The following is a 114,096-nucleotide window of genomic DNA, read 5'->3' as shown; positions in this document are numbered from 1 at the left end:
CCTGGATCCGCTCGAGCGCGGCATCCCAGCTCGATCCGGACCGATGCAGCGCCTGGACGTCCTCGAGCGCCGCCCGCAGCCGGGAGCGACGAGGGACGTAATCGAAGCTGCGCTCCACCGCTTCGGCCGCCGAACCGGCCGTGAATGCGCACGAGACGAGGGCGGCGCTCCACAGCTCCCCATATATGCCGTTCGCCACGTGCGAGAGACGCGCGTCGCGGTGCGCCATCGACAGGGCCTCGATAGGACGACCCGGATGCACCCAGCCGTACACGTCGCCGCGGATCAGCGCGCCGATCCACTCGCGGTAGGGATTGCGGTGAGTAGGGACCGCTCCGAGGTCGCGGCCGGCCACGAGGTTCGCGTACGCGGCGCGCTCGGCCGTGTAGACCTGGTGATACGGGAACAGCGACAGCCAGGCCTCGGCGACGTGACGTGTATCGAGGCCCGCACCGTGCTTCTCGAGCAGATGAAGCCCGAGGATCGGGTAGTCGATGTCGTCATCCCTCGCCGAGCCGTCGACGCGGCCGCGAGTGGTCTCGACCCAGTTCTCGCGAAGCTCGTACTCGTCCGGCATCGGATCGAGCAGCGGCACGTAGTCGCGCAGCGGATAGGCGTCGGCGCGCTCCAGATAGCTGCGGATGTGGTCACTCGTCCAATGCGGGCCGTACTCGAGCGGCTTGCCGAGGTTGCATCCCGCGATACGGCCCAGCCATCCGCCCAGGATCTTGTCCGGAAGTCCCGGCGGCGCCGCGCCGCGGTCGCCACCCCCTCCCGGCAGGGTGTCGAGGATTCCGGGCAGGTCGGACGGTTCCTCGAAGTCCCAGCCGGACCGCAGGGGCGCGGCGTCGAGTCGCTCGAGCACGAGCTCGAGTCCGGCGAGGTCGTCGGGATCGGTTTCGGCGAGTGCGGCCGCCGCGTCGGAGACGTCGTGACCTGACTCCTCCTGTTGATGCAGCTCGTCGTTCACGAACTCCATCGAAATGATCGGATCGTGCATCCGTGCTCCTTTTGCAAATCGGTTCTGTTGACTACGTCCATCTGGTGGCGCGCCGGCCGGAAGGCTCGACGCGACTGACACTCACCCTTTGAGCCCCATCGAGGCGATGCCGCCGATGAGGTACTTCTGAGCGACGAAGTAGAGGATCACGACGGGCACGATGGTTATCAGGTTCGCCGCCATGAGCAGGTTGTACTCCTGGTTCTGGATCGACACGAAGCCCGCGAGCCCCACCGCCGCAGTGAACTGGTCCTGGCGATTGAGATAGATGACCGGGCCGAGCAGGTCGTTCCAGGTCCCGAGGAAGGTGAAGACGGCGCACACCGCGAGCGCGGGCTTGCTCAAGGGGAGGATGATCGACCAGAAGATCCGGAAGTGGCCGGCGCCGTCCAGCCGCGCCGCTTCGTCGAGCTCCATCGGAATGGTCTTCATGTACTGGCGTATGAGGAACACGAAGAATGCGGAGCCGGTGTATGCCGGGACGATGAGCGGGAGGTACGAGCCGTACCACCCGAGCTCGTAGAACACCACGAACTGAGGGATCATCATGGCCTGCCAGGGGATCAGCATGGTGAGCACGATGATCGTGAAGACCACGTCGCGACCCTTGAACCTCATCCGCGCGAGCGGATAGGCCACGATCGCGCACGACACCAGGGACCCGAAGACCACGAAGACCTCGAGAAAGACGGTGTTCGCGAGATAGAGGATGAACGGCCGCGACGGATCGAAGAGTGCTCTGCCGAAGTTCTCCCACTCCCAGTACTCCGTGGGAAACCACGGCGGCGGGTTCGTGAACACATTCGTGTCGTCCGGGGTCAGGGCCACGGTGAACATCCATCCGAGGGGGAGGATCACCAGAGCGCTCAGCGCGACGAGGCCGACGTAGGTCGCAGTCGACGATCCCAGGCGGCTGAGCCTCGAGCGCACCGATTTCCTGCGCCGTGGAGGTGCAATCGCGGTACGGAACATCAGGCCCCCTCGTCTTCGTAGTGGACCCAGCGGTCCTGCGTCTTGAGCAGGATCAGGACGATGACCGTGCCGATCAGGAAGAGCACCATGCTCAGCGCCGCCGCGTAGCCGAGCCGCCCATCACGGAAGCCCGCCTCCCAGAGATAGATGAGGTAGAACCTGAGCCCGTCACCGCCTCGCCCGCCGCTGATGGTGAAGGCGGTGTCGAATACCTGAAACGCGCCGATGATCGAGATCAGCAGCATGAAGAACAGGGTCGGCGTGAGCAGCGGGATCGTGATGCTGCGGAAGCGACGCCACGCGCCCGCTCCATCGATCATGGCCGCCTCATACATGGCGGGCGAGATGTTCTGCAGGCCGGCAAGGTAGATGATCGCCCCGCTTCCCAGCACTCCCCATAGGCCCACGATGACGATTGCCGGCACCGCCCAACTCGGATCGGTGAACCACTGAGGCGGGTTCTCGACCCCCAGATTGCGGAGGACCGTATTCACTGCACCGTTCTCACCGCTGAGCAGGAGCATCCACAGCACGGCGACCGCGACGCCGCTGAGCACCGAAGGGAGGAAGAGGATCGTGCGGAACATCCGGATTCCCCATACGCGCTGGTTGAGAAGCAGTGCCGCCGACAGTCCGACGACGAGGTAGACGGGAACCGACAGGATCAAGTAGAAGCCGGTGATCCGCAGCGACATCCAGAACCGGTAGTCGTCGGTGATCATCTCCTCGTAGTTGTCGAGACCGACCCAACTGACAGGGAAGAGCAGATTCCAGTTCGAAAAGCTCATCACCAGGCCCAGCAGCGCCGGGCCGACGGTGAAGAGGACGGCGCCGACGAGCCACGGGAGGAGATAGAGCCAGGGCGTGATCGCCCGGCGCAACCGAACGTCGCGGCGCGTCTGGGTGGTCGACGTCACTCCAGCCCCGATGCGGCCAGCACCTGGTCGAACTGCTCCCACGTGGTGTCGTTCCCCTGTTGCGCCTTGGGCTCCGCATCACCCAGCAGCTGCTCGACCGGTCCCCCGAGGTTGGCCTCGGCGATGGCGTCGATGATCGGACCGTTCCACGCCCACTGGTTCGGGTTGAAGACACTGGTGCGGATGAGAGAGTTCACCTCGAACAGCTGCTGGCGCTCGGGTGTGTCCGCCCAATCCTGCGCCACCTCGAGCTGGGTGGGCATGATGCCGAACTCGGCTTGGATCGTCTGTCCCTCCTGTGCCATGTAGGCGAGGAACTTGGCCGCCTCGTCCCGGTTCTCCGCTCCGCGAGGGATGCCGAATCCGTTGGTCCACGACACGATCCACGGCTCGTTTCCGGCGACGATGGGGGTCGGCGCGATGCCGTAGTTCATCTCGGCCTCCTCGAGCAGATCGATCGCGAAGTTGTCGGTGATCATCATTGCCACCCGGCCGTCGACGAAGAGCGACGAGCCGAGGCCGCCACCGAGCGCGTCGAGCACTCCCGCGGACGGTGAGACCCCGTCCGCGACCATGTCCGCCAGAAGCTGCACGGTGTCGGCGAACTCCGGCTCGGTGACCTCGACGATGCGGCCGGTGTCATCCAGCACGTTCGCCGGGTCGAGGTAGGCGACGAGGAGGGCCATCTCGGCGCCGTAAACCGTGTCCTCGGGACTGGACCCGGCCGTCGTGAGCCTTGCCGCGAGGTCGGCCATCTCCTCGAATGTCATCGGCGTCGTGGCGTCCGGATAGGCGATCCCCTTCTCGTCGAACATGTCCTTGTTGTAGAAGGTGACCATGCTGCCGACCGTGGTGCCGAGGCAGAAGACCGTCCCGTCCCATTCGCAGGTGGTGCGGATGACGGAGCTGTACTCGTCGAGATCGACGTCGTAGTCGGTGAGCACGAGGTCGTTCAGCGGCTCGAATGTCAGGGTCTGGTCCCAGCCGTAAGGGGAGGCGATGTCGGGCGGCTCTGCCAGGAGCATCGTCTTGAGCTTCGTCGCGTAGGTGTCTTCGGGAACGAAGGTGGCGCTCACCGACACACCGGGGTTGGCGTCTTCGAACCCGGCGATGATGTCTTCGAGCGCCTTGTTGTCGTCGCCCCCGTCCAGCGTCACGAGGGTCAATTCGACGTCACCGTCGGCTGCGCCGCCGCCACCTGCGAAAGGCGAGCAGCCGGCAACGACCACTGCGGCGGCGGCGAGGGCGGCCACCGAGATGAGTCGAACGGTACGGGAACGTCGAGTGTTCATGGCTCTCCCTTGAGCGGAATCGGGCTGTGCAAATGGGTTTGCTACCGCGGATTTCAGAATGACAAGGACAGGTGGATTTGTCAAGATTCTGCGAGCCGCAGACGTGTCTCAGGAACTCTCGAACCAGCCTTGGTTCGGGTTGACGACCGGGGTCACCCCTCGTGGCGAATCGCCGGGACTGGCCCAGAGCACTCCATTGGCGATCACATCGCCGATCTCGGGCTGCAGGTAGACCGGGTAGTCCTGGTCGCCGGGACTGAAGTAGAAGATCCTGCCGTTGCCCCGCGTGAAGGTGAGGCCGGAGCGGAACACCTCACCCCCGGCGAAGGAGCTGATGAAGACCACGTCGTCTGGTCGCGGAACGTCGAAATGCTCGCCGTACATCTCCTGATGAGGGATGACGAGCGGAGACGGGATCCCCCGGGCGATGGGATGACCCGGCGCGACCGTCCAGACGAGCTCCCGTTCTCCCGCGTTCCGCCACTGGAGGTTGCACGTGGTGCCCATGAGCGCGCGGAAGAGACGGGAGTGGTGGCCGGAGTGGAGAACGATGAGACCCATTCCGCCGAGGACGTGCTCCTGCACCCGATGCACGACCTCGTGAGGAACCTCTTCGTGTGCGATGTGGCCCCACCAGATCAGGACGTCCGTCTGGTCGAGGGAATTCTCGGCGAGTCCGAATTGGTCGTCCGCAAGTGTCGCGGTCGAGATCTTCGCGTCCGGCAGCCGCCTGCTCAGCAGATCCGCGATCGCGCCGTGGATGCCACTTGGGTAGTAGTAGCCGATGTTCGCCGGCTGCTGGCGAGCCTCGTGGACTCCTTCATTCCAGACCAGAACTCTCATTCCGCTCACGAGATCCTCTTCCCGCCTCTGGCGAACAGATCCGCGACACCCGGAAGCACCTCGCGCGGGGGCCCCGACAGTCCGCACTCCATGACGTACCACCCGTCGTATCCGATGTCTGCGAAGGCGCCCAGCGCCTCCTCCCAGTCGAAGTGGCCGGCCCCCGGCTCGAGGCGATTGCTGTCGCCGAGTTGCACGTGACGGATCCATCCACCCGCTGCCCGGATGCTGTCTCCGATCGACGGCTCCTCGATGGACATGTGGAACGTGTCGGCGATCACGGCCAGCGACGGGGAGTCGACCTCTGCAGCGATCGAGACGGCGTCCGCGAGGCGGTTCACGACATAGTCCTCGAATCTGTTCAGCGGCTCGAGGAGCACGGTCGCACCGAGCGGCTCGGCGTAATCGGCGAGCTCTCGCAGCGACTCGACCAGGAGCGCACGCGAGTCGTCGACGGACCGTGGTGGAACGAACGGCGGCAGGGCGCGGCTGAAGAGTCCGAACGCGTGTGGGGTGACGACGCCGAACCCGCCGGCGGCGACCGTGCCCGCGAGGATCATCTTGATCTGCTCCCGCGCGTCCTTTCGCTTGTCTGCGTCGAAGTCGCCGATGAAGTGGTCCATGATGACCGTCGTAGCCGGCATGACGACGCCCGCCGACCGCGCCGCAGCGATCTCGGCGGATCGCGCCGCGAACTCCCCGTCGCCCCGCCCGAGGAGCTCGACGCCGTGGAAGCCCACCGAGAGCGCGAACTCGTATTTCTCGACCAGGGAATTCCCCTCGAGGAGATGTTCCTGAGCGGCGAGTCGATGAACCATCAGGACTCCGACTCGAACGTGAGCACGACCTGGAGCGCCTCGCGAGACCCTTCGTCGAGCAGGCGGAAGGCCTCAGCCGCATCTCGCACCGGAAGGCGGTGCGTGACGAGCTCCTCGAGGTGCAGCGCGCCGGTGGCTGCGAGCGTCATGGCGGTGCGGGTGAGGCGGAACGCGTCCCAGCGGTGCCGCAGCCCGGGCGCGACACCCGAGATCTGCGATCCGACGATCTGGACCCGGTTGTGATGGAACTCTTCGCCGAGGCGGAGCCCGGCACCATCTCCCTGGAAGAACCCCGCGGCGCACACGCGAGAGCTGTAGGCCACCGATCGCACAGCCTCGTGAAGCGCCGAGTAGTTGCCGGATATCTCGAGGCAGACATCGGCCCCACGGCCTTCGGTGAGCGACCGTATCGTCGCGGCGACGTCGACGGACAGCGGGTCGATCACATGGTGCGCGCCGAGCGCGGCCGCCGTGTCCCTGCGGGCCTCGATTCCGTCGACGGCGATGACGGTCGCGCCGTTCAGACGAGCCATCTGTGCCGCGATCTGGCCCGGGACCCCGAGTCCGAACACCGCGACCGTCTCACCGAGGTGGATATCGGCGTCGAGGACGACATTGAGGGCGATGGCGCCGATCTCCGAGAAGATCCCGATGATCGGGGGGCAGTTCGCGGGAAGCACGCGATGACGGGCGTACTCGGCATCCAGGACGGTGTCGGTGCGATGGCCCCAGCGGCCCCAGATGACATCACCGACCCGGAGGTCGTCGACGTCACGACCGACCTCCACGATTCGCCCGCATTCCTCGTACCCCCAGCCGCTCACCGGGTACTCGAAGGTCTGCGCACCCTCGACGAACAGCCGAAGGTCATCGTCCCAGCGCTTGGTGAGGTACGGATTGGAACCCCGATATGCGGTGAGCTCGGTTCCGGCGGAGATACCGGAGTACAGAGTCCTTATGCGGACCTGATCCGGGCGGAGTTCCCGCTCGGGCTCCGCGACGACCTCCACGACGCCGGGGGCGGAGAACTGGACGACTTCTGCCACGGGGACTCCTTTGTTGCAAACCGATTCAGCGGGGATCGTACGGCCCTGTGCCACCGGGCGTCAAGGAAACGCTTCAACCCTGCGGAGACAGCACGGCGGGCGGCTGTCGATGCTTGGATCAAGGGTATACAAATCGATTTTACTTTTGTAGCCTGTGCGCGTGATCGCTCGTCGGACCGCTTCGCCACTCCCCCCCGGAATCCGCGTGCTGCCGCACACGGCCGCACGCGCCGCGTTTCCCCTGGGAGGTCTGGGAACGGGCAACGTCTCTCTCGGCGCGCGGGGCGAGCTCCGCGATTGGGAACTCGAGAACCTCCCCGACAAGGGGCGCGACAATCCGTACTCGTTCTTCGCTATCCACGTCGCCGACAGCCTCGGCGGGCGACACTCGCGGATCCTCGAAGCACCGCTCACCGGCCCGCACGATAGCGAACGGGGGTACGAGGCGGATCGGCTCGCGGGGCTCCCGCGACTGTCCGCCGCAACGATGCACGGCGCCTACCCCATCGTTGAGATCGACTTCTCTGACGAGTCACTCCCGGTGGAGGTCTCCCTGCGGGCCTTCACGCCGCTGATCCCGCTCGACCCCGAGGAGTCGGGAATCCCCGCCGCCGTCCTCCGCTACCGGGTGCGCAACCCCGGTCGGCAGCCCGTCCGGGTCACGGTAGCGGGCTCCGTCAGCCACACCGCGGGGCGGGATCGACGCACGGGCGAACTCCGCGCGCGGCAGACGGCCCGATGGCGCGAGGATGCGGGCATCCGCGGAATCGACTTCGGCATAGCCCTTCCCGAAGACGACCTCGGATACGGAACCCTGGCTCTCACGACCAGCGACCCGTCCGTCACCGCCAAGCCGCAGTGGGTGACGAGCTTCTGGCCCGACGGGCCACGGCTGTTCTGGAACGACTTCAGCGCCGACGGCCTGCTCGAACCGGAACCCTCGGTGACGACCGAGCGCGGGGTACTCGCGCTCCACACGGATCGCACCGGCGGACGCACCGATCTCAGCGAGGACGAGCTTCTCGAGCTGCTGCCACTACGGCGCACCGGCTCTCTGGGCATCGTCCATGACCTCGCACCCGGGGCCGCGGCGGACTTCGAGTTCGTCCTGTCCTGGAGCTTCCCGCTGCGGCCGGGCCGCTGGGAGGGCCACATCATGCAGCCGGACGCCGAGCGCCCGCCGGTGCGCAACGCCTATGCGGCACGATGGCGCGACGCGTGGGATGCCGCAGCCCACCTCCACCGCAACCTCCCCGCCCTCGAGGCGACGACGTCCGCGTTCGTGGATGCGCTCTACGGGGGCGGCCTCGATCCGGTGATCGCGGAGTCCGTCGGTGCCAACATCGCGGCGTTGCGCTCGACGACCTGCTTCGTCCTGGACACGCCCACGCCGCTCCTCGGCGGCGGCCCCGTCTTCGCCGCATGGGAGGGGTCGTTCGATCACGCTGGGTCGTGCGAGGGGACCTGCACGCACGTCTGGTCCTACGCGCAGACCTGTGCCTGGCTCTTCCCCTCGCTCGAGCGGTCGGCCCGGCGCGTGGAGTTCCTGCTCGAGACCGACGAGGACGGGGCGCAGCGATTTCGCACCAATCGGATCTTCGGCGGCGAGCCGTGGCATATGGCCCCCGCGGTAGACGGTCTCCTCGGCACGTTCCTCCGTCTCCACCGGGAGTGGCGCTTCTGCGGGGACGACGAGTTTCTGCGGGAGCTGTGGCCAGCTGCTCGTCGTTCCCTCGACTGGGCGCTTCGCACGTGGGACCGCGACGGGGACGGCCTGCTCGACGGCGAGATGCACAACACGTACGACATCGAGTTCCACGGCATCGAACCCCTCGCGAACGGAATGCTGATCGCCGCCCTGCGTGCCGGCGTGCGCATGGCGCGGCACCTGGACGACGAGGCGATCGCGCGGCGGTGGAGCGTGGCGGCGGACCGCGCGGCGGTGCGGATGTCGGAGCTTCTGTGGAACGGGGAGTACTTCGTCCAGCGCATCGACGACATCGATCAGGATCGCTACCAATTCGGAGAAGGCGTCCTTTCTGATCAGCTGCTCGGTCAGTTTCATGCGTACCTCAATGGCCTCGGCGAACTTCTCCCGGGCGAGCAGATCCGTGGAGCCCTCGGTGCCATCCTCGAACACAACTTCCGCCCGGACCTCTGGGGCCACGAGAGCACACAGCGGACGTACGCGCTGAACCACGAGGGCGGGATCCTGCTCGCGTCCTGGCCGCGCGGCGGCAGGCCCAGGATTCCGTTCGTCTACTCAGACGAGGTGTGGACGGGAATCGAGCACCAGGTCGCGGCATCCCTCGCCTTCGCGGGACGCCCCGAGGATGCCGTCCTGATCGAGCGGACGCTCCGAGCCCGCTACGAGGGCACGACCCGCAGCCCGTGGGATGAGATCGAATGCGGACACCACTACGCACGTTCGCTCTCCTCGTGGGCTTTGCTGCTCGCGTTCAGCGGGATCCAATGGGATGCTCCGACCACGACGCTCAACGTCGATCCGATCTCGGACGGGGCTTACCTCTTCACCACGGACCGGGCATGGGGCACCGTGCGGGTCGTCGGCGACGAGTTGACCCTCGACCTCACCGCCGGGCATCTGGCTCTCTCCGAGATTCGCTGGCGCGGGGCAGTCGTCGGGCAGTCCATCTCCGTCGAACCGGGGAGTCCCGTGCGAATCAGGTGGGACGATGAAGGAGCGGGGGTGAATGGGTGATGGGTCGCATCGTCGTCGTGGGGAGCGTGAACGCCGACCTCGTTGCCCGCGCGCCTCGACGCCCGAGAGGCGGTGAGACGCTCACGGGGTGGGGCTTCCGCATGGGGCCGGGGGGAAAGGGCCTCAATCAAGCCGTCGCCGCGAAGCGGGCGGGGGGCGACGTCGCACTCGTCGCCGCTGTCGGAGCGGATCACTTCGGCGATATCCTGCGCGCGGCCATCGTGAAGGAGCACATCGATGCGCGCCGGGTGAGGGTGTCGCTCGCACCGACGGGCGTCGCACAGATCACGGTCACCGACGACGGGGAGAATTCGATCATCGTCATCCCGGGCGCGAACTCGGACGCTCATCTGACCCCCGAGGATGAGGCGATGATCGACTCGGCATCGCATGTCATGGTGCAGCTGGAGCGCCCGATCGAACTCGTGCGTCGCACGCTCGAACGGGCGAGACGGGGCGGCGTGTCGACCGTCGTCACCCCCGCGCCCGTCGTCGAGGACTTCACACCGCTGCTCGGACTGTGCGATGTCGTGGTCGCGAACGAGTCCGAGGCGCGGGCGCTCACCGGTGGGCGCGATGTCCGCGAGTCCGCGGTGCGGTTGAGTGCGGAGGAGCGGATCTCCATCATCACCCGCGGAGCATCGGGCTGCATCATCGCCGTGAACGGGCGGATCCAGCACGAGAGGTCCGCGCCCGTGGTCACCGCGGTCGACTCGACGGCGGCAGGCGACACGTTCGCGGGCTATCTCACGGCTGCCCTCGCCGAGGGGCGCGATCTCGCATCCGCCGTCGCCACCGCCACCGACGCGGCGGCTCTCTCCGTCACGCGCCCTGGCGCCGTGTCGTCGATCCCGACCGCTGCCGAGGTTGAGGCGTTCGCCTTGCGCTGACGGACTCAGGCACTCTCGCGCACGACCAGTTCGGCATCCAGCGCCATGCTGCGCCCATTGCCGGTCCAGTCGCCGTTGAGGCGTTCGAGCAGCCGACGGCCGCAGATCGTGCCGAGTTCGTGGATGCGAAGCCGCACGGTGGTCAGGGAAGGATTCGCGATCGCCGCCATGTCGATGTCGTCGACGCCGACGAACGCGATGTCCTCGGGAACGCGAAGGCCGTGCTCGTGCGCCACCCTCATCGCACCGAGAGCGATGAGGTCGTTGGCGCAGAACACGGACCGCGGACGCGTCGGTCCGGCGAGAAGCGCCGTCATTCCTTCGATGCCTCCTTGGTGCGTGAACTCCTCTGAGACGATGAGATCCTCGTGCACCTCGAGCCCCGCGTCGGCGTGGGCCTGCCGGAATCCGATCTCGCGCTTGACCTCGACGGCCGTGTCGGTGGGCCCCGTGATGTGCGCGACGGGGCCGAGCCCCTTGCGGAGCAGATACGCTGTCGCCTCCCGTGAGAAGGCGACGTCATCGAGCCACACGGTGTCGACCATCGTCTCCTCCGGCGCGGGCCCGACCGCCACCACAGCCGTCCCGACCTCCGTCAGGATGTCCAGATCCGAGATGGGCACACGGAATCCCACGAAGACGACGCCGTCAACGCGTCGCGCGAGAGCGTCCTCGATGTACCCGCGCTCAGAGGCCTCGACCGCATCGGTGTTGCACAGCAGCGCGTGATAGCCCTGCTGGCTGACGACGTCCTGCACACCGCGGGCGAAGCCGGGGTAGAAGGGGTTCATGATGTCCGGGATCACGATCATGACTGTGTTCGTCCGGCGCGCGCGGAGGCTCTTTGCGACGGCGCTGGGCCGATAGCCCATCTCGCGGGCGACCCGCAACACGAGCTCCCGCGTCTCCTGCCTGACCGGACGATGGCCGCTGAAGACGTGAGACACCGTCGTGCGACTGACGCCGGTGGCGGCGGCGACATCGGCGATGGTGATCGGTTGCACGACTGATTATTGCATTGCCGCACGACACAGGATCCCGTCGCCGGCTTCGTCCTCGCGGATGGTTGCGCAGGCGGACGCTTGACCGTATCAATGGGGGGTGAGCGAACAATCTCCTGAGAGCGGTCGGCGGCGAGCCGTCGAGCTCACCGCCGTCCTGATGCTGTCCATCGTCGCGGTGCTGACCGCGTGGTGCGGGTTTCAGGCATCGAAGTGGGGCGGGGAGATGTCGATCGCGTTCAGCCAGGCGTCGAGCGCTCGCATCCAAGCGTCCGAGGCCGCCAGTGAGGCGCGGGACGCGCGCCAGTTCGATCTGACTGTCTACGCGCAGTGGGTGAACGCTGTCGCCGAGGAGAAGTCCGAGTTGGTGACGTTCATCGAGGAGCGATTCTCACCGTCGTTCCGTGTCGCGTTCGACGCATGGAATGCCGGCGGCAGGGTGGAGACGGGACCGTTCGCGATGCCCGAGTACGTCCCCGACGGGACGGAAGAGGCCGCCGACCTGTCCGCCCGCGCTGACGCGAAGTTCCAGGAGGCTCTGGTGGACAACCAGCGCGGAGACAACTACTCCTTGCTGACCGTCCTGTTCGCGCTGGTGCTGTTCTTGACCGCGATGTCGCAACGGGACCTGTCGAAGATGGCGACCCGGGCGCTGCTGGGCCTCGCGATCGCCGTGGCAGTCGTCGGCATCGTCATCATGCTCACGTTCCCCATCCGGATCTGACGCCGATTTAGCATCACGCCCGCCGTGACGATCACACCGGATTCACTCCGATTGTTCCTGCGAATGTTCTCGCTCAGAGGAGCGTCTCGCCGATGACCGCCGCGGCACGGCGAACTTCGACGCTGACCGAAGGTATGTCCTGCTCGCTGAGGTCGGAGATGCTTGCGGCAACCTGCACGCCGGCGATGCACTTGTGCGAGCGGTCGAAGATCGGCGCAGCGATCGACGCCACTCCGATCACGCGACCGTTAGAGGACCAGCTGAAACCTTCCTTGCGTATACGGCTGAGCTCGGCGGTGAAGTCGCGCTTGCTCACGTGTTGGCCGTCCGCAGTGTCGAGCGACGGCGTCACTGCAAGTAGTTCGGCGAGTTCCTCCTTCGTGAGGTACGCGGCGAGCACTTTGCCGGCCCCGTGAGTCAGGGGAAGGCGCTCCCCGACGGGGAGCACGTAGCGCATCGGCTTCGCACCCTCGATCCGAGAGACCACAGCGCGAGAGAAGCCGGTGCGGACGAAAAGCGACGCAGTGAAGCCGGTCGCGGCAGCGAGGTCTTGGAGGTGCGGGTAAGCGGAAGCCAGCAACGGACTGGTGAGCAGATAGGCGTGCGCCCCGAAGAGAAGGGCGACGCCCGGGCGATAGCCCGCGTCGTCACGCTCCACGCGACCGCGAGCCTCCAGCGAGTTGAGAATGCGTTGCGTCGTCGCAACATGGAGGCCTGCTCGGCGCGCGACCTCGGTGAGCCGGAGTGGCTGCCGACTGTTGTCGAGCACCTCGAGGACGTCGATCGCGCGTTCCAGCGACCGCATGTTGCTCGACTCGGCAGCCCCCGTCACGCGCTTTCCTTCCTCAGATGGATGCGAGATGGCTCACGTAGTCCGGATTCACCACATTGTGTGGCGTTCCCCCGTTGAGAACCTCAGCGACTGACTCTACGGCCACTCGCGCCGACTCTTCGCGGGCCTGCGACGTCGACCCTCCGATGTGCGCCGTCACGAACGCCTTTGGATGCTCCCGCAACGCGCTCGAGAGGCTCAGCGGCTCCTCCTCGACGACGTCCAATGCTGCCCCCGCGATCGACCCCTCTCTCAGCGCCTCGAGGAGCGCGGCCTCGTCGACGACAGCGCCCCGAGCAGTATTGATGAGATAGCTCGTGGGCTTCATGAGTCCCAGTGCCTCCTTGCCGATCAGGTGACGGGTCTCCGGGGTGAGCGCGATATGGAGACTGACGAAGTCGGCTTCAGCCAGCACCGACTCCATAGCGAGGAGCCGGACGTCGTTGGCGGCCGCGTACTGCTCGTCGGCGAAGGGATCATGGGCGATGATTCGCATACCGAGGGCCGAGGCGTGCTCAGCGAGTCTCCTGCCGATGGCGCCGAGGCCGATGATCCCGAGGACGGAGCCGGCCAGCTGCGTCCCCGTAGGACGGACCCACCCACCGTTGCGCACGCTTCTCATCGCCTCGGGGACGCGTCGAGCGAGCATGAGGATGAACGTGAGAGCCAACTCCGCCACCGCGTCCCGGTTGACACCTGGGGCATTGCACACCGCTATGCCGCGCCTGGTTGCGGCGGCCGTGTCTATGGAGTCGTAACCGACGCCCGTTCGCGCGATCACCCGAAGATCGGATGCCTCGTCCAGCGTCTTGGCATCGAATCGGTCACTTCCCGCGATGACGGCCACGACGCCGTCGAGCAACGAACGAAGCTCGCCGTCCCCCCGCGGTGCTCGCAGCGGCGCGTGGATGGTCGTGAAGCCGTGTGCGCGCAGAGCGCGGTCGGCTTCGTCGTCTGGCCGCAGGAACGCGGAAGTGATCAGCACGCGGCGCTCGCCCACTTCGATCCCACTTTCTCTCATTCAGTGATAGGCCGTCTCAGCGAAGTGTCCGGAGCTCATCAAAGCCACGGGGTTGACGATCGACGACGCAAGGTTCAGAATGTCACAGGTGATTAGATTTCGATAGAGATTATCACTCTATGAGATATACGGCAGTCAACGACGACGAGAAAGCAGGCGCGCACGTGTCCGACGGCGACCTCCGCACAGGGACCATCCGGTTCCCGCACTACGTGCGCTCCATACCCGGCGTCATCGCGGCGTGCGTCTTCTTCCTGCTCGGCATCGTCACGACGCTCGCGTCGATTCCGCTCGGTTTGTGGACTCAGCTCGGCCCGGGACCGGGCTTCTTTCCATTCTGGACGGGACTGATCCTCTCGGCGGCGTCCATCGCGTGGGGCATCACGCAGTGGCGCCAGCCGAACGTCGTCGAGCATGCGCCGACGCCCGAGGCAGCAGCTGCCGAGACACCCGCTTCGCCAAAGCAGATCATCGTGACGGTGTCCAGCCTGATCGCGCTCGCGGTGCTCCTCCAGATCCTGGGCTTCCAGCTGAGCGTTCTTCTCTTCCTTCTCTTCCAGCTGCGAATCGTCGCCCGTCGCTCGTGGCTGTTGACGGTGATCCTCTCGCTCGCGGGGAGCTTCGGCGTCTACGCGCTCTTCGCGAATGTGCTCGGGGTGCCTCTGCCCGGCGCGGGTATCCCGTTCCTGTACGACCTGGGGCTCTGACCGGATGAGTTCCTTCGACTATCTGATGCAGGGGTTCGCCGCAGCGGCGACGCCCGAGAACCTCCTCTATGCCCTCATCGGCTGCCTGGTCGGGACGATGCTCGGTCTCCTCCCGGGTATCGGCTCCACCGCGGGAATCGCGATCCTCCTGCCGCTGACCTTCGGGATGGAACCGGCATCCGCCATCATCATGTTGGCCGCCATCTTCTACGGCACCGCCTACGGGGGCACGATCACCAGCGTCCTGCTGAACATTCCGGGCGAGGGCGAGTCGGCTATCACGTGCATCGACGGCTACGCCATGACGAAGAAGGGCCGAGGTGGTGTCGCCCTCACCGTCGCCGGAGTGGGCTCGTTCATCGGCGGCACAGTCGCCACGATCGCGCTCGTCGTCGCCGCGCAGCCGCTCGCCTCCCTCGGCCTCATGATCGGCCCGGGCGAGTTCTTCGCCCTGGTGGTCGTGGGGCTGGCGCTTCTCGTTGGCCTTGTCGGCCGGTCTGTGTCTGCAGGGATCATCTCTGCCGCAGTGGGCATGATCATCGCCATGGTGGGCATCGACCCCGTGGAAGGTCTCCCGCGGTTCACCTTCGGCAGTGCGCATCTCCTGGACGGCATCAGCATCGTTCCGGTCCTCGTCGGCATCTTCGGCTTGGGGGAGCTGCTCCACATTTCGGCAGGTGGAACCATCCGCGCCAGGAGCCCGCGGCTGCGCGAGCTCGTTCCGACCGGTCAGGACGTGCGTCGTGCGGCACCGGCGGTCGGACGTGGCACCCTGATCGGCACCGGCATCGGCATCGTGCCGGGCATCACGAGCACCATCTCCTCCCTCATCGCATACAGCACGGAGCGACGGGTCGGCCGCCACCGCTCCCAGTTGGGCTCCGGAGCTGTCGAGGGTGTCGCCGCGCCGGAGACGGCGAACAATGCCCACGCCAACGCGGCCTTCATCCCTCTCTTCACACTCGGGATCCCGGCCTCACCCGCCATCGCGGTCCTGATGGGCGCCTTTCTCCAGAACGGACTCGTTCCTGGTCCCCAGCTGTTCCAGACCGACCCGCTTCTGGTGTGGACGGTGATCGCGAGTCTCTTCATCGGGAACGCACTGCTTGTGATCCTCAACGTTCCGCTGGTCAGCGTGTGGACGAAAGTGCTGGCCATCCCGTTCCCCGTCCTCGCCAGTTTCGTGTACGTGTTCATCTTCGTGGGCACGTATGCCGTGAACCGAAGCGTCGTGGACATCTTCATCATGATCGGCTTCGGCTTGGTCGGACTCGCCTTCCGGCGACTGGACCTGCCTCTCGCCCCGCTGGTGCTCACCCTCGTCCTCGGTCCGCTACTCGAGTCCGCTCTGCGACAGACGCTCCAGATCTCGAACGGGGACTTCGGCTACTTCTTCACCAGACCCGTGTCGCTGGGACTGCTCAGCCTCGCTGCGGTCATCCTCGTCCTCTCCACAATCGGTGGCCGCAGAATCAAGGCGCGCGCGCACCTGCCCACCGACTCCGAAGCCTGACCCCTAGCAAAGGAAGATCATCATGCGCACACGTCCCCTTCTCGGTCTCGCGGCACTGGTTGCCACGGGTGTTCTGCTCGCCGGCTGCGCTCAGCGCGGCGGAGGCGAACCCGCCGCATCCGAGGCTGGTGAGATCAGCTGGCCGGAGAAGCCGGTCACCCTCCTGGTCGCCTTCGACCCCGGCGGAAGCTCCGACATCGGTGCGCGACTGCTCGCAGATGCGCTGGAAGAGGAGCTCGATGCCACCGTCGTCGTGGAGAACAAGCCTGGCGCCGGCGGACAGGTCGGGTACACCGCACTCGCCGACGCGGAGCCTGACGGCTACACCTTCGGCCTGACCACCATCCCCGGAGTCATCGTCTCGGCACTCGATGAGAGCCGCGGCGCGACCTATACGCCGGAGTCCTTCGCGCCTACGGCACTTCAGGTCACCGACCCGACCGCAATCGCGGTCGCGCCGGACAGCCCGTATGAGACGTTGCAGGATCTGATCGACGCCGCCGAGGAGAATCCGGACTCGATCACCGCATCCACCACCGGCATCGGCAGCCAGGACCACTTCGGTCTCCTCCTCCTGAACGAGGCGGCAGGCGTCGACATCCGGCCGGTGCACTTCGCCGACGGCGCTGCCCAGGCGACCACCGCCTTCCTCGGAGGCAACGTCGATGTCCTCGTCGGAAATGTCGGCGATGTCAAGCAACTCGCGGACAACGGCAGCGCCCGCGTCCTCGCGATCCTGAACGAAGAGCGCAGCCCGTTCCTGCCCGACGTCCCCACAGCAGCCGAGGACGGATACGACGTCGAACTCGGCTCCGCCCGCGGATACGCGTTCCCCGCCGACACACCCGACGAGATCGTGACCAAACTCTCTGATGCGATCGGAGCGGTGATGGCCGACGAGGAGTTCATCAGCAGCATGGAAGACCTCGGGTTGCAGCCCACCTACCTCGACTCGGAGGAGTACAGCGCGTTCTGGACCGAACGTACGGACACGCTCGCCGAGCTGGTCGACCTCATCCGCGAAGAGGGCTGACCGTGGGGAGCGACCTCACCGCTACAAGCTCCGACCTGATAGAGCGGTTCGCGAGGATCCCGTCGGCGAATATCGGCGACGGGATGGACAGGCTGGGACTGATGGATGCCGGAATCAGTCCCATCTGGACCGGTGCAGCCCTTGTCGGCCCTGCTTTCACCTGCTGGACCCGTTCGGGGGACAACCTGTGGATCCACCACGCCGTCGACGCCGCCTCCGCGGGTGACGTCATCGTCGTCAACGGCAGCGGCGATCTCACCCGCGCGCTCATCGGTGAGTTGATCGCCGCTCGCGCCAAAGCAAAGGGGATCGCCGGCTTCGTCATCGACGGTGCTGTCAGGGACGCCGAGGGTATGCGGGACTACGGTATGCCGGTCTTCGCCCGAGCCCTTACCCCGGCGGGGCCTTACAAGAACGGGCCGGGCCGACTCGGCGTGACGATCGCCGTCGGCGGCGTGGCGGTCTCCCCCGGCGACATCATCGTGGGAGATGCGGACGGCGTAGCGGTCGTGCCCAAGGCAGATGCCGAGAGCATCGCGGAGGCGGCTGAAGTCGTGCAGCGACAGGAGGCGACGCGGCGCCACGAGCTCGAACGTCAGCTCGACCGACCGGCATGAGGTGAAGGTGAGGGAGGTGCGCTCGGCCTCCCTCACCTGTGAACCTGGCATCGGGCGATAGCTCCCTGCACCATCGCTGGGACCCACGCAGGCCGTCAGGCTCCATCTCGCGGACGGTACCGTGCTCGCCGCCGCAGGTTGAGGAGATCCGGCCCTGAGCGGGCGTTCGTTGACCTGTGAGGACGCGTTCTCCTGCGGGGGGTCACACGACAACCCGAGGGTGCCGGCTGAATCGTGCGACGCGACCGTAGAGCGTGGTCACGCAGACGCCGAAGAGGAGTCCGGCGAGACCGCCGATGACGACAGTCACCCACGCGTCACCGAGACCGGCGGCGAGGTTGCCGTCGAAGTACATCAGTGAACGGATCCCGTCGATGGCATACCGGAACGGCGAGATGAGGGAGACGAATCGGATGAACCCGGGTGTCGCTTCGAGGGGCACGATCCCGCCCGAAGACACCATCGCGAGCGCCACGAAGAACAAGGTGTTCACGAGCGATCCGATTCCGGGTCCCAAAACCGCGAAGACTGCCAACGCACTTGTTCCGATGGCCGCGATCACGGTCGTCGAGAATGCCCACAACGCGAGCCAGCTCGGTGCGGCCACTCCGAGACCGCCGGCGATGGCGATGAGCGCCGCCGAGGCGACCGGTGCCGCCGCGAAGAGGATGGCCACCTTCGTCAGAAGGGTGCGCGTGCGCGAGATCGCGGCGTAGGGCCGCCGAGCCACCAGCGGACCCAACTCGCTGGGAATGACCCCGAGCGCCGCATCGACGAGGGGATTCGTCAGGGATGCCCCGATGAACGCGATGAGCACGAGCACGAGTGCGAAGTAGAAGGCACTGGTACCGAGGCCCGAATGGGCGGGCAGCGGAGCGTAGGGGCGCACGGACACGTCGACGGGGTCGCTGAGGAGCGCATGATTCGCCGCGGGGAGGTGACCCTGCACGGAGTCGACCAGCGCGTCCCCCATTCTCTTCGCCGCGTCGTCCAGCAGGGGCGTGACGTTCGCGGCGACGAGCCCGTTGCTGAGTCCGCCGTCACCGGCGTTCACGAGGACAGCGATCTCGGGGACGACGACGGGCCTCGTGCCGGGAAACAGGCTGGAGATGGACGCGTCGAAGTCGGCAGGGATCACCACGGCGCCGGCTACGCGATCGACTGCCATCGCCGCTTCGAGTTCGTCGCCGGTCATGGCGGCGAAGCGCACGGGTCCGGTGTGCTCGAGGATCGCATCGCCCATGAGCCCGGACGGCGCCCCGGCCAGACGCTGACTCTGCGGCTCGATGACCACCGCGACCGGTAGGTCGGCGAGGTGCTCCTGCGGATCGGCGGTTGCCGAGAGGTACACGCTCGGAAGAATGACAGCCAAAGCCACGATGAGCACGACGGGCATGAGCCACGTGCGACGCGGGGTGGTCGGGGATGAGGCGGGCATGTTGGCTCCAATCACTTGACAGTGTCAAGTAAAGGATGCCGCGCGAACTTGACGCTGTCAAGCTCGAAAGTCAGAATGGAGGGATGACGATCACAGACCAGAACTCCTCGGCGCGCGACGCACTTCTGCAGTCTGCCCGTGAAGAGCTCATAGAGAGGGGGCACGCGTCCGTCAGCCTGCGAGCGGTGGCTCGGCGAGCAGGCCTCTCTCATGCCGCACCGGCCCACTTCTTCGGCGACCGCGCGGGGATGCTGACCGCCGTCGCAACGGTCGGCTTCGACGAGCTGGGGCGAACGCTCGCCGCTGCGACTCGCGACGCGAGTGCATCCGGACAGTCAGCTCTGGACTGCCTCGGTCTCGCGTATGTCGAGTTCGGGCTCGCTCAGCCGGCCCTGATGGACCTGATGTTCCGCCGGTCGGAGCTGGTCACCGACGATCCCGCCTTCGTCGCCGCGCAGCGGACCGCGCTGGGATACCTCCGAGACGCCGTGTCCGCCATGGGGCCCGCTGACTCCGAGGAGTGGTCGCTCGTGAGCTGGGCCGTCGTCCACGGTCTCGTCTCACTGACCAGAGAGGGCGCGCTCACGCGGGTGGCGGAGACGCATGCGACTGACCCGGCTGGGCTGGCACGGCATCTGGTCGCGGTGTACGGGGCTGGAGTCACCGCCATCTCTGCGCAGCACACCTAGACCTGGGGCCCGGGGTTCCGCGGCGGCCGCATCGACGCCAATGACTGCTGGCGGACCCGATACATTCTCGAGCCCGCCAGCAGTCGATGCGACTCCGGCGATCAGCGCGACGCGTCGCGGATGACGGACACGACCGACAGCGGCTTGCTCAGCATCGGCACATGCGAGGTGTTGAGCTCGATCGTCTTGGCGTTCGCGCGCTTGGCCATCACCCGCTCCGCCTGCGGAGGGATGGTCTTGTCCTGCTTGGCCACGATGTACCACGACGGGATGGACTTCCACGCGGGTTCACCCGACGGAGTGCCGAACGCCGCCAACGCGGCGGGGCGCTGCGAGACGGCGAAAGTCGCTGCCACCGACCGCGGCAGGTCCTGCGCGAAGATGTCGCGGTAGGCAGCGGGGTCGATGTAGGCGTCCGCGTCGCCCGCCATCGCGCCGGGGAACGGCCTGATGACGAGATGCTCCCCGAGGGCGGAGTCGCCGCCGCCCAGACGGTTGGCGTCCTGCACGGTCTCGCCGGCGTCGGGCGCGTACGCCGCGACGTAGACCAGCGACTTGACGTCGGGGTCGCCGACGGCCGCGTTCGTGATCACCGCTCCGCCGTACGAGTGACCGACGAGGACGATCGGACCTTCGATGGTGTCGAGGAACGTGCGAAGGTAGTCGCTGTCGTACTGCACGCCGCGAAGCGGATTCGAGAAGGCCTGCACCGGATATCCCTCCGCCTGAAGGGCCGCGCTCACGAGCGACCAGCCGCTGGAGTCGGCGAATGCGCCGTGCACGAGGACGACGGTCGGCTTCGCGGCCGGTCGGGCAGCCTCGTGCGGGGCGTCAGCCGCTGCCGGGACGATGGCGGCACTCGTTCCGAGCAGTCCGATTGCCAGGGTGGCGACGGCGAGTGAGATCTTGCGCGTGATGTTCATGGTTCTGTCCTTGTCTGTGTGTCTCGGTCGGGGGGTCAGGCGGTCGCGTCGAGGGCGCGCGCGATGAACGAAGCCACCTGGGCGGGGTGGGCGATGAAGGCGACGTGGCTTCCAGCGATCTCCTCGGTGACGGCGCCCATCCGCTTCGCCATGAAGCGCTGAGCTTCCGGCGCGATGGCGTGGTCTTCGGTGGAGACCAGGTACCACGACGGGTGGTCGGTCCAGCCCGCGTGCGTCAGCGGCTCGCCTGCGGCAGCCGCAGCCAGGGGTCGCTGCGAGACCGCCATCACCCTGGCGGACTCCTCGGGGAGGTCGGCGGCGAAGGTCTCACGGAAGCCGGCGGCATCGATGACCAGTTCAGGTCCGCCGATGGCTCCGATCGCGTCGTACGGGGTGGGTCGCACGGTGCTCGCGAGCAAAGGCTGCGGGAAGGGCTCCTGCACGCTCGCGACCGTCTCGCCCACAGCGGGAGCGAAGGCGGCGACGTAGACGAGACCCGCCAGGTTGTCGAGTCCCTGCGCAGCCTGCGTGATGACCGCTCCGCCGTAGGAGTGCCCGACGAGAACGACGGGTCCGTCGACGGTACCCGCCGCGGAGCGGATGGCAGCCGCATCCGATGCGATTCCGCGAAGGGGGTTCGCGGGAGCGACCACGGAGTATCCGCGAGCGAGCAGTTCTCGGATGATGCCGGCCCAGCCGGACGCGTCGGCGAAAGCGCCGTGCACGAGGACCGCGGTGGGCGAGGTGGTGGTGGTGTTCATGATGTTTCCTTTCAGTGATGCCTGACGAACCTCAGGCGGGGTGTGACGGGGTGACCGATCCCGGTCAGCGCGAGCGGGTGGCGTTCAGCGCCCGCGGGATGAACAGCGCGAACACGGCCAGACCGGCGAGGACCAGGACGAGGCCCGCCCACGACGTAGCGAGCACGCCATATCCCGCGCCGATGACGATGGCGCCGCCGACCGCTCCGAACGCGTTTGCGGCGTTGAGCGCGGCGAGGTTGAGGGAGCCCACGAGCGTGGGCGCATCCGGCGCGAACCGGGTGAGGAGCACCTGGATGGTCGGAATGGCCATCATCGCGCTGGCTCCCACACCGAACAGCCCGATGAAGAGACTGGGCAACCACGCGCCGCCGATCCCGACGACGATGAGCGAGAGGCTGACCAGCAGATAGCCCAGTACGAGTCCGGCTGTCAGGTGACGGTCTGCGATCCTCCCACCCAGGGCGTTTCCAGCCGCCATGCCAAGACCGAAGACAGCCAGCGCGATCGGGATGACAGCAGGCGATTGACCGGCCGCATCGGTGACGATCGGCGCGATGAAGGTGTACACGGCGAAGATGCTCGAGATGCCGAGCGCTGCGATTGCGACCATGACCCACACCAACGGCTTCGTGAAGGCGCGCAGCTCCGAACGCACGGAGCCGCCGTCGAGATCCGGGGTGGACGGTATCCACATGAGGAGCGCCAGTCCGGCGAGCAGGCCGATAGCCGCGACGACGAGGTACAGCCACTCCCATCCGAGCATCTGCCCGATGAACGTGCCCGCGGGAGACCCGAAGATCGTCGCGACGGTCAGACCCGCCATCACGGTGGCGAAGGCCTTGCCCGCCTTCCCTGCGCCATACAGGTAGGAGGCGACGACCGCGCCGGCACCGAAGTAGGCGCCTTGAACCGTGCCGGTCACGAAGCGGGCCGCGATGAGCATGTCCATCGACATCGCCCATGCGGAGAAGAGATTCCCGACCAGGAACAGGCCGATCAGTCCGAGCAGCAGCCGCTTGCGATTCAGTCGCGCTGCAGCGATGGTGATGATCGGAGAGCCGATCACTACGCCCAGCGCGTATGCCGTGACAGCCCACGTGGCCAGGGGCAGTGACGCGTCGAGGTCTTCTGCGTAGAGCTCGATAACTCCGTTCGTGCCGAACTCGCCGGTGCCGATGGCGAAGGTGCCAAGGGCGAGCGCGAACAGGGCCCGGCGCTGCCCGCGCCCACGCGGTGTCGTATCTGGTGCTTTGGGCTCTACCTCGGTGGGGGCGGCGTTCGCCGTTGCGTACATGACCGTGCCTCCTTCTGTATCGAATCCATGACTACTTGACACTGTCAAGTTCCATCAGGATGCCAGGGAAGCTTGACACTGTCAAGTGATCGAGAGAAACTAGTCGACATCAGGAGGTCTTGCCCATCTCACGGCAGGCGCGGGACCATCGGACCGTGAGGGAGGACCCAGTGAAACGGACGAAGGGAACACCATGACCACCACCGCCTCGAAGTTCCCCCGACGGGAGAGCTACCGCAGCAGCCACGCGATCGCGTCTGCGTATTCGTCTCGCTCGTACGCATCCGTCTTCGGGTGGTTCTCCGCCCTCAGTGCCGGCACTGTGGCATCGGCGTTGAGCGCCGTGTCCGTCGGCTCGCTCAGCTCAATCGGCTCCGCCCTGTCCATCGGCTCGGCCGGATCACTGCTGTCGATCGGCTCGGTCGGCTCTGTGCTCCCCATCGGTTCGGTAGGCCAGATCGGCGCCATTGGCGGAACCCCCGTCGCCGAACCCGTTCTGCGCGCGTTCGGGCTCATCAGTTAGCGAGCGGCGGCTCCGAATCCATGACCGCCTGAGTCGATACGCGTCCGAAGCCGGGATCAGACCGGCGACCCGCGTGGTCGGCACGTGTCCGGATCACCCGGAACAGAGGATGCCGCGCCATGATGAGCGCATGGCGACTCTTCCGCAGATGCTTCAGGCTCTGATCCCTCCGACACAACGCCAGACAGCCGCAGAGGTCACTGAAGCTCTCGACCTCGGTTCCGGCGACGTCGCGGGCAAGCGCAGCGGCTTCCTGATCATGCTGACGCTCGCCGGCATCGTCGCGATCGCCGGTGTGCTAACGGACTCGACCGCGACGGTCATCGGAGCGATGATCATCGCGCCGTTGGGCACCCCGATCCTCGCGATCGGGTTGGGTATCGTCACCGGCCATCTGAGCCTGGTGGTGCGCTCGATCCTGTGGGTGCTGGCCGGCCTCGTGATCGTCATCGTGCTCGGCCTGCTGTTCTCGCTGTTCGTCTCCACGCCGCAGAGCCTGGAGACGAACTCTCAGGTGGTCGGACGCACCTCGCCGAGCTTCATGGACCTGGTCGCAGCATTGGCGACCGGTTTCGCCGGCGGATTCGCGATGTGCCGCAAGGACCTCAGCGCCGTTCTCCCCGGTGTCGCCATCGCCATCTCCCTCGTGCCGCCGCTGGGGGTGGTCGGCGTGTGCGCCGGACAGGGGCTGTGGGCCGACGCTCTCGGAGCGCTGTGGCTGTTCCTCTCCAACGTCGTCGCACTGGTCATCGCCGGAAGCATTGTGTTCACGATCGCCGGCTACGCGCGCGACCCCGGCTCATCACCGGTCGCCAACCGCCGCCGCGCTTACGTCATTGTCACCGCGCTGACCATCATCATCGCGATCCCCCTGGCTGTGAACTCGGTGGTCTCCATCGCGCTCGCCCGATGGTCTGTCACGATCCAGGACTCCACGACCGACTGGCTCGGCGACCTCGACAGCGCCCGCATATACAGCGTGGACTGGACCGGGGCGACGGCCACCGTGGTGATCACGACTGATGACGGCACGACGCCATCCGTCGACGAGCTGCGTGATTCTCTCGCCAGCGCCATCCCCTCGTTCGTGGGAGTCGTCATCGACGTCGGCCAGGGAAAAGAGGTGCGGGTGCAGTAGCTCCCGTTGCGCCAAGAGGGCCTAATCGAGTCGAAACCACTCCCAGTGGCCCTCCATCACGTCGCCGGCATGTATCCGCGTCCGCGGACACCGCCGTCCGTGTGCAGCTCTTCGTACGGTGCGGGCTCGGTCACGCGCTCATCGAGGTAGCGAACAGGAACAGAGGGTCGCGAGAGACGCCGCGCCTGTCGATGTGCCTGGGATCGATCCCGCGACCGCACGGCAGGATCTCTCTCGGTCGAGGGGCTGGTCGAAGGTGACAATGGATTTCGGAGACGACGGCAGCCTCCATCCACTCATCCTCGGCCTCTCGTGGCGAGTCGACTCCGCTCCGCCCGCGCGTAGGCGATATCCAGTGCCTCGTTGAGCTTGTCGGTCGCGGCGACGATGTCATCGTCGGCCAGATGCTCGAGCCGTCCGGTGCGCCGCAGGAGCGGACGGAACCGGTCGGGCACCCCGCACACGACGAGGTGAATGCCTTGACCCTGAAGCTTCAGTGCGATGCCGTCCAGCGCTTTGAGGAATGTCGCCGACGGCACCATGGGGCCGGCACCCAGCGAGAGCACGATGGCCGCATTCTCGGCACCGGCCGTACGTGGCCACTCCTCCTCGAGCCGATTGACTTCGGCGAAGACCGTGCCCCCCGTGTAGTGGATGACCGTGGTCTGGTTCGAGGGCAGGGTCGCGGGCGGCTCGGCGATGCGCCAGCCGTCCTCGGACTTCTCCAGCTGCAGGACGCGGCCGGTGCGGGAGATGGCCGCGAGACTGAGGATCATGGAGAGCGCGGCGCCGAGGAAGATGGCCTGCTGCAGCGGAAGACCGGTGGTCGCGACGAAGGTGACGATCATCGCGGCCGCAGAGAGCGCCGAGGTGCGCAGCACGAGGACGATGTCGCGCCATCTCCCGACGACGAGTTCGCCGCCGATCACGATCATGAGGCCGCCGATAACAGGCATCGGGATGTAGCCGGCGAGGGGTCCGACGGCGAGCACGATGAGCGCCAGCCACACGCCCGCGAAGATCCCCGACCACCGGGTGTGCGCTCCCGCACTGGTGCCGACCCCGGTGCGGGAGAGCGAGCCGCCGGTGGGGAGTGCGCCGAAGAAGCCTCCGGCCATGTTCGCGACGCCCTGCGCGGTGAAGTCCTTGGAGGCGTCCGACCGCGATCCGTCCGGGTTCGCGACGGCGGCGCTGATGCCCGCCGCCTGTGCGAGGGCGACGAGCGCCACTGCCACCGCGCCGGTAGCCAGGGCGGGGATTGTGCTGATGTCGGGGAGGGTGAACGGGGGCAACGACCGCGGAACGGTGGCGATGTCGGAGACCAGTTGCACGTCGGTGCCGAGGAGCGCGACCGGCACGCTCACGACGACGAGGGCGATGAGCGTCGCGAGCGCCTTCAACGGCTTGACGAGACGCGCGAGGAGCCACACCGCGACCGTGGCAGCAGAGACGATCACGGCGAGCGGCTGCCACTGGCCGATGTGCGTGAACGCGTCGATGAACTTGCCGACGGTGTTGTGGCTGGGGGGCGAGTAGCCGGTGGCGTCGTCGATGACGCCCGCGATGATCTGCAGAGCGATCCCGGTCGTGAATCCGGTCATGACGGCGGTGGACACGTACGACATCACCGACCCGAGCTTGAGCAGGCCCAGGGTCAGCATCACGATGCCCGTCAGGACCGTGAGGGTCGCGATCGCTCCGATGTCGCTCGTCTTCAGGCCGGCGCTGGTGAGCACGCTGTGCGAGGTGAGCGCGATCGCGCTGGTGAGGGTGGTGACCATCAGCACCGTCCGGGCGAACATCGATCCGATGATCGTCGGCACGATGCCGGACCAGAGTCCGAGCGGGGCGGAGAAGTTGCCGATGCTCGCGTAGGCCATCCCTTCGGGGATGGAGAAGAGTCCGGTGATGAATCCCGAGATGACGTCCTTGCCGGTGGGTCTGCCGAACTTGGTCCTGCGGCTCATCGCCCGGTCCCCTTCTCACGCCCGCGGGTCGCTCCCGCGTCGGAGTGACGCTAGCCCGGCGATGTCGCGCCGACGTCATCCGATCTGGGTGACGGATGCGCAGAAGATCCAGTTCACTCGGATTGGGTGATGGTCGGGCGAGAGAGGCGCCCTAGCTTTGCACAGAGCCCACGGGCCGGGTTCGACGAGTGAGGAGTGCGAAGACATGACGGATGCTGCGCGATCGGTGATCGGAACCCCTCTGCCACCTGCTCGGACCTTGCCCTTCCCTCCGAAGCCGTCTGGCAGCTTCGCCGGCCGCACTCTCGCCGAGTCGACCTATTCGCCGCTCCCGGCCGAACCGCACCTCGCGGGGGACGCGCCCAACGTCCTGGTGATCCTCATCGACGATGCCGGCCCCGCACTCCCCGCACCGTTGGGCGGAAAGATCGACACCCCGACGCTCGAGCGCATCCGCTCGGCCGGCATCGGGTACAACCGCTTCCACACGACATCGATGTGCTCGCCCACCCGGGCGTCGCTGCTGACGGGCCGCAACCACCACCGCGTCGGGGCGGGGCAGATCGCCGAGCTCGCGAACGACTGGGACGGCTATTCCGGCCACATCCCGAAGAGCAGCGCCACGATTGCGGAGGTGCTCCGCAACTACGGCTACTCGACGGCGGCGTGGGGCAAGTGGCACAACACCCCTGCCGAGGAGACGACGAAGGCCGGCCCGTACGACAACTGGCCCACCGGGAACGGGTTCGAGTACTTCTACGGCTTCCTCGCCGGCGAGGCGTCGCAGTACGAACCGAACCTGGTGCGCAACACCACGAGCGTGCTGCCGCCGAAGTCCCCCGAGGACGGCTACCACCTGAGCGAGGACATCGCCGACGACGCCATCTCCTGGCTGCGCGACCACAAGGCCCTCTCCCCCGACAAGCCCTTCTTCATGTACTGGGCGACCGGGGCCATCCACGGGCCGCACCACATCATGAAGGAGTGGGCGGACAAGTACGCCGGCGCCTTCGACGCCGGCTGGGACGTGTACCGCGAGGAGGCGCTCGCGGGTGCCAAGGCCGCGGGCTGGGTCCCCGAGGACGCCGAGCTCACGCCGCGGCCGGAGTCCCTCCAGGGGTGGGACGAGATCCCCGACCACCAGAAGCCGTTCCAGGCGCGCCTGATGGAGGTGTGCGCCGGGTTCGGCGAGCACGCCGACGTGCAGGCCGGGCGCGTGGTGGACGAACTGGAGCGCCTCGGCTACGGCGAGAACACGATCATCGTCTACATCTGGGGCGACAACGGATCGTCGGGCGAGGGACAGAACGGGACGATCAGCGAGCTGCTCGCGCAGAACATGATCCCCACCACCATCGACCAGCACATCGCCGCACTCGAGGAGCTCGGCGGACTCGATGCGCTCGGGACCCCGGCGACCGACAACCAGTACCACGCGGCATGGGCGTGGGCGGGCTCGACGCCGTACCAGGGCATGAAGCTCATGGCGTCTCACCTCGGTGGCACGCGCAACCCGATGTTCATCCAGTGGCCCGGCCGGATCGAGCACGACCCCGTTCCGCGCACGCAGTTCCACCACGTCATCGACCTCGCCCCGACGATCTACGAGATCCTCGGCATCTCGGCTCCCGAGAACGTCAACGGCGTCCATCAGGATCCGATCGACGGGACGAGCTTCGCGTACTCCATCGACGACAAGTCCGCCGACGGACGCCACCGCGTGCAGTACTTCGAGATCATGGCCAGTCGTTCCATCTACGAGGACGGCTGGATCGCCTCGACCACTGGCCCGCGCCTGCCCTGGGTCCCGGGCGCCCCTCCCGGGATCGCGACGTGGACGCCCGACGAGGACCGGTGGGAACTGTACAACCTCGACGAGGACTGGAGTCAGGCCCGCGACCTCGCGGCGGAGCATCCCGACAAGCTCGCCGCGCTCAAGGAGCTCTTCGCCATCGAGGCCGCCAAGAACAAGGTCCTGCCCGTCGGCGCAGGGCTGTGGGTGCCGGTGTACCACCCCGAGTTCCGCATCAGCACGCCGTATACCGAGTGGGACTTCACCGGCGACACGACCCGCGTGCCCGAGTTCTGCGCCCCCGCGCTGGGCAACAAGCCGAACACCGTGACCATCGATGTCGAGGTCGGCGAAGCGGCCAACGGCGTGCTGTACAAGCTGGGCGGTGCCGGCGGTGGTCTGACCCTGTTCGTCGTGGACGGCGTGCTCACGTACGAGTACAACCTGTTCCTCGTCCAGCGCACGACCGTCGCGGCCTCGGCCCCGCTGCCGGCAGGGACGCACTCCATCGAAGTGGTCACATCGTACGTCGAGCCGCGACCGGGCGGGCCGCTCAGCGTCACGCTGCGCGTCGACGGGCAGGATGCCGCCACGGGCGTCGTTCCGGTGAGCGCGCCGCTGCTGTTCTCGGCGAATGACTGCCTCGACGTCGGCCGTGCGTACGGGGGCCCGGTGTCGCGTGCGTACGCCGACCGGATGCCGTTCGCTTTCGAGGGAACGATCGACCGGTTCCATGTGGCCTACACGATGTGACGTGGCCGCCGCTCGGGAGGAGCAGGAGTGAAGCCGGAACGATTCATGTGGCTCGTCGTGATCCCGCTGATCGCGATCGTCGCTCTGACCGCTCTGTTCATCGCTCAGACCGGCGCGGCCGAACCGGACGACGAACCCGAGGCGGAGGCATCCTGGACCTTCCTCGTCTACATGATGGGGGACACGAATCTCGAGCCGTACGCGCTCGATGACCTGACCGAGATGGCCGCGGTCGGATCGAGCGACGAGCTCAACGTCGTCGCGATGGTGGACCGCAGCCCCGACTACTCCTCGGACGGCGTGCTCAACCTGGACGACTGGGAGGACACGAAGCTCTTCGAGGTGCAGCAGGACGAGTTCGTCGAGCTCGCCGACCTCGGCGAGCTCAACACCGGTGACCCCGAGACGCTCGCGAGCTTCGTCGAGACGGCCGTCACCGAGTATCCGGCCGAGAACTACGCACTGCTGCTGTGGGACCACGGCGGCGGCTGGTTGGGCATGGGCGCCGACGAGACCGACGGCGAGGACCCGCTCGAGCTCGATGAGATCGCCGCGGGCATCGATGCGGGGCTGGCCGCGACCGGCGTCGACAAGCTCGACATGATCGGCTTCGACGCGTGCCTCATGGCGACCTACGAGGTGGCGAGCACGCTCGCGCCCTACGCCGATTACATGGTCGCCTCCGAGGAGGTCGAGCCCGGCCACGGCTGGAACTACGGGCAGCTCGCCGTCCTGCAGGACGACCCCGAGACGGATGCTCCTACGCTCGCCTCTGCGATGCTCGAGGGGTACTCGGAGCAGGCGGTCGAAGAAGGGACCGAGTCCGACATCACGCTCGGCATCCTCGACCTCGCCGGAGTCGCCGACCTGCAAGCCGCGATGAGCGACGTCGCCGACGCGTACATCGACGACCCGGGTGCGTACACCCCCGAGCTGGCATCGGCGCAGCAGGACGTGCTGGAGTTCGGTCGCGACCCCGATCCCGCATACAGCACGTACCAGATCGACCTCGGAGGGTTCCTCACGAACCTCGCCGAGAGCGGCGACGGCGAACTGGCCGCGCGGGCGACGGCAGCGATCGACGCGTTGGACGCGATGGTGGTCGAGCACGTCGCGGGCCCCGCGACATCCGAGTCGACGGGTCTGTCGATCTACTTCCCGCCGCTGCAGAGCTACTTCTACGACGACTACCTCGCACTCGAGGGAGTGCCGACGTGGCCGGCGACGCTCGCGGAGTTCTTCACCAGCGGAGCACTGCTCGACGACGCGTCCCGCGCGGTCTTCGACGACGATGCGACGCTGGAGGCGAGCTTCGGGGAGGACGGTCTCAGCGTGTTCGTCCCCCTCGAAGGTGGGACGGACGAGTCAGTGGTCGAGGCATCGGTCGCCGTCGGATTCGAACGCGACGGCGACTCGGTGTACGCGCTCGAGATGCCCGCAGAGATCGTGGAGCAGGACGGGCACGTCGGCATCCAGGCGGATTACGACCTCACGTACATGCTCATCGGCGACGGCGAGGACGAGCATCTTGTGTACCAGAGCATCGGCATCGACCCCGGCACCGGCCACACGGTGATCGACATCCCCCTCGACTACGTCGCGCCGGGCGACGACCCGGACGAGTTCGAGGACGCCCTGCTGTCCATCGTCCTCGACGACGACGGCACCATTCTGGAAGAGGACCTGTTCGCGCGCGACGCGGGCGGCACGCTCGGGGCCTTCGACCCCGACCCCGATGGTCTGCTCTTCCCGGTCGCCCTCGTCTCGACCGCCGAGGGCGAGTGGGTTTACGAGCGCACCGGCGACATCGGCATCTGGGCAGACATCGAGAACCTCGAGTACCTCATCGAGACAGTGGAGCCGGGCACCGAGCTCGCACTCGACGTCTCGGTGCGCGACTACGCAGGCACGGGCGACTACGCGGTCTTCGCCGTCACTGCCGAGTGAAGCGAGTCCGTCGCCCGCAACAGTGTGCGCACGCAGCATGAAGCGGTGGCGCCCCGGCGACAGTCACCGTCCCGGAGGCGAGTTGGAGGGCGGGTGCGAGCCCCCTAGCATGCAGATGTGGGGGTATCAGCACTGGGCGACGGGTACCGCGACCTGGATGCAGACGACTCGCTGATACAGGGCAAGCTCCTCCCGCCGGCGCCTCGGGCGGACATCGCCAGCCGAATCGAGCTCATCGACCGCTTGCGAACGGGAGGTTCCCCGGTCGTCGCGGTGACCGCGCCGGCAGGCTACGGCAAGTCCACGCTGCTCGCAGAGTGGGCGGCTGCGGAGAACCGCCAGGTTGCGTGGGCGGCAGTCGACCGCTTCGACGACGATCCGGCATCGTTGCTGTCGCTCCTCGCCGCAGCGGCCGGGCCGATCGCCCCAAGGGTGGCGCGGGTCGCGGCCGAGATGCGAGGGGTGGGACCGACGATGCTGGGCCGTTCGGCGCCCATGCTCGCCTCTGCGCTCGCCATGACCGAGGAGCCGTTCGTCCTCTTCCTCGACGACATTCATCTCGCCGGCTCCCCCGAATGCCGGGATGCGCTCGAGGTGGTTCTGGCGGCAATTCCTACCGGGTCTCAGGTTGTCCTCGCGAGCCGCAATCTGCCGGACTATCTCGCGCGGTTGCACGTGGGCGGCCGCGTGACCGAGGTCGGACCCGAAGACCTGAGGATCGATCTGCACGGCGCCAGGATCATCTACCGAACCGCGAACTCGGACGCGAGCGACGAGGAACTCGAGCGTAGCCTCGAACGCTGCGAAGGATGGCCCGCGGGGCTCTTCCTCTCCGCACTCATCGGAGACACGGACCAGACGTCCACCCCTGGCCTCCGCGGTGACGACAAGCTCCTGTCCGACTATCTCTACCGCGAGTGCCTCGCACAACTGGCGCCAGAACTGCAGGCCTTCCTCCGCGAGACCTCGCTGCTCGATGATCTGTCACCCGCGCTGTGCGACGCGGTGCGGGAGACGAGCGACTCCCAGGCGATGCTGCGAGAGCTCGAGAGACTCAATCTCTTCCTCATCCCGCTCGATCGGCGGCGCCGCTGGTTCCGCTACCACGCTCTGTTCCGCGAGTTCCTCATGAACGAGCTGGAGCAGACAGCCCCATCGATCGTCCCGGCCCTCCACAAGCGGGCCGCGTCCTGGCTCGAGCAGGCCGGGCTAACAGGCCCCGCGATCGAGCACCTGCTCGCTGCCGGTGACCGGGTCCGCTCACCGTCCCTGGTCGCCGAGTTCGCTCTGCCGACATACCAGCGCGGCGAAGTGTCGAGAATCGAGCGCTGGCTCGATGAGCTGGGAGACGCCGTCGTCGAGAGTCACCCGCCAGTCGCTGTGATCGCCGCCTGGACGGCGATCCTGCAGGGGAAGTCTCCTGCGTCGGAGAGATGGGCAGCCGTCCTCGAACGGATCCGGCTTGCCGACGCTCCCCATGAGGAGCAGATCTCCTTCGACTCGGCGCGAGCGATGGTGCGCGCGGCGATGGGGGTGGGCGGATCCGAGCAGGTGTTGCGGGATGCCCGATTCTCCGTCGAGCATGAGCCGGCGTGGAGCCCGTGGCGCGATCAGGCCCTCCACTTGCACGGCGCGGCCCTCCTTCTTGCTGGCGATACCGCTCGGGCGCGCCGGGCATTCGAGGACGCGAGCGCGTGCGCTGTCCAGATGGGAAACGCAGACTCCGAAATTCTCAGCGAGGCCGAACTCGCCATGCTCGACGTCGCGCAGGGCGAATGGGGGACGGCTGCGATTCACGCTGCGGCAGCGCAGAAGGCAATCGATCTCAACCACATGGAGGGCTACGCGACGACGGGGCTCGCGACGGCCGTCAGTGCGCGCATCGCGGCGCACGCAGGTGAGCGGGATGCGGCGCATCGGCTCCTGGCCCGTGGCATGCGTGCGCGGGTTCAGTGCACCCACGTCATGCCCTACCTCGCGATGAAGGTGCGGCTGCAGCTCGCGAACTGCTACTTCGAGCTCGGTGACCGCGGCGCAGCGATGCATCTCGTGCATGAGATCGATGAGCTGCTCAGCCGCTCCCCCGATGTCGGCGCCTTGAGGGGAGAGATACACACGTTCCGGAGTCGAATCGAAGCCTCCGGCCCGGGATCTGTCTCGACCGTTCCCCTCAGTCCTGCGGAGATGCGCATCCTTCCGTACCTTCAGACGCACCTCACCATTCGGGAGATCGGGCAGCGCCTCTTCATCTCGCACAACACCGCCCGGACGGAGATCGCGTCGATCTACCGGAAGCTCGGGGTGGGGTCGCGCAGTGGAGCAGTCGAACAGGCGTTGCAGCTGGGACTCCTCGGGGAGTGACTCGACGTCACTCGTCCCACCCGAGCTCCGTGTCGTAGCCCAGTGCCAGCGCGATCTTGGGTGCGGCTGCGACGATCCTCGGTCGCCCGACCAACGGCAGGATCGCGTCGAGCAGGGCGATGAAGTCGGCGCTGCGAGCTCCGGCGCTCACTGCCGCGTCCACCTCGCTCATCACCGATGCACTGGGTCCTGAAAGCGCGATGAGCGCGCTGACACGGGCGAGACACTGCGACTTGGTGAGCGCTCTCGAGCCCTGCTCCGACTCCGCTGACGAGAACAGCGCGGCGTCATTGACGCTGAGTCGGCGCAAACGTTCTGCGTCCTCCACGACACCTGCTTCCTCCGCCGCTGACAGGCCGACTCCACCCTGGCCCGAGTTCGAACTCATCCGCACCACTCAGATCGCATGAAAGCTCACCATTCGCCATGGAGAGTGGCCGAACGCGCAGGGGCCGTGTCGTCACCTCGTCACCGCCAGCGGCCAAGCCGATGACCTCGTGTTCCCTGCGCGCGACGGGGAGCAACATGAAGCGAGTTCGCGACAGTCGAGGCTCCGAGTCGTGGTTCGCAACCGCGGTGAACTCGGCGCATCCGCCACGAATGACGATCCCCGACCTGCGCCACACCGCGGCATCTCTTTCCGTTCAGTCCAGAGCGCACGTCAAGACGATCCAACGAATGCTCGGACACACGTCTGCCCGGATGACTCTCGACGTCATCGCCAAGGCGAAGTCGGCACGTATTGAGGACACCCAGCAACGCCTCAGCGGCGTCAGTTTGCACGACCGCAACCTCGATCCGCCCACGCAGCCTTGATCCGCCGCCGGAAATGTTTGTTCTCGAATTGCTCTCACGGCGCCGTCTCGGGCAAGAAGAGAGCCCCGCGATCCCAGTGTTTCCCAGGGTTCGCGGGGCTTCGACGTGGCGGTGACGGTGGGATTTGAACCCATACCGGATGTGGTCACAGGGATCACATGAGTTCTCAGAACCGCATGAAATCAACACTCGGAAGCCTCAGGGACACGATCGAGTCACACTCGTTTCACTCCGTCTGTTCCCGCGGATGTTCCCACTGGACGCGGAGTGACCCAACCGCGATCGACTTGCGAGCCTCCATGCTGCAACCCGCCCAGAGCTGAGCGCGTCAAGCCACCTGGTCATGCGGGTCGTTCCCTGGACACAGTGCCAGACACGGACCTCGGTTTGCCAACGAGTAGAGCGACAGCACCGCCGCGGAGCCCGCGCCCCCAGCACGAAGCATGCCTGGTTCCGCTAGGACGGTCGCTCCCGCAGCTCCGAAACGTCCTCACTCGTCAGGCAACGGGGCGAGCGGCCATCCAGCAGCAGGTGGAGGCGGGCGCTCTCCTCGATCTCCTCGACAGCGTCGACGGCGCCTTCGAGCGTCGGTGCGGCGGCGAGCGATCCGTGGTTTCGCAGGAGCAGTGCACGCGAATCCGCTGCAGCGTGCGCCACGCCGACCGTGAGCGCAGCGCTCCCGGGCATCGCGTAGTCGACCACCCGCAGGCGGCCTACGCGCATCACGTAGTACGGCGTGATCGGCGGTAGCGCGTCTTCATCTGGCAGGTCAGGGAGGCAGGAGACGGCGACGGCCGATGTCGAGTGCAGGTGCGCGACCGCCATGCATTCTGGGTGCGCGATATAGAGGGCTCGATGAAGGACGACCTCTTTCGACGACGGGTCCCCCGAGATGTGGTCGCCGCCGATTGATACGACGGAGAGGCGGGATGGCTCGAGGCGGCCGAGGCTCACGTTCGTCGGGGTGATCATGATCTGGTCGCCGTTGCGCACACTGAGGTTGCCAGTGCGCCCTGGTGTGAGCCCGCGGTCGTAAAGCGCAGCGCCCAGCTGCACCATGTGTGCTCGGTCGGCATCGTTGAATGTCACGAATCTGCGACCTCGAGGGCGTCCTGAAAGAAGTGCGGCCCCCCGAAGTTGCCCGATTTGAAAGCGATCGAGAGATCCTCCGTAACGATCCAGGGCACGCCGACGCTGATGTCAGGCCCGATCCGTGCGGACCGAAGATCGAGTGCCGCCGCGACAGCGCCGGACGTCTCACCGCCCGCCACGATCAGGCGGCGAACGCCGACCTTGACGAGACCCGCACCCAGCCGTCCCATCGTCTGCTCGATCCGCGCGGAGAGTTCCGGGGACCCGCCCGTCGGCCCCTCGTGATCTTCGTTGTGCTCAATCGCGATCAGCAGCGGGTGCTGTCCCAGCGCGGGAACCACCGCCTCCAGGGCGCGCTCGACCGCGGCAGCGTCCCGCACATCATCGAGGTGAAGCACCACAGCCCTCCCGTCGAACGCCTTCACCTGCTCCGCGGTGGCTCGGGAGAGGCTTCCCGCGAGGATTGCCGTCGGCCCGGGGGGCACTCGCTCCCGAGCGGACGCAGACGGACTCGCCGCCCCTTCTCTGGCGAGTGCCGCGACTGCGAAAGCAGCGCCGAACGGCGCGCTCCCCGCGGCAAGATAGTCGCTCGCCACGGCGGCGGCGAGGGTGTCGAGATCGGTCTCGCTCACCGCATCTGCGATCAGGTGCTGAATCTCCACCTCCTCGCCTGTGGCGCGCGGCAACTGCGCCGCCAGGGCATCCGGTCCCGCATTGACCACTGTCCACGGCACGGCCCCCACGTGGTGTGGGGTCTGGGACGCAAGCACACGGACCAGCTGCGAATCGCGCATCGGGTTCAGGGGGTGATTCCTCATGGAGGATTCCGAGAGGAGCTCGGCACCCACGAACAGGTGGCTCATGTAAACGGTGCGCATGTTCGCGGGGTACGCAGGGCAGTGCAGCACTCGCCGGGCACCCGCCAGCTCAGCAAGAGCGTCGGCGATCGGGCCGATGTTGCCGTCCACCGTCGAGTCGAATGTGCTGCAGTACTTCGAGAAGAACTGCGTCACCCCGGCGGCGCGCAGGGCATGCGCAGCGCGCAACGCCGCGTCCCGCGCCTCGGAGGCCGGGATGCTTCGGATCTTCAGGGCGACGACGATCGCCTCCCCGCCGTCCGCGGGCATCGCAGCGCTCCCGAACACCAGTCGGGTGTCGATCCCTCGGCCGGCGAGTGCACTCGCGAGATCCGTGGCACCGGTGATGTCGTCGGCGATGAACCCGATGGGTGCAGTTCGTGCGGCCATCACGCCACCGCATCCGCGAAGCGCGGCAGGTCACGCATGAGCTGCTGCGTGTAGGGGTGCTCCGGCCGGTTCAGCACCATTTCCGTGGGACCGGCCTCCACGACGCGCCCCTGCTCCAGGACGACGACATCCTGCGCGATACTGCGGACGACGGCGACGTTGTGGGTGATGAAGACCATCGTGAGACCGCGCTCACGCTGCAGCTCACGGAGCTGCTCGATGACCAGTGCCTGCACGGAGACATCCAGTGCGGAGGTGATCTCGTCACAGATCAGCAGCTCCGGATCCACGATGAGTGCGCGAGCGACCGCGACGCGCTGGCGCTCTCCTCCGGAGAGCTGCTCCGGCATCCGGTTGGCGAGGTCAGCGCCGAGCGCAACCTGGTCGAGCACCTCGGCCACCTTGCGTCGGCGGTCGATTCTGTTCAGGTGCTCGAAGTACTGAAGTGGGACCTCGATGTTCTCGCCCACGGTCAGGCGCGGGTTGAGCGAGGCGTGTGGGTTCTGGAAGATGTATTGGATGCGGCGCCGCTGGTCGAGGCTGCGTCGCTGAACTCGGGGATCGAGCGACGTGCCATCGAAGGCCACGGGGCCGCCCCAGGAAGGATGCAGGCCGGCGAGGCAGCGTGCGAGGGTCGTCTTGCCGGAGCCGGACTCGCCCACCACCCCCACGCACGTTCCCGAAGCAACGGTGAACTTCACGCCGTGCAGAGCCTTTTTCGCCCCGTACCAGGCGTCGAGTCCGTTCAGCTCGAGATCACCTGCGCTCGCCGCTGCCGCGACAGGACGAGGCGTCACGAGAGCAATCGGCGCAGGGGACTCGGTCCGCTCGACCGGATGGATGCAGCGGGCGACGTGGTCTGGCCCGACGAGCGCCAGAGCGGGAACAGCTTCACGGCATTCGGGCGTGACTCTGGGACAACGATCCGCGAAGGCGCACCCCGAGGGCCAGCGACCCGGCCGCGGCGGGCGACCCTCGATGCCCACGAGCACACCGGCGCGCTCCGGCGTCGGTGCGGCCCGGAGAAGACCGGCGGTATAGGGATGCCGCGCTCCCCCGAAGACGACACGAGCCGGAGCATGCTCCACCAAGCGTCCCGCGTACATGACCGCCACGTCGTCGGCGATCTCCGCGACGACCGGCAGATCGTGACTCACGTAGACAGCGCTCGTGTCGTGAGTCGTGGCGAGCCGCCTGATCGTCTCAAGGACGTGGCGCTGGGTCGTCACGTCCAGGCCCGTGGTCGGCTCATCGAGCACGACCAGCCGGGGCCGGCATGCGAACGCCATGGCGATCGCGATGCGTTGGGCCTGTCCTCCAGACACCTGATGGGGATAGCTGCCGAGGAGCTCGGCCGTGGCGTGCAGACGAACATCATCGAGAAGCGCGGCCACGCGAACGTCCATCGAGTCCGTCGCCGTGCCATCGTCATGGACGCGCATGGCTTCGCTGAGCTGGAAGCCGAGCGTGAGTGCGGGGTTGAGCCCACTCGCGGGATCCTGGGGCACGTACGAAACCAGAGTCCCCCGAGCTCTGCGCAGCGCGGTGCCCGACAGGTCGAGAACGCTCGTTCCGGCGATGTCGACGGTGCCGGAGGCGATCGTGAGGCCGCGCCGCGCGTAGCCGAGAAGGGAGAGCGCGACCGTGCTCTTGCCCGAACCGGACTCGCCGACCAGACCCATCACCTTTGCGGGGCCGACGGAGAACGACACGTCCTCCACGACGGGCGTGCGAGAACGGCTGAGGACGATCCCGAGTCCGTCGACGCGGACCCGCGGCGCGCCCGTCTGCGGGTTGCCATCGATCACTTCGACTCCTCGGGGGTGGAATTGGGGGCGGAGGCGAGCACGGCGTCCTCGCCACGCGTCTCACCGAGGTTGGCGCGCGCGATGGCGTCTGCGAACGTGTTCGTACCGACGGCGAGCAGCGCGAGCAGAATCGCGGGCGCCAGCACACCCCAGGGGTTGGCGCCGAGGCCGATGCGGTTCTCGTTGACCATCACTCCCCAGTCGGGCGCCGGCGGAGGTGCGCCGAACCCGAGGAAGCTCAAGCCGGCGATGAGGACGATGGAGTAGCTGAGCCGGAGACCGAGTTCGACCATGAGGGGCGTCGTGAGGTTCGGCAGGACGTGCTTGGTGAGGATGGTCCGAGCTGGGACCCCCCACACGGCGACGGCCTTCACGAAGTCCTTCTCGACGACCGACTGAGCTGCGCCATAGATCACGCGTGCAGTCTGCGGAGCTTGCGACAGCCCCACCGCCAGGATGAGAAGCCACCACTGGGGTCCGATCAGGCTGAGGAGCAGGAGTGAGAACACGAGCTGTGGGATAGCGAGCACGACATCCACGCCCCGCATGAGCAGGTTCTCCACGAAGCCGCGTCGGTAGGCGGCCACCACCCCGATCACGGCTCCGATGCCCACGGCCACGAGGGTCGCGGCGAACGAGAGCAGCATGAGGCTCCAGCCGCCGTGGAAGACACGGTCGAGCACACTGCGCCCGAGCACGTCTGTGCCCAGTAGCCCGGACCCATTGGTGAAGGGCGGTGTGAAGGGCGGCGCGACGAAAGCAGTCGGGGAGGCGGGCGAGAGAGGACCGAGGAACGCCACGGCGAGGACGACCAGCGCAAGGCCCGCGCCGACCACCCCCCGGCGGGTACGCAGGGCGGTGCCGAGAACCCGGCGCACCGCGCCCACGTTCTTGCTCGGCTTACGCGCGGGGGCGTTCACGACGACGGCGACGGATGCAGTGGACATGGTTCACCTCGGGGCGCGGCGGCGGGGGGTGGAGAGAAGCACGAGCAGGTCGGTGACGATGTTGAGCGTCACATAGAAGACGGCAAGAAGAACGACGATGAACTGCAGCACCGGGATGTCCCGGGTTCGCACGGCGTCGGCCAGGGTCAGTCCGATGCCTGGGTATTGGAAGACCGTCTCGACGAGCACGATGCCGCCCGCGAGGTACAGGAGGTTCAGGCCGAAGACCTGCACCGCCGGCGGGATCGAATTCGGGAGGGCGTGGCGAAACAGCAGCCCGCCCGTGCTGACGCCCTTGAGCTGCGCAACCTCCGCGTAGTCGCTGGTGAGCGCTTCGATCATCGCCGCGCGCACCATGCGGAACATATACGGCGCGGTCACGATGACCAGGGTCAGAGCGGGCAGGACGAGCTTGATCGGCTGATCCCAGATGCGCTGGTCCGGCGGGATGATCGAGACAGCGGGGAACCACTCGAACACGCCCACCGAGAAGACGAAGATCACGAAGACGCCGACCACGAACTCGGGCAGCGCGCTGGCCACCAGCGCGACGATCGAACCGGCGTCGTCGAACCACCCGTCCCGCCGGTGAGCGGCGAGCACGCCACCGACGACGCCGACGACGGTCGAGACCGTCGCCACGACGAGGACGAGCACCGCCGAGTTGGCGAGGCGGGGCAGGACGAGGTCCGTCACCGGTGCGCGCGTCGCCAGCGAATCGCCGAACTGCCCGGTCGCGAACTCCCCGAACCAGGACAGCAGACCGGGTACGAGTGCCTCATTCAGACCGAGCTCCTCGCGCAACGCCGCCAGGGCTTCGGGTGTGGCGTACTGACCGAGGACGGCGGATGCCGCGTCCCCGGGCAGTACCCGGGTTGCGAGGTAGGTCAGCACCCCGACCATGACCACCGACAGCACGCCCAGGGGGATGCGCCAGACCAGGAGGTCGCGCACGGGGTGCGCAGCGTGAGCCCCGGAGGGCTCACGCCGCGCGGCCGCGGCCGTCCTGGATGTCGTCGTCCACGCCCCGCTCATGGCTAGTTCTCGAGCCAGATGTTCTGCCAGCTGCCGCCATTGATCGGGATGCCCGTGATGTTCTCGGTGACCCCGCCCACCTTCTGACCGGTGCCTTCGATGCCGGGGAAGTACACCGGGATGACGTAGCCGCCCTGGTCGTAGTCGAACTGGATGAGCTGCTGCACCAATTCGGCACGAGCGTCAGGCTCGACCGTGGCGATCGCCTCGTCGTACACGGCCTGCCACTCTGGATCGGCCTGATGGATCTCGTTGAACGGGGCGCCCTCTGCGATGCCCTGCTGTGCCATCGTCAGGTACGAGCTCGTGTTCCAGAAGCTCTGCGCGACCGGGACTTGGGTCCACGACTGGGACCAGAACTGCGTCGGGTCCTGCTTGCGCACGGTCACATTCACCCCCGCCTCTGCCGCCTGAGTTGCGAAGACGCTCGCGATGGCTTCGGCACCCGGTCCGATCGGTGCCGAGAACAGCTCGACCTCGAGATCGGGGTAGCCGGCTTCGGCCAGCAGCGACTTCGCTTCCTCGATGTCCTGCTCGCGCTGCGGTACGGCGCCCTCGTACGCGGGGTCGATCGCCCCGAACACGTCGTTGCCCACTGCGCCCAGGCCGCCGTACACCTGCGCGTTCATGTCCTCGCGGTTGACAAGCAACCGCAGCGCCTGCCGTACGCGCGCGTCGCTGTAGGGTTCCTCGTCCACGCGGATCGTGATCGGCACGAAGCCGCGTGTCTGCGAGACGACGACCTTGCCGCCTGCCGACTCGACAGATGCGACGGAGGCTGCGGAGAGCTGATTGATCAGATCCACCTGGCCGGCTTGGAGCGCATTGATCTGCGCGGTCTCGTCGGCGAAGTTCGTGATGACGATCTCGTCGAGGTACGGCTTGCCGTCCTCCCAGTAGTCGTCGTACTTGGTGAAGGTCGACTCCTGACCCGGCGTGAACGACTCGAACTCGAAGGGGCCTGTGCCGATCGGTGTCGCGGGGTCGTAGCCCTCCGGCACGATCCGCGTAGCGAAGACATCCGAAAGGCCCTCCACGAAGATGCTGTACGGGGCCGTGAACGGAATGGTGAGCGTCACGTCGTCGACGACCTCCGCTCCCGCGAGATCGATCGGGCCCATCGTCGCAAGCCCCGGGAACCCGTTCTCCTCGATCCTGCGCAGCGAGAAGAGCACGTCGTCGGCGGTGAGTGCCGAGCCGTCGTGGAAGGTGATGTCGGGTTTGAGGGTGATGGTCCACTCGGTGGCATCCTCATTCGGCTCGATCGACTCGGCGAGAACCATCTCGGGCTGGCCTGTCTCGCCGTTCATCTTGACGAGTTGCTCGAAGAGCGCACCGACGCGGATGAAGTCCATGGTGGAGAGCGGATTCTGCGCATCGAGCGAATCGCCCGTGCCGCCGGAGGTCGCACCGACGCGCAGCGTGCCGCCCTCCACGGGAGTCCCTGTGGCATCGGGTCCCTCGCTCGAGCCTGCGCCCGCCTGCCCGCTGCACGCTGCCAGGGTGATGGCGGCGAGGCCGAGCACCCCCGCCTGGAACAATGTCCTGGCACCGCGTGAGCGGCCGGTGCGTCGGGGTCTGGTGAAACGTGGGTTCTTCATGACTTTCACACTCCTGGTCCTTGCGTATCCGGGTCGGCGCGTCGTTGCGCCCTTACGTGAGGTTGAGTCCGCCGTCGACGAGCAGGTCGATGCCGGTGATGTACGACGAATCGTCGGAAGCGAGGAAGGCGACGGCCTTGGCGATCTCGGCCGTTCGAGCCATCCGTCGCATCGGGATCTTCGCGACGTCGCCTGCCACCCGCTCCGGCTCGTTCTTCTCCGCGAACTCGATCTGCGCCGTACGGACATAGCCGGGCGAGATCGAGTTCACGCGGATGCCGTGACGGGCGAGGTTCATGGCCGCGTTGCGGGTGATGCCGAGCACGGCAGCCTTCGTCGTGACGTACGCGATGGCGCCGTTCTCGGTGCCGCCGCGATGCGCCCACGAGGACGCGATGTTGATGATGGATCCGGCGCCCCGCTCGATCATCGCCGGCAGGACCGCTTGCATCCCGAGGAGGATGCCGGTCTGGTTGATCGACACGACGCGATCCCACTCGCTCCTGTCGACATCACTCACCCCGGCTGGCGAACCGATGCCTGCGTTGTTGACGAGCACACTCACCGGCCCCCAGCGCGGATCGATCGACTCGACGACCGCCGCCCAGTCCTCCGCCGACGAGACGTCGCCGCGACGGTAGACGACCTCGAGTCCCTCGGCGTTGAGCCGTTCCGCGAGCGACTGTCCCTGTTCATCGAGGACGTCGGTGGCGACCACGCGGGCGCCTTCACGGGCGAGCCGCTCCACGTGAGCGGCGCCCTGCCCCTGGGATCCTCCGGTGACGATCGCCACCCTGTTCTCGAGCCTGTTCGACATGGCTGCGAGTCTTTCCGCGATCCCCGGGTTGCACCATTAGGCGGCGATATGGACCGTTGCGAGCGGCCTAGACCTGCATATGAGGCCTGTACGCATCGACAGCCGAGGGGCGGATGTTTGCGGTGCGCGCCAATTGTGGACGCACTCGTCGGTGCGGATGGTGAGACGTACGACCGCAGAAGGGATCGGACTCAGCCATGCACCTTGGATTCTTCAGCCCTCCGTACGCGCAGGCGTACGTCGATGGACGCCGTACTCTGCGGGAGGTGATCGAGTGGGATCTCCAGGTCGCCCGGTGGGCCGACGAATACGGCCTGCACGAGCTCTTCTTCGCCGAGCACCACACGATCGGCCACGAGCCGAGTCCCGCGCCCGATCTCATGATCGCCGCCGCCGCGCGTGAGACCACTCGCCTTCGACTGGGAGCGGCAGCGCACCTGCTGCCGTACCACAACCCGATGGCGCTGGCGACGCGACTCATGTATCTCGACCACATGACCGGAGGTCGCTATATCGCCGGCTTCGCTCCCGGGTCCTTCCCCACCGACGGCCAGTTCTTCGGCGTCGGCCCCGGAAACGCCAAGATGATGGACGAGGCGCTCGACATCATCGACGCGATCTGGACGAAGCGCGAGCCCTTCAGGATCGAGGGCGAGTTCTGGACCGTCGACATGCCCGCCCACTCGACGCAGTGGAATGGCCCGCACCTCAGGCCCTTCCAGAGCCCGCACCCCGAGGTGATGATGACCGGCGTCCAGCCGACGTCTCCCACTTTCGTGGATGCCGCGCGACGCGGCTTCTCGCCTATGAGTCAGCAGGTCGGCATCGTCGCGCTGCGCCAGCAGTGGGCGACCTACGAGGCGGCCGCGCTCGAGGCAGGCCACACCCCCGATCGCGCTAACTGGCGTGTGATGCGCGACGTGTTCGTCGCCGAGACCGACGACGAGGCGCGGCGCCTGTTCCTCGAGGGGCCGGCCGGCCGCACCTGGGACGAGCTGGTCCTGCCGACGTTCCGCGCCGTGCGCGACCGAGGTGGCAAGCCCTACGCCCTCGGCGAGTTGCTGCTGGACCCGGGTATGACGATCGACGAGCTCACGATCGAGTGGATGGTCGACAACTTCTTCCTCATCGGCTCGCCCGACACCGTCGTGGAGAAGATCATCCGGTTCAACGACACACTCGGAGGGGTCGGCGCGCTGCTGTCGTTCACGTTCGACTTCAGCGAGGACCCGGAGCCATACCGGCGCCACCTCGAGCTGCTCGGGCGCGAGGTTGCACCGCAGATCGCCTCCGTCGGTCCGCGCGCATTGGTCGCGGCATGACCGATGCGACGATTCCGGCGATCGCCTACGAGGCGTCGCCGGAGTCGATGGCGTTGCCCTCCGGCCGCGCCCGCACACCGATACTGGCGGGGACCCCGGCGGAGTCCTTCCACGTTCTCCACCGCGATGCCGGGGGTCGCAGCGGGGTGTGGCAGTGCACCCCGGGGCGCTTCGAGTCCGCGCGACAGGGCGACACCGAGCTCATGCACTTCATCGCCGGCGCAGGCACGATCACCACGGCAGACGGAACGGTTCACGAGATCCGTCCGGGAGTCATGCTCGTGGCGCCGGATGGATGGCGCGGGACGTGGGACATCCGCGAGACGGTGCGCAAGGTCTACACCATCTGGAACGTCCCCACCCCGACCGACGACACGACAGGAGACCTCTCATGACCTCGGCCCGCGAACTGCAGGAGTCGGCGTGGGATGCCGAATGCCGGCGCGACCTCGACGCCCTGCTCGAGCACTTCCATCCCGACGCCGTCTTCCACCCCGCCGGAGGGGCGCCGCAGAAGGGACACGATGCGATCCGGGCGATGACCGAGGACTTCTACCGCTCGTTCCCCGGCCTCGAGATCGACATCCTCGATCAGTGGGACAAGGGAGAATCTGCGGCGATCTTCGAATTCCGCGCCCACCTGATCGACACCGAGGGCGGCCGCAGCACGCTGGACGGCGTCTGTGCCGTCCAGGTCGCGGACGGGGTCTTCACGGCGGTCCGATACTACGAGGATGCACCCGTACCCGTCACGGGGTGATGGAGCCGAGCAAGGAGGGGCTGGTCGATGCGACCAGCCCCTCTTCCGCGCTCCTGTGGATTCAGTCGTCGGCGAGGATGGCGGAGAGGCGCTCGGCGGCGACGCCGCCCGTAGCGACGGCACCTTCGATCCATCCACGGAATGCGTGCGCGATGTCGGAGCCTGCGAACACCAGCCGACCCTCGGTCGCCTCGAGCGCAGACGCGTACGAGGAGAGCAGACCTGCGGGCGAAGCGCACCAGGTCCCCTTGGAATAGGGGTCGGCGAGCCAGTCGTAGCCATCGACTTTCCGCACGGTGGCCTCCGGCACGTATCGGCGGATCGCCGTCTCGACGTCTTCACGGTCGAGGATGTCGAGCGGGCGCTCCTGCGTTGAGAAGCCGACGACGAGATCGGCGCCGAGGTCGGTCTCGTCGCCCGGGTAGTCGGTGAAGAACACGTCGATCGGCGCGTCGTGCTCGCCGATGGCGAGCAGGTGCGGTGGGAGCCCGTCGACGAGCGCCCACAGCTTTTTCGCCGCGCCGGACTGACCGATCGCCGCGCCGGCAGCTTTGCCCGGAGACAAGGGCGGGTCGTACGCGAGGTCGTTGATGCAGTTGAGGGGAAGTGCGATCACGGCACCGCGAGCCCGCACGACGTTCCCTGCGTGGGTGCGGACCTCGACACGGTCCTCGGACTGGATCACCGCGGAGACGGGCGTCGACAACCGAAGCTCCACGCCGGAGTCGTCCAGCATCCGCTGCAGAAGGTCGATCGTTCCGGCAGCGAATCGGTGCGTGGGCGTGTGACCGATCGCGAGCACGTCGTCGTCGAGCAGCGGGATCCAGGACATGAGATGCAGGGCTGAGATCTGCGACAGGTGACACCCGGTCTCCTGGCGGATCCACGCGCCCATCAGCTCGGTCAACGTCCTGGAGAGACCGAACCCCGCGATGTACTCGTCCAGTGGCACGTCGAGGTCGGCGACTCCCTGGGTATCGAGGGGCCGGTACGGGTCGACGCGCGCGACCTGTCGCGCCGTCTCGGTCACGAATCGCTGGAGATCGATCTCGTCCCTGCGGCTGATCGGGCACGGTGCCGTGCTTCTGACGCCGTCCAGGATCGAGACGTGGTTCTTGGCCTCTGGGCTCATGGTGAGCGGCACGTCGTAGCGCTCGACCTCTGCCATCAGAGCGCGATTCCCGACGGTGTCGAGCCAGTTGCCGCCCATCTCGATGGAGAAGTCCGTATCGGCGAATCGCCGGTACCAGGTGCGGCCCCCGATGCGCTCCCGTGCCTCGAGAACCACGACCCGCTGTCCCCGTTCCGCGAGGTCGCGCGCAGCCGTCAGCCCCGCGAATCCGGCGCCGATGACCACCGCGTCGTAGATCTCATCGTCCATCGTGTCGTTCCTCCGTGCTCGTCGGTGTGATGTCAGGCCAAGCCTGTGGGTCGGTGGAGAGGGGCACCGGCGACGCCGGGATCGAATGCCGACACCACGAGTGTGCCCAGTGAGGCGAGCGCGAGGATGTCGAGATCCCGTCCGGCGAACGCCACATTGGTGGGCGTGGGAGCGTAGACGCCCGACCAGTCGTCGACGACGACGGTGAGGTCGCCCGCAGGCGTGAGCCGGTAGACCCGATTGGGCTGCCAGCATCCGATCCACAGCCCACCGTGGGCGTCGAACGCGAGTCCATCGGGGACTGCTCGATCGAACTCGACGACGGTCTCCAGCTCACCGCCCGCGAGAGGGATGCGCACCACTCTCGGCCATGTCGACTCCACGATGTACAGCCAGTCGCCGCGGATCGCGAGACCGTTGGCGAAGTGAAGGCCGTCGATCACCCGTGTCGTCCCGCCGCCCGGATCGATGCGCACGACACCCCCGTTCGTGGCACCCCAATCACCCGAGTCGGAGACCCACAGTCGTCCTTTGCCGTCGAAGGCGGGGAAGTTGGGATACGCGATCGGCGCACCGTATTGCTGCGCGCTCCCGCCCTGATCGACTCGCTGGATGCAGCCGTTGCCCACATCGCAGGCGTAGATGCGGCCGTCGCCGTCGAGCGCAAGGCCGAGCATCGATCCGCCCGGGACGGTGCACACCGCCTCGACCGCAGAATCCGCGAGCCCGAATCGATAGAGCTCGCCTCCCTCGCCGCCCGCGTACAGGAGCTCCTCACTGGGCGACCAGCAGACCGCCTCGGGATGCCGCAGCCCCTCGGCCACGGTCCGCAGACCCGCGCCGACCACCGACGCCGGAACGCCGGTGGTCGTGAGGGGCTTGGGGTCGACGGTCTCCGAGCCCGATGGAGTCATGCGTTCTCCTCCTGCGCTACGCGAGGGATGTCTATCGGATGCCGACACTCAGCCGATCTGGCTGTGATCGCCGAGTTCATGCCAGGTGCGGTTGTAGTAGACCAGAGGAACCTGGTCGTCGGCACCTTCCTGCGCGCTCGCCTCGATCGCCTCGACGAGCACGATCGCGGATCCGCCGGCATCCATCGACGTCAGCACCCGGCCGCGGATCCACGCACGGGCACCCGGGAAGTACACGTCACCGCTGGGGAGCCTGTCCCACAGCGAGGTGTCGGCGAATCGGTCGATGCCGCTTGTCGCGCCGAGCTGCGCGAGCGAGAGCTGCCCCGCCCCCAGCAGATGCACGACGACCGTCTCCGCGCGGCGGATGGTGGGAGTGCTCGACGAATTGGCCGAGAGCGAGAACATCAAGAGTGCGGGGTCTGCGCTGACGGACGCGACCGACGTCGCCGTCAGCATCACCGGGCCACGCCCCGCATCCGCCGTGATGACGGCGACACCCGCGGGGTGCTGGCGGAACGCCGCCTTGAAATCGTCGGACGAGAGCGCGGTCTCGGTGTACGGAGCTGCAATGGTCATGGTTTTCCCTCCTCTACTCAGGCGATGGCCGGGCATGGCGATGTCTCGACCGCTGCGATCTCGGACTCGATCCCTAACCGGCTGATGCCGGTGGGACTGACGTCCCGGGAAGTCGGAAATCGCTTCATACCTTCGATGGTGCGGGATATGCCCACGCCGGACCATTGGAGGCGGGAACGAACCTCCGCGCACGCCTTATGGCTCGATATAGGTGCCGGCCGCGATGCGATCCCACTGCTGAGCGAGGCGTTCCACAGCGAGTCTCGGACTCGACAGCACGGGAGTGCCGCCGGCAGGACGTGTGGCCGCGATCCGCGCCATGGATGCCTGGGCCAGCACCACCACGTCGACCTCGGCGGCCAGACGGTCCAACGACTCCGCGACGATCCGATCGTGGCCGGCAGCATCGCCTCGACTCAACGCATCGAAGGCACCTTCGCACACCACGGGCACCACGGACACGTCCCGGTCCGCCTCCTCCGCCGCGGCGATGATCAGGCGGGTTGTCGGGGCGAGGGTCGTGGGCAGTGTCGCGAGGACCCCGACGGCCGACCCCATTCGGACGGCGCGCTCGGCCATGGCCCGATCGACCCGGATCACCGGCACTGCGGTGTCTGCGGAGATGTCGTCGACCAGGTCGCCGACGGAGGAGCAGGTGACGAGGATCGCGTCCGCGCCGAACTCGGTGAGCGCCGAGACGTGATCCGCCAGCCGCTGTCGCGTGAGTTCGTCGACCTCTCCATCGCGAACCGTGCGTTTGAGCAGCAGCTCGTCGGCGATCACGACGGTTTCGACGCCGGGGAGAAGCTCACCGGCGAGATCCCCGAACACGGGTGCGAGTTGAGGGACCGTATGGACGATTCCCAAGCGCATGATCAGTAGATCTCGGCGAGCACGCCGCCGTCGACTACGAGCGCTTCGCCGGTGATGAAGCTCGCATCGTCGGACGCGAGGAACAGCACGGCACGAGCGACCTCACGCGGCTGGCCGATCCGTCCGAGGGGATACTCGGATTCCGCCTGAGCCCGCAGGGCCGCAGGGTCCTCGGCCGCGGCGAAGTACGCCTCCACCAACGGGGTCTGGATATCACCCGGACAGACGGTGTTGCACCGGATTCCGTCCCGGCCGTACCGCACGGCCGCCGACTTCGTCATTGCCAGCACGCCGCCCTTCGCCGCGCCGTACGCGGCGAGCATCGGGTCTCCGGCGAGAGCCACGACCGAGGACACGTTGACGATCGACCCGCCGCCGGCACCCCGCATCACCCGGATCGCGTGCTTGCAGCCGAAGAACGGACCCTTGAGGTTGACGGCGAGAACGCGATCGAGCTGCTCCTCGGTGGTGTCGGCAAGTTCCTTCTCCACCTGGATCGCGGCATTGTTGACGAGCACGTCGAGCCGTCCCCAACTCTCTACCGCGAAGTCGACGAGCGCGGCGACCTCAGCTTCCTTCGAGACATCCGTGTGCCGGTAGACGCCGATCCCCTCCATCACCGCGGCGCCCGCCTCGTCGTTCACGTCGCACCCGAGAACCAGAGCGCCCTCCGCCGCGAACTCCCTGGCCAGAGCGCTTCCCAGGCCCGAAGCCACCCCGGTGACGATGACGCTACGTCCTTCGAATGTGCTCATGTGATTCCTCTCGACGGGAGCTATTGCGGATGAAGCCTCTCGGCCGGGAGCGCGACTGTCCACTGTCCCAGCGCCGAACGTGGCGGCCCCGCGTTGTACTGGCACACAATCGACCGCTCACTGAGCGGACTGCGAGAGCGCCAGTGCGCGCAGCGCGAACCAGAGTTCGCTGACGTCTGCGGTCGAGCGCATCGACCGTCCCGTCAGCTCCTGGATGCGGGCGATGCGGTAGTTGACCGTCTGAGTGTGGACGAAGAGCTGCTCGCTTGCGCGACTGGGCGACCGATCGCATTCGAGATACACCTGGAGAGTCTGGATCAGATCAGAGCCCTGCGTGCGGTCGTACTCGATGAGCGGGCCGAGCACTCGGTCGGCTGCCAGTCTCGACTCGACCAGCGTGCGCGGCAGGAAAGTGGGGCTGCCGTCGCCGTACAGGGCAAGGGCGGCCACACTCGGGCTCACCGTCTCCAGTGCCCACCGCGACTGACGGACGGCATCGCCGAGGTTGCCCGCACCGGAGAACACATCGCTGATCCCAGCGCGCCATCCCTCGAGTGCGGTGCGCTCCTCCAGGTCGGCCTGGGAGACGTCGTCGGCGCGCACGACCGCGATGGCGACGTGGCCGATCTCTCCCAACAAGAAGGGAATGCGGCGCACGAGCCAACTCCGCGCCAGCCTGTTGACGGCGGCCGGCGAACCGTCGATCGCGAGGGCGCGGAGATCGCCGTGGATGCGGCGGCCCCGGAAGAGCTCCGTCAGGACGGCCGGTTCGAACCGGCCGTTCAGCCCGTCGTTGAGTAGACCCGCTCCTGACCGGCGAGCACGCTCGACCTCCGCGTCGACGCGCGCGATCTCCAGGGAGCACGCGGCGGCGATCTGCTGCAGCACCGCGAGCTGCGGCTTCACCCCTCCCTTGGGGAAGGCGATGAGACAGGCCGATCGCTCGCTCGGAATCGGCATCGCAAGCGCGTTCTGGTCGCCGACGGTCAGGTTCATCACGAAAGGCGCCCTTCCGGAAGACCTTCGGACCTCTTCGTCGTAGGCGTCCTTCCACTCGCGCGCGGGGGTGGATGCTCCGCGTACGAGCGGCTCCCACATCTCGGGATCCACGACTAGGAGCCGGCAGTCGACGACGTGGCTGAGGCGATCGACGAATTCCGTGCCGGCGAGGTCCTCGCGGAGGCTGGCCATGACTTCACCGTGCACGCGCGCGATCTTCGTGAACGATTGGTTCTCCGCGCGGGCATTGGCCGCGGCGACGAACCGCACGTACTGGGCGAAGCCGACTGTGTGCGCACCGAAGATCACCGGAAAGCCGATGCGGTCCGCGGCAGCCAGCATGTCGCCCGATATGGGAGGGCATCGCTCGTCTTCGCCGACGACGAGACCGCTGAGCCCTGCCGTCGCCAGCCGCTCGACGAAGGTCACCTGATCCTGTGGCGTCTCGGGAAGGATGTACCCGCACGTCAGCACGAGGTCGCCCGGGTCGAGCCAGTTCCACGGGTCGAATGCATCCGAGACGTGTGCCCACGTCACCCGCTGATCCAAGCCTGCCTCGCCGGCGAGCACCGTCGCCTGGAGATAGCGCAATCCGACGAGATCGCGGACCGTGACGCCGTTGGGGGACGTCGTCGCGGGAGCGTTCGACTGTGCGTCGATCCGGGTCATCGCTGGAGTCTACGCGCCGCCGGCCTTCGTCGGGCCTGTACTCAGATATAACTGATGCCGAGTGTCCTATGCGAGAGGACATTGCCAACCTCGCAGGGCGGCGCACGCGCAATGCCGGGGTGAATGCGACCTTCTTGTGCCCCTAGTCCGAGAATCGTTGCGTGATGTGCCCGATTCCCGCGATCTCGGTGACGAGCACTTCGCCCGGTACGAGGTAGCGGTTCGGCTTCATGCCGGCACCAACGCCGGGCGGCGTTCCGGTGAAGACGATGTCTCCCGGAAGAAGCTCGAGCGTCTTGGAGAGCCGGCTGATGAGCTCCCCGACGGGGAAGATCAGCTGCGCTGTAGAGCTGTCCTGGACACGAGTCTCGGTGCCGTCCAGGCCTGCGATGGTCGCGGAGATCGCGAGCTCGTTCGGGTTGCTGAACTCATCGAGCGTGACGATCCAGGGTCCGATCGGTGCGAAGTTCTCGAACGACTTCCCCATGCTGAACTGAGCGGGCATCCCCTGCCACTGCACGGTGCGCTCGGAGAGATCCTGGCCCACTGTGTAACCGGCGATCCGGCTCAAAGCTTCGGACTCGGGGATGTCGCGGCCCCCCGTGCCGATCACGACGACGAGCTCGGCCTCCCAGTCAACGGTCGAGCCCGGAAGTCGCACGTCGACGTCCGGTCCGGCGACGGCCGACGCGAACTTCGTGAACACGACGGGATGCTCGGGGATGGGAAGGCCAGCCTCGTGCGCGTGATCGGCGTAGTTCAGACCGACGCCGATGACCTGTCGCGGTCGCGGCGAGGGAGCCCGCAGCTCGGATGCTTCGAAGACCTCGGCCCGCTCGTCCGCGGCGACGTCAACCGACCCCGCCCACTCGGCGAACTCGGGCCAGCGGGAGAAGACTGCACTCGGGTCGGCGGCGAAGCGCCCACCACTGGCCCTCTCGACGTCGAGGGCCCAGTCGCCGTCGACCAGCACGAGACGATCAGAGCGATTTGCGATGCGCACGCGCGGTCACCACACTTCCGGTAGGAAGATGTCCTCAGGGATCACCTCGGGCAGGTACTCCCCCGCGCGGGTCCTCTCGTGGATCTCCTGGAACGACAGCCCGGCGTCGCGCGCGGCGACGAGCTTCTCGGCGTCGAAGAACGTGCCGATCGGGTTCTCGGCGAATTCCTTCGCGTTGGCGATCCATTCGCTCGAGTCGGCCCAGTCGCCGAAGCCGTCGACCTGGATCTCTACGCCATTGCCGTCGGGGTCCTGGTAGTACACCGACATCGTGATGCCGTGGTCGAGCTGCAGGAAGGGCAGGATGCCGTGGTCGCGCAGGCGGATGTAGTTGTTCATCCACATGTCGAACGTCGAGAACTCGAAGGCGGTGTGGTGGATGCCGGTCTCGTGCCCCTTGTCTGTGGGGTGCTTAAGTCCGGGAGGGGAAAGCAGCGCGATGCGATGATTGGCGTCGTCGTTCGTGAGCCACGATGCCTCGTCGCTCTGGAACACCGGCCGCAGCCCGCACACCAGTCCGTACCACGTGACCATCTCGTTCATCCGCAGTGTGGTGAACGTGGTGTGGTGCAGCTTGGGCGGGTTCGCCGGCCAGTTGGTCGCCTTGTTCTCGGGCATATTCTCTCTCCTTCGAGGGATTGGATGGGATGGGTGCGTCAGCGACGCGGGGAGGACTGTACGAGGTCGAGGGCGGCGGCGATCTGCGCGTCAGGCCCGATTTCGTGGAGCCGGTAGAGCTCCTGCAGCGTTCCGGTCTGTCCGAACTCGGTCACGCCGAGGTTGATGCTCGGCACCCCCCGCACAGCTGCGAGGAACGCGAGCGTGTGAGGGTGGCCGTCGAGGACCGTGACCATCGGGGTGGAGCGTTCGGCGGGGAAGAGCTGCTCGATGATCGCCGGATCGCTGGCACCGGCGTCCGTCGACGCATGCCCGGTGCGCGCCCGTACGGCCCGATACAGGCGGTCGGCGCTGGTCACGCACACGACATCGGCCGAGATTCCGAGCGCCTCGAGCCGGTCTGCCGCGATCAGCACCTCTGGCATCAGCGCGCCCATTCCCACGAGCGTGACGTCGGGGTGCGGCACCCGCCGCAGTGCGTACCCGCCCGCGACGACCTGTCTGCGACGACGCTCCCGCGCGGCTGGGTCGGCGGGCACGTCGGCGAGCGCCTGATCGATCACGCGGGATGTGAGGCGGAAGTAGCTGGAGGAGCCGCCCAGGCGTCCCAACCGCGCGAGCGCGTCGAGCATGCACCACTCGAAGTCCTGCACGAACGCGGGTTCGAACGCGACGACGCCCGGCTGCTCGATGCCGACGGAGGGGGTAATGATCGATTGGTGGGCGCCGCCCTCGGCGGCGAGCGTCACGCCCGACGGTGTCCCGACAAGGATCGACTGGCCGCCGCCGTAGACCCCGAAGGACCAGGGCTCGAGCGCGCGCGTCACGAACGGGTCGTACAGCGTTCCGATGGGGAACACCGGTTCGCCCCACCGGCTCCAGGTGGCGCCGAGCTCGCCGAGCAGGCTGACGAGGTTGACCTCGGCGATGCCGAGCTCGATGTGCTGGCCGGTCGGTCGCTCGTCCCAGTGCAGGATCGTCTCGGCGTCGTCGGCGAACCAGTCGCGCTTGGCGGACGGCGACCAGACTCCCGCCTTGTTGACCCAGCCGCCAAGGTTGGTGCTCGAGGCCACATCCGGCGCGACGGTGACGACGCGGCGCGCAGCCTCCGGCGCCACGCGGGTGAGGTCGAGCAGCAGCCGCCCGAGGGCCTGCTGCGTGGAGCTTCGGCCCTTCACCTCACGACCGAAGTCCTCGGGAACTGCGGGCGGCGATACGTCCACTGAGGGTGCGCGGCGCAAGCGCTCCGCCACCGACGCGCACACGAGCGCCTCGGCGGAGTCTGCCGGAAATCCGCGCCACGGGTCGCCGACGTCCTCGCCGAGCTGTTCGGCGACAAGTGCGAGCTGTTCGGGCTTGAGCAGGTTGGAGTGGTTCTGCGGGTGCCCGGCGCTCGGGAGCCCGTTGCCCTTGATCGTATAGGCGAAGATCACGGTCGGGCGGGAGTCGTCGATCGCCTCGAAGGCATCCACCAGGGCGGGGATGTCGTGGCCGCCGAGGCCGCGTATCACGCGGGTGAGATCAGCATCGTCGAGGCCGGCCAGCAGTTCGGTGATGGCGGGTGCGCCCGCACCCGTCCCGGGCAGTCGATCACGCAGTTCTGCGGGCGCGCAGCGCAGAAGGCGCTGGTACTCGGGGTTCGACATCTCGTCGATGCGTCGTTGCAGGTGCTCCCCACCGGGTCGAGCGAACAGCTCGGCCTGGAATCGGCCGTACTTGAGCGTGATCACCTGCCACCCGGCGGCGGCGAACATCGCCTGCAGGCGGGTGGCCGAGATGTTCGGCACCACGCGGTCGAGGGATTGCCGGTTGAAGTCGACGATCCAGACGATCTCGCCGAGGTCGGTCACGGTGGGGTCGAGGACGGCCTCCCACACCGCGCCCTCGTCCAGCTCGGCGTCTCCGACCAGAGAGTACTGCCGGCCTGCGCTGCGCTGGGTGCCTGCCGTGTCGGCCACGAATCGCCGGGCGATCGCGCCCCAGATCGGCGCGGTCGCACCGATGCCCACCGACCCCGTGGAGTAGTCCACCGTGTCGGGGTCTTTCGACCGGCTCGGGTAGCTCTGAAGCCCGTGAAAGGCGCGGAGCGTGCCGAGCTGCTCGGGAGTCAACTGGCCGAGCAGGTAGTTGATCGCATGGAGGACCGGCGAGGCGTGCGGCTTCACCGAGACCCGATCCTCAGGACCGAGAGTGGTGAACCAGAGGGCGGTCATGATCGTCGCCATCGACGCGCTGGAGGCCTGGTGCCCGCCGACCTTGAGCCCGTCAGGATCCCGGCGGCCCGGTGCGTTGGCTGCGTCGATGATCGCCGTCGACAGCCACAGGACCTTGCGCTCGATCGCTTCGAACACGTCCAATGCGTCGGCGGTCTCCGCCGTACGGTGCGTTGTCGTCGCCATCATGACCCCCTTGTCGGCACAGGATATATCTTATACAGTAGCGATGGCAACGTGGCGACGCCGATTCTTCCTCGTCGGCCTGACACCATGGACACGAACGAACACGAGGAGACCCGCATGGCACTGGATGGCCAAGTCCGCTCGGTGGCGAGCGCCAACAGCTCGGCCGTCGACCTCGTGACCTCCGAGATCCGCCGCGCAGTGCTCACCGGCGCCCTCCCTGCCGGCGAGCAGTTCTCGATCCGCGACCTGGCCGCCCAACTCGGCGTCAGCCACATCCCGATTCGCGAAGCACTCCGCCGACTCGAGTCCCAGGGGCTGATCGTCCTCCGCCAGGCGCGCAGCGCGAGCGTGGCACCTCTCAGCACGAGCGACCTCGAAGCGATCTACCGCTTGCGCTACCAGATCGAGCTCCCCCTCGCCGGCGCATCGGCGGGCCGTCGCGACTCCTCAGAGATCTCTCGTCTCGACGAGCTGCTCGAAGCGAGCCGCGACCTCGACCCCGAGGTCGCATGGCAGGGGCACTACGACTTCCACGAAGCCCTCGTGCACCCCGCGGCGAACGCGTGGGACGACCGCGTGCTGCACACCCTGTGGATGGCGGCCGAGCGGTACACGCACCTCGTCTTCGATCCGACACAGATCACCGAGGATGAGCGACAGCGTCGGTATGACAAGCATCGGCAGCTGCGCGATGCAGCACTGCAAAGCGACCCCGAGGCGATGATGGCAGCCCTCCGGGAACACCTCTCGGGCAACGAAGACCGCATCCGCGACCACATCCGCGCGATCGAAGCGCACTGAGGCGGCTCTTGTGCACCGCACGTAGACGACTTACCATGCAGGATATATCGTAGCGAATAGCGAGGAGACGAAGATGTCGATCCTGGTCCTCGGTGCCACCGGGAACATCGGACCCCACGTGGTATCGGAGGTTCTCGCTCGGGGCGGCCGACCGCGGGTTCTGGTCCGCGACGCCGACCGCGCGCAGGCGCTTCTCGGCGAGGACGTCGAGATCCTCGCGGGAGACGTCACCGACCCGGCGGTGCTCGCGTCCGCCGTCGAGGGAATCGACAGCGTGTTCCTTCTGTCGCCGCACAGCTTCGCGATGGCCGACCTGCAACTCGGGGTCATCCGCGCGCTGCGGCGGACCGGCATCCGCATCGTCAAGCTCTCGGGCACCTCCTCGGCCATCACGCCCGACGGACCGTACGCGTGCCGCGAGCACTGGGAGGTCGAACGGGTCCTGCAGGACAGCGGTCAGCCCTTCGTCATCCTGCGACCCAACTCGTTCATGCAAGTCCTCGTCGGCCAGTTGATGCTGTCGGCCCTGCGAGACACCGGCCGCGTGATCAACCCCATCGGCGCAGCCGGCATCAGCCTGATCGACGCCCGCGACGTCGGCGCCGTCGCGGCCGAGGTGCTCACGCGACACGACTGGGACGGACAGACTCTCGCGCTGACCGGCCCCCGATCGGTCGGGTACGCCGAACTGGCCGAGCTGATCTCGGCACGAAGCGGCGAGCCGGCATCCGTCATCGACGTCAGCCTCGACCAGGTTCGCGACTCGCTCGTCGGCCGCGGCATGGCCGAATGGGAGGCGGACCACTTCCGCGAGATGTACGAGCTCTTCGCCGCCCGCGCGTCGGAGTTCGTCACCGACACCGTGCTCGAGATCACCGGGGCAGCGCCCCGCACAATCGAGGCGTTCCTCGACGAGTCCGTCGCATCACAGCGGGTGCCGGCATGAGCGCGTGCCTGCCGTGCGACCTCGAAGCGGCTGATTCCTCCGCCGTGGTGTTCCGCGACGACGCCTGGTCGTGCGACGTCGCCGAGGGATACGACGTGCCCGGGTGGTACGTTCTGCGCCTGCGCCGGCATGCCGAAGGATGGCCCGAGCTGTCCGCCGACGAGGCCGCGAGGTTCGGCACGGTGTCGCAGCGGATCGCGAACGCGATCCGCGAGACGACCGGGGCCGCCGGCGTGTACTTCATGAGCTTTGGCGAGAACTATCCGCACTTCCACTTCCTCGTCATCGCCCGCCCGGCGGGCCTCGCCCCCGAGCACCGGGGCCCCGGCATCCTGGCGCTCCGCGAAGCGAATCGCGACCGGGGCGCCGCGCTCACTGTCGCCGCCGACGTACGCGCGACCCTCACTCGGCCTCCCGCCCTCCTCTGACCCGACCCCGCACCACAACCCGAAAGGACGACGATGTCCACCTCGTTCACCCACACCACCGCCGACGGCCGCACCTACAGCGGCCGCCGCAACAGCGTCGAGCCGACCGCGGGCACACCGCTCGTGATCGCACTGCACGGCGGCACCTATACGTCGGAGTACTTCGACATCCCCGGGTACTCGCTCCTCGACCGCGCCGAGGCCGCCGGGGTTCCCGTCATCGCCCTCGATCGCCCGAACTATGCCGGATCGAGCCCGCTCGAGAGCGACGACTCGATCATTCTGGCCAACGCCGAGGTGCTGAACACGGCGATCGGCGAGATCTGGGAGCAGCACGGCGGTGCGGCATCCGGCGTCGTCATCATCGCCCACTCGATCGGCGGTGCCGTCGCGACGGCGATCGCAGCATCGCAGCCGTCGTGGCCGCTCCAGGGTCTCGCCATCTCGGGATGCCTCGTGCGCGTTCCCGCCGAGTCGCGCGGCGCGTGGGAGGCACTGCCCCCGATCCCGATGATCGACCTTCCCGTCCCAATGAAGGACATGGTCATGTTCGGACCGGCCGGGTCGTACACGGACGATATGCCCGCGGCAAGCCACCCCTCGAACACCCTCGTGCCGAAGGTCGAGCTGCTCGACATCACCGGCGGCTGGATCGAGCGCCGGGCCGAGGTGTGCGGACGCGTCACCGTGCCGGTGCTGCACCGCCAGGGCGAGTTCGATGCGCTCTGGGTCACGAGCCAGGAGGAGATCGACGAGTTCCGCGGCGGATTCACGTCGGCGGCCTCGATCGACACCGCGCTGCAGCTCGGCAGCGGGCACTGCATCGACTTCCACCTCGCCGGCGGCGAGTTCCAGGACGCGCAGCTCGCCTTCGCCAAGTCTGCCGCAGCGACGGCCGCCGTCTGATCGTGGCGACGGTCCTGCGAAACGTCCACGTCTTCGACGGCGACGGCTTCACGACGCACGATGTCGCGATCGTCGACGGGTTGATCGTGGCGGACGCAGGACCGGATGCCGACATCGTCGACGGGGCCGGGGGCTTTCTCATCCCCGGCCTCATCGACTGCCACATCCACCTCGCCGGACCGCACACGCAGGAGCTGCTGGTCGCGGTGGGCGTCACGACCGGCCTCGACATGAGCTCGCCCGAACCGCTCGTGAAGGCGATGCGCGGCCGCGCGGGTGTCACCGACATCCGAAGCGCGATGATCGCCATCACCTCCCCGTCGAGCGCGCACGCCGAGCGGATGAAGCTCGTGCCCGGCGCGCAGGAATCGCATGTCGCCGGGCCCGCGGACGCCGCGACGATCGTCGAGCGCCGCATCGCGCAGGGCGCCGATTACCTCAAGTTCGTCATCGACCTGCCGGGATTCGATCAGCAGACCGTCGACGCGCTCGTCGCTGCGGCGCACGATCGGGGACTCCGTGTCGTCGCCCATGCTTCGCGGCTGGATGCCGTCACCATGGCCGAAGCGGCGCGCGTCGACGTGCTCACGCATGTGCCGCTCGACCGCCCCATCGACCCCGCACAAGCCGAGCGCCTCGCAGCCGCGGGGGCGGTGTTCGTTCCGACCCTGACCATGATGAAGGGCATCGTCGACCGGCTCACGGCGGCGACGGTTCCTGGCCCCTCCTACGCACCCGCGCGCGAGTCCGTGCGCGCCCTGCACGCCGCCGGCGTCCCGATTCTCGCGGGCACGGACGCGAACGAAACACCCGCCGCACCCGCGTCTCCCGCATTCGGCAGCAGCCTCCACGACGAGCTCGCCCTGCTCGTCGAGGCAGGCCTCTCACCCCTCGACGCCCTCCGCTCAGCGACCTGCGTCGCCGCCAAGCACTTCGGTCTGCAAGACCGTGGCGCGATCGCACCGGGATGCCGCGCAGACCTCGTACTCCTCGACAACGATCCGATACTCGACGTCGCCGCGACACGCTCGATCCGCGGCGTCTGGCTCGCGGGCGAACCCGTCTCCCCCGCCCTCACCGCCTCGAACGGAGCATCCGCATCATGACCACATCCCGCACCCTCGCCCGCCCCATCGGCGAGCGCACCCTGCTCGCCGTCGCGTTCGCCCTGGCCATCCTCGAGGGCTACGACCTCGCCTCGCTCGGAGTCGCTGTGCCGAGCATGCTCGAGGAGCCTTCGCTGGGGTTGACGTCGACGCTCGCCGGCATCGCGGGCGCCGCCACTGCAGTCGGAATGCTCCTCGGCGCCGCGCTCTCGGGAGCCCTCACACACCGGGTCGGACCGCGCCGTCTCATCATCGCGTCGAGCTTTGTCATACCGCTGGGCATGACAGTGAATGCGATCGCGCCAACCGCCGGCGTCTTCATCGGCGGGCGCGCGCTCGTCGGCATCGGACTCGGCATCATGCTGCCCACGCTGCTGGCGTACGTCGCCGACCTCTCGCGGCCCGGCCGTCGCGCCCGCAACATCGGCATCGTAATGGCCGGTATGGCACTCGGCGGGCTGTGCGCGCCGCTGCTGGCAGCCGTCCTGCTCTCTGGCCAGTCGTACCACTGGGTCTTCATCGCCGGGGTCATCCCCGCCGTCATCGCGATCCCCTTCGTCATTCGCCTGTTCCCGGAGAGCCCCGTGCACCTCGTGCGTACGGGTCGCCGCGAGCTGGCACAGGAGCTGTCGAACGGCATGGGCATCCCACTGCCCGCCGCGACCGATGACGCGGCGAGCGGGGTCGGCCTGCGCGTGCTGTTCCGCCCGGGACTCAAGGCGGCGACGATCCTCTTCTGGCTGACCGCGGCGTGCGCTTTGCTCCTCGTCTTCGGGATCACCGCCTGGCTGCCCACGATCATGCAGGCGCAGGGTTATGCCCTCGATTCCGCGCTCCTGCTCACCGCCGTCGTCGCCACGGGCGCGGGCGTCGGAATGATCATCGGGGGACGCGTCGCCGATGCCGTCGGCCCGAAGCGGGTCACCGTGATCGCCTTCCTCGCCGGAGCGATCTGTCTCATCCTCATCGCGCAGAAGCCGGCCCTGTGGCTGCTCATCATCCTGCTCTTCGTCGCGGGCTTCGGACTCATGGGGTCGCAGGCACTCGTCAACGCCTTCATCGTCACTCGCTACCCGGGCGACCTCCGCGGCACCGGCCTCAGCTGGGCGCTCGCGGTCGGCCGGATCGGCGCAATCGTCGGCCCCATCCTCGGTGCGAGGGTGCTCGACTCCGGGCTCCCCGCAGCGTGGAACTTCTATGCCTTCGCGATCGTGGGAGTGCTCGGCGCGGTCTTCGCCCTCGCGGTTCCCGGCCGTGCGACGGAATCGACCTCGGAGCGCATGGAGAGCGCCGTCAGCGCGGCCGCGCTTCCGGATACCAGCGCGCGATGAGGCTCGGCGCGAGCACGGTCCTCATCACCGGCGGCGGCTCCGGCATCGGCCGGGGTCTCGCCGAGGCCTTCCACGCGCGCGGCAGCTCGGTGATCGTCGCCGGACACCGAGCAGATCTGCTCGACGAGGTAGCGAGGGCGAATCCCGGCATCGAGACGGCACTGCTCGATGTATCGGATGCAGCCGCCATCACCGCGAAGGCATCGACGCTTCTCGCGCGGCATCCACAGCTCAACGTGCTCGTCAACTGCGCCGGGATCATGATCGACGACGACGTGACGCGGCCCCTCGACGACCGTGACCTCGTGCGCACTGTCGAGACGAACCTCCTCGGACCGATCCGGCTGGTCTCGGCCTTCATCGAGCACCTGCGATCCGTTCCGGATGCCGCGATCATCAACGTGACGTCCATGCTCGGTTACGCGCCGCTCGCGCGTTCGGCGCTGTATTCAGCGACGAAGGCGGCGATGCACTCGTACACGCTGTCGTTGCGGTACCTCCTCGGCGATGACGGGCCGGCGATGATCGAGATCGCGCCCCCGCTCACGCGCACGGCTTTGCAGCCGGTCAACCTGACCGATGCCCGCGCGATGCCGCTCGACGAGTTTCTCGCAGAGACCCTGGCCGCGCTCGAGACGGGCGAGCCCGAGGCCTACGTCGCACGGGCTCGCGAGCGCCGCGATGCGCAGCGAACAGACGACATCGGCATCACGGCCCGGTTCAACGACATGATGCTGGCGCCCGCGGCCGGGTCGTGACGATCCGGCCGCGGGCGCTGCCCGCAGCGACTACCCGACCCGGTCGCCACCGATCCACACACCGGTGATGTTCCGGGTCACTGCGATCTGCGTGGTCGGGTCGCCGTCGATCAGCACCAGGTCCGCCCGGAGCCCTGGGGCGATGCGCCCGCGGTCGGTGAGGCCGAAGACGTCCGCGGCCTTCGCCGTCGCGCCATCGAGCGCCTCCGACGGCGTGAGGCCGGCTGCGACGAGCCGGGCGAGTTCGTCGTGCAGCCCCTCGCCGAACGGCACGTTGAAGGGCGCCTCATGACTGTCGTTGGAGTCGGTGCCGACGAGCACGGTGTTGCCCGCGGCGTGGAAAACACCCACGGTGGCCTCGGCGAACCGGTACTTCATGCGCGCGGCGGGCACGAGCGTGCCAACGATCTTCATCATCATCTTGCCGCCGATGGTCTCGACGATGCCGTGCATCATCCCCAGCGTGGGGATGATCACGGTGCCGTTCTTCGCGATGAGCGCTTGCGTCTCGGCGTCCAACTCGCCTCCGAGTGCAGCATGCGTGACGACGTCCACTCCGGCATCCAGCGCCGATCGAAGTGTGAACGCGCTCACGACGTGTGCGACCGTCAGCAGGCCGGCATCGTGCGCAGCCGTGACGATCGCAGCGACCGTTTCGGTCGACAGCGGCTTCGCGCCCGGGAACTTCGGGTCCTCGATGAGGATCTTGATGAGCTCCGAACCTTCGGCCTTCCGCTCGCGCACGAAGCGCGCAGCATCCGAAGGTCCGTCGACGCCGCTGCTCACGGGCATCCCCATCTTCACGATGAAGTGCGAACCCGGGCCGCTCGCCGAGTGGCCCGAGCTGCGGAGGTCGGGGAGCCCCGGCAGGTTCTGCAGCGAGTGGAGCAGGTCGAGATCGGGCGAACCCAGGTCGATCAGCGTGGTCACGCCCGCCGCACCCGCGGCCTCGAGGTGTCCACGGCTGCGCGCGTGCACGTGGGTATCGATCAGACCGGGGAGCAGCGTGCCGCCGGCGCCATCGATGACGACTGCGCCCTCAATCGACGTGTCGGCGGAGAGGAGTCCGTCCTCGACGACGACGGTCGTCGGAGCGCCGAGCGAGCCGCTGCTGTAGACGCGGACGCCGGTGATGGCGGTACGCGTCGCCGGTGATTCAGAGGTCATGTCGGCATCCATTTCTCGCTGCTTCGTTGCAGCGGGTTCGGTGTTTCTCTCGGGCGGTGTGTCAGAAGGGATAGCGGCCGGGATGGCTGCTCATGGTCGTCAGCCGCACTTCGGTGAAGTCCTCGACGGCGTAGTGACCCGAGCGGCCCCAGCCGCTGTCCTTCACTCCGCCCACGGGAAGCGCCGCTTCGCTCGCCATCGTCGGCGCGTTGACGTGCACGATGCCCGCGTCGAACCGCTGCGCGATGTCGAAGCCGCGCGCGCGGTCGCGCGTCATGATCGAGGCGCTGAGCCCATAGGGCGTGCTCTGCGCATCGCGGAGCGCCGTGTCGAGGTCGTCGAACGCCTCGATCACCAGCAGCGGCCCGAAGGTCTCATCGGCCCCCGTCGTGCAGATCGCGTCGGAGGGAACGTTCGTCAAGATCGTCGGGTGGTAGATACGCCCCTCGGCACGTCCTCCAGTGACAAGAGTGGCACCGCGATCGATCGCATCGCGCACGCGCTCGTCGATCTGCTCCACGGCGCTGTCGGTGATGAGCGGGCCGATGATAACCGAGGGATCGGTGGGGTCGCCGACTTTGAGCGCACGCACCCGATCTGCCAGCCGCGCGACGAACTCGTCGTGGACGGATCGGTGCACGTAGACCTTGCGCGAGTTCATGCAGACCTGGCCCTGGTGCAGGAACGCCCCGAAGGTCACGGCCTTGATCGACTCCTCGATGTCGGCATCGTCGAGCACCAGCACCGGGTTGAATCCGCCGAGTTCGAGCACCATGCGCTTGAGGGCTCGTCCCGCCCGCTCGCCGAGGATCCGCGCGGTCTTGTCGGATCCGGTGAAGTTGATGCAACGCACGGCAGGGCTCTCGAAGAACACCTCGGCGACGGATGCCGCATCCCCCGGCGCATTCGTGACGACGTTGAACGTGCCGGGCGGGAACCCGGCTTCGTGCAGGATCTCGGCATGGATGAGCCCCGCCGATATCGGCGCGAGCTCCGACGGCTTGATGACGGTCGTGTTGCCGAACGCCATCGGCAGCAGGAACGTCCGCCACGCGAGGTAGAAGGCGCCGTTCCACGGGGTGAACCCCGCGACGACGCCGAGCGGCTTGCGGGTGACCATCGCCGTGCGCCCGGGGGCGTCGCTCTGCAGCACGTCGCCGGCGGGCAGGTAGCCCCACCCGGCCGCCTGACGCAGCATCGCCGATGACAGCCGGATCTGGAACGACGAGAAGGCCCGGCTCGCGCCGCCCTCGACGGCCATCAGTGCGACGAGCTCGTCGTGCCGCCGGTCGACGATGTCGGCGGCGCGCAGAAACAGTTGCTGCCGCGCGCCGGGCGCGAGGTTCGCCCAGGCCGGGAAGGCGGCTGCGGCCGCGTCGATGGCGGCCTGCATGTCGGCGGCGGTGCCGGCAGCTGCATCCGCGACGAGTTCGTCGTTGAGCGGGTTGAGGACCGGGAAGGTCGGGCCGACAGGCTCGGTCCATGCTCCGTCGATGAAGTGCGTCGTCCGCGTGGGGCCGGAGCCGGTGAAGATGCTCATGCTGCTCCTTGACTGTTCAACGGCAGGCCGAGGACTCTTTCGGCATTGCCGTGCGCGATCTGTGCGCGGTCGCCGTCCGACACGGGCGCAGACCGCAGATATGCCGTCGACTTTGCGCTGTCGCCGAACGGGTGATCCACCGAGAACAGCACGTGATCGACGCCGAACTCGGCGAGGGCGCACAGCAGCGGGGCGTCGGAGTTGTACCCGGATGTCGTCAGGTAGAGGTTGCGGCGCAGCGTCTCGGCCACGGTGAGCGCGTGTCCGGCCACGACGGGGCTGAGCATGTTCTCGATGCGTTCGAGGTGGAACGGCAGGCCCTCACCCATGTGCCCGACGATGATCTTGAGGTCGGGCAGCTCCTCGAAGACGCCCGCGACGACCATGCGCAGCACGTGCATGCCGCACTCGGCATGCCACCCCCAGCCCGAGGTCGACAGGCACGCGGCGGCGGCTTCGGGGAGGCCGGAGAAGTAGGCCTCCTGCACGACGGGAGGGGCGGGGGCCGGGTGCAGGTAGATCGGCACGTCGAGCCGCGCGGCCTCGTCGAGGATGGGGCGCACCGAGGGGTGGTCGAGGAAGACGCCGTGCGTCTGCCCGTGGATCATCGCGCCGAGAAACCTGAGATCCTCGACGCACCGCGTGAGCTCGTCGACCGCGGCGGCGGGATCCGTCATCGGCAGGGCGGCGAAGGCCTGGAACCGATCGGGATGCTGCTGGACGGTCGCGGACATGCGGTCGTTGAGTTCGCGGTTCCAGCGCACCGAAGGCGCTGGGGCGAGGTCCTGCACGAAGTAGCTGAGCGCCGAGAGCACCTGCATGTCGATGCCGGCCTCGTCCATGATCCGCAGTCGGCCTTCGCCGAGGTCGTCGAGGGCTGCCGCTCGCTCGCCGGCACGGAGGCCCAGGTCGATGCCGGCGGCTTGCACGATGTCGCGGGGCAGCATGTGCTCCTCGATGGCGATGACTCTCATGCGACCTGTCCGTTCTGCACTGGGGACGTGTCCGCGGCGGTGAACCCGTGGAGGGCGGCATCCCACGCCCTGGTCTCATCGGTGGTGGCGTCTCCGACGTGCGCGATGTGCTGGTCAGGGCGCACGAGCACGACGGCAGGATTGTCCGTCTCGAGATGGGTGACCGGGATGCCGCGGCGTGACGCCTCTGCCAGTACCGGGGTGACGGCATCCGTCGTTCCGATGACGGTGAACCATGGTCCGAGGACGTCGAAGACCGCGCGTCCGCCGATGAGGCGATGCGGCAGCCTGTTGCCGGCGGCGACCGCGGGCAGGTACTCGGCCGGCGTGGGGGCCTGGTCACGGGATGCGGGACCGTAGCCGTAGCCGAGCACGAGCCCGGTGCTGTAGAACTCGGGTGACTTGATCCGCCAGATCGCGGGACCGAGTTCGGCGCGCGCACGCTCGAAGGTCTCGCCGGAGGTCATCAGCAGCGGATTGCTGAGGTCGGTCGAGAGCGAGGCCATGTTGGCGGACGACAGCTTGATCGTCTGCTCCTCGATCGGGCGGCGCTCGGCGGCATAGCTGTCGAGCAGGGCCTCAGGTGCCCAGCCCGCGAGGACAGCGGCAAGCTTCCAGCCGAGGTTGACGGCATCGCCGACGCCGGTGTTGAACCCGTGGCCGCCCCACGGCGGATTCTGGTGGGCGGCGTCGCCGACGATGAACAGCCGCCCGGTGCGGTAGCGGTCGGCGAGCAGGGTGCGCGCCTGCCACGGGTCGGTCGCGAGGATCTCGACGTCGATGTCGGCGCCGACCAGGTCTCGGACGATCCGCGCCGCATGCTCGGGGTCGTCCACCTGTGGCGTGCCGGTGGAGATCGCCCACCAGGTGCCGTCGAGGTCGAGGGGGCCCACGACACCCGGCGACGCCGGGTTCAGCACCCAGTAGTGGATCGAGGGCGCGTGGGGAATGAGACCGGCGAGCTCGTGCGAGCGGAACGTGATGTTGACGTTCGGGCGACCCGCGGGCGAACCCTCGTAGCGGGCGCCCATCGCCTCGCGCACGACACTGCGGGGTCCGTCCGCGCCCACGACCCATGTTGCCGCGATCGTGCGCCGCTCACCGGTCCCCTTCTCAATGACGACCTCGGCGTGGTCTGCACCGTCGGCGACCTCGACGGCGCGCCATCCGAAGAGCAGCTCGACCCCCGGCTTCGCGGCGAGATCGGCGCGCAGCACCTCTTCGACGAGAGGCTGGGTCACCTGCTGGGCGCGCTCGGGGCTGAGATCCGGGTCGGCGGCGAGCCCGAGGCATCCGTCGACGTGGGTGATCTCGCGCCCCGTCACCGTCTGCACGAAGGTCACGCGCTGCGACCAGTCGACGGGCAAGGGGGCGACCTGGCGGAGCCGCCCTGCGATTCCCCAGCGACGGAGGTGCTCCATCGTGCGCACCGAAGTGGTCTTCGCCCGCGGGCGCGAGTGCTCGACGACCGTGCGCGGTTCGATGACCGTGACCGGCACGTCGTGAAGCGACAGCTCCTCGGCCAGCGCGAGACCGACCGGGCCACCGCCCACGATGACGACGGGGAGAGGGGATCCAGCCATGTCTGCGAACTCCGGTGTCGGCGATGGGTCAACGGTGACTCCCCGATCATGCCTCCGACCGTCCACGAACCTCACTGGTAGTTTCAATGGATGGAAGAGGTGAAGACGCGACGAGGTGGTCGCCCCCCGTCGGGCGAGCCGCTGCTCGACCGCGCATTCCGCCTGCTCGACGCGTTCACCGACGAGGACACGAACCTCACGCTCACACGGCTGAGCGAGCGTGCCGGCATCCCGCTGAGCTCGACTCTGCGTCTCGCGCAGCATCTCGCCCGCCTCGGGGCGCTCGAGCGGCAGGCCGACGGCACCTTCTCGATCGGGCTCCGGATGCTCGAGTACGCGGCGCTCGCGCCCCGCGGTCACGGCCTCCGCGCCATCGCGCTGCCCTACATGGAAGACCTGCACCGAGCCACCCAGCAGCACGTGCAGCTCGCCGTGCGGGAGAACGACGAGGGCATCATCATCGAGCGCCTGTCCGCTCCGGGTGCCGGCAGAGTGCTCTCCTACGTCGGCGGCCGGGTCCCGCTGCACGGCACCGGCCTCGGGCTCATCCTGCTCGCGCACAGCCGTACCGAGTTTCAGGAGGCGTACCTCCAGCGCGCGCTGTTCCTCGAGCCGGAGCACACGCCCGTAGCGGCATCCACGCTCCGCTCGCAACTGCAGTCGGTGCGCGCGCTCGGCGTCGCCCACATGACCCGCACCGCGCCCGAGCCGGCAGCATCCGTGGGGGCGCCGATCTTCGATCGCTCGGGCGCATGCGTGGCCGCGATTTCAGTGGTCGGCGCGGACGGATCGCTGGATACCCGAATGCTGGAGCCCGCCGTCGTCGCGATCGCGCGGGCCATCTCCCGCGACCTCAGGCGGGCAGGTCGTTGAAGTCGCAGGCTTCCAATCATCGGAAAGCTTCTCGGGTGAGACCGAAGTCTTGAGTACACAGGTCGTCAGGCATCCCGCTTGCCGCGCCCGAACTCAAGGAAGAGACCCATGACCGCGAATCGCAGCCGTCGCCGCCCGATCACCCGACCTGTGTTCCACCACACGACCTTCGCCACCCTCAAGCTCGATGAGATGGTCGCGTTCTACGAGTCAGTCGCCGGGCTCGAACCCGTCTACCACGGCACCGACGGCGCATGGCTGACCAACGACGAGGCCAACCACCGCATCGCCCTGCTCGCGCTGCCCGATCTCAAGGCACCGGTCGACAAGGGTCACACCGCAGGCCTGCACCACACCGCGTTCGAGTACGCCGACTTCCACGCCTGGCTCGACAACTACGAGCGCCTCGCCGAGCGCGGCATCCGCCCGTTCCTCAATCTCGACCACGGTATGACGATGTCGATGTACTACCAGGACCCGGAGGGCAACGGGGTCGAGATCCAGTTCGACACCTTCGGCAGCTGGACCAAGTCGAAGGAATGGATGTGGGCCTCGCAGGAGTTCAGCGCCAATCCCATCGGCGAGTACTTCGACCCCGACATGCTCGTTGCGGCCCGTGCGGAGGGACTGGACTGGGAGGAGATCCACAGGCGGGCGCGCGCCGGCGAATACGTGCCGGAAGTGATCCCGCAGGTCCACCTGCCTGAGCTCTGGTGACCCGGGATTCACGCACACTCGGCGCTCTGGAGCGAGAAAGCCGGAAATCCCCGGTCTCGCTCCCTCGCGGGGGGCGACGCAGCGGGTGACGGTGAGGTTCGCGCGTCGAGCGCAGCGCTCAGGGGATAGTCCTCGGGCCCACTCGTGCCATCAGGGCGGACACCGCAGCCAGACCGTCGACGGTGTCGAAGGCATCGCCGAGAGCGACAGTCGAGGCACCGGCCGCCAGAAACTCCGAGGTCGTGGCAACCGTCATCCCGCCGGTCACCACGAATCGCTGATCGGGGAAGGGACCGCGCATCGCCGATATCCAGGGCGCCCCCAACACCGACGCAGGGAACGCCTTCACCCAGCGAAGGCCGAGTCGTCGTGCAGCGAGGATCTCCGATGCCGTCGCCACGCCGGGCAGATGAGGCAGGCCGCGGACGGCGCTCGCGCGCACGATCGTCTCGTCAAGTCCCGGAGACACGGTGTATGCGATGCCCGACCGCGCGAGCGCATCGAGCTGATCGACCGATGTGACCGTGCCCGCCCCGACGACCAGATCCCGTTCGCGGGCAGCCGCGACGACGGCCTCGAGTGTCGGCATACAGTCCGGGCTCTGGACGGGGATTTCCACGTTTCGCACACCCGCGTCCCACGCTCGCGTGGCGCGGGCGACGGCCAGCTCTGGGCTGAGGTTTCTGAACACCCCCATCGTGGGTTGGCCGCCCAGCAGCTCATCGAACGCGTCGGAGATGGTCATGATGGGGCTCCCGAGCCTATGGATGTCTCGCTGCGCGCTGCTCGGAGCGCGGCGTCGATCAGAACGAGCGTCTGTACGGGAATCGCCGCAACGCGAGCCAGATCGATGAGCGACATATCGCCGTCGATCGCGACCAGCTCGGTGTCGGCGGCTCCCGGAATGTGACGGGCGACGATGTCGCGGGTCTGTCGTCCCGAGAGCAGCTCGCGAAGCGGACGTGCGAGGACCTCGGGCACGTTCAGTTGGTCGGGTGCAGGCATCGGGACAGCGGTCAGCGCGCCGCGAGCGCGGTGCGCATCGACCTGGAGATGCTCGGCGCGCAGTGTTCCCTCACGAGGGACGCCGAGACGCTCGAACTGGCTCGTCGGCGCATCATTGGCGATGAGCAGGTCGCGCAGAATGCCCAACAGCCGCAACTCGACCGCGTCATCGACGAGGGGCTGCTGCTGCTGCGGGTCAGTCGCGAGATCGAACAGCAGCGACCCGTGCATCCAGGGATTGACCAGCGGGGTCGAGGTCGGCATTCGCATGGTGCGCACGCCCTTCGTGAAGGACATCGCCTCTGCCGGCGCCCAGCCGGCGAGCTCGTCCGTCCGAAACCGCGACCGCATGTGAGTGGGCATGAGCGTGAACTCTTCGAGCGGGGAGTTCGAGGCATCCGCCGCCGCCCGCATGTAGACGTAGCGACCGTCCGACACGTTCACATGCCCGCCATGGATGCCGAACAGGATCGCCTCGTGACCACCGTCGTCATCCCGCACGATGTCGCCGAGGTCCTGACCGAGCATGTCCTTTCCGGGTTCGAGCCCGAAGAACCGCAGCAGGGTGGGCGCGATGTCGATCGTTTGCGCGAGGGCGTTGCGCCGGCGTCCCGGCCAACGCGAGCGCGGATCCCACACAAACATCGGCAGATGGACGAGTTCGTTGTACCAGGGCTGCACGGACTTCGCCCACCAGCCGTGCTCCCCCAGAAGAAAGCCGTGGTCGGTGTTGACGATCAGCATCGTGTCGTCCCACAGGTCGTGCCGATCGAAGGCGTCGAGCACACGACCCAGCGACGCGTCGCACATCGTCACGAGTGCTGCGTAGTGGAGTCTGGCCTCGTCGACCTGCTCACGCGGCTCGAAGACCTTCTCGTAGCCTGGCCAGTCGAACTCGGGGCCATCGTGCGCGGGGAGGTAGGCGTCCTTGTAGCTGCGCGGTGCGAAGAAGGGCTCGTGCGGATCGAACAGCTCCACCTGCAGCATCCAGTCGTCGGCCGCAGCGTTGGTGTCGATGAACTCCAGGCCCGCATCGACCGTGAGGGTCTGCGAGTGCTCCGCCTCGGTGGGCATGTGGCTGCGGTTGACGCGGTCCTGGTGCTGCATCGCGAGAAGGGTGCCGTGCTCCGCCGGGCCGGGTGCGACGACACCCTTCCACGGGTCTCCCTCCTGACCGCGCAGGAACTCCCACGTGCTGTAACGCGTGTGATAAGTCGCGCCGCCATCTTCCCAGTAGTGCGGATGGTCCGAAACGAGGTGGGTGTGGATCCCCGCGGTGCGGAGCATCTCGGGCATCGAGTCGTCAAAGGGCTCGAGCGGACCCCAGCTGCGATGCAGGAAGTTGTAGCGTCCGGTGTGCAGCTCACGGCGGGCGGGGATGCACGGCATCGATCCGGCGTAGAACCGGTCGAACGTCACCGAGAGCGACGCGAGCCGCCGGAAGTTCGGCGTCTCCACGAAGGTGTCGGCCACATACGGCTGAAGCATGTGCCGATTCAGGCTGTCGAACATTAGGACGACGGCTCTCATCGAACGGCCTCCGACAGACTCTCTTCGCGAGCCTCGGATCCGGCGACGTGGATGACCGTCGTCGCGACGATCTCGTCGACGGAACGGCCGACGAGCAGCTCATACTCCCCCGTTTCGAGCGACCAGCCCGCGTGAGCGGTGTCCCAGTGCATGAGCGCGCGACGCGGGACCGCGATGTCAACGGCGCGTGTCTCGCCCGCACCCGCGCGCACCGGCGCGAATCCGACGAGCCACAGCGCGGGCCGGTCGATCGCGGACGACCGGCGGCGAGCGTAGACCTGCACGACGTCCTTTCCGTCGCGGGCGCCGCGGTTCTCGGCGGTCACCCGGAGCGACCAGCCCTCGGATGATGCGGCGACGTCCGCCTCGCCATAGCTCCACTGCGTGTAGCCGAGGCCGAAGCCGAACGGATAGGCGGGCCGTGCGCCTGCGCGCAGCCAGGCCCGGTAGCCGATGTGGATCCCTTCGTCGTAACGCACGACCCCGTCACGGGGTGTGACGTCGGTGATCGGCGCGTCAGCGAGCGCCGCCGGCCAGGTCGTCGGCAGGCGTCCGCCGGGTTCGACCAAGCCGAAGAGCACGTCGGCGAGCGCCGAGCCGAACTCCTGTCCGCCGAACCATGCCAGCAGCACTGCGGCGGCTCGATCGCGCCACGGCATCTCGACGGGCGCCCCCGCGTTCACGACGACGATCGTCCGCGGGTTCGCCCGCAGCACCGCCTCGACGAGCTCGTCCTGACGACCCGGCAGGCGCAGGTCATCGCGATCGAATCCCTCGCACTCGCTCTGCTCGTTGGTGCCGACGACCACGATGGCGACTTCGGAACGGGATGCCGCGACCGCCGCCTCCTCGATCAGCCGGGCTGCGACCTCCTCGGCATCGGTTTCCACCTCGATCCCGAACGTGACGCTGAGCGATCCGGGCACCCCGTCGACGATTGCGCCGGGCTCGAACTCGTACACGAGCGACAGCGGCACACCCCGCTCGACCGGCAGGGTGATCGTTGCCGCCGGCGGCGAGAAGAACGCCTGCACCTGATCCGAGTCATCGGCGAGCGTCTCATCGAGCACCAGCACGCCGTCGACGAAGAGGCGGCCGTGGCCCGGCGAGGCGAAGCCGATGCGAAGATCGCCGGAGTCGGAAGGACGCAGGACCGTCGCGAACCCGATGGCAGCACGACGATCCCGTGTGGAATCGTCGCCGAAGTCGAGGATGTAGCCCGCGAAGCGCTCCTCGGCGCGGATGATCGCGCCGTCGGCGTCCAGGTGCGTGAGGACGGCGCCTGGCAGACCGGTCATCGGATTGGTCATGGCGCCGGGGTCGAACGGTAGGAAGCCCGTACGGATGCGCGTGCCGAGCGCGTAGTCGACCTCGACCCGACCGGCGAGCGCCGAGCGGATCCCCTCCAACGGCGACTCGATGCGGGCGGGGAGCACGGTCGCGCTGCCCCCGCCCTGGATTCGGGGGTGCGCGGCGCTCTCGCCGATGACTGCGATCCTCGTCAGTCGCGCCGCATCGAGCGGAAGCACTCCGTCGTTGCGCAGCAGGACCATGCCCTCGGAGGCCGCCGCGCGCGCGAACACCGGACCATCGAGGGGAGCGGGCGGACGCGTGCCCGGGGTATCCCACGCGCCGACACGGGCGGCCAGCAGCAGCATCCGTCCGACCTTCTCGTCGAGTGTCGCCAAGGGCACCGTGCCGTCGCGCACCGCGGCGACGAGCTGTGAGCCCCACGCCTCGCTGGGGCCTGGCATCGCGAGATCCTGCGCGCGCCGGGCGCTCTCGAGGCTGCGCACGGCGGTCCAGTCGCTCACGACCACGCCATCGAAGCCCCACTCTCCCTTGAGCGGCTCGTCGAGGAGCGCGTTCTCGGTCGAGGTCACACCGTTGACCGAGTTGTACGCGCTCATGACCGCCCAGGCCCGGGCCTCGACGACCGACTTCTCGAAGGCGAAGAGGTAGAGCTCGCGGAGCGCCCGTTCGTCGACCTGGACGTCGGCGGTGAACCGATCGGTCTCGAAGTCGTTGGCGACGTAGTGCTTCGGACATGCGGCGACGCCGCTCGCCTGCACCCCCTCGACGTAGGCCGCCGCGAGATCGGCTGTCAGCACCGGATCCTCACTGAACGCCTCGAAGTGGCGGCCCCCGAGCGGTGAGCGGTGGAGGTTGATAGTGGGTCCGAGCACCATGTCGACGCCGTGCGCGCGCGCCTCGGCGGCGACCACTTCGCCGTACCGCCGCGCGACCGCGGGGTCCCAGCTGGCGGCGAGCGCCGTGCCGGAGGGAAGCGAGAGCGACGGCTCGCGCTCATCCCAGACCGCGCCTCGCACGCCGCTCGGGCCATCCGACAGCACGAGGTCGCGCAGGCCGATGGAAGCAACGCTCGCCGTTCCCCAGGCGCTTCCGCCCGAGACGAGGGCGACCTTTTCTTCGAGGGTCATCGCGGCGACGAGCCCGGCGAGGGCGTCGACGTTGTCGGGGAACGTCATTTCACTCTTCTCCGATCCTCACGAGGATCTTGATGTTGGATACGGTGCGGTCGGCCAGCAGCTCGAAGGCGCCGGCACCGTCGGTCAGCGGGACGACGGCGGTGATGAGGGGCTTCACATCGATGGCTCCGGAGGCGATCAGGGCGACGGCGGGCGCGACATCCGTGTCCCACATGTGGGCCGCTGATCCGTGGATCGTCTTCTCGCGCAGCACGACCTCGGTCGTGCCGATGGGTGTCGTTCCCGGTGTCACGCTCAGCAGCACGACGATGCCTCCGGCGCGGGCGAGCGCGATCGCCTCCGCCGCCGCGCCGGGGGCACCCGAGCACTCCGCGACGAGATCGACCCCTCGGTCAGGGAACAGTGCAGCCACCCGCGCGGCGCGGTCGCTCGGCGAGTCCGCCCACACGACATCGAAGCCGAGCCCGGTGGCGACGGCAGCACGGTCGGCGTCGGGCTCGACGATCACGACGCGCTCGGCGCCCTCGTGCCGCAGCACCTGGGCCACGAGGAGGCCGATCGTGCCACCCCCGACGACCAGACCGCCGCGCCGATCGATGGGTCCGAACTTTCGCGCAGCCCGCACGGCGACCGCGGTGGGCTCGGCCAGCGCGGCCTCCCTCGCGCCGAGGCCCTCGGGCACGGGGATCAGGCGATCCGCGCGGGCGACGAGGCGCTCCGCGAGACCGCCGTCCTCGTGCTGCCCCTTCACGACGAGGCTCGGGCAGAGCCCTTCCTCGTGCGAAAGGCACCAGAAGCACGCGCCGCAGCCGGTCACGACGTCGACGACGACGATCTGACCCTCGGCCGGGCCCGAGCCGTCGCGTGCAGCCCGCACGACCCGCCCGACGATCTCGTGGCCGAGCGTGACCGGTCCGCGGATCACCACCGGGCCCTCGAGGTACTCCTCCAGGTCGCTGCCGCAGATCCCGGTCCACAGGACGTGGATCAGCGCCTCGTCGTCGTCCGGCGACGGCACGGGCACTTGTTCGACGACGAGGTCGCGCCGGCCGCGCCAGCGCAGCGATCGCATCATGTCGCGCATGATGTCCTCCGTCCGGGTCAGTGGGCCGACGTCGAGCCGAGCTCGACCAGTAGCACGCCGGCGCCGATCAGCACGATTCCCGCGATCATGCGGCGCGTCAACGGTTCGTCGAAGATGACCTTCGCCAGGACGGCGGTCAGCGCGACACCGAGCGCCGCCCAGGTTCCGTAGGCCACCCCGACGGGCATCCCGGCCCGCAGCGAGAAAGCGAGCAGGGTGAACGCGCCGATGTACCCCACCACGACAGGGCCAATCCACTGGCGCTTCGAGAAGCCGTCGGAGGCACGCAGCGCGAGCGTCGCCCCGACTTCGAGCACGATCGCGCAGGCGAGCAGAAGCCAGCTCACGACGCATCCGCCGGCTTCGATCGATGCCCCGCCTCGACGAAAAGGACGCCGCCAATGATGAGCGCCATGCCCACCGCCATGATCGGAGTCAGCATCTCGCCGAAGATGAGGGCGGCCAGGAGCGCGGTGAGGAACACGCCGCATGCGCCCCAGATGGCGTACGCCACTCCGACCGGCATCCCCGCCCGCAGGCAGACGGCGAGCAGCGCGAAGGCGGTGGCGTATCCGGCGACAACGGCGACATACCAAAGAGGCTGGACGATCGCGGCCTTGAGCGACAGGGTCGCAGCGACCTCGACGAGGATCGCGCCGGTCAGCGCGAGGCCGGCGACGCGCGAGCGCGTCATCCCTTGACCGCCCCCTGCATGACACCCGCGACGAGCTGCTTGCCGGCGAGGACGTAGAGGAGCAGGAGCGGCAGGGTCGCCAGCAGCGCACCGGCCAGAACGACCGAGTAGTCCACGAAGTAGTTCGCCTGCAGCAGCTGGAGGGCGACGGGCAGGGTGGGGTTGCTGCCGTTGAGGATGATGAACGGCCAGAAGAAGTCCGTCCAGGTGAGCACGAAGGTGAACAGGGCGAGCATTGATGCTGCGGGGCGGATGACCGGGAGCACGATGCTCCAGAACGAGCGGAAGGTGCTCGCGCCGTCCATCCGCGCCGACTCTATGAGCTCATCCGGCACGACCTGCTGAATGTACTGCGTCATCCAGAAGACGCCGAATGCGGTCACGAGGTTCGGCACGATGACCGCTCCGAGTGTCCCCGTCCAGCCGAGCTTCGACATGACCATGAACAGCGGAACGACCCCGAGTTGCGTAGGGACGGCGATGGTGAGGACGACGAACACGAGCAGCGGCCCCTTGCCGCGGAAGCGAAACTTCGCGAACGCATACCCGGCCAGCGTTGAGAAGAAGACGACGGATGCCGACACCACAACGGACACGATGATGCTGTTGAGGAGGGCTCGCCAGAAGTTCACGGCGGGATTGCCGACGACGGCGGCTGAGTTCTCGAGGAAGTTCGGGCCCGGCAGCCAGGAGCGGTCGGGGTCGCGGAGTGTCTGCGCGTCGCCGCTTCCGATCAGGAACGACCAGTACAGCGGGAAAATGCTCAGGAGCACGACGACGGCGAGGAACGCGTAGAGAACCCACCCGGGCCGGGCACCGCGGATGCGGCGAGCACGGGTGCGCCGGGTCTTCATCGCGGCCGGTTCGAGGGCCATGAGGGATGTGTTGCTCATCGCTTGCTCCTTCCCTCGTTGGCGATCCTGCTGCTGATGAAGAGATTCAGGAGCGCGAACACCAGGATGATGATGAAGAGCAGCCAGGAGGCCGCCGACGCCTGGCCGAAGTCGAGCTCTCGCCAGCCGAGGTTGTAGATGTAGAGCGGCAGGGTCAGCCACTGCTGGTTGGGCCCACCCTGGCCCTGGAAGTCGTACAGACGCGGCTCGGCGAAGATCTGCAGACCGCCGATCGTCATCGTCAGGATGACGAAGATCATCGTCGGGCGGAGCTGCGGGATCGTGATCGAGAAGAACTGCCTGCCCGCTCCCGCTCCGTCGACGTTGGCGGCCTCGTAGAGGTCGCGGGGTATCGCCTGCATTCCGGCAAGGAAGATCAGCGCGGTGTTCCCGAGCCAGCGGAAGTTGATCATGGTGGCGATCGCGACATGACTGGCGAGCGTGTCGGTGTGCCACCCGATTGGGCTGAGGCCGAGCTGCGTGAGCCACGTGTTGAACAGCCCCGACTGATCGGCGAAGAAGCTGTTGAAGATGAGGGCGATCGCGACGGGCGACACGACGTACGGGATGAGAACACCCATGCGCCAGAACGTCGCCGCGCGGATGTTGCGGTCGAGCGCGTAGGCGATCGCGAGCGCGAGTACCAGGTGCGGGATCATCGTGATCAGGAAGATGCTGACCGTGTTGCGCAGGGCGACCCAGAATGTCGAGGTGCCGAGGACCTTCGCGAAATTGTCGAACCCGACGAAAGCGCCCTCCTGCGAGATGAGATCCCAGTCGTTAAGGGCGACCCACGAGGTGTAGAGCAGTGGAGCGATCCCCACGACGGCGAATATGGCGAAGAACGGGAGGATGTACAGGTACGGCGAGTACCGGTAGTCCCATCGGGAACGGCGGCTGATGCGAGGCGGCCTTCCCATGGGTGGTGTCGTTCGCGTGCGGCTCACCTGATCTGCTGTGACGGTCATTTCCCTGATCTTCCCCTCCGTTGAGGATGCCGACGGGGGCGCACCCGCGGGCGCGCCCCCGTCGATCATCACTCCGCGGCGGCCTCCGACTCCTGGACGAACTGGTCCCACGCGTCGTCGATGGACTGCTGACCGGCTTCCACTCGCGAGATCGCGTTCCACGCTGCGGTGTCGATCGCGATGAAGTGCGGCCCCTTGAACGTGACTGTGGTGATCGCGGTCGATCGGTCAGCGAAGATCTCGCCGACGGGCGCGTCGTTGAAGTACTCGCTCGTGATGTCCGTCAGCGCCGGATCGGTGAGCGCCTCTTCGCGGCTCGGGAACGCCGAGCCCGCCTTGAAGAGGGCCACCTGCTGCTCAGGGGCCGACAGCCAGGAGGCCAGCGCTGCGGCCTGCTCCTGGTGCTGGCTCGCGGTCGGGACCGCGAGGTACGAGCCGCCGAGGTTGCCGCCGCCGCCGGGCAGCGCGTTGGCGATGTTCCACGTCGTCACGTCGGGCGAGTTGCCCTCGATCGTTGTCAGCAGCCAACTCGGGCACGTGACGGTCGCGAACGCTCCGGAGCCGAAGCCGGCGTTCCAGTCCTCCGAGAACGGCGACAGGTTGGCCGACAGCTTCGGAGCGAGCGCGAGTGTGTCCTTGAAGATCCGCTCCACCTCGGGGTTGTCGACGACAACGTTGCCGTCCTCGTCCTCGTAGGGGAACTCGAGCTGCTCCACTTGCGCGAGGTAGATCATGTAGGACGAGTCGTACCAGGGCCCACCGCCGGCATCCACATACGCCTCACCGGCCGCGAAGTACTCGTCCCATGAGCCGCCGACCTCGGCCGTGACGGCCTCGGGGTCGCTCGGAACGCCAGCCGCGTCGAGCAGGTCGGAGCGGTAGCAGATTGCGGTCGGTCCGAGACCGATGCCGTAGGCGAACTGCGTGCCGTCGACCGTGACGGGCTCGGCCTGCGCCGGCACCCATCCGCCGTATCCGTCGTCGGCGACGGGGACGAACTTGTCGGCGTACTGGCGCAGCTCACCGATCCATGAGACCTCAAGCATCTCGATGTCTGCCAGGCCGCTGCCGGCCGCCATCTTGGTGAGGAGGCCGGTGCGCGCGTCCTCGCTATTGGCCGCGGCAGACACCTCCACGGTCACGTTCGGGTTCTCATCCTCGTACTGGGCGATCAGGTCCTTGATCTCGGCGGCGGCGCCGAAGAGCGACACCTTGATGGTGACATCCTCGTCGCCCCCTCCACCTGTATCGCCACTGCAGCCGGCCACCAGGACGGCAACGGCGGATGTGGCAATGGCCGTGGTGATCACGCGACGTCGGGTTGGTCTGCGAGACATTGACTTGCTCCTCATTGCTTCATTGGAAGGGGAGCCCCTGCTTTTCGCGAGGGCCGGAACTCTCTCGGGCATCAGTCTAGACCAGTCTTACCGGTATTACCAGTTCGCAGTGAGCATCATTTCGGTAACGGGGAGAGATCGGCGAACGGCTAGGCGAGCGCGGTGGTGGCGAGCACCTCATCGACGATGCTCTGGAGCTGACGCTGGCTCCCGAGCAGGGACTCGAGCCGACCGACGGCCAGGTCGTTGAGGGGGATGTCGAGGTCGTCGCCGTACAGTTCCAACGCGAGCAGGATGTGTCGCGACATCATCTCGGCGGCCCGGCCTGCGTCGCCGGCGGCGATGGCGTCCACGATGTCGTGATGCAGCGGCGCGCCCTGTTCGAGCACGACGGGATCGGCGAGGCTGCGCAGCTGCACGTCGAGGACGAGCGGTGCGATGGCGCCGAAGAGGATACCGAGAACAGGGTTGCGGGAGACCCGGGCGATCGAGGCATGAAGGGCGAGGTCGCACTGGGTGCGCTCGATCGTCGTCTTCGCGCTGTCGAACGCGGCGACCAGTTCACGCAGCTGCGCGACGTCGTCAGGCGTGGCCCGCTCAGCCGCGCGAAGCGCGGATTGCGCCTCGATCAGCTCCCGCGCCTCGACCAAGTCGCGCGGGGTGGCACCCTGCTGCCGTGCCGCCGGTCCTGCCACCCCGGCCAATTGCATGACGCCGGGCGTGTGAACGAACGCGCCGCGCGCCGGGATGACCTCGATAAGGCCTCGCTCGACGAGCCCCCGCAGCACCTCGCGGATGACCGGGCGCGACAATCCGCTCGTTTCGGCGAGGATCCTCTCACTCGGAAGCTTCGTACCGGGAGCGTATGTGCCACCCATGATCTTGCGTACGAGATCCGCCTCGAAGTGGGCGCGGCTGGCGCGCGGCGTCGGTGCCCCGCGGTCCTGGATATCGCTCATCGGAGACTCCTCGTCGCTAGGTTCCCGACAAGGCTATTGGTCGGTTGCATCTCACACGACACGGCACACTCGATCACCAATCGTGGACGGTGCCGTCGAGGAGCCGGTTCACCGGCAGCGAAGCCGCGGCGTACGGGAAGCGGGCAGCCGCCTCCTCATCGAACGTCACGCCCAGACCAGCGCCCGCGCCAGGGCGGAAGCACCCGTCGGCGAACGCGAAATCGGCACGGAATACCTCCGACACGATCGCGTCGTGCTGCATGTACTCCTGGATGCCGAACGCGTGATGGACGGTGTCGAGATGGATCGCCGCGGCCATGCCGATCGGCGAGATGTCGGTCGGACCGTGGATGGCGCTCTTGATCTGGTAGACCGCGCCGAAATCGAGGATGCGGCGCAGTCCGGTCAATCCGCCGGCGTGCGTCACGGCACTGCGGATGTAGTCGATCAGCTGCTCGGGCACGAGGGTGAGGTAGTCGACGATCGAATTGAACGTCTCCCCCGTCGCCAGCGGCACGGTCGTGTGCTCGCGAATGAGCCGGAACGATTCCTGATTCTCGGCCGTCGTCATGTCTTCGAGCCAGAACGGGCGATACTGCTCGAGCGCGCGTCCGAGCTGCGCCGCCTGGATGGGGGTGAGGCGGTGGTGCACGTCGTGCAGCAGATCGAGCTCGTCGCCGAACTCTCCACGGAGGCGCTCGAACACAGTCGGCAGATATCGCAGGTAGCGCCCGGTGTCCCAGACCTCCTCGCTCGGCACGCCACCGAGGCGGGCTGGTTCGTAGCGCCCCTCCGCCACGCCATAGCCGTTGCCCATTCCGGGCACGCCCACCTGCACCCGCACCGCGTCGAACCCTTGCGCGCGCCGCGCATGGACGGAATCGATGAGCTCCTCCACGTCTCGGCCGTGTGCATGGCCATAGGCGCGGATCGTCTCACGCGAACGCCCACCGAGCAGCTCGTGGACGGGCATCCCGGCGCTCTTGCCCTTGATGTCCCACAGCGCCATGTCGACGGCGGCGATCGCTGCCATCGTGATCGGGCCGCGCCGCCAGTACACGCCGCGGTAGAGGTACTGCCAAGTGTCTTCGATCCGGCTCGCGTCGCGCCCGATGAGCATCGGCACGACATGGTCCTTCAGGTAGGACGCGACCGCGAGCTCCCGGCCGTTCAACGTCGCGTCCCCGATGCCAACGACTCCGTCGGAAGTTCGCAGGATCAGCGTGACGAAGTTGCGTCCGGGGTTGCAGACGACGACGTCTGCGGATTCGATTCTCACTGTGCTCCCTGCGATCGGCATTGATGATGACATCGGATGATCGGGAGCTACTATACTCCAACTGGTAAGGCCGGTCAGGCCAATTTCGAATGGAGCGTCGCGTGTTCGCATCTGGAGCCCCGGGACACCCCCGCGCGATCACGATGTGGGACTTCTCGTGGCTGGAGCGCCGCTGGGCGGGCGCGGGGTACGAGGACTGGGACCGCGTCTTGGAAGAACTGGTCGAGCGGGGATACGACTCCGTGCGCATCGACGCCTACCCGCACCTCGTGGCCGGCGGCGCGAACACGACCTGGACGCTCACGCCCCGATGGAACCAGCAGGCGTGGGGCGCGCAGTCGCGAATCGACGTCGCGGTGTTCCCGTCGTTGCCCGAGTTCATCCGAGCAGCACGTCGCGCGGGCATCGGCGTTGCCCTGTCGACATGGTTCCGCGAAGACACGACGGACGCCCGGATGGCTCCCCGGCGGCCGGCCGACCTCGGCGCGCTGTGGGTCACGACCCTGTGCGCCCTCGACGATGCCGACGTGCTCGACGCGCTCGTTTACGTCGACCTGTGCAACGAGTTCCCCATGCCGCCGGGCGCTCCCTACCTCTACGGCCACGACAATGGTGAGCCGTTGCCGGTGGCTGGGGAGACGGTGCAGCAGTGGATGGCCGACGCGATCGGCGCCGTGCGCGCCGAGTACCCCGAACTGCGCTACGGGTTCTCGTTCGCCGAAGACATCCGCACCCTCCAGCACGCCGACATCTCCTCCCTCGACATCGCCGACCCCCACCTGTGGATGGCCGGCACCAGCGACTTCTACGACCGCGTCGGCTACAACTTCGAACGCTTCGACCCCGCCGGCTACGACAACGTCGTCGCCCACGGCAAGGCCACCTACCTCGCCCACCAAGACACCTACGACCAAAACATCTTCGACCAGATCGACCTCGCCGCCGACTGGTCCCGCCGAACCGGCGTGCCCCTGGCCACCACCGAATGCTGGTCCATCATCGACTACAAAGACTGGCCCGGCCTCGAATGGGACTGGGTCAAAGACCTCAACGAACGCGCCCTGCGCCACGCCGCCGCCACCGGACGATGGACCGCCCTGGCCACCTCCAACTTCTGCGGCCCCCAATTCCACGAGATGTGGCGCGACATCGAATACCACCACCGGCTGACCCACATCATCCACACCGCCCACATCGACCCCGACCTGGAGGACCTATGGACCTGAGAGTGACCGACGGCGCCGTCGACGTCGCCGCATTCCAGATGCCGTTCACGCGTCTGGCGAGCGCTGAGGCACGCGCCGAGTTCGTCCGCCGCCTGGAACAGCAGCGCGTCGACGCAGCCGACGAGCGCGAGCTCGATGTGCATGCCATCCGCGCGCTCGTCGACGCTGAGGTCGAGGAGCGCATCGTCCGTCAGCGACCGTTCCTCGCTGGGCCGGTCGCCGTGGAGCCGTGGATCGTGGACGGCGTGTACACCGATATCTTCACACCCGACAACGCCGATGCCGACCGGATCCTGATCAACCTCCACGGCGGCGGCTTCCAGATTGGAGCACGCACGGTCGGCCGACTCGAGTCACTGCCGATCGCGGCACTGAGCGGGATGAGAGTCGTGAGCGTCGACTACCGCATGGCCCCCGAGCACACGTTCCCGGCGGCAAGCGAAGATGTGCTCGCGGTCTACGACGCGCTCCTTCGGAACTACGCCCCGGGGCGCATCGGGATCTTCGGCAGCTCCGCCGGCGGCACCCTGGTCTCGCAGGCGGTCGCCTGGTTCGTCGAGCAGGGCCGCCCACTGCCCGGCGCGGTCGCGATGCTGTGCGGCACGGGACATCCCTGGTGGTCGGGCGACTCCGGCCATTTGGACTCGAAGCTGTACGGCACTCGCGGATTCGACCCGGATGCAGGCTGGTCCGCGGTGCCATACATGGCGGATGCCGATCCCGGCCTGAGCACGGCGAATCCGCTGCTGTGGCCCGAGGTGCTGGCGCAGTTCCCGCCTTCCCTGCTCGTGTCGGGAAGCCGCTCGTACGACCTCAGCTCGATCATCGACGCGCACAATCGGCTGAGCCTTGCGGGTGCACGGTCTAGCCTGCACGTGTGGGACGGCGTGGGGCACTGCTTCTACCTCCGTCCCGAACTGCCTGAGAGTCGCGAAGTCGAGCGGATCGTCGTCCAATTCTTCCAGCGGGAGCTCGCATCGGGCGACGCGCCGACCGCCTCTCGCCCCGCCCACATGAGGGGAGCTCGAGCATGACCGTGGTGAACCGAACGATTCCACGCGCCATCACGATGTGGGACTTCTCCTGGCTGGAGCGCCGCTGGGCCGGCGCCGGCTACGAGGACTGGCGCAGCATCCTGATCCAGCTCGCCGAGCGCGGCTACGACTCGGTGCGGATCGACGCCTACCCGCACCTCGTCGCGTCCGATGAGACGTCGACGTGGCCTCTGCTGCCGCAGTGGAATCAGCAGGCGTGGGGCGCACAGTCGCGGATCGACGTGCAGGTGATGCCCGCGCTCACCGAGTTCATGCGCACTGCGCAGCGCGAAGGGATCGGCGTGGCACTATCGACCTGGTTCCGCCAGGACGAGTCCGACACCCGCATGTCTCTGTCGAGCCCCGCCGCGATGGCGACGACGTGGATCGCCACGCTGCGCACGCTCGAACGCGAGGGCCTCGTCGACAGCATCCTGTACGTCGATCTGTGCAATGAGTTCCCGATGCCGGTCTGGGCGCCGTTCCTGTATGGCAGGGCCGAGGGTGAGCCGTTGCCGGTGGCTGGGGAGACGGTGCAGCAGTGGATGGCCGACGCGATCGGCGCCGTGCGCGCCGAGTACCCCGAACTGCGCTACGGGTTCTCGTTCGCCGAAGACATCCGCACCCTCCAGCACGCCGACATCTCCTCCCTCGACATCGCCGACCCCCACCTGTGGATGGCCGGCACCAGCGACTTCTACGACCGCGTCGGCTACAACTTCGAACGCTTCGACCCCGCCGGCTACGACAACGTCGTCGCCCACGGCAAGGCCACCTACCTCGCCCACCAAGACACCTACGACCAAAACATCTTCGACCAGATCGACCTCGCCGCCGACTGGTCCCGCCGAACCGGCGTGCCCCTGGCCACCACCGAATGCTGGTCCATCATCGACTACAAAGACTGGCCCGGCCTCGAATGGGACTGGGTCAAAGACCTCAACGAACGCGCCCTGCGCCACGCCGCCGCCACCGGACGATGGACCGCCCTGGCCACCTCCAACTTCTGCGGCCCCCAATTCCACGAGATGTGGCGCGACATCGAATACCACCACCGGCTGACCCACATCATCCACACCGCCCACATCGACCCCGACCTGGAGGGACTCCCCGCATGAGCACCGAGGCGAAGCGGCCGAACGTCATCTGGATCCTCGTGGACCAGTTCCGCGGGCAGTCGCTCTCGCTCATGCGCGATCCGAACGTGCGCACGCCGCACCTCGACCGGCTCGCGTACGAGGGATGCCACTTCCCGCGAGCCCTGTCGGGCACCCCGCTATGCACCCCGGCGCGCGGTTCGTTCCTGACTGGCCGCTACCCGCACGCCTCCACGGCGCCGACGCACGACTCGCCTATGGACGAGACGGTGCCCACCATCGCCACGGTGCTTGGCGAGGAGGGATACGACACGTGCTACATCGGCAAGTGGCACCTCGACGGACGCGAGCGCGCCAGTACCGACGCGGCGCACGAAGAGGAGGCGCGCACGCGGTTCATCCCGCCCGAGCGCCGGGGGGACTTCGGCTCGTGGTTCGGGTTCGAGTACAGCAACCGGCCTTTCGACACGATCGTCAACGTCGACACCCCCGACGGCCCCGGGCTGCGGGAGCTGCCGGGCTTCCAGTCCGACGTGCTCACCGACCTGCTCATCGACTGGCTCGCAGCGCGCGGAGCGGAAGCGGGTCCGTTCTTCGCCGTACTGTCGATCGAGCCGCCCCACTCTCCCTACCTCGCGCCCGCCGATGCGATGGCGCGCCATCACCCCGACGACATCGTGTTCCGCGGGAACGTCCCCGAGTCCGCCGAGGTCAGAGACCAGGCGGCACGGGAACTGGCGGGGTACTACGCCGCAATCGAACAAGTCGACGAGGGGGTCGGACGACTTCGCGCCGCGCTCGCTGACCTGGGCATCGCCGACGAGACCTATCTGATGTTCTTCTCGGATCACGGGGACATGCACGGGTCGCATGGTCAGTTCCGCAAGACCGCTCCGTGGGAAGAGGCCATCCGCATCCCCTTCATCGTCGGCGGCGCACGATCGCGCGACCACCAGGAGCTCTCCTACGCGGCGATCGACTCGCTCGTCAACCACGTCGACGTCGCCCCGACGACGCTCGGGCTGTGCGGGGTCGACACGCCCGACTGGATGCAGGGGCACGACTACAGCGGTCGCATCCTCGAAGAGCACTGGCACTCGATCGAGGCCCCGCCCGGCGAGCCGGTCGATGCGTACCTCAGCCTGCCGATTCCGACGCTGCACGAGCACTCGGTCGATCGGGCCTACCGCGGCATCGTCACCAAGGACGATTGGAAGTACGTCTGCCTCGAAGGGCAGCCATGGCTGATGTTCGATCTGACCTCCGATCCGTTGGAGCAGGTCAACCTCGCCCACAACACCCGCTACGCGTCGAAGCGCGCCGAGCTGCATCGTGCGCTGCGCGTGCTGATCGAGCGCACCGGCGACACCTTCGGCCTTCCGGAGCTCGACTGATGACCGGGCTGGTGACGGTCGGTGAGACGATGGCGCTGCTATCCGCGCCGGGCGAGGGCCACCTACGCCACCAGCGCTCGCTCGACCTCCGGATCGGCGGTGCCGAGTCGAACGCCGCGATCGCCGTCCGCCGGCTCGGCACGCCGGCCGCATGGATCGGGCGCCTCGGACGGGACGGAATGGGCGACCTTGTCGAGTCCACGCTGCGTGGCGAGGGTGTCGACGTGCACGTGGTGCGGACCGACACCCCGACGTCGATCATGGTCAAGGAACGGCGCCCCGGCGGCGCGACGCACGTGCGCTATTACCGCCGGGGCGGCCCGGGGTCGGAGCTCTCGCCGCGGGACCTCGACGAGGCGGTGATCGCCGGCGCGGGCATCCTGCACGTCACGGGCATCACCCCGGCCCTGAGTGCGTCGGCGGCCGAGACGGTGTTCGCGGCGATCGAGATCGCCCGCGGTGCGGGCGTCGATGTCTCGTTCGACGTCAACTGGCGGCCCACGTTGTGGGCAGCGACCGATGCGACTCCCGTGCTGCACGAAATCGCTAGTCGTGCCGACGTCGTGTTCGTCGGCGACGACGAGGTCGAGTTGCTCGCACCGAGGGCCGACAACGAGCTCGCGCAGGCGCACGCCCTCGCAAGGCTCGGCGTGCGCGAGGTGGTCGTCAAGCGCGGCGCTCGCGGCGCCGTCGCGCTGCTCGATGACGTTCTCGTCGAGCAGGACGCCTTTCCCGTTCGCGTGGTCGACCCTGTAGGCGCCGGCGACGCGTTCGCGGGCGCCTACCTCGCCGAGCTGCTGGCGGGGTCACCGGTCGAGCAGCGCTTGCGCACCGCGGCAGCGTGCGGAGCGCTGGCGACTACGATCGTCGGCGATTGGGAGGCCGCTCCGACCGTGGACGACCTCGCGACGTTCCTCGGTGGTCCCGGGGTGAGGCGCTAACAGCGGATGGCTCGGCTCATCGCCGCCGTCGCGGCAGCGTCGGGGATCGAGTCGGCCGAGCCCTGGCGCGAGACGCACACCGCGGCGGCGGTCGCGGCATCCGTCATGGCCTCGTCCCACGCGGCGCCGCGCGCGAGGGCTGCCGCGAGGTATCCCGCGAAGGTGTCGCCCGCCGCCGTCGTGTCGACCACTTCGACGCTCACGGCAGGGTGGTCGCTGCGGTCGCCGTCGCGGTGAAGCGCGGCCCCTCGCGATCCTCGCGTGTGCACGACCGTGATGTCGTGATCGCGGGCGATGCGCGCCGCGGCGGCGTCGAGCGCCGGCTCGGTGACGGGTGCGGCGTCTTGCGTTGGGCCGTCGAGTCGGACAGCCAGGTCGGCCAGTTCGGAGTCGTTGACGATGAGCACGTCGATCGCGGCGAGGAGGTCGACGGTGCCGGCCCGGACCGGAGCGGCGTTCAGCACGACGAGCGCGCCGGCCCGCCGTGCGGCGTCGACGCCCGCGCGCACGGCGCCTGCCGGGATCTCCTGCTGCAGCAGCACGACGGACGGGCGGCGGGACGCGATCGCTTGGTCGACGTGAGCGGGCGCGAGCGCCGCGTTCGCGCCGGGCACGACGACGATCGAATTCTCGCCGTCGGCGACGATCGTCACGACCGCGAGCCCTGACGTCGCTGTCGGACGCGCGATGGCGTGGGTGTCGATGCTCTCGCCGCGGAGCAGGTTCACGATGTCGTCGCCCGTCGCGTCCTGCCCGACGGCGGCGACGAACGCGACATCGGCGCCCGCGCGCCGCGCGGCGACCGCCTGGTTCAGTCCCTTGCCGCCGATCGCGAACGAGGCATCGTCGGCCAGGCACGTCTCGCCCGGGCGGGCGAAGCTCTGCTGGCGGATCCGGAGGTCGCGATTGGCGCTGCCGACCACGACGACGACGCCCACGTCAGCGCTCCGCGAGAGCCGACGTGCGCGCGGCGAGGTCGCTGATCCGCGAGTTGTCGAACCCGAAGAGCGCCGAGCGCGTCCGGTCGTGAAGCGGATCGGCGAGGTGTGCGGGGATACCCGCTGTGCCGGCGAGGATGCCCGCGACCGAACCGACCGTGGCCGCGTCCGAGTCGGTGTCCCATCCGCCCATCACGGTGTTGCCGATCGCGACGGCGAAGTCGCCCTCGCTCCACAGCAGACCGACGGCGACGTTGGCCGCGTTGTTGATCGTGTGCACCCACGAATACTCGCCGTACGTCGCGCGAACCTCGGCGAGCGCGGCCTCCCACGAGGTGCCGCTGTCGGACAGGTGAATCACATGCCCGATCGCAGCGGCGAGTCGGGAACGCGGAGGAACGACCGCGAGCGCACGCGTGATGGCATCCCGCGCGTCGGCCGCGGTGAACGCGGCGGCGACGAGTGCCGCCGACCACATCTCCCCGTAGACGCCGTTGCCCGTGTGCGAGAGCGTGGCATCCTGATACGCGAGGCTTGCGGCCGCCCACGGATCGCCGGGATTGACGTATCCGAAGACGTCGCCGCGGATCTGCGCACCGATCCACTCGCGGTAGGGATTGCGGAATCGCGCCGTCTCGGGAGCGCGGAGCCCGCGCGCGAGATTGATGTAGGCCGCGCGCTCGGCGGTGTAGGTCTGGCGTAGAGGCAGCATCTCGGTCCACAGCTCGCCGACGTCATCGGGCCCGAAGTCACGGCCACGGCGTTCGAGCAGCCAGAGCGCGAAGATCGCGTAGTCGACGTCGTCGTCGCGCGCGCCACCGTTGATTCGGCCGCGGACCGCCTCCGGCCAGCTCTCGTTGAGCTCGAACCGCTCCGGCATGGGCTCGAGGACCGGCACGTAGTCTCGCAGCGGGTACGCGCCCGCGAGCTCGAGGTAGTCGGCGATGTGCGCCGGGGTCCAATGGTCCCCCCACTCGAGTGGCTTGCCCAGGTTGCACCCGGCGATCCGGCCCAGCCAGCCGGCGTGCACGGCGTCGCGGAAGTCGCGACCGGTCACATTGTCAGCTCGTGGGGTGTTGCCAATCGCGTCGCGGATCTCGCCGAGCGTCTCGGGCTCCTCCCACGGCCACGCTCCACGGGATGCAGCGGCCATGGCATCGACGATTCCGAGGATGCCGGCGTCGTCGTTCGTCTCGAGAGCGTTGGCGGCAACGACGAGGTCATCCACGTCGTAGCCGGTCTCTCGGCGTTGGACCACCTCTGCCGAGAGAAGCGCGATCGGAAGGAGCGGATCCTGGAGATCTGTCACTAGTCGCGCGTCGAGCTGGGGCTGGGGCGAGACGTCGAGCATTTCTTCTCCTGTGGTGAGACGGCGCCGATTCAAACTGGCCTGACCGGCTTGACCAGTATAGATTGGCGATGGCAGGACCGCCAGAACAATTCGGAAGGAGCCGGCGTGACTCGCGTCATCCTAGAGACCGACTCTGCGCCGCACATGAGCAGGCACGCCGGCTGCTCCTGCGGGTGCGGTTCGCCGTCGCGCGAGCAGTTCGTCGATCTCGGCACGCCGGACCCTGCGCCCCGGTATCCGTCCGGCGGCGCAAGCCACGCGATCGAACAGGTGGCCGTGCCCGCCGGGATTTTCACAATGGGCGACTCTTCGGGCGACGCGAATTCCGGAGACGGAGAACTGCCGCGGCACGTCGTGCGACTCGCGGAGTTCACCATCGACGCGACACCCATCACCAATGACGACTTCGCCCGATTTGTAGCTGAGACCGGCCACCGCACCGAGGCCGAGGTGTGGGGGTTCTCGGCCGTGTTCCATCTGGCCGTGGCCGCCCCTCCCCGCGACGTGATGGGTCCCGCCGCCGGGACACCTTGGTGGCTCGGCGTGCGCGGAGCCGACTGGGCGCACCCGGGTGGTCGGGACTCGTCGCTCGACGGCCTTGGTGACCACCCGGTCGTGCATGTCTCGTGGACCGACGCGGACGCGTACTGCACATGGGCCGGTCGGCGCCTGCCGACCGAGGCGGAGTGGGAGTACGCCTCGCGCGGCGGACTCGAAGGGGCGACCTACCCGTGGGGAGACGATGACGTGTATGCCGGCGGGTGGCGAGCGAACATCTTCCAGGGCGAGTTCCCCGCGAGCAACACGATCGAGGACGGATTCCTCACCACCGCGCCCGTGCGCACCTTCGCCCCGAACGGATACGGTCTCTGGCAGACCGTCGGAAACGTGTGGGAATGGTGTCACGATTGGTTCGACCCCCGCGCGTACACCGCGGCACCGGTCACCGATCCGCGCGGTCCGTCCCACGGTCAGGCTCGAGTGCTGCGCGGCGGAAGCTACCTTTGCCACAGCTCGTATTGCAACCGGTACCGCAACTCCGCGCGCTCATCGAACACGCCCGACTCCTCGATGGGCAACGCCGGATTCCGCACGGCGGCTCTCTGAATCCTCTTTCAGGCGGCGCGGTCGATCAGCACGATGACCGCTGCTGTCACCCCGACCGCGAAGACGAACGTGCCCAGGCTCGCGAGCGCGGCGCCTCCCGGCATCCGATTCGGTTCTGCCCCACCCGAGAGTACGAGCGTCGCCGCCCGCAGACGCCGACGCCCGAGCACCCAGACCCCGCTCGCGAACAGCAGCCCGACGACCCCTGCCAGCGCCCACCACGGGTCGCCGAGCGATGCCGGCAGAAGGCGGAGTGCGACGAGGGATCCGATGGCGATCGTGAGCGCCGTGCGCCGCCACGCGAGCTCGGTGCGCTCGGGCTGCAGTCCGGGATCGGACGGAAGAGCCGTCATCGCAGGACGATCGCGAACACGAGGAACACGCCCGCGATTGTGACGGCGACTCCGAGTGTCGCGCCCAGCGGGGAGGCGGGCAGGGGTCGGTCCTCGCGCAGTGCCCGTTCGGTGCGCATCCAGCCGATCCACGCGAGCACAGGGATCAGCATGCCCACCACGACGAGGATGAGCGATGCTGCGAGCCGCAGTCCCGCGTGGAGGTCGAGGCCGAGAAGTTCGAGCGCGACGCCGGCTGCGAGAAACGCGAGGGCTGTGCGGATCCAAGCGAGGAACGTGCGTTCGTTGGCCAGCGTGAAGCGGGCGTCGGGCTCTTGGCCGCGTGAGTAGACCGAGGCCGGGAATCGATGCATCTTCCCCATCGTGCCAGAGTCAACGACGATGTCGTACTACTGGTATGACCAGCACGTCCCATCCGTCGAGGAGCACCGACTCCACCAGGTATCTCAGTGCGAGGCGGTCCGGATCAGCTTGGAGAGCGGATGTCCCTCGCCGAGTGTCGACAGCGACGCGACACCGTCGAGACCATCGCCAGGGAGCGCCGCGAAGCGCGCCGTCTGCTCCACCTCGGCGACGAGATCACGAAAGCGATCGCTGATGAGCGAGACCGGAACACACCGCCGACGGCGGCGACGGCAGGGCCGTCCGCGCGCGTGCCCGTACATGCGGACCCTGTCGCACACGCGGCCGCCGAGGAGCTCGTGCGCCGGGGCGTCTAAGTGTTTGCCGGTGATGTCCCAGAGAGCCTGATCGATCCCGCTGATCGCGCTCGAGAGGACAGGGCCGCCGCGGTCGAAGGCGCCGCGGTACATGACCTGCCAATGGTGCTCGATCCGCCGCGGGTCCTGGCCGATCAGGTATTCCGCAAGGTCGTGAACCTGCGCTCGACGACCCTCGCCTGACCTTCCACGATCGGTTCGCCCCAGCCGGTGAGTCCCGTGTCGGTGTCGATCGCGACGAAGAGCCAGCGCGGCAGTACATGGAAGGTGCGTACGGTGGTGATGCGCATGAGTGAGCGCCTCAGCCGTGGGCAGTCACGATGCCGCGCCGAAGTCGCTGGATCCGCTGCCTGTCATCGAGGACGATCGAGCGCAGCAGATCGATCGGCGCCTTAGGCTCACGTGCTTCGTTGAGGAGGCCATTGCGTTCCTGGAGCGTGTCGGTGAGCTGGGTGTAGCAGAATCCCGCGAACGCGCTGTCGTGCGCGGCGGCGAAATGCGCGGCGACCGTGTCGACGAACGCCTCCTCGTCCGGCACGACTCCGTACCCTTCCCACGTGTCGGCAGCCCGTGAGTATGAAACCCCACCGAACTCACTCAGGACGACGGGCACATCCGCCGCGCCCGGGTCGAGTGCGACGCGCCGGCCGCCGACGTAGCCGTCCGCGACGGCGCGTTCCATGAGCTCGGCCGAGCCGTACCGCGCGATCAATTCGCGCGCCGAAGCCGAGTAGTCGTGAATGCCCACGATGTCGCCCGCGACGTATTGCCATCCGTCGTTGCCGAGCACGAGGCGGGACGGGTCGAGCGCACGGAGCATGTGCACGAGTGCGCGGACCGCTTCCTGTTGGGTGCGGTCGCTGCCCAGGTCCGGCACGCCCCAGCTCTCGTTGAAAGGCACCCAGGCGATCACACAGGGGTGGCTCACGTCTCGTTCGACGATGCCCTGCCACTCCTGGACGGTGCGCGTGAAGGAGAGCGCGGTGAATTCGTACGACGCAGGCGAATCGGCCCAGACGACCAGGCCGAGACGGTCGCACCAGTAGAGGAAGCGCGGGTCGGCGACGACCTGGTGCATGCGAACTCCGTTGAAACCGAGTTCCCGCACGAGTTCGACTTCTCGCCGAAGGGCGTCAGCGTCCGGCGCGGCCAGATGCGTGTCGGGCCAGTACGCCTGCTCGAGGACGAGGCGCAGAGGGTACGGCCGGCCGTTGAGCAGGAAGCGTCGATTGTCGACGCCGACCGTGCGGAGCCCGACGTATGACTCCGCGTGATCTAGGACGCCGCCGCCGCGCACGAGCCGTATGCGAGCGTCGATGAGGGTGGGCGATTCCGGCGACCACTGCAACCGTTCGGGCTCCGCTTCCAGGCGGGAGTCGCGGAGTTCGATCACTCCCTTCGCGTAGCCATCGGCGACGGACAGCGTCGTGCGCGCGAGCACGTCCCCCTCGTGAGTGAGCGTGATCTCGACGGAATCGCCCGGCTCGGCGCCCGTCACGCTCACGTCCGCGCGGAGCCGTCCCGATGCGGTGACCGGCTGCCATGCGACTTTCTGGATGCGCGCAGGCGGGGCCACTTCCCACCACACTTCGCGCCAGATTCCCGTTGTGCGGCGGTACCAGATGACGTGCGACGGCTCTTCCCAGTCCTGCTTTCCTCGTGGTTGTTCGAGCGAGGTCGAGGAGTCGAATGCGCGGACGACGATCGTCTGAGCGTCCCCTGGCGCCAGCGCATCGGTGATATCGGCGGAGAATCCGACGCTGCCGCCGACGTGATGAGCGACGTGGACGGAGTTGACCCAGACGTCGGCGATGTAGTCCACGGCGGTGAAGTGCAGGATCACCCGGCGGCCGTCCTCCGGGGGCCGGCGGTCGATCACACGCCGGTACCAGACGCGCTCGACGCGGGCGACCCCGATTCCGGATGCGGGGCTCTCGGGGGGAAAGGGCACCTCGATGCTCATCGGGAAGACGACCGGTTCGCGGTGCCAGTGCTCGCGGCTCCCGATGTCGGCATCGTCTATCGCGAACTCCCATTGACCGTTCAGGCTCTCCCAGTCTTCTCGGATGAGCTGTGGGCGCGGGTGCAGCACGTGGTTGTTCATCGCCCGTCCTCCGCAGCGGCTTCTGCGACGAAGTCGACTCTGCCGAACGTGTGTGGTGCCGCGCCCGTGAGGGTCGCCCAGACGGTTCGTGTTCCCGCGACGACGGACTCGACGATGTCGATCTCGCCCGCCGCCGGCGTGCCATCATCCGCAGTCACCGACGCACGGAACTCGCCGGCGATGTCCGCAGCGAGATCGAGTCCGACCTTCACGGTCGCGTTCGCGTCGTCCGCCGTCCCGAACCGGATCGTTGCCGTGGTCTCGTCGACGTCGGACCAGGCTCGCGTGTCGCGATCCTCGATGTGAACGCGAGTCCGGCTGACGCGGCGACGCGCAGTCGATACGTCCGGTGTCTCTGTCGAGATGAGGGCGACGGCGCCGCGCTCCAAGCGGAGCGGCTCGGCCCCGAGCGGGCGGCGCGCGTCATGCCCGGTCGAATCGAGAAGCGCGACGAAGAGGTCGCTGCGCCCGGTGTCGATGCGGATGTCGACGTCGACGATGGAGCGATTCCACACCAGCACGGCGGCGGAGCGGTCGTCGGCGGACGCGATGGCGCCGACGCCGTCCGGTCCGTCGACACGGACGGCGCGCCGATCAACGGGCATCGACTGGTAGAACTCGTAGACGCGATACAGGGGCTTGGCGGCACCGTCGATATCGATCATGCCGGAGTAGTTGTCGTTCCCGCTGTCCAGGAACTGGGCCCAGCTGACGCGGGTCAGAGAGGGCGACCCGAGGAGCAGGTCGAGATCGGCGGCGAATGCCGCAGCCAGCAGGTGGGAGTCCTGCAGTCCACCCCGGGGATAGTCGATCACGAACGAGTTGTACTCGTTGAGGTGCAGTTCGACCTCGGCCAGATGGGGGAACTCGGCGAGAGCGTCGAGGACCGTCTGCAGTGCGGGGCCGATCCCGTAGGTGCCGTAGTGATGGAACGAGAGGAAGTCCAGCGGCAGATCTTCCTCGACCACTGCACGCAGGAACGGGCGCAGCCAGTGCGCATTCTTCGCGACCGACGCCAGTGCCGGTCCTCCGACCCTGGCAGTCGGGTCGACGGCGCGGATCGCGCGAGAGGTCTTGCGATACAGGTCGAGATAGTCGTCGAAGTCGCCTGCATAGAACACCGGCTCGCCCGTTCGCTCATCACGCAGGTCTGGCTCGTTGTACACCTCGTGGTAGCCAATGGCGACGCCGCGCTCGGCCGCGCCCCGCACATACTCGGTGACGAGCTGCACCCACAGAGTGTCGTCGACGTCCATGGTCCGCCAGTCAGCACCGCTCGGGCGCGCAGCGTTCGGCACGTAGCTGTACGCCCAGTACGGTCGCACGCCCACCTCGTCGAGGAACTCGGCGATCGCGTCCGTCTCTACGAAGTCGTATGCGACGACATCACCGTCGACTGAGATCAGTTCGCGTGTCCACGGCATCCACTCGGCGCCCCACCCGAGATCGATGCGCAGATGCTCGGGGTGGGCCCGTCGGAAGTAGTCCGCGTCCCGGCGATAGGTCGGAAGTGTCACGAGTCCTGAGTTGAAGAGGGCGATGCGATCGTGCGAGAGCGGGTGATCCGCGAGGCGGGAGAAGTCGACCGCGATCGTGGCCGAGGTGGAGACGGGTTTCATGTGAGGTCGTGCATCCTTGTGGTCGGGGGTCGGTCGGGGTTCAGTTCGCGAGCCCGCTGGCAGCGATTCCGCGCACGATCCATCGCTGGAAGATCAGGTAGAGCACGATCACCGGCACCGAGACGAGGGTGACGCCGGCCATGATCTCGCCGTACTGGCTGTTGTAACGGCCGACGAGGGACTGCAGCGCTTGGGTGACGACCCAACTGTCCTGGGATGACAGATAGATCGAATTGACGTAGAAGCTGTTCCACAGCTGCACGAAGCTGAGCAACCCGACGGCAAGAAAGGCAGGTCCGGACAGCGGGAAGATCACGCGGAAGTACGTACGGAAGGGCCCGGCACCGTCCACCGCGGCCGCGTCCTCGAGCTCCCTGGGCAACGTGAGATAGAACTGCCGGAAGAAGAACGTCGCGATGCTGGTGCCGAACAGGAGTGGGACGATGATCGGGAGCGGCGTGTTGATCCAACCGAGGTCGCGAAACCACACGTACTGCGGGATCAAGGTCACCTGGCCCGGCACCATTAGCGTGAGAAGCAGCAGTCCCAGAAGAATTCCTGAACCCGGGAACGCCTTCCGCGCGAGTCCATAGCCCGCGAGGGCGCTGGCGAACAGGGTCCCTGCGGTGCCGAAGATGACGATCACCGCCGTGTTCCCGAAGTAGAGCCAGAAGTCCGGCAGGATCGTGAAGAGATTGGCGTAGTGCTCGAATGTGATCGGATGCGGGATCAGCTGGTCGGCGTCGAACATGCGCTCGTTGGTGCGCAGTGACATCGACGCGGCCCACGCGACGGGGAAGATGTAGCTCACGACGATCACGATCATGACGGCGTGGTAGAGCGTGGAGGCGGCGCGTTTCGGGCGCGGACGCGAGTTTCGGCCGGCCACCCCGAGGACGGTCGCAGTCGCCAGGGGTGCGGGAGCGGTCGCGGTCATCGGAGTGCCTCCATGCGCTTCTTGGCCCGTCGTCGCTCACTCCGGGTCGGCGCGACGAGGGCTTCGTAGTACACGAACCGGCGGCCGAGGAGGAACTGGATCGCGGTGATCGCGAACGTGAGGATGGCGAGCATCCAGGCGATCGCGGCGGCGTACCCGATCCCGGAGATGCGTTCGTTGTAGTTGAACATCTGGTTGTACATGTAGAGGACGATGGTTCGGGTCGAGTTGCTCGGTCCACCGGCCGACGACACCCCGGCGCTCGAGGACGTCATGGCCACCACCGGGTCGAAGAGCTGGAGCGCGCCGATCATCGAGGTCACCAGCAAGAAGAAGACCGTGGGTGAGATGAGGGGCAGGATGATGCTCCAGAATCGCCGGATCGGGCCGGCCCCGTCGATGCGCGCCGCTTCGATGAGCGGTTCGGGGACCGAGTTGAGTCCCGCGATGTACAGGGTCATGCCGTACCCGATGCCCTGCCACGTCGTCACGAGAGCGATGGAGATCATCGCGGTGTTCGGGTCGAGCAGCCAGTCAGGACTGGGGATGCCGAGAAGCTCGACCCCGAGCGTGAGAGGACCGGTCTGCGAGTTGAACATCCACCGCCAGACGATGCCGACGGCGATCTGGGAGAGGACGTAGGGCAGGAAGAGCGCAGCGCGGTAAGCCCCGACGAATCTCCGTGGAATGAAAGTGAGGAGGGCGGCCAGGAGCGAGAAGAGCAGAAAGCTCGTCGTGCCGAAAAGGATGAACTTGACGGTGTTCCAGATGACGATCGGAATGCGCGGGTCGTTGAAGAGTGCGATCCAGTTGTCCAGTCCGACGAACGTCGGCGCAGGAGCGATGAAGTTCCAGTGGGTGAAGGAGTAGCCGAGCGATACGACCAGCGGGACCGCCATGAAGACGACGAGACCCACCACGACCGGAGCGACGAACGCGAGTCCTGTGAGGGCTTCTCGACGCCGGAGCTTCGACACTCGCGGTCTTTTCGCAACCGCTCGGCTACTCCTGTCACTCATTGTCCGGATGCCTCGATCAGCGGATCGATGGTGCTTTCGCACAGTCCGCCGAACGCCTCTTCGGCGGTCTTGCGGTTGGTGATGAGCTCATCCATTCCCGGCCCGAAGCCGTCCTGACCCGACACCGCCGCCCAGAGGTTCGACGGGTCGACGTTGACGTAGGTCAGCGGCCAGGACGCCGGCGTGATCTGCGCCTCGACGACATTCGACGGCTCGCCGGGCGCCAGGGCGAAGTCCTCGCCCAGCGCGCGGTCCTGATAGGCGGGGATCAGCCCCATCTGCTTTCCCGACCCCTCGGTGGACATGTACCCCACGAGCTCCTGGGCGAGTTCCTGGTTCGGAGAGCCACTGTATGCGGCCCAGACGTGGATCTGGAGCAGCGTCGCGTTGCCCTCGGTGCCCGCGGGGAGCGCCGCAAGGTCGTACTGCAGGTCCGGATTCTGTTCCGCGACGATGTTCACCTGCTCGTGGGAGCCCTGCTGCATCGCGACCTGCCCCTTGACCCAGCGGAGGTAGCCGGGCTCCTCCTGCTCGAGCTGCGGGGTGATCGTGCTGTGGTCCTTCCACATCAGGTCCTGGAGATACTGGAACGCGTCGATCGTGTTCGGGTCGTCGATCGAGCACTCGTTGCGCTCTGGGCCCGTGAGCACCCCGCCCCCGTTCGCCGCCAAGACGGGACCGTAGCCGGGCTCGCCAGCCAGGGCGACACGGTTGTAGTAGCCCCACTGGGTGACGGACTCCGGGTCGAAATCAGCGCTGGCGGCGTTGTTGCCGTTCGCATCCAGCGTCAGCAGCTTCGCCCACTCGCGCAGATCGTCGTAGGTGTACGAGCCGTCGGCGGGCGGCTCTTCGAGCCCTGCCGCGGCGAACATGTCCTTGTTGTAGAAGAGCGACTGGGTGTTGAAGCCCATCGGCAGTCCGAAGAGCTTCCCCTCCCCGTCCTTCAGCGCCTCGATGACAGTCGGCGTGAAATCGTCCGTGCTGATGCCGGCGGTGTCGAGATAGTCGGTCAGGTCGGTGAGCACGCCGTCCTTCACCATGTCGAAGTAGTTCCAGCTGCCTGCCACGAGCACGTCCGCCATGTTCTTGCCGGCGATCAGCTTCTTGCACGCGGCGTAGTCCGGACCGCAGTCACCCACCTCGAACTTGAGCTTGACGTCGGGGTGGTCCTTTTCGAAGCCCTTCGCCGCCTCCTTGATCGAGTCGATGTCGCTGTTGACTCCCCAGATGGCGACCCGCAGCGTATCGCCGTCCGCAGACGACGAACCCGCAGCGCCACACCCGGACGCGAGTACCGCCAGGCTCGCCGCTGCGATCGCAGCGACGGCCGTGCGGCGGATCATCTGTCGCATGTGAAATCTCCCTTGATTTGATGGACACAGAAGTGTGCACGCCTTGTTTACCACGTGGCATTGCCACGTGGCAAGTGATGCGACAGAGAGTCCAGAAGCTCTGCCGTGGGTCGTGCGACGCTAGGAGGACGACTCGCGCTGGACGAGCTCGAAGCCCACGACTTCCTCGCTCCCGTCCCGGGGCGTTCCACCCTCGGCTTGCGTGTCGATCGCCTCGAGGAGACGCTCGACGGCCCGTGTCGCGATGCGGTTCTTGTCGGGCGCGACCGTCGACAGGCGCGGTACGGAGTACTCACCCTCGTCGAGCCCGTCGATTCCGACGACCGCGAGATCGACGGGCACGTCGATGCCGAGGTCGCGCGCGGCGCGAATCGCGCCCAACGCGAGCAGATCGGTGGCGCAGAAGGCCCCATCGAGATCCGTCGCAGCAAGGTCGCGCAGCGCGGCCGCGCCCTCCCGACGGTGGTATCCGTCGGTGTAGCGGACGAGCCGCTCGTCGACGACGAGGTCGGCGTCTCTGAGCGCCCGCTCGTACCCGTCGCGACGCATGCGTGCCATGTGCGACATCTGGCCGCGCTGGGCGCCGATGAACCCGACCCGCCGACGCCCACTGCGGATCAGATGCTGGGTCGCCGCATAGGCGGCGGCCTCGTTGTCGATCCCGATGTGCGGGAGCATGCCGCCCCCGGCGACCTCACCGACGAGCACGACTGGGGCTTGCGACTTCCTGCTGACGATCGCTGCGAGATCGGAACTGACAGGGCTGAGGATCGTGCCGTCCGTCGCCTCTCCGCTCGCACCCTCCAGCGCAAGCCGCTCGCGCTCTCGGTCGCCACGAGTCTGTCGGATCAGGACCGAGAGCCCGCGCTCTTCGGCGGCCGCAACGACCCACTGAGCGAGTTCGGCGAAGTACGAGACTTCGAGTTCGGGTACGACCAGTTGAATGGTGCCGGTGCGGCCGGTGCGCAGACTGCGAGCAGCGTGATTCGGGGTGTAGCCGAGCTCGAGGATCGCCGCCCCGACACGGGTGGCGACATCCTTGCTGATGTGCGGGAAGCCGTTCACGACGTTCGACACCGTCTTGCGTGAGACTCCCGCCAGACGCGCAACGTCTTCCTGTGTCGCCGGCATCTGGAACCCCCTGTCTGACGAGACGCTACCACGCGGTAAATCTCGTATGCGATCTGGCGCCATCGGCACGGGCCCTCGACGAATCAGCTGCGCGCCATTGAGGCGGTCAGCGACAATCGAGCTATTTACCACGTGGGTGCCCACGTGGTAAACATTGCGCGGCAACCGCCGGCGGAGCCCGACCGCAACCACGTCCACATCGATCGGAGATGCTGAAATGAATAAGAGGGCTCTCGCACGCACGGCGGTCGGGACCGTCGCCGCTCTGGGCATAGCGATGCTCGTGCCCACGGCGGCGCAGGCGGCGACCGTTGCAGTGACCGCGAACTTCGCCGTCGACGCGAGCTATCCGCTCGTCAAATCGAAGTTCGGCGTCTACAACAGCGGCTACGTGACGCCAGCCCGTTGGGCAGCGGATGCCCAGAAGCTGCGGGACCTTCGCCCGGCGCGGGTGCGCTGGGAGATGATGATGGGCAACGAACAGCCCGGGTGGAGCCCCATGGTCGGCGGCACGGCCAGCGCTCTCACCTACGACTTCACCCAGGCCGATCAGGTCATTGACATCATCAACTCCGCGAATGCCGAGGCCGTTGTCAACTTGACGTACACTCCCTCTCCGCTGAAGCCCAGCGGGGGGTCATGGAATAACCCACCCACAGACTTCACCAAGTGGGCTCAGGTGGGCGCGGCGTTCGCGCAGCACTGGAAGAGCACCAACCGACCGATCGGATCGTTCGACGTCCACAACGAACCCGATCTTCCGGGCGTGTTCTGGACAGGAAACCAGGCTCAGTACCTCGATCTGTTCGGCAAGACGGCGAACGCGATTCGCGCCGTCGACCCTGATGCCTATATCGAAGGTCCCGCACTGTGCTGTGTGTCCTGGCAATCACCCTTCGTACAGCACGTGATCAACAACAACCTTCCGCTGGACGGCTTCAGTTTCCACCGCTACGGCGACCTCTCCAGCGGCACCGTTAACACGGACTATCGCGGTGCGACGGACTCCGGTTCTACGGCATACCGGATGTCTACGGTCGAGAACAACCTCAACGAGTACAACTGGACGAACGACTTCACGGCGCCCACGGACGTGACGAGCTATCGGGCGGCACCGCAGCTGCTGCGGAACTTCAAGGCCGCGCTCGAGAAGCCTTGGATCACCCACGTCGAATGGGCGCAATTCCAGGATCCCATCTGCCCCTCGACGTGTGACGTGATCGGCCTCCTGGACCAGGCAGGTCATCGACGTGCGAGCTACAACGCCTTCTCCATCTACTCGCGCATGCCGGTCGACCGAAAGTTCTTCTCGGCGAGCAACGGAATCGATGGAATGGCATCCACCGACTCTCGCAAGTCATCCGTCGTGCTCTGGAACACATCCGGAACCACCCACACGATCAACGCCGCGCTGAACAACATTCCCTTCGCAACGGGCAACATGCGGGTGTATCGCATCGACGCGGGCCATTCCAGCTACGGGGACAACCCGGCCAACGAACTGCTGACCCCTGTGACCACCAACAACGGGATCTCGACCTCGGGCCTCACATGGAACGGAACGATTCCCGACCACGGGGTGGTGTACATCGAGATCGACGACGGCACGGGTATCGATTCCCTGGCACCCGTCACGGTGGCCACGGACATCAAGGACCTCACCTACGATCCGACCCATTCCAAGATGAGTTGGGGAAGCTTCGACCACGACCTCTGGGTCGCCGAAACGGGCATGGGGCCTGAAAACTATGCGGACGAGGCCGTCGGGGTCTTCGCCAGCGGGATACCGAACACCCTCAGAGTCAGGTACAACGTGACCGGGACATTCGCCGCGCTGGATGCGAACAGCCTGCTCGGGATGCGAGTCGACTATCAGACGGCGAGCGGCTTCACGAAGAGTGTCCTCTGGGACGGCGGGCTCTACAACCCGAGCCGCAGCGCACCTTATCCCTACGGCACCAAGCTGACGACGCCCACCACCGTCATCTCCGTCCCGAACATGAGCGACTTCACCGCGAACATCGCGGGCAACGCTCCAGCCGGGTGGAACGGGAGGGCCACGATCGTGTTCCAGCATCAAAACACCGGGGCCGGAACAACTGCGTCCGTGCGAGTCACCACGTCGTAGACCTGAGTGGGCGGGACGGGCGCGACACATGCTGTGATGCGCCCGTCCCGCACCCCCGGAGACTGATCGTTCGCGTGCCGGGCGGAATCGCGGGCTTCGCGCGATGCGCTCGCTGCCATTCGCCGAACCGCTACCGGATCAAAGGAGCAGCGTGCGATCCGGCATACTCCCCGACGGGCGGATCCCTCCGGTCCACCTTCGCGCATCGAAGCGGTCAGCGCCGATGGTCAGTCCGCCCTACGCGTGAACTGAGTCACCCCGGCATGTCCGGAGAGCAGATTCCTTGTGGCGGGTAATTTCTTCAGGCGTCAGCTGCCCGCACTTCGTCCCACTGGGGCATTGAGCTCGAAGCGCCGGGGCGCGCGACGGACAGACTGGCGGCGGTGGTCGCCCATCGCAGGGCCTCGGGCAAGGCGTCTCCGGCAGCGAGGCGGGCGATCAAGGTCCCGGCGAAACAGTCTCCCGCTCCAGTGGTGTCCACGACCACGGTCGGGCGAGATGGCACCTCCATCACGACTTCGCCGCCGCGGGCGACGCAGGTCGCGGTTGCTCCGCGCGTCATGACGACGAGCTCGCAGATTTCACTGAGGCGACTGGCCGCAGCAATCGGATCGAAGACGCGGGCGAGAGATGTCGCCTCATGCTCATTGAGCAGAAGGAGGTCGACCAGCGGAAGCAGGTCCGCTGCCTCCTCCGTCACCGGTGCGGGCGTGAGGATCGTCACCAGGGCGTGCCGCCGCGCGCTCTCGAGCGCGCGGCGTACCAGCGTGGGTGGTCGTTCGAGCTGGGTGACGAGCGCGGATGCATCGGCAAGGACGAGCTCGTCGTCGAGGGTCCAGTCCTCGGAGCCGTTGGCGCCGGCCATCACAACGATGGCGTTCTCGCCGTCGTCAAGGACCGAGACCAGCGCGACGCCGGTGCTGCGGTCGGCGTCTCGAGCCAGGCGGTCGACGTCGATACCTTCGCTCGACAGGACACCGGCGAGCAGCGTCCCTTCCGCGTCGGCGCCGACGCGACCCAGGAATGCGACGCCGGCGCCCGACCTGGCCGCCGCGACAGCCTGGTTCAACCCTTTGCCGCCCGGGACGCGCTGCAGCTCGTGCCCGAAGATCGTTTCCCCGGGCACAGGCAGGCGCTCCTGCCGGCTCACCATGTCCAGGTTCACGCTTCCCAGCACGGCTACCGGACCCAGCCACGGACCACTGGGCATTCCGAACGGACCTGACGCCATTCCGCCTCTTTCCACTTTTGCCTTCTCCGCCATCATCTGCTCGCATACGGCAGCCCCGCGGCAGCTGGACCGCGGACTCGTCCGACGAGGCCGGCCACCGCGACGATCGTCACGACGTACGGGAGCATGAGCATGAACTCACTCGGCACCGGCGACCCGATCACGCTGAGCACGTACTGGAGGTTGGTCGCGAAGCCGAACAGCAGTGCGGCGAGGGTCGCCCGGATCGGGTCCCAGCGTCCAAAGATGACCGCCGCCAGGGCGATGTAACCGAGCCCCGCTGTCATGTCCTGCTGGAACGAGCCCACCGCCCCCAGCGTGAAGTAGGCGCCTCCGAGTCCCGCGACGGCGCCGGCGATCGACACGCTCCAGAACCGAGTGGCGTTGACCCTGATGCCCACAGTGTCGGCAGCCTGCGGGTGCTCCCCGACGGCGCGCACACGCAGTCCCCACTTCGTGTGGAAGAGGCAGACGTAGACCGCGGCGACGGCGATGTAGGCGGCGTAGACGATGATCGTCTGCCGGAAGAGCGCGGGTCCGAGGATGGGGATCTGCGACAGGATCGGGATCTCCACCACGGGGAAGCGCGGAGGCGAGTTGAGGGCTTCGGCATTCTTGCTGAGCACCGTGGAGTAGAGGAACGATGTGAGCCCGGTCACGAACACGTTGAGGACGACGCCCACGATGACCTGGTCCACCCAATAGCGGATCGCGAACACCGCGAGGATGAGCGAGACGAGCACGCCGGCGATGACCGCGCCGATCAGTCCCAGGTAAGGGTTGCCCGTGACGGACGCGACGACCGCGGAGGTGAAGGCCCCGCCGAGAAGCTGCCCCTCGATGGCGACGTTGATGACCCCGGCTCGCTCGGAGATGACTCCGCCGAGGGCTCCGAAGATGATCGGAACGGAGATCCCCACGGTGCCGATCAGTAGGCCCGGCACCGGAAGGTTCTGGCCCGCGGCCGCCCAGGTGAGGAACCCGACGAGGAACAGCACAGCAAAGACGACGCTGATCCATAGCCTGACATGACGGCCGGTCGCGACCATCCACGTGGCGAGTACCGCGAGCACGATCAGTGCCACGGTGATCACGAGCGTCGTCGCGGCCACCGGGACGACGAGCGGAGGCAGCTGGATGAGATCCGAGCCACCGGAGAGGCGGTACGTGGTCTCGCCCCCGCGGCCGAGCACGATGAACAGGACGACCGCGATCAGGGCGAAGATTCCGAAGGTGACCGGGGCCTTCCAGTTGCGTACGACGAGGCGGGCGGGCGCTTCCATCACTGCAGCGGTCATAGCGACGTCACCTCCGTGGGAGTCAGGGCGGGCTTGATCGGGGGCACGATCTTTCCGGGATCGGGAAGGCGGAAGATCGCACGGATGAGAGGCGGCGCCGCGATGAAGAGGACGATGAGCGACTGGACGACGAGCACGATGTCGATCGGAACACCCTCCGCGGCCTGCATGAGGAAACCACCGGCCTTGAAGGCTCCGAAGAGGAGACTCGCGCCGAGGATGCCCCAGGGACGCGACCGGCCGAGCAGCGCCACGGTGATCGCGTCGAACCCGATGCCGGCGTCGATTCCCGACGTGAACCCCGCCTTGGCCGGGCCCAGGACCTGCATGGCCCCGGCGAGCCCGACCAGCGCCCCCGAGATGAGCATCGCCTTGACATAGACGCCCTTGACATTGATGCCGGCGACGCGAGCGGCGCTGGGGTTTAGGCCGACAGCTTTGAAGCGGAATCCGAGCGCGGAGCGATCGAGCAGCCACCACGCGAACACGGTCGCGGCAAGGGCGAGGACGATCCCCCACGTCAGGTTGAGCTGCGGACCGAGCAGCGACGGAAGCACCGCTGTCTCGGCGATAGGCGGTGACTTCGGGTTGCTCGAACCCGGAGCCTGCAGGACCGGCGTGCGCAGAAGGTAGGACACGAGATAGAAGGCGATGTAGTTGAGCATGATCGTGACGATGACTTCGTGCGCACCGGTGCGCGCCTTGAGCAACCCGGCGATGCCGCCCCACAGCGCCCCACCGAGCAGGCCCGCGGCGATGGCCGCGACGAGATGGATCCCGGGCGGCAGGTGCAGCGTGAAGCCGACCCATCCCGCGCACGCCGCCGCAATGAGCATCTGGCCGCGCCCGCCGATGTTGAACAGACCCACGCGGAATGCCAGGCCGACACCGAGCCCGGCCGCGATGAGCGGCGTCGCGAACGTCAGCGTCTCGGTGAGGGGCTTGATCTGCTGCAGGATGCCGTCCCGTTTGGGGTTGAAAACGGCTCCCTGAAAGAGCGAGATGTAGGCGCCAGCCACGGCGTCCCCGACGGCAGCGAAGAAGCCGCCCGGATCCACGAGCAGGCGCCCGGCCGCCGACTGCACCTGCTCGTCGGTGACGGCGATGAGCACGCCTCCGACGGCCAGCGCCAACAGGACTGCGAGGACGGAGATCATGGCGTTCCCGCCCACGATCTCGGCGAACATCCTCCGGCGCCGTTCGTCGACTGCCGGGTTGGGCTTGTCAGCGCTCATGCGATCTCTCCTTCGAGATCCGGCGACGTCGATGCGTCGGCGATCGGGGCTGTCGGGGGCGCTTCGCCGGCCATCATCAGGCCCAGCACCTCGCGGGGAGTGTCGGCGGGTACGACGCCAACGATCCGACCGCGGTACATCACGGCGATCCGGTCCGCGAGTGCGACGACCTCGTCGAGCTCGGTCGAGACGACGATGACCGGGATGCCGGAGTCCCGAGTGTCGACGATGCGCTGATGGACGAACTCGATCGAGCCGACGTCGATGCCTCGCGTGGGCTGGGCGGCGACGAAGAGTCGAAGATCGCGGCTCAGTTCGCGGGCCAGCACCACCTTCTGCTGGTTTCCGCCGGACAGCCGTCCCACCGGGGTGTCGACACCTTGCGAGCGGACGTCGAACTCCTGCGAGCGAGCCGCGGCGAAGTCGTTCAGCCGGTTCCGCTGCAGAGTGCCCGCGCGAACGAAGGCGCGGTCGAACGAGCGGTCGAGCATGAGGTTCTCGGCGATGGTGTACGCGCCGACCAGGCCGTCTTCCTTGCGATCCTCGGGCACGAATCCCACGCCCGAGTCGAGGATGCGGCGGACGCTCTGCCCGAGCAGCGGCATCCCGTCCAGGAGGACTCGACCGGTGACGAGGGGCTGCAGGCCGAGGATCGCCTCGACGAGCTCGGTCTGCCCGTTGCCCTGCACGCCGGCGATCGCCAGCACCTCGCCTCCGCGCATCCGGAACGACACGTCGGAGACGGCGATCTGGCCCCGCGCATCCACGACCGAGAGGTTCTCGACGATGAGGGCGTCGTCGGTCAGGCGCGGCGGGTCCTTGTGCACTGTGAGTTCGACAGCGCGGCCCACCATCAGCGCCGCGAGCTCGGCGTTGGATGCTGCGGGATCTGCTTCTCCGACGACTCTGCCCGCGCGCATGATTGTGATCCGGTCGGCCACCTCTCGCACTTCCCGCAGCTTGTGGGTGATGAAGACGACGGCGGTGCCGTCGGTCCGGAGGTCGCGCATAATCGCGATCAGCTCGTCGGTCTCCTGAGGCGTGAGGACGGCGGTCGGCTCGTCGAAGACGAGGACCCGCGCATTGCGCGAGAGTGCCTTGACGATCTCGACGCGCTGCTGCACACCGACGGGGAGGTCTTCGACGAGCGCATCCGGGTCGAGGTCGAATCCGAAGCGGTCGCTGAGCTCGCGAACCCGCGCACGCGCGCCGGCCAGATCGAGGCGACCGCCGAACCTGGTCTCCTCGTGCCCGAGCATCACGTTCTCCGCGACGGTGAAGACCGGGATGAGCATGAAATGCTGATGCACCATGCCGATGCCGGCGTTCATCGCGTCGCCCGGACCGTCGAAGTGCTGCGGGACGCCGTCCAGCAGGATGTCGCCCTCGTCGGCCGCGTAGAGACCGTAGAGAACATTCATGAGAGTCGACTTGCCGGCGCCGTTCTCGCCGAGCAGGCAGTGGATCTCTCCGGGTTCGACGGTCAGGTCGATATGGTCGTTCGCGGTGAGGGCACCGAATCGCTTCGTGATGCCTCGTAGTTCCAGCTTCATGGGCTGCACCTCATCGTTGAAAGTGGCTCAGGGGTGGTGCCGACCGGCCTCGGGGGGCGACCGGTCGGCACCGCGGGTCAACCGGGGGTCGACTGCGACGTGACTTCGATCTCACCGGCGATGATCTTCGCGGTGATGTCGTCGAGTTGCTGCTGCAGGTCGGCCGGCACCCGGTCGGCGAAGTCGTGGAACGGTGCGATCCCGACACCGTCGTTCTCGAGCGTCCCGACGTAGGGCTCGTTGCTGAACTCCCCGGCCGAGGCGGCGACGATGACGTCATTCACGGACGCGTCGACGCCCTTGACCACCGAGGTCAGCAGCAGGTCCGCGACCGAGGGGTCGGTCTCGTACACGTCGGCGTCGACACCGATCAGAGCCGTGTCGCCGCCCTTGTCGCGGATCGCCTCGGCCGCCGACTGGTAGATCGGCCCGCCGACCGGGAGCAGCACGTCGGCGTCCTGATCCAGCAGCGACTGTGCCGCGGTCTTCGCCTCGATACCCGCTTCGAAGCCGCCCGTGAACACTCCAGTCTGCGACTCCTTGTTCCACCCGACCGCCTTGACGTCGGCATCGTTCGCCTCGTTGTAGTAGGCGACACCGTCGACGAAGCCGTCCATGAAGAGCGTGACGGGCGGGATCTGAGCACCGCCGAACGTGCCGACCACTCCGGTCTTCGAGTAGGCCGCGGCCGCGTACCCGGCGAGGAACGCCGCCTGCGCGGTGTCGAACAGGATGGGCTTGCCGTTGTCCACGTCCGGTGCGCCGTCGCCGTCCGCATCGAGCGCATCGTCGACGATCGCGAACTGCACGTCGGGGTTCGCCGCAGCCGCGGCGTTGGTCACGTCGGAGAGGAGGAAGCCGACGGTGACGATGACATCGCAACCCTCCGCCACCTGCGCGTCGACGTTGGGCTGGAAGTCGTTCTCGCTTCCCGACTCGACCTGGCTGAACTCGACGCCCAGCTCGTCCGCCGCGGCGGTGATGCCGCGCAGCGCGGACTCGTTGAACGAGTGGTCGTCGAATCCGGCTGCGTCGGAGACGATGCAGGGCGAGAACGCCTCGCCCCCCGATACGCTCCCGGACGAGCATCCGGTGATGAGCAGGATGCCGGTGACGCTCAGTGCGGTCGCGCCCCAGGCGCGGTGCTTCTTGGTGGTGAACACGGTGACTCCTTCGTCGTGGTGGGGTGGGTTGTGGGTCAGGCGAGCTTGCGGACGGCGTCTTCGATGAGGCCCCAGAAGCGGTCGACGTCCAGGTCGAGCGCGACCGTGGCGTTCGCGGGACGCTTGAGGAAGTCGAGGAGGTCGACGCACGTGGCGCCGCGCGTCTCGCTGCCCTCGAGCTCGACGTCGATCCGGGTGCGCACCGTCGTGGCGACCGCCGAGTCGATGAGCATCGCGACCGTGATCGGGTCGTGAAGCGGGCCGTCGGGCATGTTCTCGAAGGCGTCGTACGTCGAGCAGAAGAACTCCAGCAGCTCTGCGCCGAACGTCGCGGTGCGCGTGCCGATCGCTGCAATCCGCGACCGCACCTCGCGCGTGATGAGGGCCTGGTGTGAGATGTTGAGCCCGACCATCGTGAAGTCAACGCCGGAATCGAGGACCACGGCGATCGACTCCGGGTCGGTCCACGCGTTGAACTCCGCGTAGGCGGAGACGTTCCCTCGGCCGGTCGAGCCGCCCATCCAGACCACCTGCGCGATCGAACCGACCAGGTCGGGGTGCTGCTGCACGAACAGGGCGACGTTCGTGAGAGGACCCGTGGCGACGATCGTGATCGGCTCATCGGACTCGGTGATGAGGTCGCGCATGAGGGTGATCGCGTCCCGCTCATCGAGCGAGATCGTGGGTTCGGGGAGCTCGGGACCGCCGAGCGCATTGGCGCCGTGGATCCATTCGGCGGGAGTCAGTTCGGCCACGAGCGGACGCTCGGCACCCCGTGCGACCGGAACTCCCTCGATGCCGGCAACGGTGCACGCCACGAGCGCGTTGTGCGTGGTGTGCTCGATGCGGCCGTTGCCCGCGACGGACGTGATTCCGCGGAGATCGATCTCGGGGCTTGCGGCCGCCAGCCAGATCGCGAAGACGTCGTCGTGTCCCGGGTCGCAGTCGATGATGATCGGCGTGGACATTGGTGCTCCTTTGCGCAAGTTATGCGTAATCGTTTACACGGTCTTTGCAGAGATTACACGATTCGCCGCGATATGCAACTAGAGTTGGCCCGACCCTGCGGGAGAGGAGCAGCCATCGCCACGTCAGTCACGCTCAGCGACGTCGCCGCAGAGGCCGGGGTGTCGATCGCGACGGCTTCGCGGGCACTCGCCGGCAAGCCGCGCGTCTCGCAGGAGATGATCGTGCGGGTGCGCGAGGTCGCGGCGAAGCTCGGCTACCGGGTCAACCCGGTTGCCCGCGCACTCCGAGAAGGATCGAGTCGCCTCATCGGGATGATCGTTCCCGTGATCGGCATCCCCTTCTTCGCCCGCCTCGTCGACGCGATCGAGGATGAGCTCAACCGCAGCGGCTACGAACTGCTTCTCGCCGACTCGCATGGTTTCGTCGAGGAGGAGAATCGCCGCCTGCAGGTGTTCCGGGACCGCCGGGTCGACGGCATCATCGTGATCCCGTCCGATCGCAAGGCATCGGGCCCGGTGCTGCGGTCTGTGAGTGCCGAGATTCCGCTCGTAGAGGTCGATCGCGCGACAGCCAAGCCCCTGGCCGACTTCGTGGGGGTCGACAACGAGGTCGGCATGCGGCTGATCATCGAGCACCTGCGTGATCGGCAGGTCAAGACGCTCGGATACGCCGGCGGCGACGACGCCAGCTCCAACGGCGTCGAGCGGTTCGCCAGCGTCCAACGCCTCGCCGGCGACAACGACATCTCCGTCACGAGCGCATTCCGGAGCGAATACAGCATCGCCGCAGGCGCGGCGGCGGCCGACGCCCTCCTGGCCAGCGGCGTACTTCCGGACGCGATCGTGGCCGGCTCGGATCAGATCGCCGTCGGCCTCATCGCCCGCCTGCGTGAGCACGGGTTCGAGGTCCCGCGCGACACATTGGTCACCGGCTTCGACGGTGGCGAACTCGCAGACGTGTTCTGGCCGACCCTCACCACCGCGGTGCAGCCGGTATCGGCGATCGCCGCCGACGCCGTCAGCTTCCTCGTCTCACGCATCAACGAGGGCGAGGGCGCCTTCCGCAGGAACCTCCTCGCCCCTGAGCTCCAAATCGGCGCCTCCACGACCCGGTAGCGGAAGCGACGACCGGCCAAGGGAAAGCGGCGGGCCGGGCTTGCCGGAACCGCATCGATCAGCGAGGCGCCACGAACCGCTGCGTGATGACGCCGATGGCCTCGATCTCCGTCGTCAGCGTCTCGCCCGGCCGCAGATAGACCCGTGGGGTCCGGCCGTGACCGACACCCGCCGGGGTGCCCGTGAAGATCACGTCGCCGGGCAGAAGCTCGACGATGGAGGACAGGCGTGCCACAAGCGCGGGGATCGAGAAGATCATGTCCCTCGTGCGCCCGTCCTGCAGCGTCTCCATCGACCCGTCGCTGCGCGTCACCGAGCACCGCACGCCGAGGTCGTTCCGGTCGGCTATAGATTCGACTTCGTCGAGTGTCACGACCGCGGGGCCGATCGGAGCGAAGCCCGCGAGCGACTTGCCGAGGCTGAACTGCGGGGGGTGCCCCCAGAATTGCACCGAACGATCGCTCAGGTCCTGCCCCACGCTGAGCCCCGCGATGCAGTTCCACGCTTCGGCTTCGGGGATGTCCCGCCCGCCGCGACCGATCACTACGACCAGTTCCGCCTCCCAGTCGACGGTTTCGCCGGAGAGCATCACGTCGCCGTCGGGGCCGGTAAAGCTCGATACGAACTTCGTGAACACTACGGGGTCCTTCGGAACCTCGAAACCGGACTCCCCCGCATGACTTGCGTAGTTCAACCCGATGGCGAAGACCTGCGAGGGCCGGGGCACCGCGGGGCCGAGCTCCGTCGTGCGGAAGACCTTTCCTGCTGAGACATCCTGCTGACGGCCCCATGAGACGAACTCATCCCACCGCGCGTAGGCGGCTTGAGGGTCCGACGAGAACCGACCGGCACTGGCGCTTTCGACATCGAGGGCTCGGTCGCCGTCGACGATCACGAGCCTGCCGGAGAGATTTGCGATTTGCACGTTGCTGCTTCCTGACGGGAGTGCCGGGCTACCAGAGCTCGGGAAGGTGGACCTGCGGGATCTCAGCGGGAACATAGTCGCCCGCTCGCGCTCGACGGTGGATCTCCTCCCAGTCGAGACCCTCGCGTCTGGCCTGCACCAGTTGCTCCGGATCGAAGTACTCGCCGATGGGGTTGTCGCTGAACTCCTGGGACGCCCACATCCATTCCTTCGACTTCGCCCAGTCGCCGAATGCGTCGAACTGGATCTCCACGCCGTTCCCCTCGGGGTCCTGGTAGTACATCGACATGGTCATGCCGTGATCCAGATTCAGGAAGGGACGGATGCCGCGTGCCGCGAGCCGCTCGTAGTTGTCGAGCCATTGATGGAAGTCGGCGTATTCGAACGCCGTGTGGTGCAGGCCGACGGTGTGGCCCTTGTCGACCGGCGACTTGAGGTCGGGAAGCGCGAGGAGCGCGATGCGGTGGTTGGCCTCGTCGTTGGTCAGCCAGGCGCCGTTCACGCCGTAGTACACGGGCTCCAGCCCGGCGACGGCTTCATAGAACTCCACCATCTCGTCGAGCTTCAAGGTGGCGAAGGTCGTGTGGTGGAACTTCGGACGGGTGATGGGGCGACGACGATCGCGGTTGTCAGTCATGGTTTCCTTCGTCAGGCGCCGGCGTTGCGCGGCGAGCGGATGAGTGGTCAGACATGGACGGGGTCTCCTGGTTCCCGCGCCGGCGCGTCGAGGCGTGGCTCGCTGCTCGCGGTTCCGGTCCGCGCGAGGAAGGAGCGAACCAGATCGCGGACACCATCGGCGGCAGAGTCGATCTCTCGGGAGACAGTGCCGTACACGTAGAAGTCCGGTCGCACGAGCACCGCGTCGACGTCCCACTCGTCGAACCACGAGCCGTAGGTGCCGTTGACGTCGATGAACGCGCCGTCCTCCTCCGAACCGCCCAACGCCACGACAGCGATTCCGCGCTCCTGAAGGCCGTCGCGGGCAGCCGCGTCGAGTCGGGCCGCGACAGAGGCGTCGCGGAGGATGAGGGCGCCGGCGCCGAACACGTCGTCGAAACGCGTCGGTTCCGGATTCGTCCGAGTCCTCACGTATCCCTGACGGGAAAGGACCCCTCCGTGGCGACCGGTGTGCACTCCCTCGTCGTTGTCGCCGCCGAGGCGAGGCGCGGGCGGAGGCTCCGGCGTGCGGCCGCTCGCGAGATCGGCGATCATCGCCTCGTCGCGGCGGCGGGCCTGCTCCGGATCGACGATGCAGATGATCTTGCCGAGCTCCATCGAGAAGGCGATGAAGTCGCTGACGTGCGTCATCCGCTCCGACGCGTACGAGTCAAGAAGTTCGTCGTCCGCGAAGCCCCGGAGCACGAGGTCGAGCTTCCAGGTCAGGTTCAAGCAGTCGCGGAATCCGGCAGCCAGTCCCTGGCCGGCGAACGGCGGCATCAGGTGGGCAGCATCGCCGAGAAGGAAGGTGCGTCCGCTGCGCCAGTGCGATGCCCAGCCCGAGTTGAACGTGTAGACGACGCCTCGCTCGAGTTCGGAGTTTTCGGCGGTCACCCCGAAAGGCGCGAGCATCTCCCAGATGCGCGCGGGCTGGGTCAGCGACTCCACGCTTTCGCCCTCCAACCGCATGAACTCCCAGCGGCGGCGACCGGGACCGCCCGGTACGACGGTCGTCGGCCTCACCGGATCGCATATCTGCAGGGCAAGGTGGGTGACCTCGACTTCGGGCTGCGGTACGACGTCCACCACCAGCCAGTCGAAGAAGTAGCCCAGGTCGTTCCACTCGATGCCCATCGCCTGGCGCGTCGCGCTGTTGGCGCCGTCGGCGCCCAGCACGTACCGGCCGCGCACGACGGTCGCCGGGCTCCCGTCGACCGGGATCAATCGCACGTCTGCGCCCGCGTCGTCCTGACCCTGTACCTCCGCGACCACACCACGAAGGACGGACACGGAGGCTTGGGACCGCATCCGCTCCTCGAGGTGGCTCTCGAGAGCCGGCTGATTGTAGAAGTAGGTGTTGTTCCATCCGGACGGGTCGATCCCCGTCCAGTCGACTTGATGCAGAGTCTCGCGCTGCGCGTTGACCCACACGTACATGTCGTCGTACGGCTCCACAGCGTCCGGGACAGAGTCCACCGGCATCCCCGCCGCTTGCAGCAGTCGCGCGATCTCCGCGTCGTGCGCCACAGCCCGCGGAAGGGGATACGTGCTGGTCTTGCGCTCGACGACGAGCACCGAGTGCCCGGCTCGCCCGAGCAGCAGCGCGGCCATCTTGCCGACCGGACCCATTCCGACGATGATGACGTCCAAATCCGAGTCTTCTGGCGTCAATGTCTCTTGTGCCATGACAGTTCCTTTCGTGATTCGCGAGCGACGGGGAGCATCAGAGATCCGCGCGGTTGAGCACGTCCGATGCGGCAAGGTCTCGCTCCATCTCGCGACGCGTCTCGTCGATGAGGGCCAGCACCTGGTCTTCGAACAGCCGCTGCGCGCGGAATGCCGGCGCGGCGACCGAGCACGCGAGGATCGCGCGGCCGAGCGGATCGTGGATCGCGAAGCCGAGTGCGCAGATCCCCAGCTCGGTCTCCTCGTCATTCCTGGCGTACCCGCGCGAGCGGACGAGCGCTAGTTCGCGCAGGAACCTCTCCCAGCGCGCGTCGTCCATATACTCGCCGGCAAGCTCCGCGGACTTGCTCCTGTAGAGCCGCTCGAGGGTGGCCTCGTCGCTCTCGGCGAGGAGTGCTTTGCCGCCGGAGCTGCGATGAGCCGGGAGCACGCTCCCGGTGCGGTCGCCGATGCGAAGGACGTTCGCGACCTCCACGCTGTGCAGGAAGCGCACGTTGCTGCCGATCCGGATCATCAGATTGGCGGTCTCGTCCAGCCGGTTCGCGAGCAGCTCGACGTGCGGCCGCAGGAGGTCTTTCACCTCCTGCGCCCACGAGATGCTGACCGGTCCGACGCTCATGGCGGGTCCGGGCACGTACCGTCGATCGGCGTCTCGCTGCGCGAAACCGCGGTAGACGAGCATCCCCATCATCCGATGCACGGTCGACGGCGATACGCCGATCTCCGCCGCGGCACGGGTGAGAGACACCGACCCGCTGTCGCGCAGCATCTGGACCAGTCGCAGCGCGTGGTCGACCGAGCTGATCATGTAGGACGGCTTGCGGACGGCTGCGGTCGGCTTGTGCGCGCTCGAGCGCCCGGCCGGCCGGGCCGGCGGATTCCCAGGCGGTTCCTGAGCGGAAGGACTCATCGCGCACGCACCGGCGTGACTGTGGCCGGGGGACGCGGCCCAGTGGTCGCTCCCTTCGTCGGGCACGCTACCGCGCCTTCGCTCGTCACGCCCACCTCGAGACGACCCAGCTGCTCGATGGCCACGGCGACGCGATCACCATGCCCGATCTGCCCGACACCGGCGGGCGTGCCGGTCGTGATCACATCACCCGGGTGCAGCGTCATCACCGACGACGCGTACGCGATGAGCTGCGGCACGTCCCAGATGAGATCGGCGATGTCGGCGTCCTGGCGGAGCTCGCCGCCCACCCAGGTGCGCAGTCGCAGCGATGCGAGGGGACCGGTCTCGTCGGGCGTGACGAGGAAGGGGCCGATGGGGGTGAAGGTGTCGAACGACTTGCGTGTGGACCGGTCCTCGC

104 protein-coding genes (2 of these 104 cut by a window edge) are annotated in these 114,096 nt (G+C 67.5%); 34 read left to right on the top strand and 70 right to left on the bottom strand.

Translation table 11 applies throughout. The annotated features are described in order from the left end of the window. From ACFQ0P_RS08150 to ACFQ0P_RS08120, 7 genes are all read right to left on the bottom strand, one after another. Window positions 1-1,000 carry the 5' portion of an ADP-ribosylglycohydrolase family protein gene (locus ACFQ0P_RS08150; RefSeq protein WP_204978154.1) on the bottom strand. 311 nt of this gene lie to the left of the window's left edge, so only the first 1,000 of its 1,311 coding nucleotides appear in the window; its start codon is at window positions 998-1,000; the stop codon falls past the left edge of the window. Between the two features lie 81 nt (window positions 1,001-1,081). Beyond that, window positions 1,082-1,930, bottom strand: coding sequence for a carbohydrate ABC transporter permease (locus tag ACFQ0P_RS08145; RefSeq protein ID WP_204978152.1), 849 nt, complete (start codon window positions 1,928-1,930; stop codon window positions 1,082-1,084). Window positions 1,931-1,971: 41 nt separating this feature from the next. Continuing rightward, window positions 1,972-2,889: a carbohydrate ABC transporter permease gene (locus ACFQ0P_RS08140; protein ID WP_204978151.1), complete on the bottom strand. Its 918-nt coding sequence runs from the start codon at window positions 2,887-2,889 to the stop codon at window positions 1,972-1,974. Beyond that, complete coding sequence (locus ACFQ0P_RS08135) at window positions 2,886-4,181, bottom strand: ABC transporter substrate-binding protein (RefSeq protein ID WP_204978150.1); 1,296 nt, start codon at window positions 4,179-4,181, stop codon at window positions 2,886-2,888. The genes ACFQ0P_RS08140 and ACFQ0P_RS08135 overlap by 4 nt, the downstream gene beginning before the upstream one ends. A 108-nt stretch (window positions 4,182-4,289) precedes the next feature. Then, window positions 4,290-5,024, bottom strand: a complete 735-nt coding sequence (locus tag ACFQ0P_RS08130; protein ID WP_204981316.1) for a ThuA domain-containing protein — start codon at window positions 5,022-5,024, stop codon at window positions 4,290-4,292. Between the two features lie 5 nt (window positions 5,025-5,029). Then, window positions 5,030-5,842: a sugar phosphate isomerase/epimerase family protein gene (locus tag ACFQ0P_RS08125; protein WP_204978149.1), complete on the bottom strand. Its 813-nt coding sequence runs from the start codon at window positions 5,840-5,842 to the stop codon at window positions 5,030-5,032. Beyond that, on the bottom strand, window positions 5,842-6,888 hold the full coding sequence (locus ACFQ0P_RS08120; protein ID WP_204978148.1) for a zinc-binding dehydrogenase: 1,047 nt from the start codon (window positions 6,886-6,888) through the stop codon (window positions 5,842-5,844). The genes ACFQ0P_RS08125 and ACFQ0P_RS08120 overlap by 1 nt, the downstream gene beginning before the upstream one ends. A 160-nt stretch (window positions 6,889-7,048) precedes the next feature. On the opposite strand from ACFQ0P_RS08120, the gene ACFQ0P_RS08115 reads away from it, so the two are divergent. Continuing rightward, on the top strand, window positions 7,049-9,610 hold the full coding sequence (locus ACFQ0P_RS08115) for a GH116 family glycosyl-hydrolase (RefSeq protein WP_378771864.1): 2,562 nt from the start codon (window positions 7,049-7,051) through the stop codon (window positions 9,608-9,610). Then, complete coding sequence (locus ACFQ0P_RS08110) at window positions 9,610-10,500, top strand: ribokinase (RefSeq protein ID WP_204978147.1); 891 nt, start codon at window positions 9,610-9,612, stop codon at window positions 10,498-10,500. The genes ACFQ0P_RS08115 and ACFQ0P_RS08110 overlap by 1 nt, the downstream gene beginning before the upstream one ends. 5 nt (window positions 10,501-10,505) lie before the next feature. On the opposite strand, the gene ACFQ0P_RS08105 is transcribed toward ACFQ0P_RS08110, so the two are convergent. Beyond that, a complete protein-coding gene (locus ACFQ0P_RS08105) occupies window positions 10,506-11,504 on the bottom strand; it encodes a LacI family DNA-binding transcriptional regulator (RefSeq protein WP_204978146.1) in 999 nt (332 codons plus the stop codon). Between the two features lie 97 nt (window positions 11,505-11,601). Here ACFQ0P_RS08105 and ACFQ0P_RS08100 point away from each other — a divergent pair, with 97 nt between their 5' ends. Further along, window positions 11,602-12,225 (top strand): hypothetical protein, encoded by a 624-nt coding sequence (locus tag ACFQ0P_RS08100; RefSeq protein WP_204978145.1) that lies wholly within the window; start codon window positions 11,602-11,604, stop codon window positions 12,223-12,225. A gap of 73 nt (window positions 12,226-12,298) precedes the next feature. Here ACFQ0P_RS08100 and ACFQ0P_RS08095 read toward each other — a convergent pair whose 3' ends face one another. Both ACFQ0P_RS08095 and ACFQ0P_RS08090 read right to left on the bottom strand, forming a co-directional pair. Continuing rightward, window positions 12,299-13,057, bottom strand: a complete 759-nt coding sequence (locus ACFQ0P_RS08095) for an IclR family transcriptional regulator (RefSeq protein WP_204978143.1) — start codon at window positions 13,055-13,057, stop codon at window positions 12,299-12,301. A 13-nt stretch (window positions 13,058-13,070) separates the two neighbouring features. Beyond that, complete coding sequence (locus ACFQ0P_RS08090; protein WP_378771860.1) at window positions 13,071-14,078, bottom strand: phosphoglycerate dehydrogenase; 1,008 nt, start codon at window positions 14,076-14,078, stop codon at window positions 13,071-13,073. A 119-nt stretch (window positions 14,079-14,197) separates the two neighbouring features. Between ACFQ0P_RS08090 and ACFQ0P_RS08085 the strand changes: the two genes are divergently transcribed. From ACFQ0P_RS08085 to ACFQ0P_RS08070, 4 genes are read left to right on the top strand one after another with little or no spacing between them, the layout of a single operon-like run. Further along, window positions 14,198-14,785, top strand: a complete 588-nt coding sequence (locus ACFQ0P_RS08085; RefSeq protein WP_204978139.1) for a tripartite tricarboxylate transporter TctB family protein — start codon at window positions 14,198-14,200, stop codon at window positions 14,783-14,785. Between the two features lie 4 nt (window positions 14,786-14,789). Beyond that, the gene (locus tag ACFQ0P_RS08080; protein ID WP_204978137.1) at window positions 14,790-16,298 is read left to right on the top strand and encodes a tripartite tricarboxylate transporter permease; all 1,509 of its coding nucleotides are present in this window, start codon (window positions 14,790-14,792) and stop codon (window positions 16,296-16,298) included. 22 nt (window positions 16,299-16,320) lie between these two features. After that, entirely contained in the window at window positions 16,321-17,331 is a 1,011-nt protein-coding gene (locus ACFQ0P_RS08075) for a tripartite tricarboxylate transporter substrate binding protein (RefSeq protein ID WP_204978135.1), read from the top strand. 2 nt (window positions 17,332-17,333) lie between these two features. Next, complete coding sequence (locus ACFQ0P_RS08070; RefSeq protein WP_378771858.1) at window positions 17,334-17,948, top strand: RraA family protein; 615 nt, start codon at window positions 17,334-17,336, stop codon at window positions 17,946-17,948. A gap of 202 nt (window positions 17,949-18,150) precedes the next feature. Here ACFQ0P_RS08070 and ACFQ0P_RS08065 read toward each other — a convergent pair whose 3' ends face one another. Then, window positions 18,151-19,386, bottom strand: coding sequence for a YhgE/Pip domain-containing protein (locus tag ACFQ0P_RS08065; RefSeq protein ID WP_204978134.1), 1,236 nt, complete (start codon window positions 19,384-19,386; stop codon window positions 18,151-18,153). Window positions 19,387-19,469: 83 nt separating this feature from the next. Here ACFQ0P_RS08065 and ACFQ0P_RS08060 point away from each other — a divergent pair, with 83 nt between their 5' ends. Next, complete coding sequence (locus tag ACFQ0P_RS08060; RefSeq protein WP_204978133.1) at window positions 19,470-20,075, top strand: TetR/AcrR family transcriptional regulator; 606 nt, start codon at window positions 19,470-19,472, stop codon at window positions 20,073-20,075. 101 nt (window positions 20,076-20,176) lie between these two features. Here ACFQ0P_RS08060 and ACFQ0P_RS08055 read toward each other — a convergent pair whose 3' ends face one another. The 3 genes from ACFQ0P_RS08055 to ACFQ0P_RS08045 form a co-directional block, all read right to left on the bottom strand. After that, window positions 20,177-20,998 (bottom strand): alpha/beta fold hydrolase, encoded by an 822-nt coding sequence (locus tag ACFQ0P_RS08055; RefSeq protein ID WP_204978132.1) that lies wholly within the window; start codon window positions 20,996-20,998, stop codon window positions 20,177-20,179. A 35-nt stretch (window positions 20,999-21,033) separates the two neighbouring features. After that, window positions 21,034-21,759: an alpha/beta fold hydrolase gene (locus ACFQ0P_RS08050; RefSeq protein ID WP_204978131.1), complete on the bottom strand. Its 726-nt coding sequence runs from the start codon at window positions 21,757-21,759 to the stop codon at window positions 21,034-21,036. Between the two features lie 64 nt (window positions 21,760-21,823). After that, on the bottom strand, window positions 21,824-23,056 hold the full coding sequence (locus tag ACFQ0P_RS08045) for an MFS transporter (RefSeq protein ID WP_204978130.1): 1,233 nt from the start codon (window positions 23,054-23,056) through the stop codon (window positions 21,824-21,826). 193 nt (window positions 23,057-23,249) lie between these two features. On the opposite strand from ACFQ0P_RS08045, the gene ACFQ0P_RS08040 reads away from it, so the two are divergent. After that, complete coding sequence (locus ACFQ0P_RS08040) at window positions 23,250-23,579, top strand: hypothetical protein (protein ID WP_204978129.1); 330 nt, start codon at window positions 23,250-23,252, stop codon at window positions 23,577-23,579. Between the two features lie 130 nt (window positions 23,580-23,709). Beyond that, on the top strand, window positions 23,710-24,717 hold the full coding sequence (locus ACFQ0P_RS08035) for a TIGR00341 family protein (protein WP_204978128.1): 1,008 nt from the start codon (window positions 23,710-23,712) through the stop codon (window positions 24,715-24,717). Window positions 24,718-25,013: 296 nt separating this feature from the next. Here the strand turns inward: ACFQ0P_RS08035 and ACFQ0P_RS08030 are convergent, their stop codons facing one another. Continuing rightward, window positions 25,014-26,684: a SulP family inorganic anion transporter gene (locus ACFQ0P_RS08030; RefSeq protein ID WP_204978127.1), complete on the bottom strand. Its 1,671-nt coding sequence runs from the start codon at window positions 26,682-26,684 to the stop codon at window positions 25,014-25,016. 259 nt (window positions 26,685-26,943) lie between these two features. Here ACFQ0P_RS08030 and ACFQ0P_RS08025 point away from each other — a divergent pair, with 259 nt between their 5' ends. The 3 genes from ACFQ0P_RS08025 (at window position 26,944) to ACFQ0P_RS08015 (ending at window position 33,537) form a co-directional block, all read left to right on the top strand. Beyond that, complete coding sequence (locus tag ACFQ0P_RS08025; protein WP_378771853.1) at window positions 26,944-29,229, top strand: arylsulfatase; 2,286 nt, start codon at window positions 26,944-26,946, stop codon at window positions 29,227-29,229. A 27-nt stretch (window positions 29,230-29,256) separates the two neighbouring features. Continuing rightward, on the top strand, window positions 29,257-31,176 hold the full coding sequence (locus ACFQ0P_RS08020) for a clostripain-related cysteine peptidase (protein ID WP_204978124.1): 1,920 nt from the start codon (window positions 29,257-29,259) through the stop codon (window positions 31,174-31,176). Window positions 31,177-31,293: 117 nt separating this feature from the next. Then, window positions 31,294-33,537: an AAA family ATPase gene (locus ACFQ0P_RS08015; protein ID WP_204978122.1), complete on the top strand. Its 2,244-nt coding sequence runs from the start codon at window positions 31,294-31,296 to the stop codon at window positions 33,535-33,537. A gap of 7 nt (window positions 33,538-33,544) precedes the next feature. Here ACFQ0P_RS08015 and ACFQ0P_RS08010 read toward each other — a convergent pair whose 3' ends face one another. After that, entirely contained in the window at window positions 33,545-33,865 is a 321-nt protein-coding gene (locus ACFQ0P_RS08010) for a hypothetical protein (RefSeq protein ID WP_204978120.1), read from the bottom strand. Between the two features lie 272 nt (window positions 33,866-34,137). Here ACFQ0P_RS08010 and ACFQ0P_RS08005 point away from each other — a divergent pair, with 272 nt between their 5' ends. After that, window positions 34,138-34,353, top strand: coding sequence for a hypothetical protein (locus ACFQ0P_RS08005; RefSeq protein WP_378771849.1), 216 nt, complete (start codon window positions 34,138-34,140; stop codon window positions 34,351-34,353). A gap of 456 nt (window positions 34,354-34,809) precedes the next feature. Here the strand turns inward: ACFQ0P_RS08005 and ACFQ0P_RS08000 are convergent, their stop codons facing one another. The 7 genes from ACFQ0P_RS08000 to ACFQ0P_RS07970 all read right to left on the bottom strand — a co-directional run bounded on the left by ACFQ0P_RS08000 (window position 34,810) and on the right by ACFQ0P_RS07970 (window position 42,900). Further along, window positions 34,810-35,412, bottom strand: coding sequence for a class II aldolase/adducin family protein (locus tag ACFQ0P_RS08000; protein WP_204978119.1), 603 nt, complete (start codon window positions 35,410-35,412; stop codon window positions 34,810-34,812). A gap of 26 nt (window positions 35,413-35,438) precedes the next feature. Continuing rightward, window positions 35,439-36,692, bottom strand: a complete 1,254-nt coding sequence (gene otnK, locus ACFQ0P_RS07995) for a 3-oxo-tetronate kinase (RefSeq protein ID WP_204978118.1) — start codon at window positions 36,690-36,692, stop codon at window positions 35,439-35,441. Further along, entirely contained in the window at window positions 36,692-38,500 is a 1,809-nt protein-coding gene (locus ACFQ0P_RS07990; protein ID WP_204978117.1) for a dipeptide ABC transporter ATP-binding protein, read from the bottom strand. Before ACFQ0P_RS07990 ends, otnK begins: the two co-directional genes overlap by 1 nt. Further along, the gene (locus ACFQ0P_RS07985) at window positions 38,497-39,447 is read right to left on the bottom strand and encodes an ABC transporter permease (protein ID WP_204978116.1); all 951 of its coding nucleotides are present in this window, start codon (window positions 39,445-39,447) and stop codon (window positions 38,497-38,499) included. Before ACFQ0P_RS07985 ends, ACFQ0P_RS07990 begins: the two co-directional genes overlap by 4 nt. Window positions 39,448-39,450: 3 nt before the next feature. Continuing rightward, entirely contained in the window at window positions 39,451-40,401 is a 951-nt protein-coding gene (locus ACFQ0P_RS07980) for an ABC transporter permease (protein WP_204978115.1), read from the bottom strand. An 83-nt stretch (window positions 40,402-40,484) separates the two neighbouring features. Beyond that, window positions 40,485-42,083, bottom strand: a complete 1,599-nt coding sequence (locus ACFQ0P_RS07975; protein WP_204978114.1) for an ABC transporter substrate-binding protein — start codon at window positions 42,081-42,083, stop codon at window positions 40,485-40,487. A 52-nt stretch (window positions 42,084-42,135) separates the two neighbouring features. Continuing rightward, window positions 42,136-42,900: an SDR family NAD(P)-dependent oxidoreductase gene (locus ACFQ0P_RS07970; RefSeq protein WP_204978113.1), complete on the bottom strand. Its 765-nt coding sequence runs from the start codon at window positions 42,898-42,900 to the stop codon at window positions 42,136-42,138. Between the two features lie 197 nt (window positions 42,901-43,097). Between ACFQ0P_RS07970 and ACFQ0P_RS07965 the strand changes: the two genes are divergently transcribed. From ACFQ0P_RS07965 to ACFQ0P_RS07955, 3 genes are read left to right on the top strand one after another with little or no spacing between them, the layout of a single operon-like run. Next, window positions 43,098-44,222 (top strand): LLM class flavin-dependent oxidoreductase, encoded by a 1,125-nt coding sequence (locus ACFQ0P_RS07965; protein ID WP_204978112.1) that lies wholly within the window; start codon window positions 43,098-43,100, stop codon window positions 44,220-44,222. Beyond that, window positions 44,219-44,617, top strand: coding sequence for a cupin domain-containing protein (locus tag ACFQ0P_RS07960; protein WP_378771843.1), 399 nt, complete (start codon window positions 44,219-44,221; stop codon window positions 44,615-44,617). Before ACFQ0P_RS07965 ends, ACFQ0P_RS07960 begins: the two co-directional genes overlap by 4 nt. Next, window positions 44,614-44,982 carry a nuclear transport factor 2 family protein gene (locus ACFQ0P_RS07955; RefSeq protein WP_204978110.1) on the top strand — a complete coding sequence of 123 codons (369 nt, stop codon included), beginning with the start codon at window positions 44,614-44,616 and terminating at the stop codon, window positions 44,980-44,982. The genes ACFQ0P_RS07960 and ACFQ0P_RS07955 overlap by 4 nt, the downstream gene beginning before the upstream one ends. 61 nt (window positions 44,983-45,043) lie before the next feature. Here the strand turns inward: ACFQ0P_RS07955 and ACFQ0P_RS07950 are convergent, their stop codons facing one another. The 9 genes from ACFQ0P_RS07950 to ACFQ0P_RS07910 form a co-directional block, all read right to left on the bottom strand. After that, window positions 45,044-46,363 carry a flavin monoamine oxidase family protein gene (locus ACFQ0P_RS07950; RefSeq protein ID WP_204978109.1) on the bottom strand — a complete coding sequence of 440 codons (1,320 nt, stop codon included), beginning with the start codon at window positions 46,361-46,363 and terminating at the stop codon, window positions 45,044-45,046. A 32-nt stretch (window positions 46,364-46,395) separates the two neighbouring features. Continuing rightward, a complete protein-coding gene (locus tag ACFQ0P_RS07945; RefSeq protein WP_204978108.1) occupies window positions 46,396-47,277 on the bottom strand; it encodes an SMP-30/gluconolactonase/LRE family protein in 882 nt (293 codons plus the stop codon). 48 nt (window positions 47,278-47,325) lie between these two features. Continuing rightward, a complete protein-coding gene (locus ACFQ0P_RS07940; RefSeq protein ID WP_204978107.1) occupies window positions 47,326-47,856 on the bottom strand; it encodes a flavin reductase family protein in 531 nt (176 codons plus the stop codon). Window positions 47,857-48,051: 195 nt separating this feature from the next. Beyond that, complete coding sequence (locus ACFQ0P_RS07935; protein ID WP_204978106.1) at window positions 48,052-48,687, bottom strand: aspartate/glutamate racemase family protein; 636 nt, start codon at window positions 48,685-48,687, stop codon at window positions 48,052-48,054. Window positions 48,688-48,731: 44 nt separating this feature from the next. Then, the gene (locus ACFQ0P_RS07930; RefSeq protein WP_204978105.1) at window positions 48,732-49,484 is read right to left on the bottom strand and encodes an SDR family NAD(P)-dependent oxidoreductase; all 753 of its coding nucleotides are present in this window, start codon (window positions 49,482-49,484) and stop codon (window positions 48,732-48,734) included. Window positions 49,485-49,601: 117 nt separating this feature from the next. Continuing rightward, a complete protein-coding gene (locus ACFQ0P_RS07925) occupies window positions 49,602-51,152 on the bottom strand; it encodes a PucR family transcriptional regulator (protein ID WP_204978104.1) in 1,551 nt (516 codons plus the stop codon). Between the two features lie 142 nt (window positions 51,153-51,294). Beyond that, complete coding sequence (locus tag ACFQ0P_RS07920; RefSeq protein WP_378771840.1) at window positions 51,295-52,125, bottom strand: fumarylacetoacetate hydrolase family protein; 831 nt, start codon at window positions 52,123-52,125, stop codon at window positions 51,295-51,297. A gap of 36 nt (window positions 52,126-52,161) precedes the next feature. Further along, a complete protein-coding gene (locus ACFQ0P_RS07915; protein WP_204978102.1) occupies window positions 52,162-52,773 on the bottom strand; it encodes a VOC family protein in 612 nt (203 codons plus the stop codon). Between the two features lie 38 nt (window positions 52,774-52,811). Further along, entirely contained in the window at window positions 52,812-55,172 is a 2,361-nt protein-coding gene (locus ACFQ0P_RS07910; protein WP_204978100.1) for a transketolase-like TK C-terminal-containing protein, read from the bottom strand. Between the two features lie 117 nt (window positions 55,173-55,289). On the opposite strand from ACFQ0P_RS07910, the gene ACFQ0P_RS07905 reads away from it, so the two are divergent. From ACFQ0P_RS07905 to ACFQ0P_RS07875, 7 genes are all read left to right on the top strand, one after another. Next, window positions 55,290-55,976, top strand: coding sequence for a GntR family transcriptional regulator (locus ACFQ0P_RS07905; RefSeq protein WP_204978098.1), 687 nt, complete (start codon window positions 55,290-55,292; stop codon window positions 55,974-55,976). Window positions 55,977-56,049: 73 nt separating this feature from the next. Then, complete coding sequence (locus tag ACFQ0P_RS07900; RefSeq protein WP_204978096.1) at window positions 56,050-56,922, top strand: NmrA family NAD(P)-binding protein; 873 nt, start codon at window positions 56,050-56,052, stop codon at window positions 56,920-56,922. Then, on the top strand, window positions 56,919-57,350 hold the full coding sequence (locus ACFQ0P_RS07895; RefSeq protein ID WP_204978093.1) for an HIT family protein: 432 nt from the start codon (window positions 56,919-56,921) through the stop codon (window positions 57,348-57,350). The genes ACFQ0P_RS07900 and ACFQ0P_RS07895 overlap by 4 nt, the downstream gene beginning before the upstream one ends. A 33-nt stretch (window positions 57,351-57,383) precedes the next feature. Next, a complete protein-coding gene (locus tag ACFQ0P_RS07890) occupies window positions 57,384-58,256 on the top strand; it encodes an alpha/beta hydrolase (protein ID WP_204978091.1) in 873 nt (290 codons plus the stop codon). Window positions 58,257-58,258: 2 nt separating this feature from the next. Next, a complete protein-coding gene (locus ACFQ0P_RS07885; protein ID WP_378771837.1) occupies window positions 58,259-59,362 on the top strand; it encodes an amidohydrolase family protein in 1,104 nt (367 codons plus the stop codon). Further along, window positions 59,359-60,693, top strand: coding sequence for an MFS transporter (locus ACFQ0P_RS07880; protein WP_204978089.1), 1,335 nt, complete (start codon window positions 59,359-59,361; stop codon window positions 60,691-60,693). Before ACFQ0P_RS07885 ends, ACFQ0P_RS07880 begins: the two co-directional genes overlap by 4 nt. Next, window positions 60,690-61,451 (top strand): SDR family oxidoreductase, encoded by a 762-nt coding sequence (locus ACFQ0P_RS07875; protein WP_204978087.1) that lies wholly within the window; start codon window positions 60,690-60,692, stop codon window positions 61,449-61,451. Before ACFQ0P_RS07880 ends, ACFQ0P_RS07875 begins: the two co-directional genes overlap by 4 nt. A gap of 30 nt (window positions 61,452-61,481) precedes the next feature. Here the strand turns inward: ACFQ0P_RS07875 and ACFQ0P_RS07870 are convergent, their stop codons facing one another. The 4 genes from ACFQ0P_RS07870 to ACFQ0P_RS07855 form a co-directional block, all read right to left on the bottom strand. Next, window positions 61,482-62,618, bottom strand: coding sequence for an amidohydrolase family protein (locus tag ACFQ0P_RS07870; RefSeq protein WP_204978084.1), 1,137 nt, complete (start codon window positions 62,616-62,618; stop codon window positions 61,482-61,484). 61 nt (window positions 62,619-62,679) lie between these two features. Further along, on the bottom strand, window positions 62,680-64,158 hold the full coding sequence (locus ACFQ0P_RS07865; protein ID WP_204978082.1) for an aldehyde dehydrogenase family protein: 1,479 nt from the start codon (window positions 64,156-64,158) through the stop codon (window positions 62,680-62,682). Beyond that, window positions 64,155-65,132 carry an amidohydrolase family protein gene (locus ACFQ0P_RS07860; RefSeq protein WP_204978080.1) on the bottom strand — a complete coding sequence of 326 codons (978 nt, stop codon included), beginning with the start codon at window positions 65,130-65,132 and terminating at the stop codon, window positions 64,155-64,157. Before ACFQ0P_RS07860 ends, ACFQ0P_RS07865 begins: the two co-directional genes overlap by 4 nt. Further along, window positions 65,129-66,715 carry an FAD-dependent monooxygenase gene (locus ACFQ0P_RS07855; protein WP_204978078.1) on the bottom strand — a complete coding sequence of 529 codons (1,587 nt, stop codon included), beginning with the start codon at window positions 66,713-66,715 and terminating at the stop codon, window positions 65,129-65,131. Before ACFQ0P_RS07855 ends, ACFQ0P_RS07860 begins: the two co-directional genes overlap by 4 nt. A 90-nt stretch (window positions 66,716-66,805) precedes the next feature. On the opposite strand from ACFQ0P_RS07855, the gene ACFQ0P_RS07850 reads away from it, so the two are divergent. Both ACFQ0P_RS07850 and ACFQ0P_RS07845 read left to right on the top strand, forming a co-directional pair. Next, complete coding sequence (locus ACFQ0P_RS07850) at window positions 66,806-67,588, top strand: IclR family transcriptional regulator (protein ID WP_204978076.1); 783 nt, start codon at window positions 66,806-66,808, stop codon at window positions 67,586-67,588. Window positions 67,589-67,696: 108 nt separating this feature from the next. Then, a complete protein-coding gene (locus ACFQ0P_RS07845) occupies window positions 67,697-68,305 on the top strand; it encodes a VOC family protein (RefSeq protein WP_204978073.1) in 609 nt (202 codons plus the stop codon). 118 nt (window positions 68,306-68,423) lie between these two features. On the opposite strand, the gene ACFQ0P_RS07840 is transcribed toward ACFQ0P_RS07845, so the two are convergent. The 11 genes from ACFQ0P_RS07840 to manD form a co-directional block, all read right to left on the bottom strand. Further along, the gene (locus ACFQ0P_RS07840; RefSeq protein WP_204978071.1) at window positions 68,424-69,050 is read right to left on the bottom strand and encodes a bifunctional 4-hydroxy-2-oxoglutarate aldolase/2-dehydro-3-deoxy-phosphogluconate aldolase; all 627 of its coding nucleotides are present in this window, start codon (window positions 69,048-69,050) and stop codon (window positions 68,424-68,426) included. Beyond that, window positions 69,047-70,822, bottom strand: a complete 1,776-nt coding sequence (locus ACFQ0P_RS07835) for a sulfatase (RefSeq protein ID WP_378772374.1) — start codon at window positions 70,820-70,822, stop codon at window positions 69,047-69,049. Before ACFQ0P_RS07835 ends, ACFQ0P_RS07840 begins: the two co-directional genes overlap by 4 nt. A 14-nt stretch (window positions 70,823-70,836) precedes the next feature. Beyond that, window positions 70,837-73,329, bottom strand: a complete 2,493-nt coding sequence (locus ACFQ0P_RS07830; RefSeq protein ID WP_204978067.1) for a glycoside hydrolase family 3 protein — start codon at window positions 73,327-73,329, stop codon at window positions 70,837-70,839. A gap of 1 nt (window position 73,330) precedes the next feature. Next, the gene (locus tag ACFQ0P_RS07825) at window positions 73,331-74,374 is read right to left on the bottom strand and encodes a zinc-dependent alcohol dehydrogenase (protein WP_204978065.1); all 1,044 of its coding nucleotides are present in this window, start codon (window positions 74,372-74,374) and stop codon (window positions 73,331-73,333) included. Between the two features lie 17 nt (window positions 74,375-74,391). Next, on the bottom strand, window positions 74,392-74,721 hold the full coding sequence (locus ACFQ0P_RS07820; RefSeq protein WP_204978063.1) for a DMT family transporter: 330 nt from the start codon (window positions 74,719-74,721) through the stop codon (window positions 74,392-74,394). Next, window positions 74,718-75,068, bottom strand: coding sequence for a DMT family transporter (locus ACFQ0P_RS07815; protein ID WP_204978061.1), 351 nt, complete (start codon window positions 75,066-75,068; stop codon window positions 74,718-74,720). The genes ACFQ0P_RS07820 and ACFQ0P_RS07815 overlap by 4 nt, the downstream gene beginning before the upstream one ends. Beyond that, window positions 75,065-75,943: a carbohydrate ABC transporter permease gene (locus tag ACFQ0P_RS07810; protein ID WP_378772372.1), complete on the bottom strand. Its 879-nt coding sequence runs from the start codon at window positions 75,941-75,943 to the stop codon at window positions 75,065-75,067. The genes ACFQ0P_RS07815 and ACFQ0P_RS07810 overlap by 4 nt, the downstream gene beginning before the upstream one ends. Window positions 75,944-75,957: 14 nt before the next feature. Then, window positions 75,958-76,929 (bottom strand): carbohydrate ABC transporter permease, encoded by a 972-nt coding sequence (locus tag ACFQ0P_RS07805; RefSeq protein ID WP_204978057.1) that lies wholly within the window; start codon window positions 76,927-76,929, stop codon window positions 75,958-75,960. A 68-nt stretch (window positions 76,930-76,997) separates the two neighbouring features. After that, a complete protein-coding gene (locus tag ACFQ0P_RS07800) occupies window positions 76,998-78,266 on the bottom strand; it encodes an ABC transporter substrate-binding protein (protein WP_204978055.1) in 1,269 nt (422 codons plus the stop codon). Between the two features lie 149 nt (window positions 78,267-78,415). Then, window positions 78,416-79,225, bottom strand: coding sequence for a FadR/GntR family transcriptional regulator (locus tag ACFQ0P_RS07795; protein WP_204978053.1), 810 nt, complete (start codon window positions 79,223-79,225; stop codon window positions 78,416-78,418). Window positions 79,226-79,298: 73 nt separating this feature from the next. Continuing rightward, window positions 79,299-80,504 (bottom strand): D-mannonate dehydratase ManD, encoded by a 1,206-nt coding sequence (manD, locus tag ACFQ0P_RS07790; RefSeq protein ID WP_204978051.1) that lies wholly within the window; start codon window positions 80,502-80,504, stop codon window positions 79,299-79,301. 101 nt (window positions 80,505-80,605) lie between these two features. Here manD and ACFQ0P_RS07785 point away from each other — a divergent pair, with 101 nt between their 5' ends. From ACFQ0P_RS07785 to ACFQ0P_RS07765, 5 genes are read left to right on the top strand one after another with little or no spacing between them, the layout of a single operon-like run. Further along, entirely contained in the window at window positions 80,606-81,730 is a 1,125-nt protein-coding gene (locus tag ACFQ0P_RS07785; RefSeq protein ID WP_204978050.1) for a cellulase-like family protein, read from the top strand. After that, window positions 81,721-82,764 (top strand): alpha/beta hydrolase, encoded by a 1,044-nt coding sequence (locus ACFQ0P_RS07780; protein WP_204978048.1) that lies wholly within the window; start codon window positions 81,721-81,723, stop codon window positions 82,762-82,764. Before ACFQ0P_RS07785 ends, ACFQ0P_RS07780 begins: the two co-directional genes overlap by 10 nt. Then, window positions 82,761-83,882 (top strand): cellulase-like family protein, encoded by a 1,122-nt coding sequence (locus tag ACFQ0P_RS07775; protein WP_204978046.1) that lies wholly within the window; start codon window positions 82,761-82,763, stop codon window positions 83,880-83,882. The genes ACFQ0P_RS07780 and ACFQ0P_RS07775 overlap by 4 nt, the downstream gene beginning before the upstream one ends. Then, a complete protein-coding gene (locus ACFQ0P_RS07770) occupies window positions 83,879-85,255 on the top strand; it encodes a sulfatase family protein (RefSeq protein ID WP_204978044.1) in 1,377 nt (458 codons plus the stop codon). The genes ACFQ0P_RS07775 and ACFQ0P_RS07770 overlap by 4 nt, the downstream gene beginning before the upstream one ends. Continuing rightward, the gene (locus ACFQ0P_RS07765; protein ID WP_204978043.1) at window positions 85,255-86,196 is read left to right on the top strand and encodes a sugar kinase; all 942 of its coding nucleotides are present in this window, start codon (window positions 85,255-85,257) and stop codon (window positions 86,194-86,196) included. Before ACFQ0P_RS07770 ends, ACFQ0P_RS07765 begins: the two co-directional genes overlap by 1 nt. On the opposite strand, the gene ACFQ0P_RS07760 is transcribed toward ACFQ0P_RS07765, so the two are convergent. Continuing rightward, a complete protein-coding gene (locus ACFQ0P_RS07760; protein WP_204978042.1) occupies window positions 86,193-87,134 on the bottom strand; it encodes a ribokinase in 942 nt (313 codons plus the stop codon). The two genes, ACFQ0P_RS07765 and ACFQ0P_RS07760, sit on opposite strands and share 4 nt — an antisense overlap. 1 nt (window position 87,135) lies before the next feature. Further along, the gene (locus tag ACFQ0P_RS07755; protein WP_204978041.1) at window positions 87,136-88,485 is read right to left on the bottom strand and encodes an ADP-ribosylglycohydrolase family protein; all 1,350 of its coding nucleotides are present in this window, start codon (window positions 88,483-88,485) and stop codon (window positions 87,136-87,138) included. Between the two features lie 144 nt (window positions 88,486-88,629). Here ACFQ0P_RS07755 and ACFQ0P_RS07750 point away from each other — a divergent pair, with 144 nt between their 5' ends. Next, complete coding sequence (locus tag ACFQ0P_RS07750; protein ID WP_204981311.1) at window positions 88,630-89,592, top strand: formylglycine-generating enzyme family protein; 963 nt, start codon at window positions 88,630-88,632, stop codon at window positions 89,590-89,592. Window positions 89,593-89,600: 8 nt separating this feature from the next. Here the strand turns inward: ACFQ0P_RS07750 and ACFQ0P_RS07745 are convergent, their stop codons facing one another. From ACFQ0P_RS07745 to ACFQ0P_RS07700, 10 genes are all read right to left on the bottom strand, one after another. Beyond that, window positions 89,601-89,945: a DUF202 domain-containing protein gene (locus ACFQ0P_RS07745; protein ID WP_204978040.1), complete on the bottom strand. Its 345-nt coding sequence runs from the start codon at window positions 89,943-89,945 to the stop codon at window positions 89,601-89,603. Beyond that, complete coding sequence (locus tag ACFQ0P_RS07740; protein ID WP_204981310.1) at window positions 89,942-90,298, bottom strand: YidH family protein; 357 nt, start codon at window positions 90,296-90,298, stop codon at window positions 89,942-89,944. Before ACFQ0P_RS07740 ends, ACFQ0P_RS07745 begins: the two co-directional genes overlap by 4 nt. A gap of 93 nt (window positions 90,299-90,391) precedes the next feature. After that, on the bottom strand, window positions 90,392-90,799 hold the full coding sequence (locus ACFQ0P_RS07735) for a hypothetical protein (RefSeq protein WP_378772370.1): 408 nt from the start codon (window positions 90,797-90,799) through the stop codon (window positions 90,392-90,394). Further along, window positions 90,799-90,954: a hypothetical protein gene (locus ACFQ0P_RS07730; RefSeq protein WP_378771823.1), complete on the bottom strand. Its 156-nt coding sequence runs from the start codon at window positions 90,952-90,954 to the stop codon at window positions 90,799-90,801. Before ACFQ0P_RS07730 ends, ACFQ0P_RS07735 begins: the two co-directional genes overlap by 1 nt. Window positions 90,955-90,965: 11 nt before the next feature. Beyond that, window positions 90,966-92,768 (bottom strand): glycoside hydrolase family 2 TIM barrel-domain containing protein, encoded by a 1,803-nt coding sequence (locus ACFQ0P_RS07725; RefSeq protein WP_204978039.1) that lies wholly within the window; start codon window positions 92,766-92,768, stop codon window positions 90,966-90,968. Beyond that, window positions 92,765-94,387: a GH39 family glycosyl hydrolase gene (locus ACFQ0P_RS07720; protein ID WP_204978038.1), complete on the bottom strand. Its 1,623-nt coding sequence runs from the start codon at window positions 94,385-94,387 to the stop codon at window positions 92,765-92,767. The genes ACFQ0P_RS07725 and ACFQ0P_RS07720 overlap by 4 nt, the downstream gene beginning before the upstream one ends. Before the next feature lie 40 nt (window positions 94,388-94,427). Beyond that, window positions 94,428-95,324, bottom strand: a complete 897-nt coding sequence (locus tag ACFQ0P_RS07715; protein ID WP_204978037.1) for a carbohydrate ABC transporter permease — start codon at window positions 95,322-95,324, stop codon at window positions 94,428-94,430. Then, window positions 95,321-96,301 (bottom strand): carbohydrate ABC transporter permease, encoded by a 981-nt coding sequence (locus ACFQ0P_RS07710; protein ID WP_204978035.1) that lies wholly within the window; start codon window positions 96,299-96,301, stop codon window positions 95,321-95,323. The genes ACFQ0P_RS07715 and ACFQ0P_RS07710 overlap by 4 nt, the downstream gene beginning before the upstream one ends. 38 nt (window positions 96,302-96,339) lie before the next feature. Continuing rightward, a complete protein-coding gene (locus ACFQ0P_RS07705) occupies window positions 96,340-97,695 on the bottom strand; it encodes an ABC transporter substrate-binding protein (protein ID WP_204978033.1) in 1,356 nt (451 codons plus the stop codon). A 120-nt stretch (window positions 97,696-97,815) separates the two neighbouring features. Continuing rightward, window positions 97,816-98,826, bottom strand: a complete 1,011-nt coding sequence (locus ACFQ0P_RS07700) for a LacI family DNA-binding transcriptional regulator (RefSeq protein ID WP_204978031.1) — start codon at window positions 98,824-98,826, stop codon at window positions 97,816-97,818. A 277-nt stretch (window positions 98,827-99,103) separates the two neighbouring features. Between ACFQ0P_RS07700 and ACFQ0P_RS07695 the strand changes: the two genes are divergently transcribed. Beyond that, window positions 99,104-100,954, top strand: coding sequence for a GH39 family glycosyl hydrolase (locus tag ACFQ0P_RS07695; protein WP_204978029.1), 1,851 nt, complete (start codon window positions 99,104-99,106; stop codon window positions 100,952-100,954). Window positions 100,955-101,255: 301 nt separating this feature from the next. On the opposite strand, the gene ACFQ0P_RS07690 is transcribed toward ACFQ0P_RS07695, so the two are convergent. The 6 genes from ACFQ0P_RS07690 to ACFQ0P_RS07665 form a co-directional block, all read right to left on the bottom strand. Further along, window positions 101,256-102,221 (bottom strand): ribokinase, encoded by a 966-nt coding sequence (locus ACFQ0P_RS07690; protein ID WP_378771819.1) that lies wholly within the window; start codon window positions 102,219-102,221, stop codon window positions 101,256-101,258. Continuing rightward, a complete protein-coding gene (locus tag ACFQ0P_RS07685) occupies window positions 102,218-103,483 on the bottom strand; it encodes an ABC transporter permease (protein ID WP_204978024.1) in 1,266 nt (421 codons plus the stop codon). Before ACFQ0P_RS07685 ends, ACFQ0P_RS07690 begins: the two co-directional genes overlap by 4 nt. Next, window positions 103,480-104,718: an ABC transporter permease gene (locus ACFQ0P_RS07680; protein WP_204978022.1), complete on the bottom strand. Its 1,239-nt coding sequence runs from the start codon at window positions 104,716-104,718 to the stop codon at window positions 103,480-103,482. The genes ACFQ0P_RS07685 and ACFQ0P_RS07680 overlap by 4 nt, the downstream gene beginning before the upstream one ends. Continuing rightward, entirely contained in the window at window positions 104,715-106,271 is a 1,557-nt protein-coding gene (locus tag ACFQ0P_RS07675; RefSeq protein WP_204978020.1) for an ABC transporter ATP-binding protein, read from the bottom strand. The genes ACFQ0P_RS07680 and ACFQ0P_RS07675 overlap by 4 nt, the downstream gene beginning before the upstream one ends. A gap of 77 nt (window positions 106,272-106,348) precedes the next feature. Beyond that, window positions 106,349-107,434 (bottom strand): BMP family lipoprotein, encoded by a 1,086-nt coding sequence (locus tag ACFQ0P_RS07670; RefSeq protein WP_204978018.1) that lies wholly within the window; start codon window positions 107,432-107,434, stop codon window positions 106,349-106,351. Window positions 107,435-107,469: 35 nt separating this feature from the next. Then, complete coding sequence (locus tag ACFQ0P_RS07665) at window positions 107,470-108,402, bottom strand: nucleoside hydrolase (protein ID WP_204978017.1); 933 nt, start codon at window positions 108,400-108,402, stop codon at window positions 107,470-107,472. 84 nt (window positions 108,403-108,486) lie between these two features. Between ACFQ0P_RS07665 and ACFQ0P_RS07660 the strand changes: the two genes are divergently transcribed. Then, window positions 108,487-109,518, top strand: coding sequence for a LacI family DNA-binding transcriptional regulator (locus tag ACFQ0P_RS07660; RefSeq protein WP_378771816.1), 1,032 nt, complete (start codon window positions 108,487-108,489; stop codon window positions 109,516-109,518). Between the two features lie 58 nt (window positions 109,519-109,576). On the opposite strand, the gene ACFQ0P_RS07655 is transcribed toward ACFQ0P_RS07660, so the two are convergent. The 5 genes from ACFQ0P_RS07655 to ACFQ0P_RS07635 form a co-directional block, all read right to left on the bottom strand. Beyond that, complete coding sequence (locus ACFQ0P_RS07655; protein WP_204978012.1) at window positions 109,577-110,443, bottom strand: fumarylacetoacetate hydrolase family protein; 867 nt, start codon at window positions 110,441-110,443, stop codon at window positions 109,577-109,579. A gap of 28 nt (window positions 110,444-110,471) precedes the next feature. Next, window positions 110,472-111,080 carry a VOC family protein gene (locus tag ACFQ0P_RS07650; protein ID WP_204978010.1) on the bottom strand — a complete coding sequence of 203 codons (609 nt, stop codon included), beginning with the start codon at window positions 111,078-111,080 and terminating at the stop codon, window positions 110,472-110,474. Window positions 111,081-111,127: 47 nt separating this feature from the next. Next, window positions 111,128-112,786: a bifunctional 3-(3-hydroxy-phenyl)propionate/3-hydroxycinnamic acid hydroxylase MhpA gene (gene mhpA / locus ACFQ0P_RS07645; protein ID WP_204978008.1), complete on the bottom strand. Its 1,659-nt coding sequence runs from the start codon at window positions 112,784-112,786 to the stop codon at window positions 111,128-111,130. 37 nt (window positions 112,787-112,823) lie between these two features. Then, window positions 112,824-113,594: an IclR family transcriptional regulator gene (locus tag ACFQ0P_RS07640; protein ID WP_378771810.1), complete on the bottom strand. Its 771-nt coding sequence runs from the start codon at window positions 113,592-113,594 to the stop codon at window positions 112,824-112,826. Between the two features lie 98 nt (window positions 113,595-113,692). Next, window positions 113,693-114,096, bottom strand: the 3' portion of a protein-coding gene (locus ACFQ0P_RS07635) for a fumarylacetoacetate hydrolase family protein (protein ID WP_378771808.1). 502 nt of this gene lie beyond the right edge of the window; 404 of the gene's 906 nt are visible here — the last part of the coding sequence; its start codon lies off the right edge, out of view; the stop codon is at window positions 113,693-113,695.

It is taken from the genome of Microbacterium insulae (assembly GCF_042677065.1).
Lineage (GTDB): Bacteria > Actinomycetota > Actinomycetes > Actinomycetales > Microbacteriaceae > Microbacterium > Microbacterium insulae.
Note: the sequence above shows the minus strand (reverse complement) of the source record. Positions and strands in the feature narration are given on the sequence as shown.

Excerpts from the sequence above, each read along its gene's own strand:
- ACFQ0P_RS08130 (WP_204981316.1), bottom strand. The coding sequence starts at position 5,024 with ATGAGAGTTCTGGTCTGGAATGAAGGAGTCCACGAGGCTCGCCAGCAG.
- ACFQ0P_RS07890 (WP_204978091.1), top strand. The coding sequence starts at position 57,384 with ATGTCCACCTCGTTCACCCACACCACCGCCGACGGCCGCACCTACAGC.
- ACFQ0P_RS07675 (WP_204978020.1), bottom strand. The coding sequence starts at position 106,271 with ATGAAGCTGGAACTACGAGGCATCACGAAGCGATTCGGTGCCCTCACC.
- ACFQ0P_RS07875 (WP_204978087.1), top strand. The coding sequence starts at position 60,690 with ATGAGGCTCGGCGCGAGCACGGTCCTCATCACCGGCGGCGGCTCCGGC.
- ACFQ0P_RS07945 (WP_204978108.1), bottom strand. The coding sequence starts at position 47,277 with ATGACTCCATCGGGCTCGGAGACCGTCGACCCCAAGCCCCTCACGACC.
- ACFQ0P_RS07910 (WP_204978100.1), bottom strand. The coding sequence starts at position 55,172 with ATGGCGACGACAACGCACCGTACGGCGGAGACCGCCGACGCATTGGAC.
- ACFQ0P_RS07640 (WP_378771810.1), bottom strand. The coding sequence starts at position 113,594 with ATGATCAGCTCGGTCGACCACGCGCTGCGACTGGTCCAGATGCTGCGC.
- ACFQ0P_RS07775 (WP_204978046.1), top strand. The coding sequence starts at position 82,761 with ATGACCGTGGTGAACCGAACGATTCCACGCGCCATCACGATGTGGGAC.
- ACFQ0P_RS07825 (WP_204978065.1), bottom strand. The coding sequence starts at position 74,374 with ATGCGCGACATGATGCGATCGCTGCGCTGGCGCGGCCGGCGCGACCTC.
- ACFQ0P_RS07700 (WP_204978031.1), bottom strand. The coding sequence starts at position 98,826 with ATGCCGGCGACACAGGAAGACGTTGCGCGTCTGGCGGGAGTCTCACGC.
- ACFQ0P_RS07900 (WP_204978096.1), top strand. The coding sequence starts at position 56,050 with ATGTCGATCCTGGTCCTCGGTGCCACCGGGAACATCGGACCCCACGTG.
- ACFQ0P_RS07860 (WP_204978080.1), bottom strand. The coding sequence starts at position 65,132 with ATGAGAGTCATCGCCATCGAGGAGCACATGCTGCCCCGCGACATCGTG.
- ACFQ0P_RS07720 (WP_204978038.1), bottom strand. The coding sequence starts at position 94,387 with ATGAAACCCGTCTCCACCTCGGCCACGATCGCGGTCGACTTCTCCCGC.
- ACFQ0P_RS07850 (WP_204978076.1), top strand. The coding sequence starts at position 66,806 with ATGGAAGAGGTGAAGACGCGACGAGGTGGTCGCCCCCCGTCGGGCGAG.
- ACFQ0P_RS08035 (WP_204978128.1), top strand. The coding sequence starts at position 23,710 with ATGGCGACTCTTCCGCAGATGCTTCAGGCTCTGATCCCTCCGACACAA.
- ACFQ0P_RS07800 (WP_204978055.1), bottom strand. The coding sequence starts at position 78,266 with ATGTCTCGCAGACCAACCCGACGTCGCGTGATCACCACGGCCATTGCC.
- ACFQ0P_RS07905 (WP_204978098.1), top strand. The coding sequence starts at position 55,290 with ATGGCACTGGATGGCCAAGTCCGCTCGGTGGCGAGCGCCAACAGCTCG.
- ACFQ0P_RS07985 (WP_204978116.1), bottom strand. The coding sequence starts at position 39,447 with ATGTCCACTGCATCCGTCGCCGTCGTCGTGAACGCCCCCGCGCGTAAG.
- ACFQ0P_RS08065 (WP_204978134.1), bottom strand. The coding sequence starts at position 19,386 with ATGCCCGCCTCATCCCCGACCACCCCGCGTCGCACGTGGCTCATGCCC.
- ACFQ0P_RS08125 (WP_204978149.1), bottom strand. The coding sequence starts at position 5,842 with ATGGTTCATCGACTCGCCGCTCAGGAACATCTCCTCGAGGGGAATTCC.
- ACFQ0P_RS07845 (WP_204978073.1), top strand. The coding sequence starts at position 67,697 with ATGACCGCGAATCGCAGCCGTCGCCGCCCGATCACCCGACCTGTGTTC.
- ACFQ0P_RS07755 (WP_204978041.1), bottom strand. The coding sequence starts at position 88,485 with ATGCTCGACGTCTCGCCCCAGCCCCAGCTCGACGCGCGACTAGTGACA.
- ACFQ0P_RS07765 (WP_204978043.1), top strand. The coding sequence starts at position 85,255 with ATGACCGGGCTGGTGACGGTCGGTGAGACGATGGCGCTGCTATCCGCG.
- ACFQ0P_RS07830 (WP_204978067.1), bottom strand. The coding sequence starts at position 73,329 with ATGACGTTCCCCGACAACGTCGACGCCCTCGCCGGGCTCGTCGCCGCG.
- ACFQ0P_RS07740 (WP_204981310.1), bottom strand. The coding sequence starts at position 90,298 with ATGCATCGATTCCCGGCCTCGGTCTACTCACGCGGCCAAGAGCCCGAC.
- ACFQ0P_RS07815 (WP_204978061.1), bottom strand. The coding sequence starts at position 75,068 with ATGACGCGCTCGCGCGTCGCCGGCCTCGCGCTGACCGGCGCGATCCTC.
- ACFQ0P_RS07870 (WP_204978084.1), bottom strand. The coding sequence starts at position 62,618 with ATGACCTCTGAATCACCGGCGACGCGTACCGCCATCACCGGCGTCCGC.
- otnK (WP_204978118.1), bottom strand. The coding sequence starts at position 36,692 with ATGGCCGCACGAACTGCACCCATCGGGTTCATCGCCGACGACATCACC.
- ACFQ0P_RS08085 (WP_204978139.1), top strand. The coding sequence starts at position 14,198 with ATGAGATATACGGCAGTCAACGACGACGAGAAAGCAGGCGCGCACGTG.
- ACFQ0P_RS08000 (WP_204978119.1), bottom strand. The coding sequence starts at position 35,412 with ATGGTGCAGCTGGGCGCTGCGCTTTACGACCGCGGGCTCACACCAGGG.
- ACFQ0P_RS08135 (WP_204978150.1), bottom strand. The coding sequence starts at position 4,181 with ATGAACACTCGACGTTCCCGTACCGTTCGACTCATCTCGGTGGCCGCC.
- ACFQ0P_RS07745 (WP_204978040.1), bottom strand. The coding sequence starts at position 89,945 with ATGACGGCTCTTCCGTCCGATCCCGGACTGCAGCCCGAGCGCACCGAG.
- ACFQ0P_RS08050 (WP_204978131.1), bottom strand. The coding sequence starts at position 21,759 with ATGAACACCACCACCACCTCGCCCACCGCGGTCCTCGTGCACGGCGCT.
- ACFQ0P_RS07680 (WP_204978022.1), bottom strand. The coding sequence starts at position 104,718 with ATGAGCGCTGACAAGCCCAACCCGGCAGTCGACGAACGGCGCCGGAGG.
- ACFQ0P_RS07950 (WP_204978109.1), bottom strand. The coding sequence starts at position 46,363 with ATGGACGATGAGATCTACGACGCGGTGGTCATCGGCGCCGGATTCGCG.
- ACFQ0P_RS08040 (WP_204978129.1), top strand. The coding sequence starts at position 23,250 with ATGACCACCACCGCCTCGAAGTTCCCCCGACGGGAGAGCTACCGCAGC.
- ACFQ0P_RS08075 (WP_204978135.1), top strand. The coding sequence starts at position 16,321 with ATGCGCACACGTCCCCTTCTCGGTCTCGCGGCACTGGTTGCCACGGGT.
- mhpA (WP_204978008.1), bottom strand. The coding sequence starts at position 112,786 with ATGGCACAAGAGACATTGACGCCAGAAGACTCGGATTTGGACGTCATC.
- ACFQ0P_RS07795 (WP_204978053.1), bottom strand. The coding sequence starts at position 79,225 with ATGAGCGATATCCAGGACCGCGGGGCACCGACGCCGCGCGCCAGCCGC.
- ACFQ0P_RS07750 (WP_204981311.1), top strand. The coding sequence starts at position 88,630 with ATGAGCAGGCACGCCGGCTGCTCCTGCGGGTGCGGTTCGCCGTCGCGC.
- ACFQ0P_RS07730 (WP_378771823.1), bottom strand. The coding sequence starts at position 90,954 with ATGCGCATCACCACCGTACGCACCTTCCATGTACTGCCGCGCTGGCTC.
- ACFQ0P_RS07705 (WP_204978033.1), bottom strand. The coding sequence starts at position 97,695 with ATGCGACAGATGATCCGCCGCACGGCCGTCGCTGCGATCGCAGCGGCG.
- ACFQ0P_RS08030 (WP_204978127.1), bottom strand. The coding sequence starts at position 26,684 with ATGAGCCGCAGGACCAAGTTCGGCAGACCCACCGGCAAGGACGTCATC.
- ACFQ0P_RS07855 (WP_204978078.1), bottom strand. The coding sequence starts at position 66,715 with ATGGCTGGATCCCCTCTCCCCGTCGTCATCGTGGGCGGTGGCCCGGTC.
- ACFQ0P_RS07780 (WP_204978048.1), top strand. The coding sequence starts at position 81,721 with ATGGACCTGAGAGTGACCGACGGCGCCGTCGACGTCGCCGCATTCCAG.
- ACFQ0P_RS07835 (WP_378772374.1), bottom strand. The coding sequence starts at position 70,822 with ATGTTCGACAGCCTGAATCGGCACATGCTTCAGCCGTATGTGGCCGAC.
- ACFQ0P_RS07895 (WP_204978093.1), top strand. The coding sequence starts at position 56,919 with ATGAGCGCGTGCCTGCCGTGCGACCTCGAAGCGGCTGATTCCTCCGCC.
- ACFQ0P_RS07970 (WP_204978113.1), bottom strand. The coding sequence starts at position 42,900 with ATGTCGAACAGGCTCGAGAACAGGGTGGCGATCGTCACCGGAGGATCC.
- ACFQ0P_RS07930 (WP_204978105.1), bottom strand. The coding sequence starts at position 49,484 with ATGAGCACATTCGAAGGACGTAGCGTCATCGTCACCGGGGTGGCTTCG.
- ACFQ0P_RS07975 (WP_204978114.1), bottom strand. The coding sequence starts at position 42,083 with ATGAAGAACCCACGTTTCACCAGACCCCGACGCACCGGCCGCTCACGC.
- ACFQ0P_RS07715 (WP_204978037.1), bottom strand. The coding sequence starts at position 95,324 with ATGACCGCGACCGCTCCCGCACCCCTGGCGACTGCGACCGTCCTCGGG.
- ACFQ0P_RS08110 (WP_204978147.1), top strand. The coding sequence starts at position 9,610 with ATGGGTCGCATCGTCGTCGTGGGGAGCGTGAACGCCGACCTCGTTGCC.
- ACFQ0P_RS07865 (WP_204978082.1), bottom strand. The coding sequence starts at position 64,158 with ATGAGCATCTTCACCGGCTCCGGCCCCACGCGGACGACGCACTTCATC.
- ACFQ0P_RS07840 (WP_204978071.1), bottom strand. The coding sequence starts at position 69,050 with ATGACCATCTCCGACGCGTTCGATGAGCTGCTGGGCGGCCAACCCACG.
- ACFQ0P_RS07810 (WP_378772372.1), bottom strand. The coding sequence starts at position 75,943 with ATGGCCCTCGAACCGGCCGCGATGAAGACCCGGCGCACCCGTGCTCGC.
- ACFQ0P_RS07960 (WP_378771843.1), top strand. The coding sequence starts at position 44,219 with ATGACCGATGCGACGATTCCGGCGATCGCCTACGAGGCGTCGCCGGAG.
- ACFQ0P_RS07965 (WP_204978112.1), top strand. The coding sequence starts at position 43,098 with ATGCACCTTGGATTCTTCAGCCCTCCGTACGCGCAGGCGTACGTCGAT.
- ACFQ0P_RS07915 (WP_204978102.1), bottom strand. The coding sequence starts at position 52,773 with ATGCCCGAGAACAAGGCGACCAACTGGCCGGCGAACCCGCCCAAGCTG.
- ACFQ0P_RS07940 (WP_204978107.1), bottom strand. The coding sequence starts at position 47,856 with ATGACCATTGCAGCTCCGTACACCGAGACCGCGCTCTCGTCCGACGAT.
- ACFQ0P_RS08005 (WP_378771849.1), top strand. The coding sequence starts at position 34,138 with ATGACGATCCCCGACCTGCGCCACACCGCGGCATCTCTTTCCGTTCAG.
- ACFQ0P_RS08060 (WP_204978133.1), top strand. The coding sequence starts at position 19,470 with ATGACGATCACAGACCAGAACTCCTCGGCGCGCGACGCACTTCTGCAG.
- ACFQ0P_RS07685 (WP_204978024.1), bottom strand. The coding sequence starts at position 103,483 with ATGACCGCTGCAGTGATGGAAGCGCCCGCCCGCCTCGTCGTACGCAAC.
- ACFQ0P_RS07955 (WP_204978110.1), top strand. The coding sequence starts at position 44,614 with ATGACCTCGGCCCGCGAACTGCAGGAGTCGGCGTGGGATGCCGAATGC.
- ACFQ0P_RS08080 (WP_204978137.1), top strand. The coding sequence starts at position 14,790 with ATGAGTTCCTTCGACTATCTGATGCAGGGGTTCGCCGCAGCGGCGACG.
- ACFQ0P_RS08055 (WP_204978132.1), bottom strand. The coding sequence starts at position 20,998 with ATGAACATCACGCGCAAGATCTCACTCGCCGTCGCCACCCTGGCAATC.
- ACFQ0P_RS07695 (WP_204978029.1), top strand. The coding sequence starts at position 99,104 with ATGCTCGTGCCCACGGCGGCGCAGGCGGCGACCGTTGCAGTGACCGCG.
- ACFQ0P_RS07650 (WP_204978010.1), bottom strand. The coding sequence starts at position 111,080 with ATGACTGACAACCGCGATCGTCGTCGCCCCATCACCCGTCCGAAGTTC.
- ACFQ0P_RS07880 (WP_204978089.1), top strand. The coding sequence starts at position 59,359 with ATGACCACATCCCGCACCCTCGCCCGCCCCATCGGCGAGCGCACCCTG.
- ACFQ0P_RS08090 (WP_378771860.1), bottom strand. The coding sequence starts at position 14,078 with ATGAGAGAAAGTGGGATCGAAGTGGGCGAGCGCCGCGTGCTGATCACT.
- ACFQ0P_RS07665 (WP_204978017.1), bottom strand. The coding sequence starts at position 108,402 with ATGTCCACGCCGATCATCATCGACTGCGACCCGGGACACGACGACGTC.
- ACFQ0P_RS07725 (WP_204978039.1), bottom strand. The coding sequence starts at position 92,768 with ATGAACAACCACGTGCTGCACCCGCGCCCACAGCTCATCCGAGAAGAC.
- ACFQ0P_RS07805 (WP_204978057.1), bottom strand. The coding sequence starts at position 76,929 with ATGACCGTCACAGCAGATCAGGTGAGCCGCACGCGAACGACACCACCC.
- ACFQ0P_RS07770 (WP_204978044.1), top strand. The coding sequence starts at position 83,879 with ATGAGCACCGAGGCGAAGCGGCCGAACGTCATCTGGATCCTCGTGGAC.
- ACFQ0P_RS07925 (WP_204978104.1), bottom strand. The coding sequence starts at position 51,152 with ATGACCCGGATCGACGCACAGTCGAACGCTCCCGCGACGACGTCCCCC.
- ACFQ0P_RS08045 (WP_204978130.1), bottom strand. The coding sequence starts at position 23,056 with ATGTACGCAACGGCGAACGCCGCCCCCACCGAGGTAGAGCCCAAAGCA.
- ACFQ0P_RS07690 (WP_378771819.1), bottom strand. The coding sequence starts at position 102,221 with ATGATGGCGGAGAAGGCAAAAGTGGAAAGAGGCGGAATGGCGTCAGGT.